The organism is Pseudomonas asiatica (assembly GCF_009932335.1).
Taxonomy (GTDB): Bacteria; Pseudomonadota; Gammaproteobacteria; order Pseudomonadales; family Pseudomonadaceae; genus Aquipseudomonas; species Aquipseudomonas asiatica.
Genome location: NZ_BLJF01000001.1, coordinates 57,672 through 169,791, shown reverse-complemented (window position 1 = coordinate 169,791; position 112,120 = coordinate 57,672). Strand labels below are relative to the sequence as shown.

At 62.9% G+C, this 112,120-nt stretch carries 109 protein-coding genes, 1 tRNA gene, 2 pseudogenes and 1 riboswitch (2 of these 113 only partly in view); of the genes and pseudogenes, 39 read left to right on the top strand and 73 right to left on the bottom strand.

The features are described from left to right. The 9 genes from fdx to trmJ all read right to left on the bottom strand — a co-directional run. Nucleotides 1–264 carry the 5' portion of an ISC system 2Fe-2S type ferredoxin gene (gene fdx / locus GYA95_RS00775; RefSeq protein ID WP_013971020.1) on the bottom strand. 78 nt of this gene lie to the left of the window's left edge, so the window shows 264 of its 342 coding nt (coding positions 1–264); it begins with the start codon at nt 262–264; its stop codon lies beyond the left edge, outside the window. Between the two features lie 3 nt (nt 265–267). Continuing rightward, nucleotides 268–2,130: a Fe-S protein assembly chaperone HscA gene (gene hscA / locus GYA95_RS00770; protein WP_161551227.1), complete on the bottom strand. Its 1,863-nt coding sequence runs from the start codon at nt 2,128–2,130 to the stop codon at nt 268–270. A 42-nt stretch (nt 2,131–2,172) separates the two neighbouring features. After that, nucleotides 2,173–2,694, bottom strand: coding sequence for a co-chaperone HscB (hscB, locus tag GYA95_RS00765; RefSeq protein WP_015269012.1), 522 nt, complete (start codon nt 2,692–2,694; stop codon nt 2,173–2,175). Between the two features lie 8 nt (nt 2,695–2,702). Then, nucleotides 2,703–3,026, bottom strand: a complete 324-nt coding sequence (gene iscA, locus GYA95_RS00760; RefSeq protein ID WP_003257854.1) for an iron-sulfur cluster assembly protein IscA — start codon at nt 3,024–3,026, stop codon at nt 2,703–2,705. A gap of 28 nt (nt 3,027–3,054) precedes the next feature. Beyond that, nucleotides 3,055–3,441 carry a Fe-S cluster assembly scaffold IscU gene (gene iscU / locus GYA95_RS00755; RefSeq protein ID WP_003248539.1) on the bottom strand — a complete coding sequence of 129 codons (387 nt, stop codon included), beginning with the start codon at nt 3,439–3,441 and terminating at the stop codon, nt 3,055–3,057. A gap of 46 nt (nt 3,442–3,487) precedes the next feature. Then, nucleotides 3,488–4,702, bottom strand: coding sequence for an IscS subfamily cysteine desulfurase (locus tag GYA95_RS00750; protein WP_013971017.1), 1,215 nt, complete (start codon nt 4,700–4,702; stop codon nt 3,488–3,490). A gap of 46 nt (nt 4,703–4,748) precedes the next feature. After that, on the bottom strand, nt 4,749–5,240 hold the full coding sequence (gene iscR / locus GYA95_RS00745; RefSeq protein WP_008092572.1) for a Fe-S cluster assembly transcriptional regulator IscR: 492 nt from the start codon (nt 5,238–5,240) through the stop codon (nt 4,749–4,751). A 179-nt stretch (nt 5,241–5,419) separates the two neighbouring features. Further along, complete coding sequence (gene cysE / locus GYA95_RS00740) at nt 5,420–6,205, bottom strand: serine O-acetyltransferase (protein WP_013971015.1); 786 nt, start codon at nt 6,203–6,205, stop codon at nt 5,420–5,422. A 3-nt stretch (nt 6,206–6,208) separates the two neighbouring features. Then, nucleotides 6,209–6,964 (bottom strand): tRNA (cytosine(32)/uridine(32)-2'-O)-methyltransferase TrmJ, encoded by a 756-nt coding sequence (gene trmJ / locus GYA95_RS00735; protein WP_015269011.1) that lies wholly within the window; start codon nt 6,962–6,964, stop codon nt 6,209–6,211. A gap of 151 nt (nt 6,965–7,115) precedes the next feature. Between trmJ and suhB the strand changes: the two genes are divergently transcribed. Beyond that, nucleotides 7,116–7,934: a type III secretion system regulator SuhB gene (suhB, locus tag GYA95_RS00730; protein ID WP_003257850.1), complete on the top strand. Its 819-nt coding sequence runs from the start codon at nt 7,116–7,118 to the stop codon at nt 7,932–7,934. Nucleotides 7,935–8,150: 216 nt separating this feature from the next. Here the strand turns inward: suhB and GYA95_RS00725 are convergent, their stop codons facing one another. From GYA95_RS00725 to queA, 6 genes are all read right to left on the bottom strand, one after another. Continuing rightward, on the bottom strand, nt 8,151–8,693 hold the full coding sequence (locus GYA95_RS00725) for a glycine zipper 2TM domain-containing protein (RefSeq protein WP_013971012.1): 543 nt from the start codon (nt 8,691–8,693) through the stop codon (nt 8,151–8,153). Between the two features lie 119 nt (nt 8,694–8,812). Further along, nucleotides 8,813–9,721, bottom strand: a complete 909-nt coding sequence (gene secF / locus GYA95_RS00720; protein ID WP_013971011.1) for a protein translocase subunit SecF — start codon at nt 9,719–9,721, stop codon at nt 8,813–8,815. A 10-nt stretch (nt 9,722–9,731) separates the two neighbouring features. Next, nucleotides 9,732–11,594: a protein translocase subunit SecD gene (gene secD, locus GYA95_RS00715; RefSeq protein WP_015269010.1), complete on the bottom strand. Its 1,863-nt coding sequence runs from the start codon at nt 11,592–11,594 to the stop codon at nt 9,732–9,734. A gap of 64 nt (nt 11,595–11,658) precedes the next feature. After that, nucleotides 11,659–11,994: a preprotein translocase subunit YajC gene (gene yajC / locus GYA95_RS00710; protein WP_003259111.1), complete on the bottom strand. Its 336-nt coding sequence runs from the start codon at nt 11,992–11,994 to the stop codon at nt 11,659–11,661. Between the two features lie 42 nt (nt 11,995–12,036). Further along, nucleotides 12,037–13,152: a tRNA guanosine(34) transglycosylase Tgt gene (gene tgt, locus GYA95_RS00705; RefSeq protein ID WP_013971009.1), complete on the bottom strand. Its 1,116-nt coding sequence runs from the start codon at nt 13,150–13,152 to the stop codon at nt 12,037–12,039. 14 nt (nt 13,153–13,166) lie between these two features. Continuing rightward, on the bottom strand, nt 13,167–14,216 hold the full coding sequence (gene queA, locus GYA95_RS00700) for a tRNA preQ1(34) S-adenosylmethionine ribosyltransferase-isomerase QueA (RefSeq protein WP_013971008.1): 1,050 nt from the start codon (nt 14,214–14,216) through the stop codon (nt 13,167–13,169). Nucleotides 14,217–14,323: 107 nt separating this feature from the next. Between queA and GYA95_RS00695 the strand changes: the two genes are divergently transcribed. Further along, nucleotides 14,324–14,408: transfer RNA gene (locus GYA95_RS00695), tRNA-Leu, on the top strand. 49 nt (nt 14,409–14,457) lie between these two features. On the opposite strand, the gene GYA95_RS00690 is transcribed toward GYA95_RS00695, so the two are convergent. Beyond that, nucleotides 14,458–15,363: a LysR family transcriptional regulator gene (locus tag GYA95_RS00690; protein ID WP_015269009.1), complete on the bottom strand. Its 906-nt coding sequence runs from the start codon at nt 15,361–15,363 to the stop codon at nt 14,458–14,460. A gap of 107 nt (nt 15,364–15,470) precedes the next feature. On the opposite strand from GYA95_RS00690, the gene GYA95_RS00685 reads away from it, so the two are divergent. Together GYA95_RS00685 and GYA95_RS00680 are read left to right on the top strand one after the other, a co-directional pair. Next, entirely contained in the window at nt 15,471–16,742 is a 1,272-nt protein-coding gene (locus GYA95_RS00685) for a D-amino acid dehydrogenase (RefSeq protein WP_161551226.1), read from the top strand. Between the two features lie 27 nt (nt 16,743–16,769). Continuing rightward, a complete protein-coding gene (locus GYA95_RS00680) occupies nt 16,770–17,672 on the top strand; it encodes a transporter substrate-binding domain-containing protein (protein ID WP_015269007.1) in 903 nt (300 codons plus the stop codon). A 153-nt stretch (nt 17,673–17,825) separates the two neighbouring features. Here GYA95_RS00680 and GYA95_RS00675 read toward each other — a convergent pair whose 3' ends face one another. Both GYA95_RS00675 and GYA95_RS00670 read right to left on the bottom strand, forming a co-directional pair. Then, on the bottom strand, nt 17,826–18,122 hold the full coding sequence (locus GYA95_RS00675; RefSeq protein ID WP_061303299.1) for an addiction module antidote protein: 297 nt from the start codon (nt 18,120–18,122) through the stop codon (nt 17,826–17,828). Continuing rightward, the gene (locus GYA95_RS00670; RefSeq protein ID WP_080604915.1) at nt 18,119–18,412 is read right to left on the bottom strand and encodes a type II toxin-antitoxin system RelE/ParE family toxin; all 294 of its coding nucleotides are present in this window, start codon (nt 18,410–18,412) and stop codon (nt 18,119–18,121) included. The genes GYA95_RS00675 and GYA95_RS00670 overlap by 4 nt, the downstream gene beginning before the upstream one ends. A 220-nt stretch (nt 18,413–18,632) precedes the next feature. Between GYA95_RS00670 and GYA95_RS00665 the strand changes: the two genes are divergently transcribed. Continuing rightward, nucleotides 18,633–19,526 (top strand): bestrophin family protein, encoded by an 894-nt coding sequence (locus GYA95_RS00665; RefSeq protein ID WP_015269004.1) that lies wholly within the window; start codon nt 18,633–18,635, stop codon nt 19,524–19,526. 139 nt (nt 19,527–19,665) lie between these two features. Here the strand turns inward: GYA95_RS00665 and phnE are convergent, their stop codons facing one another. The 4 genes from phnE to GYA95_RS00645 are packed head-to-tail and all read right to left on the bottom strand — an operon-like array spanning nt 19,666 to nt 22,920. Then, the gene (phnE, locus tag GYA95_RS00660; protein ID WP_015269003.1) at nt 19,666–20,433 is read right to left on the bottom strand and encodes a phosphonate ABC transporter, permease protein PhnE; all 768 of its coding nucleotides are present in this window, start codon (nt 20,431–20,433) and stop codon (nt 19,666–19,668) included. Next, nucleotides 20,430–21,257, bottom strand: a complete 828-nt coding sequence (locus tag GYA95_RS00655; protein ID WP_015269002.1) for a PhnE/PtxC family ABC transporter permease — start codon at nt 21,255–21,257, stop codon at nt 20,430–20,432. The genes phnE and GYA95_RS00655 overlap by 4 nt, the downstream gene beginning before the upstream one ends. Next, the gene (locus GYA95_RS00650; protein ID WP_015269001.1) at nt 21,251–22,045 is read right to left on the bottom strand and encodes a phosphonate ABC transporter ATP-binding protein; all 795 of its coding nucleotides are present in this window, start codon (nt 22,043–22,045) and stop codon (nt 21,251–21,253) included. Before GYA95_RS00650 ends, GYA95_RS00655 begins: the two co-directional genes overlap by 7 nt. A 20-nt stretch (nt 22,046–22,065) precedes the next feature. Further along, on the bottom strand, nt 22,066–22,920 hold the full coding sequence (locus tag GYA95_RS00645) for a putative selenate ABC transporter substrate-binding protein (protein WP_015269000.1): 855 nt from the start codon (nt 22,918–22,920) through the stop codon (nt 22,066–22,068). Nucleotides 22,921–23,047: 127 nt separating this feature from the next. Here GYA95_RS00645 and selD point away from each other — a divergent pair, with 127 nt between their 5' ends. Together selD and mnmH are read left to right on the top strand one after the other, a co-directional pair. Continuing rightward, nucleotides 23,048–24,082, top strand: a complete 1,035-nt coding sequence (gene selD / locus GYA95_RS00640; RefSeq protein WP_015268999.1) for a selenide, water dikinase SelD — start codon at nt 23,048–23,050, stop codon at nt 24,080–24,082. Next, nucleotides 24,082–25,194, top strand: coding sequence for a tRNA 2-selenouridine(34) synthase MnmH (gene mnmH, locus GYA95_RS00635; protein WP_015268998.1), 1,113 nt, complete (start codon nt 24,082–24,084; stop codon nt 25,192–25,194). The genes selD and mnmH overlap by 1 nt, the downstream gene beginning before the upstream one ends. Nucleotides 25,195–25,316: 122 nt before the next feature. Here mnmH and GYA95_RS00630 read toward each other — a convergent pair whose 3' ends face one another. The 15 genes from GYA95_RS00630 to hmpA all read right to left on the bottom strand — a co-directional run bounded on the left by GYA95_RS00630 (nt 25,317) and on the right by hmpA (nt 38,815). Continuing rightward, nucleotides 25,317–25,703: a lysozyme inhibitor LprI family protein gene (locus tag GYA95_RS00630; protein ID WP_015268997.1), complete on the bottom strand. Its 387-nt coding sequence runs from the start codon at nt 25,701–25,703 to the stop codon at nt 25,317–25,319. Nucleotides 25,704–25,722: 19 nt separating this feature from the next. Continuing rightward, a complete protein-coding gene (locus GYA95_RS00625; RefSeq protein WP_015268996.1) occupies nt 25,723–26,262 on the bottom strand; it encodes a hypothetical protein in 540 nt (179 codons plus the stop codon). A gap of 12 nt (nt 26,263–26,274) precedes the next feature. Further along, complete coding sequence (locus tag GYA95_RS00620; RefSeq protein ID WP_012270565.1) at nt 26,275–26,838, bottom strand: GNAT family N-acetyltransferase; 564 nt, start codon at nt 26,836–26,838, stop codon at nt 26,275–26,277. A 196-nt stretch (nt 26,839–27,034) separates the two neighbouring features. Continuing rightward, on the bottom strand, nt 27,035–27,286 hold the full coding sequence (locus GYA95_RS00615) for a DUF3077 domain-containing protein (protein ID WP_015268995.1): 252 nt from the start codon (nt 27,284–27,286) through the stop codon (nt 27,035–27,037). Further along, the gene (locus tag GYA95_RS27530) at nt 27,283–27,429 is read right to left on the bottom strand and encodes a hypothetical protein (RefSeq protein WP_169774995.1); all 147 of its coding nucleotides are present in this window, start codon (nt 27,427–27,429) and stop codon (nt 27,283–27,285) included. Before GYA95_RS27530 ends, GYA95_RS00615 begins: the two co-directional genes overlap by 4 nt. A 493-nt stretch (nt 27,430–27,922) precedes the next feature. Next, complete coding sequence (locus GYA95_RS00605; protein ID WP_003259127.1) at nt 27,923–28,306, bottom strand: YkgJ family cysteine cluster protein; 384 nt, start codon at nt 28,304–28,306, stop codon at nt 27,923–27,925. Between the two features lie 159 nt (nt 28,307–28,465). Continuing rightward, nucleotides 28,466–29,593 carry a PH domain-containing protein gene (locus GYA95_RS00600; RefSeq protein ID WP_015268994.1) on the bottom strand — a complete coding sequence of 376 codons (1,128 nt, stop codon included), beginning with the start codon at nt 29,591–29,593 and terminating at the stop codon, nt 28,466–28,468. 131 nt (nt 29,594–29,724) lie between these two features. Continuing rightward, nucleotides 29,725–30,933 carry an alanine transaminase gene (gene alaC / locus GYA95_RS00595; RefSeq protein WP_013970982.1) on the bottom strand — a complete coding sequence of 403 codons (1,209 nt, stop codon included), beginning with the start codon at nt 30,931–30,933 and terminating at the stop codon, nt 29,725–29,727. 276 nt (nt 30,934–31,209) lie between these two features. After that, complete coding sequence (gene cyoE / locus GYA95_RS00590; RefSeq protein ID WP_013970981.1) at nt 31,210–32,097, bottom strand: heme o synthase; 888 nt, start codon at nt 32,095–32,097, stop codon at nt 31,210–31,212. Nucleotides 32,098–32,108: 11 nt separating this feature from the next. After that, nucleotides 32,109–32,441: a cytochrome o ubiquinol oxidase subunit IV gene (gene cyoD, locus GYA95_RS00585; protein ID WP_003259128.1), complete on the bottom strand. Its 333-nt coding sequence runs from the start codon at nt 32,439–32,441 to the stop codon at nt 32,109–32,111. Further along, a complete protein-coding gene (gene cyoC, locus GYA95_RS00580; RefSeq protein ID WP_023661242.1) occupies nt 32,441–33,064 on the bottom strand; it encodes a cytochrome o ubiquinol oxidase subunit III in 624 nt (207 codons plus the stop codon). The genes cyoD and cyoC overlap by 1 nt, the downstream gene beginning before the upstream one ends. A 3-nt stretch (nt 33,065–33,067) precedes the next feature. Continuing rightward, nucleotides 33,068–35,086 carry a cytochrome o ubiquinol oxidase subunit I gene (gene cyoB / locus GYA95_RS00575; protein ID WP_013970980.1) on the bottom strand — a complete coding sequence of 673 codons (2,019 nt, stop codon included), beginning with the start codon at nt 35,084–35,086 and terminating at the stop codon, nt 33,068–33,070. 3 nt (nt 35,087–35,089) lie between these two features. After that, the gene (gene cyoA, locus GYA95_RS00570; protein ID WP_015268993.1) at nt 35,090–36,034 is read right to left on the bottom strand and encodes a ubiquinol oxidase subunit II; all 945 of its coding nucleotides are present in this window, start codon (nt 36,032–36,034) and stop codon (nt 35,090–35,092) included. A 559-nt stretch (nt 36,035–36,593) separates the two neighbouring features. After that, nucleotides 36,594–37,100: a disulfide bond formation protein B gene (locus GYA95_RS00565; RefSeq protein ID WP_013970978.1), complete on the bottom strand. Its 507-nt coding sequence runs from the start codon at nt 37,098–37,100 to the stop codon at nt 36,594–36,596. A gap of 536 nt (nt 37,101–37,636) precedes the next feature. Continuing rightward, entirely contained in the window at nt 37,637–38,815 is a 1,179-nt protein-coding gene (gene hmpA / locus GYA95_RS00560) for an NO-inducible flavohemoprotein (RefSeq protein WP_015268992.1), read from the bottom strand. Between the two features lie 154 nt (nt 38,816–38,969). Here hmpA and norR point away from each other — a divergent pair, with 154 nt between their 5' ends. The 11 genes from norR to GYA95_RS00505 all read left to right on the top strand — a co-directional run bounded on the left by norR (nt 38,970) and on the right by GYA95_RS00505 (nt 53,295). Next, nucleotides 38,970–40,523 (top strand): nitric oxide reductase transcriptional regulator NorR, encoded by a 1,554-nt coding sequence (gene norR / locus GYA95_RS00555; RefSeq protein ID WP_015268991.1) that lies wholly within the window; start codon nt 38,970–38,972, stop codon nt 40,521–40,523. 189 nt (nt 40,524–40,712) lie between these two features. After that, nucleotides 40,713–41,612 carry a chemotaxis protein gene (locus tag GYA95_RS00550; RefSeq protein WP_015268990.1) on the top strand — a complete coding sequence of 300 codons (900 nt, stop codon included), beginning with the start codon at nt 40,713–40,715 and terminating at the stop codon, nt 41,610–41,612. 87 nt (nt 41,613–41,699) lie between these two features. Further along, nucleotides 41,700–42,011, top strand: coding sequence for a hypothetical protein (locus GYA95_RS00545; protein ID WP_015268989.1), 312 nt, complete (start codon nt 41,700–41,702; stop codon nt 42,009–42,011). After that, nucleotides 42,008–42,742, top strand: a complete 735-nt coding sequence (locus tag GYA95_RS00540) for a YkgJ family cysteine cluster protein (protein ID WP_015268988.1) — start codon at nt 42,008–42,010, stop codon at nt 42,740–42,742. The genes GYA95_RS00545 and GYA95_RS00540 overlap by 4 nt, the downstream gene beginning before the upstream one ends. Nucleotides 42,743–43,235: 493 nt before the next feature. Further along, nucleotides 43,236–44,399 carry an efflux RND transporter periplasmic adaptor subunit gene (locus GYA95_RS00535; protein ID WP_015268987.1) on the top strand — a complete coding sequence of 388 codons (1,164 nt, stop codon included), beginning with the start codon at nt 43,236–43,238 and terminating at the stop codon, nt 44,397–44,399. Next, nucleotides 44,396–47,488: a multidrug efflux RND transporter permease subunit gene (locus GYA95_RS00530; RefSeq protein ID WP_015268986.1), complete on the top strand. Its 3,093-nt coding sequence runs from the start codon at nt 44,396–44,398 to the stop codon at nt 47,486–47,488. The genes GYA95_RS00535 and GYA95_RS00530 overlap by 4 nt, the downstream gene beginning before the upstream one ends. Nucleotides 47,489–47,497: 9 nt before the next feature. Continuing rightward, nucleotides 47,498–48,172, top strand: coding sequence for a heavy metal response regulator transcription factor (locus tag GYA95_RS00525; RefSeq protein WP_015268985.1), 675 nt, complete (start codon nt 47,498–47,500; stop codon nt 48,170–48,172). Continuing rightward, entirely contained in the window at nt 48,147–49,550 is a 1,404-nt protein-coding gene (locus GYA95_RS00520) for a heavy metal sensor histidine kinase (protein ID WP_015268984.1), read from the top strand. Before GYA95_RS00525 ends, GYA95_RS00520 begins: the two co-directional genes overlap by 26 nt. A 267-nt stretch (nt 49,551–49,817) precedes the next feature. Continuing rightward, nucleotides 49,818–50,042: a hypothetical protein gene (locus tag GYA95_RS00515; protein WP_015268983.1), complete on the top strand. Its 225-nt coding sequence runs from the start codon at nt 49,818–49,820 to the stop codon at nt 50,040–50,042. Between the two features lie 205 nt (nt 50,043–50,247). Then, nucleotides 50,248–51,582, top strand: coding sequence for an OprD family porin (locus tag GYA95_RS00510; protein ID WP_015268982.1), 1,335 nt, complete (start codon nt 50,248–50,250; stop codon nt 51,580–51,582). A gap of 222 nt (nt 51,583–51,804) precedes the next feature. Further along, nucleotides 51,805–53,295 carry a GGDEF domain-containing protein gene (locus GYA95_RS00505; protein ID WP_015268981.1) on the top strand — a complete coding sequence of 497 codons (1,491 nt, stop codon included), beginning with the start codon at nt 51,805–51,807 and terminating at the stop codon, nt 53,293–53,295. Here the strand turns inward: GYA95_RS00505 and GYA95_RS00500 are convergent. Beyond that, complete coding sequence (locus GYA95_RS00500; protein WP_013970965.1) at nt 53,292–53,768, bottom strand: ferritin-like domain-containing protein; 477 nt, start codon at nt 53,766–53,768, stop codon at nt 53,292–53,294. The genes GYA95_RS00505 and GYA95_RS00500 overlap by 4 nt on opposite strands. A 203-nt stretch (nt 53,769–53,971) precedes the next feature. Here GYA95_RS00500 and GYA95_RS00495 point away from each other — a divergent pair, with 203 nt between their 5' ends. Then, the gene (locus GYA95_RS00495) at nt 53,972–54,193 is read left to right on the top strand and encodes a DUF3820 family protein (RefSeq protein WP_015268980.1); all 222 of its coding nucleotides are present in this window, start codon (nt 53,972–53,974) and stop codon (nt 54,191–54,193) included. 121 nt (nt 54,194–54,314) lie between these two features. Here the strand turns inward: GYA95_RS00495 and GYA95_RS00490 are convergent, their stop codons facing one another. From GYA95_RS00490 to ptsP, 3 genes are read right to left on the bottom strand one after another with little or no spacing between them, the layout of a single operon-like run. Beyond that, the gene (locus GYA95_RS00490; protein ID WP_015268979.1) at nt 54,315–56,054 is read right to left on the bottom strand and encodes a PTS fructose-like transporter subunit IIB; all 1,740 of its coding nucleotides are present in this window, start codon (nt 56,052–56,054) and stop codon (nt 54,315–54,317) included. Further along, nucleotides 56,051–56,998, bottom strand: a complete 948-nt coding sequence (pfkB, locus tag GYA95_RS00485; protein ID WP_015268978.1) for a 1-phosphofructokinase — start codon at nt 56,996–56,998, stop codon at nt 56,051–56,053. Before pfkB ends, GYA95_RS00490 begins: the two co-directional genes overlap by 4 nt. Further along, nucleotides 56,999–59,851, bottom strand: coding sequence for a phosphoenolpyruvate--protein phosphotransferase (ptsP, locus tag GYA95_RS00480; RefSeq protein ID WP_015268977.1), 2,853 nt, complete (start codon nt 59,849–59,851; stop codon nt 56,999–57,001). A 284-nt stretch (nt 59,852–60,135) separates the two neighbouring features. Between ptsP and cra the strand changes: the two genes are divergently transcribed. Continuing rightward, a complete protein-coding gene (gene cra / locus GYA95_RS00475) occupies nt 60,136–61,131 on the top strand; it encodes a catabolite repressor/activator (RefSeq protein WP_004376064.1) in 996 nt (331 codons plus the stop codon). Between the two features lie 2 nt (nt 61,132–61,133). Beyond that, nucleotides 61,134–61,910, top strand: a complete 777-nt coding sequence (locus GYA95_RS00470) for a TatD family hydrolase (protein ID WP_015268976.1) — start codon at nt 61,134–61,136, stop codon at nt 61,908–61,910. A gap of 197 nt (nt 61,911–62,107) precedes the next feature. Here the strand turns inward: GYA95_RS00470 and ampE are convergent, their stop codons facing one another. The 3 genes from ampE to GYA95_RS00455 form a co-directional block, all read right to left on the bottom strand. Further along, a complete protein-coding gene (gene ampE / locus GYA95_RS00465; RefSeq protein WP_015268975.1) occupies nt 62,108–62,938 on the bottom strand; it encodes a regulatory signaling modulator protein AmpE in 831 nt (276 codons plus the stop codon). After that, a complete protein-coding gene (ampD, locus tag GYA95_RS00460) occupies nt 62,935–63,507 on the bottom strand; it encodes a 1,6-anhydro-N-acetylmuramyl-L-alanine amidase AmpD (protein WP_015268974.1) in 573 nt (190 codons plus the stop codon). The genes ampE and ampD overlap by 4 nt, the downstream gene beginning before the upstream one ends. Nucleotides 63,508–63,628: 121 nt before the next feature. Continuing rightward, a complete protein-coding gene (locus tag GYA95_RS00455; protein ID WP_015268973.1) occupies nt 63,629–65,788 on the bottom strand; it encodes a DUF1631 domain-containing protein in 2,160 nt (719 codons plus the stop codon). 242 nt (nt 65,789–66,030) lie between these two features. Between GYA95_RS00455 and nadC the strand changes: the two genes are divergently transcribed. Continuing rightward, a complete protein-coding gene (nadC, locus tag GYA95_RS00450) occupies nt 66,031–66,879 on the top strand; it encodes a carboxylating nicotinate-nucleotide diphosphorylase (RefSeq protein ID WP_004376060.1) in 849 nt (282 codons plus the stop codon). Between the two features lie 63 nt (nt 66,880–66,942). On the opposite strand, the gene trxB is transcribed toward nadC, so the two are convergent. After that, nucleotides 66,943–67,905, bottom strand: a complete 963-nt coding sequence (gene trxB / locus GYA95_RS00445) for a thioredoxin-disulfide reductase (protein WP_015268972.1) — start codon at nt 67,903–67,905, stop codon at nt 66,943–66,945. A 329-nt stretch (nt 67,906–68,234) separates the two neighbouring features. On the opposite strand from trxB, the gene cysZ reads away from it, so the two are divergent. After that, nucleotides 68,235–68,963, top strand: coding sequence for a sulfate transporter CysZ (gene cysZ / locus GYA95_RS00440; protein ID WP_015268971.1), 729 nt, complete (start codon nt 68,235–68,237; stop codon nt 68,961–68,963). A 45-nt stretch (nt 68,964–69,008) separates the two neighbouring features. Here cysZ and GYA95_RS00435 read toward each other — a convergent pair whose 3' ends face one another. The 4 genes and pseudogenes from GYA95_RS00435 to GYA95_RS28220 all read right to left on the bottom strand — a co-directional run. Continuing rightward, nucleotides 69,009–69,626, bottom strand: coding sequence for a GAD-like domain-containing protein (locus GYA95_RS00435; protein ID WP_015268970.1), 618 nt, complete (start codon nt 69,624–69,626; stop codon nt 69,009–69,011). An 18-nt stretch (nt 69,627–69,644) separates the two neighbouring features. Continuing rightward, a complete protein-coding gene (locus GYA95_RS00430) occupies nt 69,645–70,991 on the bottom strand; it encodes a DUF6861 domain-containing protein (protein WP_015268969.1) in 1,347 nt (448 codons plus the stop codon). A 226-nt stretch (nt 70,992–71,217) separates the two neighbouring features. Continuing rightward, a pseudogene (locus GYA95_RS28225) lies at nt 71,218–71,577 on the bottom strand (methyl-accepting chemotaxis protein); the annotation flags it as partial. A gap of 228 nt (nt 71,578–71,805) precedes the next feature. Then, nucleotides 71,806–72,405, bottom strand: a pseudogene (locus GYA95_RS28220) (PAS domain-containing protein); the annotation flags it as partial. Between the two features lie 302 nt (nt 72,406–72,707). Between GYA95_RS28220 and GYA95_RS00420 the strand changes: the two are divergent. After that, the gene (locus tag GYA95_RS00420; RefSeq protein ID WP_015268967.1) at nt 72,708–73,898 is read left to right on the top strand and encodes a glycosyltransferase family 4 protein; all 1,191 of its coding nucleotides are present in this window, start codon (nt 72,708–72,710) and stop codon (nt 73,896–73,898) included. Nucleotides 73,899–74,026: 128 nt separating this feature from the next. Here GYA95_RS00420 and GYA95_RS00415 read toward each other — a convergent pair whose 3' ends face one another. Together GYA95_RS00415 and GYA95_RS00410 are read right to left on the bottom strand one after the other, a co-directional pair. Continuing rightward, on the bottom strand, nt 74,027–74,509 hold the full coding sequence (locus GYA95_RS00415) for a glutathione peroxidase (protein ID WP_015268966.1): 483 nt from the start codon (nt 74,507–74,509) through the stop codon (nt 74,027–74,029). 144 nt (nt 74,510–74,653) lie between these two features. Next, nucleotides 74,654–75,139, bottom strand: coding sequence for an FKBP-type peptidyl-prolyl cis-trans isomerase (locus GYA95_RS00410; RefSeq protein ID WP_003259610.1), 486 nt, complete (start codon nt 75,137–75,139; stop codon nt 74,654–74,656). On the opposite strand from GYA95_RS00410, the gene GYA95_RS00405 reads away from it, so the two are divergent. Beyond that, nucleotides 75,138–75,440 (top strand): DUF3565 domain-containing protein, encoded by a 303-nt coding sequence (locus GYA95_RS00405; protein WP_015268965.1) that lies wholly within the window; start codon nt 75,138–75,140, stop codon nt 75,438–75,440. The two genes, GYA95_RS00410 and GYA95_RS00405, sit on opposite strands and share 2 nt — an antisense overlap. A gap of 31 nt (nt 75,441–75,471) precedes the next feature. Beyond that, entirely contained in the window at nt 75,472–77,559 is a 2,088-nt protein-coding gene (gene pta, locus GYA95_RS00400; RefSeq protein ID WP_015268964.1) for a phosphate acetyltransferase, read from the top strand. Nucleotides 77,560–77,694: 135 nt separating this feature from the next. Here pta and GYA95_RS00395 read toward each other — a convergent pair whose 3' ends face one another. From GYA95_RS00395 to GYA95_RS00350, 10 genes are all read right to left on the bottom strand, one after another. Further along, the gene (locus tag GYA95_RS00395; RefSeq protein ID WP_015268963.1) at nt 77,695–78,405 is read right to left on the bottom strand and encodes an OmpA family protein; all 711 of its coding nucleotides are present in this window, start codon (nt 78,403–78,405) and stop codon (nt 77,695–77,697) included. A 108-nt stretch (nt 78,406–78,513) separates the two neighbouring features. Continuing rightward, nucleotides 78,514–79,158 carry an MBL fold metallo-hydrolase gene (locus GYA95_RS00390; protein ID WP_013970945.1) on the bottom strand — a complete coding sequence of 215 codons (645 nt, stop codon included), beginning with the start codon at nt 79,156–79,158 and terminating at the stop codon, nt 78,514–78,516. Nucleotides 79,159–79,176: 18 nt separating this feature from the next. After that, nucleotides 79,177–79,524 (bottom strand): type II toxin-antitoxin system ChpB family toxin, encoded by a 348-nt coding sequence (locus GYA95_RS00385; RefSeq protein WP_015268962.1) that lies wholly within the window; start codon nt 79,522–79,524, stop codon nt 79,177–79,179. After that, on the bottom strand, nt 79,521–79,799 hold the full coding sequence (locus GYA95_RS00380) for an AbrB/MazE/SpoVT family DNA-binding domain-containing protein (protein WP_003259615.1): 279 nt from the start codon (nt 79,797–79,799) through the stop codon (nt 79,521–79,523). Before GYA95_RS00380 ends, GYA95_RS00385 begins: the two co-directional genes overlap by 4 nt. Before the next feature lie 168 nt (nt 79,800–79,967). After that, on the bottom strand, nt 79,968–80,660 hold the full coding sequence (locus GYA95_RS00375) for a sensor histidine kinase (protein WP_015268961.1): 693 nt from the start codon (nt 80,658–80,660) through the stop codon (nt 79,968–79,970). Beyond that, nucleotides 80,657–82,264 carry a tetratricopeptide repeat-containing response regulator gene (locus GYA95_RS00370; protein ID WP_015268960.1) on the bottom strand — a complete coding sequence of 536 codons (1,608 nt, stop codon included), beginning with the start codon at nt 82,262–82,264 and terminating at the stop codon, nt 80,657–80,659. The genes GYA95_RS00375 and GYA95_RS00370 overlap by 4 nt, the downstream gene beginning before the upstream one ends. A gap of 159 nt (nt 82,265–82,423) precedes the next feature. Then, the gene (locus tag GYA95_RS00365; RefSeq protein WP_015268959.1) at nt 82,424–85,141 is read right to left on the bottom strand and encodes a LuxR C-terminal-related transcriptional regulator; all 2,718 of its coding nucleotides are present in this window, start codon (nt 85,139–85,141) and stop codon (nt 82,424–82,426) included. A gap of 353 nt (nt 85,142–85,494) precedes the next feature. Next, nucleotides 85,495–86,859: a DUF1329 domain-containing protein gene (locus GYA95_RS00360; protein ID WP_013970939.1), complete on the bottom strand. Its 1,365-nt coding sequence runs from the start codon at nt 86,857–86,859 to the stop codon at nt 85,495–85,497. Between the two features lie 25 nt (nt 86,860–86,884). Beyond that, nucleotides 86,885–88,771: a DUF1302 domain-containing protein gene (locus GYA95_RS00355; RefSeq protein WP_015268958.1), complete on the bottom strand. Its 1,887-nt coding sequence runs from the start codon at nt 88,769–88,771 to the stop codon at nt 86,885–86,887. A 331-nt stretch (nt 88,772–89,102) separates the two neighbouring features. Continuing rightward, the gene (locus tag GYA95_RS00350) at nt 89,103–90,785 is read right to left on the bottom strand and encodes a fatty acid--CoA ligase (protein ID WP_161551225.1); all 1,683 of its coding nucleotides are present in this window, start codon (nt 90,783–90,785) and stop codon (nt 89,103–89,105) included. A gap of 250 nt (nt 90,786–91,035) precedes the next feature. Between GYA95_RS00350 and GYA95_RS00345 the strand changes: the two genes are divergently transcribed. The 3 genes from GYA95_RS00345 to GYA95_RS00335 all read left to right on the top strand — a co-directional run bounded on the left by GYA95_RS00345 (nt 91,036) and on the right by GYA95_RS00335 (nt 93,906). Further along, nucleotides 91,036–92,001 (top strand): 2-hydroxyacid dehydrogenase, encoded by a 966-nt coding sequence (locus tag GYA95_RS00345; protein ID WP_015268956.1) that lies wholly within the window; start codon nt 91,036–91,038, stop codon nt 91,999–92,001. A gap of 54 nt (nt 92,002–92,055) precedes the next feature. Then, nucleotides 92,056–93,054, top strand: coding sequence for a class I SAM-dependent methyltransferase (locus GYA95_RS00340; protein WP_015268955.1), 999 nt, complete (start codon nt 92,056–92,058; stop codon nt 93,052–93,054). Between the two features lie 39 nt (nt 93,055–93,093). Then, a riboswitch (yybP-ykoY riboswitch) is annotated at nt 93,094–93,234 on the top strand. An 87-nt stretch (nt 93,235–93,321) separates the two neighbouring features. Next, complete coding sequence (locus GYA95_RS00335) at nt 93,322–93,906, top strand: TMEM165/GDT1 family protein (RefSeq protein ID WP_013970934.1); 585 nt, start codon at nt 93,322–93,324, stop codon at nt 93,904–93,906. Nucleotides 93,907–94,056: 150 nt separating this feature from the next. Here GYA95_RS00335 and GYA95_RS00330 read toward each other — a convergent pair whose 3' ends face one another. The 4 genes from GYA95_RS00330 to GYA95_RS00315 form a co-directional block, all read right to left on the bottom strand. Then, nucleotides 94,057–94,872, bottom strand: a complete 816-nt coding sequence (locus GYA95_RS00330; RefSeq protein ID WP_013970933.1) for a M48 family metallopeptidase — start codon at nt 94,870–94,872, stop codon at nt 94,057–94,059. A 179-nt stretch (nt 94,873–95,051) separates the two neighbouring features. After that, on the bottom strand, nt 95,052–95,672 hold the full coding sequence (locus GYA95_RS00325) for an SOS response-associated peptidase (RefSeq protein ID WP_003260669.1): 621 nt from the start codon (nt 95,670–95,672) through the stop codon (nt 95,052–95,054). A gap of 15 nt (nt 95,673–95,687) precedes the next feature. Beyond that, complete coding sequence (locus GYA95_RS00320) at nt 95,688–95,948, bottom strand: putative signal transducing protein (RefSeq protein WP_003260668.1); 261 nt, start codon at nt 95,946–95,948, stop codon at nt 95,688–95,690. After that, nucleotides 95,948–96,130: a CPXCG motif-containing cysteine-rich protein gene (locus tag GYA95_RS00315; protein ID WP_003260667.1), complete on the bottom strand. Its 183-nt coding sequence runs from the start codon at nt 96,128–96,130 to the stop codon at nt 95,948–95,950. The genes GYA95_RS00320 and GYA95_RS00315 overlap by 1 nt, the downstream gene beginning before the upstream one ends. 125 nt (nt 96,131–96,255) lie before the next feature. On the opposite strand from GYA95_RS00315, the gene GYA95_RS00310 reads away from it, so the two are divergent. Then, nucleotides 96,256–97,422, top strand: a complete 1,167-nt coding sequence (locus GYA95_RS00310) for a 1-acyl-sn-glycerol-3-phosphate acyltransferase (RefSeq protein WP_024086266.1) — start codon at nt 96,256–96,258, stop codon at nt 97,420–97,422. A 116-nt stretch (nt 97,423–97,538) separates the two neighbouring features. Here GYA95_RS00310 and GYA95_RS00305 read toward each other — a convergent pair whose 3' ends face one another. Next, nucleotides 97,539–97,799, bottom strand: a complete 261-nt coding sequence (locus GYA95_RS00305; RefSeq protein ID WP_013970930.1) for a hypothetical protein — start codon at nt 97,797–97,799, stop codon at nt 97,539–97,541. Nucleotides 97,800–97,996: 197 nt separating this feature from the next. Then, nucleotides 97,997–98,581, bottom strand: a complete 585-nt coding sequence (locus GYA95_RS00300; RefSeq protein WP_013970929.1) for a YajG family lipoprotein — start codon at nt 98,579–98,581, stop codon at nt 97,997–97,999. Nucleotides 98,582–98,726: 145 nt separating this feature from the next. Here GYA95_RS00300 and GYA95_RS00295 point away from each other — a divergent pair, with 145 nt between their 5' ends. Together GYA95_RS00295 and mqo are read left to right on the top strand one after the other, a co-directional pair. Then, nucleotides 98,727–98,960 (top strand): hypothetical protein, encoded by a 234-nt coding sequence (locus GYA95_RS00295; protein ID WP_013970928.1) that lies wholly within the window; start codon nt 98,727–98,729, stop codon nt 98,958–98,960. Nucleotides 98,961–99,560: 600 nt separating this feature from the next. Next, entirely contained in the window at nt 99,561–101,069 is a 1,509-nt protein-coding gene (gene mqo, locus GYA95_RS00290; protein WP_013970927.1) for a malate dehydrogenase (quinone), read from the top strand. 179 nt (nt 101,070–101,248) lie between these two features. Here mqo and GYA95_RS00285 read toward each other — a convergent pair whose 3' ends face one another. From GYA95_RS00285 to GYA95_RS00270, 4 genes are all read right to left on the bottom strand, one after another. Beyond that, complete coding sequence (locus GYA95_RS00285) at nt 101,249–101,539, bottom strand: PA4642 family protein (RefSeq protein WP_015268954.1); 291 nt, start codon at nt 101,537–101,539, stop codon at nt 101,249–101,251. 68 nt (nt 101,540–101,607) lie between these two features. Further along, nucleotides 101,608–102,078, bottom strand: coding sequence for a hypothetical protein (locus tag GYA95_RS00280; RefSeq protein ID WP_013970925.1), 471 nt, complete (start codon nt 102,076–102,078; stop codon nt 101,608–101,610). Nucleotides 102,079–102,265: 187 nt separating this feature from the next. Then, nucleotides 102,266–102,739, bottom strand: coding sequence for a WbuC family cupin fold metalloprotein (locus GYA95_RS00275; protein WP_015268953.1), 474 nt, complete (start codon nt 102,737–102,739; stop codon nt 102,266–102,268). Nucleotides 102,740–102,741: 2 nt separating this feature from the next. Continuing rightward, nucleotides 102,742–103,299, bottom strand: coding sequence for a hypoxanthine-guanine phosphoribosyltransferase (locus tag GYA95_RS00270; protein ID WP_003256346.1), 558 nt, complete (start codon nt 103,297–103,299; stop codon nt 102,742–102,744). Nucleotides 103,300–103,460: 161 nt separating this feature from the next. Between GYA95_RS00270 and upp the strand changes: the two genes are divergently transcribed. Together upp and GYA95_RS00260 are read left to right on the top strand one after the other, a co-directional pair. Beyond that, a complete protein-coding gene (upp, locus tag GYA95_RS00265) occupies nt 103,461–104,099 on the top strand; it encodes a uracil phosphoribosyltransferase (RefSeq protein WP_011532223.1) in 639 nt (212 codons plus the stop codon). Nucleotides 104,100–104,101: 2 nt separating this feature from the next. Further along, nucleotides 104,102–105,376 carry a uracil-xanthine permease family protein gene (locus GYA95_RS00260; RefSeq protein ID WP_013970921.1) on the top strand — a complete coding sequence of 425 codons (1,275 nt, stop codon included), beginning with the start codon at nt 104,102–104,104 and terminating at the stop codon, nt 105,374–105,376. 132 nt (nt 105,377–105,508) lie between these two features. Here GYA95_RS00260 and hemH read toward each other — a convergent pair whose 3' ends face one another. Together hemH and GYA95_RS00250 are read right to left on the bottom strand one after the other, a co-directional pair. After that, nucleotides 105,509–106,522, bottom strand: a complete 1,014-nt coding sequence (hemH, locus tag GYA95_RS00255; protein WP_015268952.1) for a ferrochelatase — start codon at nt 106,520–106,522, stop codon at nt 105,509–105,511. A gap of 13 nt (nt 106,523–106,535) precedes the next feature. Then, nucleotides 106,536–107,441, bottom strand: a complete 906-nt coding sequence (locus GYA95_RS00250) for a TIGR01777 family oxidoreductase (protein WP_015268951.1) — start codon at nt 107,439–107,441, stop codon at nt 106,536–106,538. A 187-nt stretch (nt 107,442–107,628) separates the two neighbouring features. Between GYA95_RS00250 and GYA95_RS00245 the strand changes: the two genes are divergently transcribed. From GYA95_RS00245 to GYA95_RS00225, 5 genes are all read left to right on the top strand, one after another. Continuing rightward, nucleotides 107,629–108,615: an NAD(P)/FAD-dependent oxidoreductase gene (locus tag GYA95_RS00245; RefSeq protein ID WP_015268950.1), complete on the top strand. Its 987-nt coding sequence runs from the start codon at nt 107,629–107,631 to the stop codon at nt 108,613–108,615. A 100-nt stretch (nt 108,616–108,715) separates the two neighbouring features. Next, nucleotides 108,716–109,684, top strand: a complete 969-nt coding sequence (locus GYA95_RS00240) for a YbgA family protein (protein WP_015268949.1) — start codon at nt 108,716–108,718, stop codon at nt 109,682–109,684. Beyond that, complete coding sequence (locus tag GYA95_RS00235; RefSeq protein WP_015268948.1) at nt 109,674–110,573, top strand: MerR family transcriptional regulator; 900 nt, start codon at nt 109,674–109,676, stop codon at nt 110,571–110,573. Before GYA95_RS00240 ends, GYA95_RS00235 begins: the two co-directional genes overlap by 11 nt. Next, entirely contained in the window at nt 110,564–112,006 is a 1,443-nt protein-coding gene (gene phrB, locus GYA95_RS00230) for a deoxyribodipyrimidine photo-lyase (RefSeq protein ID WP_161551224.1), read from the top strand. The genes GYA95_RS00235 and phrB overlap by 10 nt, the downstream gene beginning before the upstream one ends. Next, nucleotides 112,003–112,120, top strand: partial view of an SDR family oxidoreductase gene (locus tag GYA95_RS00225; protein ID WP_043935321.1) — the 5' end (the start) only. Its footprint extends 593 nt past the window's final position; only the first 118 of its 711 coding nucleotides appear in the window; its start codon is at nt 112,003–112,005; the stop codon falls past the right edge of the window. The genes phrB and GYA95_RS00225 overlap by 4 nt, the downstream gene beginning before the upstream one ends.

The window sequence follows — 112,120 nt, the reverse complement described above, 5'->3', positions numbered from 1 at the left end:
CTGGCAGCCGAGGCGCGATTGAGCCTCCAGGCCCCAGGCCTTGTCCAGCATGTCCTCTTCCAGTTCGTCGGCTTCTTCGAGCGAGTCGAAGCCCTTGCGCACGATGCAGTGGCAAGTGGTGCAGGCCTTGACGCCGCCGCAGGCGCTTTCCATCTCGATGTGATGGTCGTGGGCCAGCTCCAGGATGTTGGTCCCGGTCTCGACTTCCACGGTCAGCCCTTCGGGGCAGAACTTCTCGTGCGGCAGGAATGTCACCAGCGGCATCGGTTACTCCTCGATCTCATTCAGGTTGCGCCCGGCCAGTGCGGCTTTGACCGTCGAATCAAGGCGACGGGCGGCAAATGCGTCGGTCACCTGCGACAGACGTTTGGTCTGTTGCTCGATGGCTGCGCCATCGGTGCCGGCCAGCAAATCACGTAGTTCTTGCATCTGGAATTCGATGGCGTCGCGCTCGTCACTGCTGAGCAGGCGTTCGCCGTCGGCGTCCAGGGCGCCCTGTACCGCTTCGAGCAGGCGCTCGCCGTCCACCTGGTGCTCGCGCAGCTGGCGGGCCTGCTTGTCGGAACCTGCGTGTTCGAAGGAATCCTTGAGCATGCGGGCGATTTCGCCGTCGGTCAGGCCGTAGGACGGCTTGACCTGAATGCTGGCTTCCACGCCCGAGCCCAGCTCGCGGGCGGCGACGCTGAGCAGGCCGTCGGCGTCGACCTGGAAGGTGACGCGGATCTTTGCCGCACCGGCGGCCATGGCCGGGATGCCACGCAACTCGAAGCGCGCCAGCGAGCGGCAATCGCTGATCAGCTCGCGCTCGCCCTGCAGCACGTGGATCATCATGGCCGACTGGCCATCTTTATAGGTGGTGAACTCCTGGGCACGCGCCACCGGGATGGTGGTGTTGCGCGGGATCACCTTCTCCATCAGCCCGCCCATAGTCTCAAGGCCAAGCGACAGCGGGATGACATCCAACAGCAGCAGTTCGCCACCTTCGCGGCGGTTGCCGGCCAAGGTATCGGCCTGGATGGCGGCACCGATGGCCACCACCTGGTCGGGGTCGATCGAGGTCAGCGGGGTGCGGCCGAACAGTGCTCCGACGGCTTCACGCACACGCGGTACGCGGGTCGAACCACCGACCATGACCACGGCGCTGACTTCTTCCAGCTCGATACCGCTGTCACGCACGGCGCGGCGGCAGGCCTTGAGGCTGCGGGCGACCATGGGCTCGATCATGGCTTCGAAACCGGCGCGGCTCAACTCGCCCTGCCAGGTGCCATGGCTGACGCTGACCACGTCGGCGTCGGTCAGGGCTTCCTTGGCGGCGCAGGCGGTCTGCAACAGTGCGCGCTGGGTGGCCGGGTCCAGGTCGGATGACAGCCCGGCCTGCTCGATGATCCAGCCAGCGATGGCGTGGTCGAAGTCGTCACCGCCCAAGGCGGTATCGCCACCGGTGGCCAGCACTTCGAATACGCCGGCAGTCAGGCGCAGGATGGAAATGTCGAAGGTACCGCCGCCCAGGTCATAGATGGCCACCACGCCTTCGGCGTTCTGGTCCAGGCCATAGGCCACGGCAGCGGCGGTCGGCTCGTTGAGCAGGCGCAGCACGTTCAGGCCGGCCAGGCGCGCAGCGTCCTTGGTGGCCTGGCGCTGGGCATCGTCGAAATAGGCCGGCACGGTGATAACCGCGCCCACCAGCTCACCACCGAGGGTGGCTTCGGCACGCTCGCGCAGCACCTTGAGGATATCGGCGGACACTTCCACCGGGCTTTTCGGCCCCTGCACGGTGTCGATGAACGGCATGTGCGACTCACCGCCAACGAAGCGGTACGGCAGCTGCTCGCCCAGTTGCTTGACGTCGGCCAGGCCGCGCCCCATCAAGCGCTTGACCGACAGCACGGTGTTCAGCGGGTCGCTGGAAGCGGCATCGCGTGCAGCCTGCCCCACTTCGTTGCGCCCTTCGAGGTAGCGCACCGCGGACGGCAGAATGACATTGCCCTGCGCGTCGGGCAGGGGCTCGCTACGGCCGCTGCGCAGTGCGGCGACCAGGGAGTTGGTGGTACCCAGGTCGATCCCCACCGCCAGGCGGCGCTGATGCGGCTGAGGGCTTTGACCGGGTTCGGCAATCTGCAGTAGGGCCATGCTTATCTGAATACCTTAGGTGCTATCACGGGCAGCACCGGGTTAATCGTCGAGGCGCTCTTCCAGTTGGCGCACTTCTTGGGCGAGCTTGTCGAGGAACTGCATGCGGCGCATCAGGCGTTCGGCCTTGTCGCGCTCGCCCGGGGCGTCCCAGCAGGCGGCAAAGTCCTCGTTCAGCGTGTCCTGGGCGACCTTCAGGCGCTTCTTGAACACGGCCACGCCATCGAGGTCGGCTTCGTCCTGCAGTTCTTCGAGCTCTTCACGCCACTGCATCTGCTGCAACAGGAAGTCGGGGTCGTGGACCGTGACCTCCTGAGGCACTTCGTGGCCGCCGATGGCCAGCAGGTAGCGGGCGCGACGCGGCGCACTGCGCAGTGTCTGGTAGGCGTCGTTGAGGGCCGCGGACTTTTCCAGCGCCACGCGCTGCTCGCGCTCGGAGGCGTCGGCAAAGCGGTCGGGATGGACTTCGCGGGCCAGCTCGCGATAGCGAGTGGCCAGCTTGTCGAGATCCAGGCGGAAGCTTGGCTGGAGGTCAAACAATGCGAAATGACAAGGAGTACCCACAGCCAGCCTCAAACGTTGAAGCTTTCGCCGCAGCCACACTCACCGCGCACGTTGGGGTTGTTGAACTTGAAGCCTTCGTTCAACCCTTCCTTGACGAAGTCCAGTTCGGTGCCATCGAGGTAGACCAGGCTCTTGGGATCGATGATCACCTTGACGCCATGGTTCTCGAACACCTGGTCCTCGTCCGCCAGCTCGTCGACGAACTCCAGCACGTAGGCCAGGCCCGAGCAACCGGTGGTGCGCACGCCCAGGCGAATGCCTTCGCCCTTGCCGCGCCCTTCCAGGGAACGCCGCACGTGGTTGGCGGCGGCTTCTGTCATGCTGATAGCCATCAGGACTCCTTACCTCGCAACAGGCGACTTAGATCAAGCCTTTCTTCTGCTTGTAATCGCGAACGGCTGCCTTGATGGCATCTTCGGCGAGTACCGAGCAGTGGATCTTGACCGGCGGCAACGCCAGTTCTTCGGCCAGCTGGGTGTTCTTGATGGTTTCGGCTTCGTCCAGGGTCTTGCCCTTCATCCACTCGGTGGCGAGGGAGCTGGAAGCGATGGCCGAACCGCAGCCGTAGGTCTTGAACTTGGCGTCTTCGATCACGCCCTGCTCGTTGACCTTGATCTGCAGGCGCATCACGTCACCGCAGGCCGGGGCGCCGACCATGCCGGTACCGACGTCCGGGTCTTCGGCATTCATCTTGCCGACGTTGCGCGGGTTTTCGTAGTGGTCGATGACCTTTTCACTGTATGCCATGGTGCAATTCCTTCCTCATCAGGGAGCCGCTCTTGCCGGCGACTGCTTAGTGGGCGGCCCACTCGATCTTGGAGATGTCAACGCCGTCTTTGTACATGTCCCACAGCGGCGACAGCTCACGCAGTTTGTTCACGGCCTCGCAGACTTTCTGCGCGGCGTAGTCGACTTCTTCTTCGGTGGTGAAGCGGCCGAAGGAGAAGCGGATCGAGCTGTGCGCCAGCTCGTCATTGCGGCCCAGGGCGCGCAATACGTAGGACGGCTCGAGCGACGCGGAGGTGCAGGCCGAACCGGACGATACGGCGATATCCTTCAGCGACATCAGCAGCGATTCGCCTTCGACGTAGTTGAAGCTCAGGTTCAGGTTGTGCGGTACGCGGGCAGTCTTGCTGCCGTTGACGTACAGCTCTTCGAGGTCCGAGACCTGCTTGAAGAAGCGGTCGCTCAGGGCCTTGATGCGTACGTTTTCCGCGGCCATTTCCTGTTTGGCGATGGCGAAGGCTTCGCCCATGCCGACAATCTGGTGGGTCGGCAGGGTGCCCGAACGCATGCCGCGCTCATGGCCACCGCCGTGAATGATGGCTTCCAGGCGTACACGAGGCTTGCGGCTGACGTACAGTGCGCCGATGCCTTTCGGGCCGTAGACCTTGTGCGCCGAGAACGACATCAGGTCGACCTTCAGCTTTTGCAGGTCAATTTCGACCTTGCCGGCCGACTGCGCGGCGTCAACATGGAACAGCACGCCGCGCGAGCGGGTCAGTTCACCGATGGCGGCGATATCGTTGATCGAGCCAACTTCGTTGTTCACGTGCATCAGCGAAACCAGGATGGTGTCGTCGCGCAGCGCCGCCTCGACCATGGCCGGGGTGACGATGCCGTCTTCGCCTGGCTCGAGGTAGGTGACTTCGAAACCTTCACGCTCCAGCTGGCGAGCGGTATCCAGGACCGCCTTGTGCTCGATCTTGGAGGTGATGATGTGCTTGCCCTTGGTCTGATAGAAGTGCGCGACGCCCTTGAGTGCGAGGTTGTCGGACTCGGTGGCACCGCTGGTCCAGACGATTTCGCGCGGATCGGCGTTGATCAGTTCGGCAACCTGGCGGCGACCGTTCTCGACCGCTTCCTCGGCTTTCCAGCCAAAGACGTGGGAGCGCGAAGCCGGGTTACCGAAGTTCCCGTCGACCAGCAGGCAGTCGGCCATCTTCTGGGCCACGCGTGGGTCGACCGGGGTGGTCGCGGAGTAATCGAGGTAGATCGGCAACTTCATTTGTCTCTCCTATCAGGCGGTGGCGTCGCTCGTCGTCCCGGTGGGATCAATCGACGGCGGACGTCTCAATCTTGTCCAGCTGGGCGGTTCGGCCTGCGACACGACGCAGGTCCTGGCGCTGGGCGACTTCCTGCACCTCACGGCGCATGACGAGGTCGGCCAGGCTTATACCGCTGAGGAATTCATGGATCTGCTGGCTGAGGTCGCACCACAGGTGGTGGGTCAGGCAGGTATCACCGGCATGGCAGTCCCCGAGGCCCTGACAACGGGTGGCATCGACCGATTCGTTGACCGCATCGATGACCTGGGCCACCTGGATGGTTTCCATGCCCCGCGACAGCTGGTAGCCACCGCCTGGACCACGCACGCTGGAGACCAGGCTGCTGCGGCGCAGCTTGGCGAACAGCTGTTCCAGATAAGAGAGGGAAATGCCCTGGCGCTCGGAAATGTCGGCCAAAGACACCGGCCCATGCTGCGCGTGCAACGCCAGGTCGAGCATGGCGGTCACGGCGTATCGGCCTTTGGTAGTCAGTCGCATGGCTATTGGGTACCACGGGAGTTACAGGATGTGAGCGAGTATGCGATTCCCGAGCATTTAAGTCAACTATTAGACCTAGTGCTTTAGTCGGATTTGCATCGGGGAGGCGGGCGCGATTGTAGCAGACAGGGGGCGTGAGCACACGCCCCGTATGTCACCATGATTTCAGGGCGGCGCAATCAATGTGACTGAGTGTCGCGCTGAGCCACCTGGGCAACTTCCTTGAAGTCATCTTCCGGCAGGGCTGGCAGTTCCTTGGCGCAGTAATCACTGCCCATCTTGGTCAGGGCGCCGCACATGCCCTCCAGCCGTTCGTCGACTGCCTGCAGGTGGTCGAGCATCTGGCCGATGGCACGGGCCACCGGGTCGGGCATGTCGCCACTGACGCCGTAGGCATCGAAGCCAATCTTTTCAGCCATGGCCTTACGCTTGGCCTCGACCTCGTTGTCTTCGCTCTTGACGATGATTCGCCCGGGGATACCAACCGCCGTAGCCCCGGCCGGCACGGCTTTGGTCACCACCGCATTGGAACCGATCTTAGCCCCGGCGCCGACGGTGAACGGACCCAGCACCTTGGCCCCCGCCCCTACCACCACACCGTTTTCCAGGGTGGGGTGCCGCTTGCCTTTGTTCCAGCTGGTGCCGCCCAGGGTCACGCCCTGATAAAGGGTGACATCATCGCCGATCTCGGCGGTTTCACCGATGACGATACCCATACCGTGGTCAATGAAGAAGCGCCGTCCGATGGTGGCGCCGGGATGGATCTCGATGCCGGTCAGCCAGCGGCCGAAGTTCGATACCAGGCGGGCCAGCCACTTGAAATCACGCTTCCACAGGGCATTGCCCAGGCGGTGCAGCCAGATGGCGTGCATGCCTGGGTAGCAGGTCAGCACCTCAAAGGCGTTGCGTGCAGCCGGGTCACGGTGGAATACGCTTTGAATATCTTCACGCAGGCGTTCGAACATCTGTCAGTCCTTCCGTTTATGCGGCTCGCCCCGGACCACTTTCTGGGTCTCGGTCAGGATGCCGCGCAAAATGCTCATTTCCGAACGTTCGACCGCCACCCGCCCATACAGCCGGCGCAGGCGCGGCATCAGGTGCTTGGGCTTTTCGGGGTCGAGAAAGCCGATACCGACCAGGGTCTTCTCCAGGTGGTCGTAGAACAGCTCCATTTCGTCCATCGTCGCCAGCTCGCTGGCGTCAACCTTCTCGACTTTGCCCGGCACTGCACCGGCGGCAAGCCAGGCCATGCGCACCTCGTAGGAGAGCACCTGGACAGCGGCGGCCAGGTTCAGCGAGCTGAAGTCGGGGTTGGAGGGAATGTGCACGTGGAAGTGACATCGCTGCAGTTCTTCGTTGGTCAGGCCGGCGTGTTCACGCCCGAACACCAGGGCGATTTCCTCGCCACCGTTGGCATGCTCCACCGCCTTGGCCCCGCACTCGCGCGGGCCGATCAACGGCCAGGGGATGCTCCGCTCGCGGGCGCTGGTGCCCATTACCAGGTTGCAGCCGACCAACGCCTGCTCGAGGCTGTCGACCACTTGGGCATTGTCCAGCACATCGTCGGCACCCGAGGCTCGGGCACTGGCATCCACGGCGGGGAACTCTTTCGGCTGTACCAGCACCAGACGCGACAAGCCCATGTTTTTCATGGCACGCGCAGCGCCGCCGATGTTGCCGGGGTGGCTGGTATTGACCAGAACAACACGAATATTTTGCAGCAAGGTGTTGTGCTCACAGATGCAGGAATCAGGGCCTTCGATCTTACAGAACCGACAGACGTAACGCCATGAAAGCAAATGTGACACTTCTGCCGCCAAAGTTTTCTGCTAGAATGATCGGCTTTCTTCTTTAACATCTCCAGGTGACCCGCCCATGCAGCCTATGCTGAATATCGCCCTGCGCGCCGCTCGCAGCGCCAGTGAACTGATTTTCCGCTCCATCGAACGCCTGGATAGCATCAAGGTCGATGAGAAAGAGGCCAAGGACTACGTCTCCGAAGTCGATCGCGCCGCCGAGCAGAGCATCGTCAACGCCCTGCGCAAGGCCTACCCGAACCACTCCATCCAGGGCGAGGAAACCGGCCTGCACGCGGGTAGCGGCGAAGAAGGCAAGGATTACCTGTGGATCATCGACCCGCTGGACGGCACCACCAACTTCCTGCGCGGCATCCCGCACTTCGCGGTCAGCATCGCCTGCAAGTACCGTGGCCGCCTTGAGCACGCCGTGATCGTCGACCCGGTTCGCCAGGAAGAATTCACTGCCAGCCGCGGCCGTGGCGCCCAGCTCAATGGTCGCCGCCTGCGTGTCAGCTCGCGCACCAGCCTGGAAGGCGCGCTGCTGGGTACCGGCTTCCCGTTCCGTGACAGCCAGATGGCCGACCTGGACAACTACCTGGGCATGTTCCGCGCCCTGACTGGCCAGACCGCCGGTATCCGCCGCGCCGGCTCCGCCAGCCTGGACCTGGCCTACGTGGCCGCCGGCCGTTTTGACGCTTTCTGGGAGTCGGGCCTGTCCGAATGGGACATGGCGGCCGGCGTGCTGCTGATCCAGGAAGCGGGCGGCCTGGTGAGCGACTTCAACGGCGGCCATGACTTCCTCGAGAAGGGCCATATCGTTGCGGGCAACATCAAATGCTTCAAGGCCGTGCTGACCGCTATCCAGCCGCACCTGCCAGAGAACATGAAGCGCTAAGCGCGGATTGCTGGCAAAAAAAGCACCCCTCGGGGTGCTTTTTTATGCCTGTAACCATATCCCAAGACTTTCGCGATCCCTGTAGGAGCGGCCTTGTGTCGCGAAAGGGGTGCGAAGCGCCCCCAGAATCCGCGACCTATCAGAGATTGTCGGGGCTGCTTCGCACCCCTTTCGCGACACAAGGCCGTTCCTACAAAGAGCAGACCGCGCCGGGCCTTACTGCCCGGCTTCGCTCAGGATCAGCTTGCCATTCTTGTCCAGTGGAATGGTCGAACCGGGCTCGTGATCCATCTTCACCTGCCCGACCTTGTCGCCGATGGTGTACTTCACGTTGTAGCCCACCACCTTCTCACTGATATCGTTGACCGTATTGCAGCGGGTTTGCGTGGTGGTGTAGGTGTCACGCTCCTGCATGCCCTCCTGCACCTTGTTACCGGCATAACCACCACCGACCGCACCGGCAACGGTGGCGATCTTCTTGCCGCTACCACCACCGATCTGGTTACCCAGCAGGCCACCGGCAATGGCGCCCACCACGGTACCGGCGATTTGGTGCTGGTCCTTGACCGGCGCCTGACGCGTCACGGCGACGTCCTTGCAGACCTCACGGGGGGTTTTTACCTGTTGTTTGATCGGTTGCACGTCGGTGACCTGTGCATATTCAGGCCCCTTGTTGACCAAGCTGTAGGTCGCGACAGCACCTCCGGCAGTCACACCGACAGCACCCAGTACCGCACCCACAAGCATTGATTTGTTCACACGAACCTCCTGATCATCACCCGCGGGTCCGACCCGCCTTCTCCCAGCCTTGGAGTAAAAAAAAAGGCGCGAGTTCAACACTCGCGCCTTTTTGGCCGCCAAACGGCGTGGAGCACGCCTTATGGACGGTCGTCCACACCATCGGTCTTGGCGGGCGGGATCAGGTCTTCACTGCTCAGGTTCAGCCAGATCAGTACCACGTTGGCGATATAGATCGACGAATAGGTACCGGCCATGACGCCGATGAACAGTGCCAGCGAGAAGCCGAACAGGTTGTCGCCACCGAAGAACAGCAGCGCGGCAATGGCCAGCAAGGTCGAAACCGAGGTGGCGATGGTCCGCAGCAGGGTCTGGGTGGTGGAAACGTTGATGTTCTCGATCAGCGAGGCCTTGCGCATGACGCGGAAGTTCTCGCGCACCCGGTCGAACACGACGATGGTGTCGTTCAGCGAGTAGCCGATGATCGCCAGCACCGCTGCCAGCACCGTCAGGTCGAAGGTGATCTGGAAGAACGACAGGATACCCAGGGTCACCACCACGTCGTGGATCAGCGAGACGATCGCGCCCACGGCGAACTTCCACTGGAAGCGGAAGGCCAGGTAGATAAGGATGCCGCCCAGGGCCAGAAGCATGCCCATGCCACCCTGGTCGCGCAGCTCTTCACCCACCTGCGGACCAACGAACTCGACACGCTTGACCTTGGCCGGGTTGTCGCCGCCAGCCTTCTGCAGGGCTTCAGCTACCTTGTTGCCCAACTGCGGGTCATCACCCGGCATGCGCACCAGCAGGTCGGTGGTGGCACCGAAGCTCTGCACTACCGCCTCGTGGAAGCCGGAATTGACAAGCTCGGCACGCACCGCCTTGAGGTCGGCCGGGCGCTCGTAGGTCAGCTCGATCAGCGTACCGCCGGTGAAGTCCAGGCCGAAGTTCAGGCCCTTCTGCCACCAGCTGAACAGTGCCAGCACGGTGAGGAGCACGGTAACGGCGAACGCGACATTGCGCACGCCCATGAAGTTGATGGTTTTCATCGCAGCTCCCTCAAACCCACAGCTTCTTGATGTCACGCCCGCCGCAGGTCAGGTTGACCATTGCACGGGTCACCATGACGGCGGTGAACATCGAGGTGAAAATCCCGAGGGACATGGTGACCGCAAAGCCCTTGACCGGGCCGGTACCCATGGCGAACAGGATGCCGCCGACCAGCAGGCTGGTCAGGTTGGCGTCGATGATCGCGGTGTAGGCGCGGTTGAAGCCTTCATGAATGGCGCGTTGCACCGACATGCCGGCGTTCAGCTCTTCGCGGATACGCGAGAAGATCAGCACGTTGGCGTCCACCGCCATACCCATGGTCAACACGATACCGGCAATACCCGGCAGGGTCAGGGTAGCACCCAACAGCGACATCAGCGCCAGCAGCAGGACCATGTTGCCTGCCAGGGCGATGGTGGCGATCACACCGAAGGCGCGGTAGATGGCGATGATGAACAGCGAGACGAACAACATGCCCCACAGCGACGCATCGATACCCTTGGTGATGTTGTCGGCACCCAGGCTTGGGCCGATGGTACGCTCTTCTGCAAAGTACATCGGCGCAGCCAGGCCACCGGCACGCAGCAGCAGGGCCAGTTCGGACGATTCGCCCTGGCCGTTCAGGCCGGTGATGCGGAACTGGCTGCCCAGCGGCGACTGGATGGTCGCCAGGCTGATGATCTTCTTCTCTTCCTGGAAGCTCTGTACGGCAACGTCCTTCTCGACGCCGTCGACGGTCTGCTTGACGTAGCGGGTGACCGGCTTCTGCTCGATGAAGATCACCGCCATGCTGCGGCCGACGTTGCTGCGGGTAGCGCGGGTCATCAGCTCGCCACCGTGGCCATCCAGGCGGATGTTCACCTGCGGGCGACCTTGTTCGTCGAAGCTGGCCTGGGCGTCGGTCACCTGGTCACCAGTGATGATCAGGCCGCGCTCGACCGCGGCGGAGCGGCCGCCTTCACGGAACTCGAACACCTCGGTAGTGGCCTTGGACGCACCCGGCTCGGCACCGAAGCGGAACTCCAGGTTGGCGGTTTTACCCAGGATACGCTTGGCTTCGGCAGTGTCCTGCACGCCTGGCAGCTCGACCACGATGCGGTTGGCGCCCTGGCGCTGTACCAGCGGCTCGGCCACACCCAGCTCGTTGACCCGGTTGCGGACGGTGGTGAGGTTCTGCTTGATCGAGTATTCGCGGATCTCGGCGACTTTCGCCTGGGTCAGCGCCAGACGCAGCACGGCGAGCTCGTTGCGCTCGGTGGTGGTCAGGTCGAAGTCATTGAAATTCTTGCGGATCAGGACACGAGCCTGTTCGCGGGTAGCATCGTCAGCAAAGCCCAGCATGATGCCGCCATCCTGTTGAGGCAGGCTGCGGTAGCGGACGCGCTCTTTGCGCAGCAAGGTCTTGACCTCGCCTTCGTAGACTTTCATGCGGGCGTTCATGGCCTTGTCCATGTCCACTTCCAGCAGGAAGTGCACACCACCGGACAGGTCCAGGCCCAGCTTCATCGGGCTTGCGCCCAGGTTGCGCAGCCATTGCGGGGTAGTCTGGGCCAGGTTCAGGGCCACGACGTAATCATCGCCCAGTGCCTTGCGCACTACATCCTTGGCTGGTAGCTGGTCTTCCTGATTGGTCAGGCGGATCAGCCCGCTGCCCTTCTCACCCAGGCTCACGCCCTTGACGGCGATCTTGGCATCGCCCAGCGCCTTGCTGACGCGGTCGAGGTCGGCCTGGTTCACCTGCAGCGCCGAGCTGGCACCACTGATCTGTACCGCCGGATCATCCGGGTAGAGGTTGGGAGCGGAATAAATAAAACCGATCGCCAGTACCAGCACGATCAGTGCGTATTTCCACAGAGGGTATTTGTTCAGCATCACGCCGCCCGTTCAAGACGCGGGGCGCTTTGCGCGCCCCGACTGGAAAAATGAAACCGGTAACTCAGATAGCCTTGAGCGTACCTTTTGGCAGGGTGGCCGCGATGGCACCCTTCTGGAACTTCAGCTCGACGTTGTCGGAAACTTCCAGGACCACGAAATCATCGGAAACCTTGACGATCTTGCCAGCGATGCCGCCGTTGGTGACAACTTCGTCACCCTTCTGCAAGTTGCTCAGCAGGTTCTTCTGCTCTTTTGCACGCTTGGCCTGCGGGCGCCAGATCATCAGGTAGAAGATGACCAGGAAACCGACCAGGAAAATCCACTCGAAGCCGGTACCGGCTGGGCCGGCGGCAGGTGCAGCGGCGTCCGCGTAAGCGGCGGGGATCAAGAAGCTCATTGGGCACTCCTAATGTAATTTTCTAATAATGGATGCAGACAGTCAGTCCAAAGGCGGCACAGGAAGCCCGCGCTTGGCGTAGAAGGCGTCGACAAAGGCGGCCAATTTACCTTGTTGAATAGCCTCGCGTAAACCGGCCATCAAGCGCTGGTAATGGCGCAAGTTGTGGATGGTATTCAGCATGCTGCTCAGCATTTCGCCGCACTTGTCCAGGTGATGGAGATAGGCGCGGGAGAAGTTGGTGCAGGTGTAGCAGTCACAGGTCGGATCCAGCGGCGAATCATCGTGGCGATGGAACGCATTGCGAATCTTGATCACCCCTGTATCGACGAACAGATGACCGTTGCGCGCGTTACGCGTCGGCATCACGCAGTCGAACATGTCGACGCCGCGGCGCACACCCTCAACGAGATCTTCCGGTTTGCCTACCCCCATAAGGTAACGAGGTTTGTCAGCAGGCATCTGGCCCGGCAGGTAATCCAGCACCTTGATCATTTCGTGCTTGGGCTCGCCCACCGACAGACCGCCAATGGCCAGGCCGTCGAAGCCGATGTTTTCCAGGCCTTCCAGCGAGCGCATGCGCAGGTCCTGGTACATGCCGCCCTGGACGATACCAAACAGCGCCGCGGTGTTGTCGGCGTGGGCGTTCTTCGAGCGCTGGGCCCAGCGCAGCGACAGCTCCATGGACGCGCGCGCCACATCGTGCTCGGCCGGATACGGGGTACACTCGTCGAAGATCATCACCACGTCCGAGCCCAGGTCACGCTGCACCTGCATCGACTCTTCCGGGCCCATGAACACCTTGGCGCCATCGACCGGCGAGGCGAAGGTCACGCCTTCTTCCTTGATCTTGCGCATGGCGCCCAGGCTGAACACCTGGAAGCCACCGGAGTCGGTGAGGATCGGGCCTTTCCACTGCATGAAGTCGTGCAGACCGTTGTGCTTCTTGATCACCTCGGTGCCCGGGCGCAGCCACAGGTGGAAGGTGTTGCCCAGGATCATCTCGGCGCCGATGGCTTCGATGTCGCGCGGCAGCATGCCCTTGACCGTGCCATAGGTGCCCACCGGCATGAACGCCGGCGTTTCCACGGTGCCCCGTGGGAAGGTGATGCGGCCACGACGGGCCTTGCCGTCGGTGGCCAGCAGTTCGAAGGACATTCGACAGGTGCGACTCATGCTTGATCCTCGGGCCCGCGTGGCGCCGGATTGCGGGTGATGAACATGGCATCACCGTAACTGAAGAAGCGGTACCCCTGCTCGACCGCTGCCGCGTAGGCGGCCATGGTCTCGGGGTAGCCGGCGAAGGCCGAGACCAGCATCAGCAGCGTGGACTCCGGCAGGTGGAAATTGGTGACCAAGGCGTCGACCACATGGAACGGCCGGCCCGGGTAGATGAAGATGTCGGTATCGCCGCTGAAGGCCTTGAGCACGCCATCGCGCGCTGCGCTCTCCAGCGAACGCACGCTGGTGGTGCCGACTGCGATTACCCGGCCGCCACGGGCGCGGCAAGCCTCGATGGCATCGACCACCTCCTGGCTCACTTCAAGCCACTCTTTATGCATGTGGTGGTCTTCGATCTTGTCGACCCGCACCGGCTGGAAGGTGCCCGCGCCCACGTGCAAGGTGACGAAGGCACGCTCTACACCCTTGGCGGCAATCTTCTCCAGCAACGCCTCATCGAAGTGCAAGCCTGCGGTCGGTGCGGCGACTGCACCGGCTCGTTCGGCGTACACAGTCTGGTAGCGCTCACGGTCGGCGCCCTCGTCGGGGCGGTCGATGTACGGCGGCAGCGGCATGTGGCCGACACGGTCGAGCAGCGGCAGCACCTCTTCGGTGAAGCGCAGCTCGAACAGCGTGTCATGGCGTGCGACCATTTCGGCCTCGCCGCCGCCATCGATGAGGATGACCGCGCCTACCTTGGGCGCCTTGCTGGCGCGCACATGGGCCAGCACCCGATGGCTGTCGAGCACGCGCTCGACCAGCACTTCCAGCTTGCCGCCGGAAGCCTTCTGGCCGAACAACCGCGCCGGGATCACCCGGGTGTTGTTGAACACCATCAGGTCGCCGGGGCGCAGGTACTCGAGCAGATCGGGGAATTGCCGGTGCGCCAGCGCGCCGGTTGGCCCATCGAGCACCAGCAGACGGCTGCCATGGCGCTCGGCCAGCGGGTGGCGGGCGATCAGGGAATCGGGGAGTTCGAAGGAAAAATCGGCGACGCGCATGATGATGTTCGGTTCGGCAGGGCCGGGAAGTTTAGCCCAATGTGTGAAAATTGACCATGAAAGCCGATTGACCGACCAGCGGTGGCTCTCTATACTGCGCGCCACAAGCCCTGATGGCGGAATTGGTAGACGCGGCGGATTCAAAATCCGTTTTCGAAAGGAGTGGGAGTTCGAGTCTCCCTCGGGGCACCAAGATCCGGAAAAAACCGACCTTATGGTCGGTTTTTTTTTGCCCGTCCGGTCAGCGCCAGCGATCCAGCTGCCCCCGGGCACGGCTGCTGAAAATCGTCAGCAGCTCGCTCAATGTATGCGGTGACGGTTCGGCAGTGCGGGTGACCGCATACAAGGTAATCGGCAGCGCCGGGGCCAGCGGCCTGATCGCGGTCGCCCCAGGCGCCGCGCCAAGTGCGGTGAAGGGATCGATCACCGCCAGCCCAGCACCGGATTCGACCATCGCCCTGGCCAGTGAATAGGTTTGCACCGCAATGCTCACCCGTGGCGGCGGCTCCACCGCCTTGAGGTAGCTTTCGAGGCGCACCGACAGCGGGTCGGCGCTGGACAGCCCGATCATGGGCGCACCGGCCAGTGCCGCCAACGGCAGCGGCTTGCCTTCATCTTCCAGCGGCCAATAACCTGCCGGTGCCAATGCCACCAAAACCCCGCTGGCCAGCGCCTGAGCCTTGAGCGCAGGGTGATCTGGCTGTTGCAAGGTCAGGGCGACATCGATCTCCCGCATCAAAAGGTTCTGCACCAGTTCGCGACTGTGGGCGCTGGACAACTCGCAGGCGATATCCGGATAACGCTGGGTCCATTCATGAATGGCCGGCGGCAGCAGCGACAGGGCCAGTGCCGGGGTCGCACCGATCCGCAGGCTGTGGCCTGGCGCGCGACGCAGGCTTTGCGCCAGGCGTCGCACTCCTTGCAGACTCTCCGTTACCTTGTCGACCTCACGCTCCAGCTCCAGCGCTTCGGGCGTGGGCTGCAGCTTGCCGCGCACCCGCAGGAACAACGGGAAGCCCAGTTGCTGCTCGGCGTGCTGCAGAACCTTGGTCACGGCAGGTTGGGAAACGTGCAGCAACTGTGCGGCACCGCTGACCGAGCCGGTCTGGCGGATGGCCTGGAAAATCTCGATATGGCGAAGGCGCATGGCAAGTCCATAACCTTTGTTTATGGCTCAGCGATCTTTATTCATTTTTCGCCACCTGTCACCTGGCCCTAACCTCAGCCTCGTTCCAACAAAGAACAAGGACTGACATGGCTCAGCATGTATGCATCATCGGCGGTGGCGTCATTGGGCTGTCAACCGCTTATGCACTGGTACGCGACGGCTTTGACGTGACGCTGATCGAGGCTCGCGATTCGTTGGGCAGTGAAACCAGCTTCGCCAACGGCGGCCAGCTGTCCTATCGGTACGTGGCGCCCCTGGCCGACGCAGGTGTGCCATTGCAGGCCCTTGGCTGGATGCTGCGCGGTGAATCGCCGCTGCGATTGCGCCCGCGCTTCGATCGTGCCCAATGGCGCTGGGTGGCAGCATTCCTTGGTGCTTGCCGCTCCTCGGTCAACCGTGCCAACGCAGGCCACCTGTTGCGCCTAGCGCTGTTGAGCCAATCGACCTTGCAAACTTGGCGAGAAGAGGATGGCCTGGACGGTTTCAACTGGCGGCGCAACGGCAAGCTGGTCACCTTCCGCCAGGCCAGCAGCTTCGAACATGCGCGCAAGAACCTTGCCGCGCCCCAGCAACAACAGGTGCTGTCGCACGCCGACTGCACCCGTCTGGACCCGGCACTGGCAGAGGCGCCCTTTGTCGGCGCCATCTATACCCCGGATGAAGAAGTCGGCGACTGCCACAGCTTTTGCCAGCAACTGGCGGCGCACCTGCAGGCGTCGGGACGCTGCAAATTCCGCCTGGGCCAAGCGGTGTCCGCAATTCGCCATGCGCATGGCGTAGTGAATGCAATTGAACTGGACGACGAAGTGCTGCCGGTGGAGCAATTGGTCGTTGCAGCCGGCCATCGCAGTGCGTTGCTGGCACTGCCGGGCATCGACCTGCCGCTGTATCCACTCAAGGGCTATAGCCTGACATTACCGATCGGTGCACAGCACAAGGCGCCGGACCTGAGCATCACCGACTACGATCGCAAGATCGTCTACGCCCGGATTGGTGAACAGTTGCGGGTGGCGGCGATGGTCGACATTGTCGGTTTCGATCCGTCGCTGGACCCCAAGCGCCTGGCCCTGCTAAAACGCCAGGCCCGCGAAACCTTCGCCAATGCTGGTGACTACGACTACGCCATCGAATGGGCCGGCATGCGGCCGGCGACCCCCAGCGGCGTACCGCTGCTGGGCGCAACGGCGTACCGCAATCTGTGGCTGAACCTTGGCCATGGAGCGCTGGGCTTTACCCTGGCCTGCGCCAGCGCACGTCTGCTGAGTGAACTGATCGGCCAGCGCCGCCCCTCCATCGACCTGCAGGGTTTCACCGCCCGTGCGGCTGGTGGAAATAACCGTACTGCAGCACGTCTCTGATCCCCTCACCTACAACGGAGAATAACAATGCGAAAAATCACGTTGATCGGCTGCACCCTTGGCCTGTTGCTAGGCACCCAGGCCCATGCTGACGAAGCAGCGCTGGGGCCTACCCTGAGCAAGATTGCCAGAGCCAACAGCATTACCCTGGGCTATCGCGATGCTTCAGTGCCGTTCTCCTACGTGGGAGATCATTCGGGACAACCCATGGGCTACTCAGTAGACCTGGCGAACAAGATCGTCGAGCGGGTACAGCAGAAGCTGGCATTGCCCCAGCTCAAGGTGAAGTACAACCTGGTGACATCGCAAACCCGCATTCCGCTGGTACAGAACGGTACCGTTGACCTGGAGTGCGGCTCGACCGGCGTCACCGCAGAGCGCCAGAAGCAGGTGGCGTTTTCCTATGGGTTCATCTATGTCAAAGGTCAATTACTGACGGCCAAAGACAGCGGGATCAAGAGTTTCGCCGACCTGCGCGGCAAGAATGTGGTGACCACCGCCGGCACCACCAACGAACGCTATCTGAAAAGCTACAACGTCGATAACAAGATGGACATGTACGTGATCAGCGCCAAGGACCATGGTGAAGCCTTCCAGATGTTGCAGTCCGGCCGGGCAGCGGCGTTCTACATGGACGATGCGCTGCTCTACGGAGAACGCGCCAAGGCCCGTGATCCGCACAACTGGGTGGTGGTCGGGGAAGAGCAGTCGCGGGAAATCTACAGCTGCATGGTGCGCAAGGATGACCCGCAGTTCCTCGCGCTGGTGAACGCGGCGCTGGGCGAGCTGTACAGTTCCGGGGAAATCAACGGGATCTACCAGCGCTGGTTCGAACAACCGATTCCGCCCAAAGGCTTGAACCTGGAATTCCCGATGACCAGCGAACTCAAGGCCATCTTTGCCAAGCCGGTGAGTGACCCGGTGGAGTAGCATCCAGACGACCAGCCCCTCTGGCTCACGGCCTCGCCGAGTACTGGAGGCAATGGCCTCGGCCGCTCCGGCCGCGCCCCGTTGCCAGCGCAGGAATGACCTGCCATGAAGCTGACCAACCGCCCCGTTCAGCCCTCCGAAATCCCTGTTCTGCTAGCGGGGAACCACATGGGGCTGAACGAGGAGGTCGACACCCAAGGCACGAATGACTTTCAGCACAGTGTCAAAGCGTGGTTTTGCGCCTGGACTGAGTGCCTTGTACAGACTTTCCCTTCCCAACCCACTCTCGGTGGCGATACGCGTCATTCCCCGTGCGCGAGCGATATGGCCAAGTGCCCGAATTATTTCCTCGGTATCGCCATCTGCGAGGACCTGACTAAGGTACTCAGTGATGGCCTCATCACTACTCAACAAGGCCGCCATATCAAACGGGATCAACTTTTCGCTCATTTCATCTCCTTCAGCAGTTTTCTGGCTTTGAGGATATCGGTGGCCTGGGTGGACTTGTCTCCACCGACCAACAGCAGAACCAGCCTCTGGCCCTTTTGCGCAAAATAGACACGATATCCAGCAGCTACATCGATGCGAAGCTCACCGATACCGCCTCCAAGCCATTTGACATCTCCAAGATTCCCCATTGCTGCTCGCTCCAATCTACGACCTATCGCAAGCTGGGCCCTCAAATCTCTCAAGCTGGATAGCCAAACTGCAAAGCTCTCCGTCTGTTCAACGAGATACATCAAGTGGTCACCCAATCGTATCCGTACGGATACACCCATTCAAGTGTTGAAGCGGCCCACTCTGTCGCCTTACCCCTTATATGGGAACTCAGGCATTTCCCATATAAGGGGTCAGACCTTTCTCTTCACGGTCATAAAAAACCTTGCAACATTCAACACCCGAACCTTCGCCGCGCCTCGACGTCCGATCCTGCATCACCCGCGTTTCGAGGTACCCCGCGTGAAAGACATCATCACCCGCAAGTACCGCCTGGTCGTGAAGACCGTCGGCTACATCGGCTGGTCGCTATTCTGGCTGCTGATCTGGGATGTGCTGGTCACCATCGATTTCATGCTGTTCTTCAACAGCAAGTTCACCCTGCCGTTGATCCCGCTGACCTTGCTTGGCTCGGCGCTGGTGGTGCTGGTGAGCTTTCGCAACAGCAGCGCCTACAACCGCTGGTGGGAGGCGCGCACATTGTGGGGGGCGTTGGTGAACAGTTCACGCAGCTTCGCGCGGCAGGCGCTGACGCTGATCGATGACCCGGATGATGGCCTGAACCCGGTCAAGGCTACCCTGCTGCGTCGGCATATCGCCTATGTGAACTGCCTGGCGGCGCACCTGAAGGGCGAGCGCTGCCCGGATGAACTGATGGCGTTCATTCCGCCAGCGGAATTCGAGCGGCGCAACCGTTCGAACAATTTCGCCAACGACATTCTGAGTGGTTCGGCGGCGTTGCTGGCGCGGGAGTACCAGGCCGGGCGGCTGGACAGCATTCGCCTGGCAAGGCTGGAATCGACGCTGGTGGACCTGTCCAATGCCCAAGGTGGCATGGAACGGATCGCCAATACGCCACTGCCCTACCCTTACGTGTATTTTCCGCGGCTGTTCATCACCCTGTTCTGCCTGATCGTACCGGTGGGGCTGGTGGAGTCGCTGGGCTGGTTCACGCCGCTGGCTTCGACGGTGGTGGGCTTCATGCTGCTGGCCATCGAGCGGATCGGGACGGATTTGCAGAGCCCGTTCAGATTCAGTGAACACCAGATCCAGATGGACAGCATTTGCGAGACGATTGAGCGGAACCTGGAGTCGATGCAGCGGGAGGCGCAGTGTGCCGGAGTTGTGGGTGCCTGAGGGATTTTGGGGCTGCGTTGCAGCCCATCGCGACACAAGGCCGCTCCTACAAGGGGCCGCGCAAGCATCAAAGGCGGCACTTTGCCTGTAGGAGCGGCCTTGTGTCGCGATAGGGCCGCAACGCGGCCCCGGCTATCTGTCAGGCCCGCACATAGCGCTGGCGCAACACATCACTCAACGCGTCCACCAGCAACACCAGCACCAGCATCCCCATGATCACCGTGCTGGCCTGGGCCTCCTGGAACAGGCTCAAGGTGGTGTACAGCATCTGCCCCAACCCACCCGCACCGACAAACCCCAGAACGCTGGCCATGCGGATATTGTTCTCCCACCGATACAGGCTATAAGCCAGCAACTGCGGCCACAGATTGGGCAAGGTGCCAAAGCAGAATGCCGCCACCTGGCTACCGCCCTGCAAGCGGATGGCCGCCGCCGGCTCCGGCGGTGCGTTCTCCAGCGCCTCGGCAAACAGCCGCCCCAGCACGCCAGCGGTGTGCAGCGCCAACGCCAGGGTACCGGCATTCGGCCCAAGCCCGGCAGCCAGCACCGTCAGCGCGGCCCACACCAGTTCCGGGATGGCCCGCAGGGCATTCAGCAACAACCGCGCACAGGCCTGCAGTGGCCAACCGAACCGGCCAGCGGCCGGCAGCGCCAACAGCATGCCCAGCAGCATGGCCAACAAGGTGCCCAGGCCGGACATGGCCAAGGTTTCCAGCGCCCCATGCGCTACCGCGCGCAGGTGCCCGGCAGACAGGTCCGGGTGCAGAAAACGCCCGGCATACTCGCCCATCTGCCCCAGCCCGCCGTTGCCGACCAGCGCCTGCAAGTCCAGCTCCAGGTATGCGAACGAGGCCATCACTGCAGCCACGATGGCGCCGAGCACCAGCCAGTTGATGACCCGGTTCATGCAAGCCTCCAGCGCAGGAAGCGGCTGAGCAGGTCGGCCAGCATCACCAGGACCAGGAAGGTCAGCAGCATGCTTGCCACTTCCGCTCCCGCGAACATTCGCATCGACAGGTCGATCTGCTGCCCCAGCCCGCCAGCACCGACAAAGCCCATCACCACCGAGGCGCGCACCGCGCACTCCCAGCGGTACACGGTGTAGGACACCACTTCGGAGACCGCACTGGGCAGGATGCCGTAGAAAAACGCAGCCAGGCGGCCACTACCCGCCTGCAGCAAGGCATGCGCCGGGCGCTGGTCGACCGATTCGAAGATCTCGGCATAGACCTTGCCGAGCATACCGCTGTAGGTAATGGCGATAGCCAGCACGCCCGCCGTCGGCCCCAGCCCCACGGCCCGCACGAACAGCAACGCCCAGACGATTTCCGGCACACTGCGCAGGAAAATCAGCAACCAGCGCACTGGCAGGCGTAGCAGACGCGACCACAACCCGGCGCGACCGCCATGTGAGGCGGCACGCAGCGACAAGGCACGGCTGGCCAGCAACCCGGCAGGGACCGCCAGCAGCAACGCCAACGCCATGCCGGCCGTGGCCACGGCCAGGGTCTGCAAGGTGGCCTCATAAAGCAGGGAAAGGAAGTCGGCATCGTGTGCTGGTGGCCAGAAGGCACTGGTGAAACTGGCGATCTGCTGGCGATTCTCCGCTTGCAGCAGGACCGCCGGGTTCAATTCGCTCAGCTGCACGCCAGGCCACAGCACCGCCACAGCCAGCAGGGTCAGCAGCAACCGCGGCCACAGCGCCGGGTCGCGGGCATCAAGTTTCAGCATCGCGGTATCTGCACGGTCAGGGTCGGCCCCTGGCTCGGTGGTGAAGCCAGTTGTTCATTCGCATACAACGCATCCAGCAACTGCTCGGTCACCGCTTGCGCCGGGCAGTCGAACACCACCTGCCCTTCGCGGATACCAATCACCCGCGGGAAGTGCGCCAGCGCCAGGTCCACGGCATGCAGGCTCGCCACCAGAGTGACGCCATTGGCCTGTGCGTGGCGGTTGAGCAAGGCCAGACTGTGGTCAGCCAGCACCGGGTCCATGGCCGACACCGGCTCGTCGGTCAACAACACCTGCGGCCGCTGGTACAGCGCCCGGGCAATGCCCACACGCTGCAACTGGCCACCGGACAATTGCCCGCACTGTACGAAGAGTTTGTCGGCCAACCCCAGCTCGGCCAGTGCCTGGCGCGCCCCCGGCACATCGCAGGGGTACAGCAGGTTGAACAGGCCACGCAGCATGCCCCACTGCCCCAGGCGGCCGGCCAGCACTGCCGTCACCACCCGCTGGCGCGGCGGCAAGGGCGGTGCCTGATGCACCAGGCCTACCCGCGCACGCAGGCGCTGGCGGGCTCTGGAGGACAACGCCCATGGCTGCTCGCCGAGCAGTTCCAGGCGCCCGCTGCTGGGCTGGACGGCGGTCGCCATCAGGTGCAGCAAGCTGGACTTGCCCGCCCCCGACGGGCCTATGATGGCGACGCGCTCGCCCTGGCCGATACTCAGGCTCACGGCATCGAGCGCACGCACCTGGCCATGGCGCAGCCCGGCCTCGTGCAGATGGATCGCCACATTGGAAGCCACTGTCGATATCACTTGAGCAGGCCGGCCTCGCGCGCAGCCTGCTCGGTGCCCACGTAGTTCTCAGGTCTGGTCTCGATGAAGCGGCTGGCCGCCTGCAGGTCGAGGATCGCCTTGTGCTCCGGGTTGGCCGGGTCGAGGCCGAGGAAGGCTTTCTTGATCTTCTCTTTCAGCGCCGGGTCCATGTTGCCGCGCACGGTCCAGTTGTAGTCGAAGTAGGTCGGGGTGGTGGCGAACACCTTCACCTTGGCGGTATCGACCTTGCCGGCATCCACCAGCTTCTGCCAAACGCTGGCATTGAGCACGCCGCCATCGACCTTGCCGGCCTGCACCCAGGCCACGGTGGCATCGTGGGCGCCGGAGTAGGCAACGCGACCGAAGTAGTCTTCAGGCTTGATGTTGTCCTGCTTGAGCATGAAGTAACGCGGCATCAGGCTGCCCGAAGTGGAGGAAATGGAACCGAAGGCAAACGACTTGCCCTTGAGGTCGGCCAGGCTCTTCACATCAGGGTTGGCGGTGATGAATTTGGAAGTGAACTGCGCATCCTGTTCACGCTGCACCAGCGGCGTGGCGGCAGGGTCCTTCAAGTGCACCTGTACGAAGGTGAAGCCCCCCAGCCAGGCCAGGTCCAGGCGGCCGGAGGCCAGCGATTCGACTACCGCGGGGTAATCGGCCACAGGCACGAACTTCACCTCCATGCCCAACTGCTTGGCCAGGTACTCGCCCAACGGTTTGAACTTGCGCTGCAGTTCGGTCGGTGCTTCGTCAGGGATGGCGCTGACCCGCAGAGTGTCGGCGGCCTGGGCGACAACGGCACAGCAAGACAGCACAAGGCCGGCGGCGAGCGCCAGAGGGCGTTTGAGCATGAGGTGTTCTCCGGTTCAATAGCGGGGAAATGTCGGCCTATAGGCCGACGACGGGAATTATAAGAGGCGCAGGCGCAAAGGCCAGCTTTGCTACAATCGCGCATCAAATTGACCTCCTGAGGTGCACATGAGCGAGCCGATTCGCCTGACCCAGTACAGCCATGGTGCCGGCTGTGGCTGCAAGATATCCCCCAAGGTGCTGGATGTGATCCTCGCAGAAAGCGGCACCCAGGCTCTGGACCCGAAACTTTGGGTAGGCAACACCTCGCGCGACGACGCTGCCGTGTACGCGCTGGATGACGAGCGCGGCGTGGTCTCGACCACCGACTTCTTCATGCCGATCGTCGATGACCCGTACGACTTCGGCCGTATCGCCGCCACCAACGCCATCAGCGACATCTACGCCATGGGCGGCGACCCGCTGATGGCCATTGCCATTCTCGGCTGGCCGGTCAACGTGCTGCCACCGGAAGTGGCCCGCGAAGTGATCCGCGGCGGCCGTGCGGTATGCGCCGAAGCCGGTATCCCGCTGGCCGGCGGCCACTCCATCGACGCCCCCGAGCCGATCTTCGGCCTGGCCGTCACCGGCGTGGTCAGCAAGCGTCACCTCAAGCGCAACGACACCGCCAGCGCAGGCTGCCGCTTGTACCTGACCAAGCCACTGGGTATCGGCATCCTCACCACCGCCGAGAAAAAGGCCAAGCTGCGCCCCCAGGACCAGGGCCTTGCCCGCGACTGGATGTGCACCCTCAACACGCCAGGCAGCCGCTTCGGCAAGCTTGACGGGGTCAAGGCCATGACCGACGTCACCGGTTTCGGCCTGCTCGGCCACCTGGTGGAACTGGCCGAGGGCAGTGGCCTTACCGCTCATTTGGACTATGCCGCCGTCCCGCGCCTGCCCAGCGTCGACCACTACCTGGCCGAGGGCTGCATCCCCGGCGGCACCCTGCGCAACTTCGACAGCTATGGCCACAAGATCGGCGCCCTGAGCGACGACCAGAAGCATCTGCTGTGCGACCCGCAGACCAGTGGCGGCTTGCTGGTGGCGGTTATCCCGGAGGGTGAAGCCGAGTTCCTGGCGGTGGCCGCCGAACTGGGCCTGCAACTGGCGCCAATCGGCAAGCTGGTCGAGCGACAGAGCCACGCGGTCGAGGTGATCTGATGCGCCCCGACTGCACCGACTTTCGCCAGTTGTTCCTCGACGATGTGCCGATGATGGACATGCGTGCACCTGTCGAGTTTGCCAAGGGCGCCTTCCCCTGCGCCGTCAACCTGCCGCTGATGAATGACCAGGAGCGGCAAAAGGTCGGCACCTGCTACAAGCAGAAAGGCCAGGCTGAAGCCATCGTTCTGGGCCACAAGCTGGTCAGCGGCGAGATCAAGCAGGCACGTCTGGAGGCCTGGGCAAAGTTCGCCGAGGATCACCCGGAAGGCTACCTGTACTGCTTCCGTGGCGGCCTGCGCTCCCATCTTGTGCAGAAAGTGCTGCGCGATGAGAAGGGCATCCACTACCCCCTCGTCGAGGGCGGCTACAAGGCTATGCGCCACTTCCTGCTGGAGACTACCCAACAGGCGGTCGCGCAATGTGATTTCGTGCTCGCGGGCGGCCTGACCGGCACCGGCAAGACCGATGTGCTGCACCTGCTGGACAACGCGCTGGACCTGGAGGGCTACGCCAACCATCGCGGTTCCAGCTTTGGCAAGCGCGCCACTGCTCAGCCAGCGCAGATCGACTTCGAGAACAGGCTGGCCATAGAAGTGTTGAAAAAACGCGCCCGGGGCATCGAGCAGTTCGTGCTGGAAGACGAAGGCCGAATCGTGGGCAGCTGCACCGTACCGCTGGAGTTGTACCAGGGCATGCAGCAATACCCGCTGGTGTGGCTGGAAGACAGTTTGGCCAACCGCGTGGAGCGTATCCTGCGCGACTACGTGATCGACCTGAGCGCCGAGTTCGTCACCCTGCATGGTGAAGAAGATGGCCGGCGGCTATTTGCCGAGACACTTCTGCAGAGCATGGGCAGGATTCAAAAGCGCCTCGGCGGCGAGCGCCATCAGCGGCTGTCGGAAATCCTGCGCCAGGCGCTGGACGAGCAGCAGCGCAGTGGTTCGGTGGAATTGCACCGGGTCTTCATCGAAAGCTTGCTGAGCGAGTATTACGACCCGATGTATGCCTACCAGCGTGCAGCGAAAGCAGAGCGTATCGAGTTTGCCGGGGATGCGGTGGAAGTGCGCGAGTACCTCAAGGCCCGAGCGCTGCGCGAACCGCGCAAGTAAAAACGGGGCCGCTTCGCGCCCCATCGCCGGCAAGCCAGCTCCCACAGGTATTGCACTGCCTGACAGGGTATGCGCTCCCTGTGGGAGCTGGCTTGCCGGCGATAGGGCCAGTACTGGCAGCCTCACTGCCCAGGGCTGAGCACGCGCTCCAGCTCCGCCGCCCGGTCGCGGGTCATGTCCATCACACAGGTCCCACCTTCCAGCTGTGCCATTGTCCCGCCACTGGCCTGCACATGGAACCCGCAATTGCCATCGCGGTAGGCAAGCCACTTGCGCTGCACATCACGCAGGCTCTTCTGCTGCCCGGCATCCAGCTTGCCCATCAATTGCTTGTACACCCGGTTCAAACGCTGGTCCTGCAACTGCGTCTCGGCCCGAATGCACTCGCTCATGGCCACGGTACTGGACGCCTTGTCCATGCACTGCCCGTATCCCGGCGTGTAGTCATCCGCCTGGGCCAGCGGCAGCACACAGGCCACTGCCAGGCCCGTCAGGTAATGCTTGGCCATCAACCCCTCCTTGTGGGTATCACAGCGTCTGTGGCTGTTCCGGCGGCATCAGCACCTTGCCCGGCTCGAAGCGCAGCGATGGCATCTGCGTGGCCGCATACAACGCCACGCCAAGCGCCGCGATCAACACCACATCCAGCCAGCTCCAGCCCGGCATGTCGTCGGCGCTGCGTGCCCTCCAGCAATGCCAGGCCTGGCCCATGCAAAACACCACCATTGCCGCCAGCCACAGGTAGAAACCGGCACCAAAACCGGTCAGGTCATGGAACTCATAGCTCTGATTGTCCGGCAGGCGGTCAATTCCAAAGCTGCTGGCCGCCAGATACACAGCCACCAGCCCGACCAGCAATGCCAGCCGGCGAAAGCGTCGATGGGCAAGGACCGCCAGGGCCAGCAGCGGGTTGGCAAACCACTGGTACAACCCGAAGGGCATACCCCAAGGCCCGTACAACAGCATCTGCAGGGCCGGCATGTGGCGGTCACCACTCATCAGCGCGCCGTCGAAGAACAGTGCGAGCAGGTAAAGCAGCAGGCTGGCGCTCAGGTAGAAAACTGGCAAGAGATTTACTTCCTATGCAACCGGGGGCTCTAGCAGAAGGCCATAAATACCCGAATCGGACAACTCGCCGGCAACGCACCAACGCGCACGCAATGTGCCTTCCAGCACAAAGCCCTGGCGCTCCAGAGTGCGTGCCGAACCTTGGTTGCGCGGGTCGATCTCGCCTTCCAGGCGGCGCATGTGCAGGGTGTGGGCGAGGTAATCGATGAAGCAGGTCAGTGCTTCGTCCATGTAACCCCTGCCCTGCACCGCGCTGGCCAGGCAGTAGCCGATTTCACCACGGCGAGAGACATCGTCGATATTGAACAGCTGGACCATACCGATCAGTTCGCCGTTGTCACGGCGGTACATGCCAAGCTTGAGCTGGTCACCATTGGCATAGGCTTCGCGGTCGGCGGCCAGGGCGCTTTCGGCTTCGGCCAGGTCTTGCCAAGGTGCATGGTGCCAATAGCGCATGACCTCGGGGTCGGCCATGATCGCCAGCCATTGCGCGGCATCGGCATGGCGCATGGGGCGCAATTGCAGACGCGGGCTGTCGAGGCAGAGGTCACTGGGGAAACTGCGGGGTGGGGTCACGCCGGATCTCCTGTCCATTGCTGGGGAGATGACAGTTTAACGTCAAGCGATCGGTTCAAGCATCCCGGGGCTGCTGCGCAGCCCTATCGCCGGCAAGCCAGGCTCCCACAGGTACACCACAGGCCAGGAGCCTTGCACTATACCTGTGGGAGCCTGGCTTGCCGGCGATGGGCCGCAAAGCGGCCCCAAAAATCGTTCAGGCGCCCCGATTCAAGCCCATTTCCATGTCATTGATCAGCGCCTTGGCCATGGCACTGAGAATGCGCGCCGCGCTGCCAGCGATCTTGTCGCCCTCCATCTCGGCCTCTTCGTTCAAATGCTTGATACAGCCGATCAGCACCGACAATTCATCGAATGCCAGATCAAGCGGTACACCCGGCTCTATCCGGTACAGCTCAAGGAATTTCTCCGCACCTACGGTGGTGCGGGATTTGAGGTGGTCGCTCATGCCTGGGCCTCCTGCGCCTTTATGTGGGCTAACAAGGCGTGCAACAGGGCAGTTTGCGTCGACATGTTTTCGAGAAGGGTGGAACGCAGGTCCGGGGCTTCTGCGTCGAGGTATTGGAGGATGGTGTTGGAGAGAATGTCCATGACCTGGGTAGCCTGGGACTTCGCGGCTTGGTAAGTAAGGTCTGTAACGGGTGGATCAGGTACAAGTTTTTTCATAGTCATCTCGGAAATATTTTCAGAGGCAACCACTCGCATCCTTCTCACAGATAAGGTGGCAGCCGTACGCGAGGTGAGAAGACCAGTGTCCGAGGCACCGGCCAGACCGAAGTCTGCACGCGCACGGCTGCCATAACTGGCAAGCCATCTCGAAACACCGGGCTTCTCACACCCGATCGCCAATTGTGACGACGCCGAAACGTTATCTCTGAGGTAGCTACTTGCCTATCAGACGGCATCCGACTTAGGCCGTAGGATAATTCCTAATCCCTGGCAACCTGAAGCATTTGGTTGCAGGTTCAGAATCTTCTTACAGCTGATGGCCCTTTCGCGGGTAAACCCGCTCCTACAGGGTACGGTGATACCTGTAGGAGCGGGTTTACCCGCGAAAGGGCCGGTACAGGCTAACGAAATACGATCAGGCCACCTCAGCCCCATCATCCGGCCAATGCGGCTCGTTGGCCCCGGGCGGGGTCAGTGGTGGCAGGCCATACGCCGCCCGCGCATCGTCGCAGCTGGGGTTATGCACCCCACCCTCCCACGACGCCTCGAACTCGCGGCAGGGGCTGGAACGGTTGGCGTAGATGGTGCAAGCCACTTCCTGGCCGATCTCGCCCTGCAGGCTGATGCAGCGGCAGGGTTTGGCATCGGTGCCGATCATGGCAACACGGGTGGGGTTGATCTGTACCACCAGGTCGTCCGGCACAAGGCCCCCGGCGGACTGGCATTCGCCCCAGAAAAAGGACACACGGAAGTACCCGCAGCAGGCGCCGCAGTCAAGGCAAGGGTTGTATTCGGACATGATGGCACGGAGGGAAGGTTGTTGTTATCGGGGCTGGCCCGCGGCGCCATTTTCAATCCAAGCCGGGGCGGCTGGATAGAGGGGAATGCAAAAAATATTTGCCGCTGATCCGGCAATTGAACACGGGCGACCAACGACTTCCCCGGCCGCCCATTCAAGTCAGCGTAATGCCTTGTAGGTGTTGACATCCCAGCGCTGCTGGCCAAGGCCCTCGGTCGGCTCATAGCCATCACCACACACCTTGCTGAAGTGAATGCAGGTCTCGCCGCAATACACCAAGCGGTCGTCATCTTCGCCCTCGGTAAGTACGGTATACGACTCGCTACGCATGGCCTTGTAACTCCCTTCGGCAGCGGCCATGACCATGTGATATCGCATCAACTGCTCGTCGCTCAGGAACAGGCGCCTGTCCAGTTGCACACCCCAGCGGGTCAGGCAGACCTCGGCAAAATGACGAACGATCAATCCCGGCTCCGCCAGTACCTTGCCATCACTCGCACCGTCGATGGAGGCGTTGCCCACCAGCGTGGCGTGGCGGCCTGGTATCGGGTAGATGCATATCCGTGTACCCGGTTCGACCGAAGGGATCACGCAGGCAAAGCCTTTGGATCGCTCGTCCCGCGAATAGAAACCCACATACTCGCGGACATTGCCCGCCAAGGTTACCCGCTGGCTTTGCAGGTTACCGATGCCCGGCACCGGGTCGATGGCGAAGATATTCACGGGTATGTCCCGCAATACAGGGTCCTGCGCCATGGCGTTGGCCAGCATGTGGCAACTGATCCCTCCCCTGCTCCAACCCACCAGGTTCACCTGGGTCGGCAAGCGCGGCTTGCGGAACAGGTTGATGATGCGCTCTTGCAGCTCCTGTGGCGTCGGGTGGCGTTCGCCGTAGTCATAGGTGCGCCAGAACCAGGAAGCTGTAGAGGTGGCATCCGGGATCGGAACCCCGGCCTCCTTCAGCCGCTCGTATTCTTCCTCGCTCAGCTTGGTGCGCTGCCAGCTGCTTTCGCCCTTGATCACCTTCAGCACATGGTTGACGTTCTCTTCCCAGCCGCTGCCGAACAACTGGCCGCTCCAGTTGAAATAACCACCGGGCTCGACGAACAGATTGTCATCCTGGAGGTTGCCGCTGCCGGGGCCGTCAACGGCAATCCAGTGAGCGAACTCGCGGCCCTGGTCATTGCTGGCCAGGGTCGAGACCAGCTCACCATTCCAGAAGTTGGGGTTGGCATCGTCGAAGCGGTGGGAGCCGGTGCCGCAGAAATAGGCGGTGAAGACACTCATCTTTCGGGTCTCTGAAGTGAGAAATGAGTGCAGAAAAATAGTTATCTGGGTAGCTGTAGAGCAGTAGGAAAGTGCTCCTACAGGTACGGCGCAGGCCGTGCGGCATGTGCCGTACCTGTAGACATGGGGGCTTACTTACGAGTCAGGCCATCAGCCCGGAACATCTGCCGGATCCCGCGAATCGCCTGGCGAATACGATCCTGGTTCTCGATCAGGGCAAAACGCACATGGTCATCACCATAATCACCAAAACCGATCCCCGGCGACACACAAACCTTGGCTTCGGCCAGCAGTTTCTTGGAAAACTCCAGCGAGCCCAGGTGCGCATACTCCGGCGGGATCTTCGCCCATACGTACATCGAAGCCTTGGGGTTCTCGACCATCCAGCCCAGCTCGTGCAGCCCTTTCACCAGCAGGTTGCGGCGCTGGCGGTACTGCTCGGCAATGTCTCGTACGCACTGCTGGTCGCCTTCCAGTGCTGCAATGGCAGCCACCTGCAGCGGGGTGAAGGTGCCGTAGTCGTGGTAGCTTTTGATCCGCGCCAAGGCACTGACCAACTCGGGGTTGCCGACCATGAAGCCGATCCGCCAGCCAGCCATGTTGTAGCTCTTGGACAGGGTGAAGAACTCCACCGCGATGTCCTTGGCCCCCGGCACCTGCATGATCGACGGGGCCTTCCAGCCATCGTAGACGATGTCGGCATAGGCCAGGTCATGGACCACCAGCACGCCATACTGCTTGGCCAGGGCCACCACGCGCTCGAAGAAGTCCAGCTCCACGCACTGAGCGGTGGGGTTGGACGGGAAGCCGAGGATCATCATCTTCGGCTTGGGGATCGACTCGCGGATGGCCCGCTCGAGTTCGTTGAAAAAGTCCACGCCCGGCACCAGCGGTACCGAACGCACCTGGGCACCGGCGATCACCGCACCGTAGATATGGATCGGGTAGCTGGGGTTGGGCACCAGCACCGTGTCGCCCTGGTCGAGGGTAGCCAGCATCAGGTGCGCCAGGCCTTCCTTCGAGCCGATGGTGACGATGGCTTCGCTTTCCGGGTCGATGTCGACCTCGTAGCGTTCCTTGTACCAGTTGGAGATGGCCCGACGCAGGCGCGGGATGCCGCGAGAGGTGGAGTAGCCGTGGGTATCTTCACGCTGGGCGACCTGCACCAGCTTCTCGACGATGTGCGGCGGGGTGGCGCCATCGGGGTTGCCCATGCTCAGGTCGATGATGTCCTCGCCACGGCGGCGGGCGGCCATCTTGAGCTCGGCAGTGATGTTGAAGACGTAAGGGGGCAGACGATCGATGCGCGCAAAGCGGCGCGGCGAACCTGGGTTGGCCATGGCTTCCTCTGAGTACGTAAGCGCCCGGAACCGTCCGAGCGACGCTGGCCGATGTGGCGGCCTGAATCAGAAGATAGTGCCGATACAGGATACCTGTAAAGGACAATTTCCTGTTTTCATAGATCTTTTCAGATGTATTTTTTGAAAATAAGAAATTTATATTCTGCTGTGCCGGCCTTGTTCGCGGGCGAGCCCGCGAACAAGGCCGGCACAGAAAAACGCCCATAAAAAACCCCGGCACAGTGGCCGGGGTTTTTCGTGAAACAGGCAGCAGTATCAGCGTGCGTATGTCATCAGCACGTCCGCAGCGGTCTGGCTGTCCACACCCATCATCACGCTCAGGGCAGTGACGGTGAGGATGGAGAAGCCGAACACCTTGCGCGCCCACTTGCTGTCGTCCTCGGCCTTGTAGCCAGCCCAGGCCATGTACAGCCAGTACAGACCCATGGCTGCTGCCACGGCCAGATAGCCGAGGCCGGCGTAACCGCCGAGGGTAAGCATCAGGGTTGCGAGCACGAAAGCCAGCACGTACAGCACGATCTGCTTCTTCGCCGCGAGGATGCCACGTGCCACCGGCAGGACCGGAATGTTGGCAGCGCTGTAATCCTTGAAGCGGAAGATCGCGATGGCGAAGCTGTGCGGCATCTGCCACAGGCTGAACATCACCAGCAGGGTAAATGCAGCCAGGTCGAAGCTGTTGCTCACGGCGCAATAGCCGATCACCGGAGGCATGGCACCAGACAGGCTGCCGACCAAGGTGCCGTGCACCGATTTACGCTTCAGCCACAGGCTGTAGAAACCGACGTAGACGATGAAGCCGATCAGCGCACAGAACGCCGACAGCGGGTTGGCCTGGACATACAGCAGGCTGAAACCCGCCACCCCGAGCAGGGTGGCGTAGATCAGCGCGAGGGGCAGCGACATGCCGCCCTGGACCATGACGCGGTTCTTGGTGCGCTCCATCTTGTGGTCGATGTCACGGTCGATGCAGTTGTTGAACACGCATCCGGACGCAACCACCAGCGAAGTACCGATCACCACCGCCAGGAACAGGGCGAAATCCACATGGCCCTTCGAGGCAAGGAAGAAACCGCCTGCCACGGAAAGCACGTTACCGAAAATGATCCCCGGTTTGGTGATTTGGATAAAGTGCTTAACGGACATGCAGTCTTACCTCACTTGGCCAACATTTCGAAGTGGATGCTGAACATGATCCACAGCGACAGGCCGACAAGCAGAGCGATCACCAGGGTGGTGAACAGGAACGTCGAAACGTTGTTGCGTTGCTCTTTCGAGCGGTCCATGTGCAGGAAGTACACGAGGTGCACTACTACCTGGATCACGGCCATGGCAACAATGATCAGAACGGTCAGGTTCTTCGGCAGGCTTGGCGACATGGCCAGGCCGAACGGGATCGCAGTCAGGATGATCGACAGGATGAAGCCGATCATGTACGACTTGACGCTGCCGTGGTTACCTTCGTGATGAGTGTCGTGTGCGTTAGCCATTACAGAACTCCCAGCAGGTAGACGACGGTGAATACGCAGATCCAGACCACGTCCAGGAAGTGCCAGAACAGGCTCAGGCAGCTCATGCGGGTCTTGGCGGTCGGCGTGATGCCGTGCTTGTTGATCTGGTACATCATGATTGCCATCCAGATCAGGCCGGCGGTCACGTGCAGACCGTGGGTACCTACCAGGGCGAAGAAGCCCGACAGGAAACCACTGCGGTTCGGGCCGTAGCCCTCGGCGATCAGGTGATGGAATTCGTAGATTTCCATCGCGATGAAGCCTGCACCGAACAGGAAGGTCACAGCCAACCAGCCCAGTACGCCAGCTTTCTTGCCGTCGAACATCTTCAGCATGGCGAAGCCGAAGGTGATCGAGGACAGCAGCAGGAACAGCGTTTCAACAGCTACGAAATCGAGCTGGAAGATGTCATGACCCGACGGGCCGCCGGCAAAACTGCCGGACAGCACCGCGTAGGTGGCGAAGAGCGACGCAAACAGGATGCAGTCGGTCATCAGGTACAGCCAGAAACCGAGTACGGTCATCTGGCCCGAGTCGTGGTGGTGGTCGTCATGCCCATGGTCGTGACCATGAGCAGCACCGTGCATTACTTGACTGGACATTGATTACACCCGCTCAAACGATTCGACACGTGCGCCGGCAGGCAGAGCACCTGCTTTGGCCAGCGCTTTCATGCGCTCGCCTTCGATGCGCGCCACTTCTTCGGCCGGAACCATGTAGCCCTGGTCGTCACGCGCAGCGTGGCGAACGAAGACAGCGATGGTTGCAACCAGGCTCGCGCCAACCAGCCACCAGATGTGCCAGATGAAGGCGAAGCCGAAGACGGTCAGGAACAGGCCCATGAACAAACCGGTGGAGGTGTTGCTCGGCATGTGGATCGCTTCGTACTTGGCCGCAGGCTTGTAGGCAACACCGGCTTCCTTGGCTTCGTGCCAGGCGTCCAGACCAACCTTCTCAGGCATGTGGGCGAAGTTGTAGAACGGAGGTGGCGACGAAGTCGACCATTCCAGGGTACGGCCGCCCCATGGGTCGCCGGTCACGTCCAGGTTCTGGTTGCGGTCGCGAACCGATACGTACAGCTGGATCAGCTGGCAGGCGATACCGAACAGGATCAGCACGGCGCCGACAACGGCTACGTACAGGTAGGGTTCCCACAGTGGGTTGTCGGAGTGGTTCAGACGACGAGTCATGCCCATGAAGCCCAGGGCGTACAGCGGCATGAACGCTACGTAGAAGCCCGAGATCCAGAACCAGAAGGCAGCCTTGCCCCACTTCTCGTTCAGGGTGAAACCAAAGGCTTTCGGGAACCAGTAGGCGAAGCCGGCGATGTAGCCGAATACCGCACCACCGATGATCACGTTGTGGAAGTGAGCAATTACGAACAGGCTGTTGTGCAGCACGAAGTCAGCACCTGGAACAGCCAGCAGAACACCAGTCATGCCACCGATGGAGAAGGTGATCATGAAGCCCAGGGTCCACATGATCGGCGCGGTGAAGCGCAGACGGCCCTGGTAGATGGTGAACAGCCAGTTGAACAGCTTCACACCGGTCGGAATGGAGATCAGCATCGTCGCCAGGCCGAAGAAGGTGTTGACGCTGGCGCCGGCACCCATGGTGAAGAAGTGGTGCAGCCATACAGCGAAGCCCAGCACGGCGATGGCGCCCGATGCGTAGATCATCGAGTGGTGGCCGAACAGACGCTTGCCTGCGAAGGTGGAGGTAACTTCCGAGAACACACCGAAGGCCGGCAGGATCAGGATGTAAACCTCAGGGTGACCCCACGCCCAGAACAGGTTGACGTACATCATCGGGTTCCCACCAAGCTCGTTGGTGAAGATGTGGAAGTCCAGATAACGGTCAACAGTCAGCAGAGCGAGTGCAGCGGTCAGGATCGGGAAGGAAGCCACGATCAGCACGTTGGCCCAGGTGCAGGTCCAGGTGAAGATCGGCATGTCCATCAGTTTCATGCCAGGTGCGCGCATCTTCATCACGGTGACGAGGAAGTTCACGCCGGTAAGCGTCGTACCCAGGCCTGAGAGCTGTAGCGCCCAGATGTAGTAGTCGACACCCACCCCAGGGCTGTACTGAATGCCCGCGAGCGGCGGATAGGCAACCCAGCCGGTCTTGGCGAATTCACCAACGCCCAGCGAGATGTTGACCAGCAGCACGCCTGCCAGCAGCAGGTAGAAGCTCAGGGAGTTCAGGAACGGGAAGGCAACGTCACGTGCACCGATCTGCAGAGGAACCGCAAGGTTCATCAGGCCGGTGAAGAACGGCATCGCCATGAAGATGATCATGATCACACCGTGAGCGGTGAAGATCTGGTCATAGTGTTCAGGCGGCAGGTAGCCTTCGGAGCCACCGGTAGCGGCAGCCAGCTGGGTACGCATCATGATGGCGTCGGCAAAGCCGCGCAGCAGCATGACCATCGCGACGATGATGTACATCACCCCGATTTTCTTGTGGTCGACAGTCGTCAACCACTCGCTCCACAAGTAGGTCCACTTGCGGAAGTAGGTGATAGCACCGACGACAGCGATACCACCGAGCGCGATCATGGCAAGCGTCACCATGACTATCGGCTCGTGATAGGGTATCGCCTCCAGGCTTAGTTTACCGAACATCTCTTACTCCTCTGCACCGGCAGCTGGTTGCATACTCGATTCCACACCCTTGGTAGTGGCCAGATCTTTGCTGCCTGCTTCTTCGTGGCTCGGACGACCGCGGTTCATGCCTTCGTACTTGTCGACGATCAGCTGGAACTGGTCAGGCGAAGCCTCGCTATACAGCGCGACTGGGTTGTTTTCGCTTGGTTTGGCCAAGGCGTCGTATTCGGCCTTGTCCAGCTTCTTCGGCGACTGCTTGACCTCGGCGACCCACTTGTCGAAGTCTTCCTGAGAGGTGGCAGTAGCCTTGAATTTCATGCCGGTGAAGCCAGCACCGCTGTAGTTGGCGCTGATACCGTCGAACTCGCCGTTTTCGTTGGCGATCAGGTGCAGCTTGGTGGTCATGCCGGCCATGGCGTAGATCTGGCCGCCCAGGCCCGGGATGAAGAACGAGTTCATCACGGCGTCGGAAGTGACGCGGAAGTTGACCGGAGTGTTAGCCGGGAAGACGATCTTGTTGACCGTGGCAATGCCCTGCTCCGGGTAGATGAACAGCCATTTCCAGTCCAGTGCGACCACGTCGATCTGCACCGGCTTCACATCGGAATCCAGCGGACGGTACGGGTCCAGCTTGTGGGTGGAGTGGTAGGTGAAGTAGCCCAGGGCGATGATGATCAGGATCGGGATGATCCACACCGCGGCTTCGATCTTGGTCGAGTGCGACCAGTCGGGGGTGTAGGTGGCAGCCTTGTTGGAAGCACGGTACTTCCAGGCGAAAACCACGGTCATGATAATGACAGGAATCACCACCAGCAGCATCAGACCGGTAGCGATCAGGATCAGGTTCTTTTGCTCAATGCCGACCTGACCTTTCGGGTCGAGCAGGGTCCAGTTGCACCCACTGAGTAAAAGCATGCCTAAAAAGGGCAATATGCCAAACAGTCTGGGGTAACGCTTTTTACTCATCTCACGACCTCTAGATCAGCTTGCTTCAATGCAATTTGTGTTTTGGTAGCCAGCACTTCGTCCTGCCAAGTGAGGCATTTCGCGCCCGTACTCGCTCCTGCCCGGGGTCCGACTGCAGGACCTTGGCGTCAAGCGGGTTAGCGGTGCTTATGGTTTCGTAGGCAACAGGCCTGTACTTCAGACCAAGTCCATTTGGTGCGGGAAAACGCGGAGGGGGATCCGCCCGGTATCGCCGTTGGGCGAAACTTGACGAAGTCAGCAAAAAGGAGCGCTGGGGCTTCCTTCAATCCTGCGACTCGCAAGCAGTGCCGAACGGAAATTGGGGGCGATTGTAGATAGGTCGCCAATCCTTGACTATGACTTATTGAGCAACAGTCTTTTACAGAATCTGCAACAATGCTGCTCAAAAACTCAACTTCGCGACAGTTTGTCGCACCCCGCTTGATAGCCCCCAAAGCCGCATTCTGCAAGGCCTCCGAGTTGATCTGGATCAAGCGGTGAGCGAATTTTCCCTCTTCTCATGCGGCGTAAAAGACCCCATGCAATTCGGTACTTTTGTCTAACCCTGGCGTCGGTTGCGATAGATCCCGAGTGGAACCAGCACAGCCGTCAGGACGAACGCCACCAGTGCCCATTGCGCCAGCGACAGACCAAGGATCGGCGGGTATGGCGTGCTGCAGAAGCCGTCGACCTGGAACACCAGCGGCCAGAGCTTGGCCAGCGGCAGGTCGTCCACGATCGGCTGCAGGGTGTCGATGCCACAACTGACCATGGGGTTGGCGAGTATATACACATGGTTGCCGGCCGCAACGATTCCGCCGATGGCGCTGAGCACCACCAGTACCTCGAAGAAGGTGAGGCTACGGCGCCCGGGCATCGCCGCTGCGATGAAGGCGAACACGGCGATGAACAAAAGCGCATAACGTTGCAGGATGCACAGAGGGCATGGTGCCTCGCCCAGGACTATCTGCATGTAGAGAGCGCCACCGATCAGCGAAATGCAGATCAGGCCCAACAGTACCAGAAAGCGCCGTTCCCGATTCAGGCGCGATGTTTGTTCGTTCATTGCCGGTTCCTTCGATGGATAGTGGCAGCGTGATCTGCCTGCCTGGCGCAAGTCTACACGCTGGGCAGGGCCTTTGACGTGCCGAGGAAGCGGCGTGATAGCGCTGCGCGGGGCTATCCGGTGTGGCTGAGACCGGCCGCAACGACGTCGGTTCAACGCCGTGCGGCAAAAAAAGCGGCTGCCCGGGTGCCGCGCAGGGGCAAGCCCCTCGACACCCGGGAGTGAAGGATACCGTGATTAAAGGAGGATTAAAGATGAAAGCTGCACAGCCGCTTTCATCTCTCCTTATATATAGGCAGGAAGGTGAGGTGCGGCCCAGCCGCTGGCAAGCCAGCCCCCAGGCGACGAATGCGATCGACCGTTTCGTTCTCGATTACCCACGGGCGGGAGCAGTGCTGCAAGGGAGCTGGCTTGCCAGCGGCTGGGATGAATACGCTGTAAGCCTGTACCGGCCACAGATACGCCACAGACTGCAAAACCTGTGGGGTAACTGTGGGAGCGGGCAAGCCCGCGAAGAGGCCAGTGCAGGCGCTACATCACTCCAGCGCAGCCGCCGGCCCGAAGAACTCGTAGCGGCTCTGCTGCTCTGGCACACCCAGGCCCTTCAGCTGGCGCTTGACCGCCGCCATGAAACCCTTGGGCCCGAGGAAGTATGCATCCACGTCTCGCTCTTGCGGCAGCCACTCGGCCAGCAAGTCCTCGCTCAGCAGGCCCACGGCATCAGCCGCGGCATCATCATGCGGTTCGGCATAGCAGTAGAAGCGCTTGAGCTGTGGGTGACGCTCGGCCAGCTCGTCGATCCAGGCGCGGAAGGCATGCACGGCGCCGTTACGGGCGCAGTGAATGAAATGCACCTCACGCTGGGTTTGCAGCGCCGCCTGCAACATTGGCAGGGTCGGAGTAATACCCACGCCACCGCTGATCAGCACCAGCGGCTTGTCGCTCGCCGCCAGGGTGAAATCGCCAGCCGGCGGGAACAGCTGCAGGGTATCGCCCACCGCCAGCACATCGTGCAGGTAGTTGGAGACCTTGCCACCCGCTTCGCGCTTGACGCTGATGCGGTATTCCTTGCCGTCGCACAGTGCCGACAGGGAGTAGTTGCGGCGCTGCTCGGCGCCGTCGATGTCCAGCTTCAGGCCGATGTACTGGCCAGGCTCGGCCCTGAGCACCGGTTTGCCATCCACCGGGGCAAAGTAGAACGAAACGATTTCGCTGCTTTCCTGCTCACGGCGCACAAGGCGGAATTCGCGGGTGCCGCGCCAGCCGCCTTCGGCTTCTTCCTTCTGTTTATAGAGGTTCTCTTCCGCGCCGATCAGGATGTCGGCCAACTGGCCATAGGCCGCGCCCCAGGCGTCGATCACGGCGGGTGTGGCGATTTCCTTGCCCAGCACTTCTTCGATGGCGCGCAGCAGGCAGCTGCCGACGATCGGGTAGTGCTCCGGCAGAATCTGCAGGGCAACGTGCTTGTTGATGATCTGGCCGACAAGGCCGCCAAGCTGCTCCAGCTGGTCGATGTGGCGGGCATACATCAATACCCCGTTGGCCAGGGCGCGCGGTTGGTCACCGCTGGCCTGGTGGGCCTGGTTGAACAGCGGGCGCACTTGCGGGTACTCGCTGAGCATCATCTTGTAGAAGTGGGTGGTCAGCGCTTCGCCGCCGCTTTCCAGCAGGGGGACAGTGGCCTTGATGATTGCACGTTGTTCGGCATTGAGCATTGCAACAACTCCTGAGCCTGTGGCTTCAAATGACTGCCCGAGCCATTACATCAATCATGCCAACTTTTATCTCCAGCAAAATCAGGGGCTTGACACAGGTCATGTCAAAACGACCCACCTCGACGTATAGTCATATCGACCCACAGGAGTCCATATGACCACGAAGCCCCTGCTCACCACCCTGCTGCCCCTGGTCAGCGACCTTTCCCGCGACCTGCCCGACCAGGAACGCTATCGCCGCCTGCTGCAGGCCATGCGTGGGTTGCTGACCTGCGATGCCGCCGCGCTGCTGCGCCTGGACGGCGAATGGCTGGTGCCGCTGGCAGTGGACGGCCTGAGCCCCGATACCTTGGGCCGGCGCTTCCGAGTCAGCGAGCACCCACGCTTCCAGGTCCTGCTAAGCAGCCGTGAACCCACCCGCTTCGCCAGCGACTCCGAGCTACCCGACCCTTACGACGGCCTGGTCAACGCCCCTGATGCCAACCTGGAAGTACATGACTGCATGGGTTGCCCGTTGATGGTCGACGAGCGCCCTTGGGGCCTGGTCACCCTCGATGCCCTGACCCCCGGGCAGTTCCAGAGCCTGGAGCTGGGCGCTCTGCAGGCCTTCGCCAGCCTTGCCGCCGCCACGGTAACCGTGGCCGAGCGCATCGAGCACCTGGCCCTGCGCGCGGAAGACGAACACCACCGCGCGGAAATCTACCGCCAGGCCAGCGGCCAGGACAAAGAGCTGATTGGCCAGAGCCCCGCGCACAAGCGCCTGGTCGAGGAAATCCGCCTGGTCGGTGGCAGTGACCTGACCGTACTGATAACCGGTGAGACCGGCGTCGGCAAGGAGTTGGTGGCCCAGGCCCTGCACCAGGCCAGCAACCGCGCTGACAAGCCGTTGGTCAGCCTCAACTGCGCCGCCCTGCCTGACACCCTGGTGGAAAGCGAACTGTTCGGCCATGTACGCGGAGCCTTCACCGGCGCCCATGGCGAGCGCCGCGGCAAGTTCGAGCTCGCCAATGGCGGCACACTGTTCCTCGACGAAGTCGGTGAACTGCCACTGACGGTGCAGGCCAAGTTGTTGCGCGTACTGCAGAGCGGCCAGTTGCAACGCCTGGGCTCGGATCGCGAACACCGGGTGGATGTGCGCCTGATCGCAGCCACCAACCGCGACCTGGCAGCAGAGGTGCGTATTGGCAACTTCCGCGCCGACTTCTACCACCGCCTCAGCGTATACCCGCTGCAAGTTCCGCCGTTGCGCGAACGTGGGCGTGATGTGCTGCTATTGGCTGGCTACTTCCTCGAACAGAACCGTTCGCGCCTGGGCCTGAACAGCCTGCGCCTGAGCAGCGAAGCCCAGGCCGCGCTGCTGGCCTACGACTGGCCAGGCAACGTACGTGAACTGGAACATCTGATCGGCCGCTCGGCGCTCAAGGCGCTGGGCCAACATTCCGACAGGCCACGCATCCTCACCCTGGAAGCCATCGACCTGGACCTGCGCGCAACCGCAACGCCCGGCACCCCGCCCTCCCCTGCTGTGCCCTTGCCGGCGACACCGCTACCCGAAGGGGGCCTGCGCGAAGCCGTCGACGACTACCAGCGCCAGCTGATCGAGGCCTGCCTGCAGCGGCACCAGGAAAACTGGGCAGCGGCTGCCCGGGAACTCGGCCTGGACCGCGCCAACCTTAGTCGTCTGGCCCGTCGGCTGGGGCTGCGCTGAGTTGGAATCCTGGGGGCGCTTTGCGCCCCATCGCGACACAAGGCCGCTCCTACAAGGGACCGCGCCCCCCTGTAGGAGCGGCCTTGTGTCGCGATGGGCTGCAAAGCAGCCCCACAATCCCCACACCCGCTAAAGCCCGACCAAACCAGGCCGATAACCGGTTATCCCCTGTTCCCCACGAAGGTCACCATGGCCACGCAAAATGCCCGCGCGGACTCGCTGTCCCTGCTGCTGTTCACCCTGCGCAGCGGCAAGTTGATGGCAATCAACCTGCTCAAGGTCAGCGAGATAATCCCCTGCCCGCCGCTGACCAAGCTGCCCGAATCGCACCCCCACGTGAAAGGCGTGGCAACCCTGCGCGGCAATTCGCTGTCGGTCATCGACCTGTCCCGCGCCATTGGCGAACGGCCGCTGGCCGACCCTGACGGCGGCTGCCTGATCGTCACCGAGATCAGCCGCTCGCGCCAGGGCCTGCATGTGCAGGCGGTCAGCCGCATCGTGCATTGCCTGAGCACCGACATCAAACCACCCCCTTATGGCTCGGGCAGCCGCTCGTTCATCACCGGCGTGACCAGGGTCGACAACACTCTGGTGCAGGTGCTGGACATCGAAAAAGTCATCCACGCCATCGCCCCGCCGGTGCCCGAACCGCATCACGCCACCCTGAGCGAGGAAGACGCCAGCCTGCTGGCCGCCGCCAATATCCTGGTGGTGGACGACAGCCAGGTAGCCCTGCAACAGTCGGTGCACACCCTGCGCAACCTCGGCGTCGAATGCCATACCGCGCGCAGCGCCAAGGACGCCATCAACGTGTTGCTGGAGCTGCAGGGCACCGCGCAGGAAATCAACGTGATCGTCTCCGACATCGAAATGAGCGAAATGGACGGCTACGCGTTCACACGCACCCTGCGCGAAACCCCCGACTTCCAGCACCTGTACATACTGCTGCACACCTCGCTGGACAGCGCGATGAGCAGTGAAAAGGCGACCCAGGCCGGGGCCAATGCCATCCTCACCAAGTTTTCCTCGCCAGAGCTGACCGATTGTCTGGTGGTGGCGGCGCGCGCCGTGGTGTTCGCCGAGCGCTGATATATTCGGAGACAAACTCCCCGGCTTGCCGTCGGGGTCGAGTCGGGCATAATTCGCCCCCCTCGCAAGTAACTTGCCGGAATCCGTATGAAGTTTTTCAGCTCTATCCTGATCAGTTTCGCCCTCTTCAGCGGTATCGCCCAGGCCTCCAGCAGCCAGGCCTGGAACGAGCAGCGCCAGCAGATGCTCAAGTCTTGCCTGGCCGCCAGCCAGTTCAAGGATGCTCACGCCCGCAGCAAGCCCGCCGAGTTCGATGACCAGGTCGGCATGAGTGCCCTGCTGATCGAAGGCGTCTACCCCCAGAAGCACATGCAGCAGCGTACCGGCACCGAGCTGTGCCTGTACGACCGCCAGCACCAGCGCGCCTTCGTCAGCGAGTGGAGCCCGGAGGTCAAGTGACCGACAGCCTGCGTTTCGCCTGTACCGGCTGCGGCAAGTGCTGTACCGGCCACCACGTGCCCTTGACCCTGGCCGAAGCGCGCCGCTGGGCGGACAACGACGGCCAGGTGGTGGTACTGATCGAAGCCTTCGTGGCGGACGGCCGTGGCATGCCGGTAGAGCAGCGTGATCATGTGCTGCGTCGCTCCCATCCCGTACCCTGCGGCGACAGCGAGGTACGCGTCTCGGTGACCTTTGCCGCCTTCAACCCCGGGCGCTGCCGCAACCTCGACGACAACGACCTGTGCACCATCTATGACCAACGGCCGCTGGTCTGTCGCATCTACCCGGTGGAAATAAACCCGCATATCCCGCTGCGGCCAGGCAGCAAGGACTGCCCGCCGGAAGCCTGGCAACAGGGGCCGGAGCTGATTCACGGCAGGCAACTGGTCGATGCCGGGCTGGAGGCGCTGGTGCAGGCCTCGCGCCAGGCCGACCGCGATGACATCGCCGCCAAGGTGGCGGTGTGCCAGGCGCTGGGCATGACCACCAGTGCGCTCAAGGGCAACGGATTTACTGCCTACCTGCCTGACATGGGGGCCTTCCGCGCGGGTCTGGCGCAGGTACCGGAGGCTGGCCTGGCACAGTGGACCCTGCACGTGGAGGACGCGGCGCTGGTGGCGAGCTTGCAGGAACATGGTTTGCGCACCACCAATGAGCCCCCGGTGTATTACGCTTTCATCAGCTTCTAGCTATGCCTCGGCGGGGGCAACCGCCTTGCACAGCAACCAAAGCCTGCCGCGGTCCCTGTGGGAGATTACCCAGCCCTTTTGGGCTGCGCTGTCGCGCAGAGAACAAATATCGCTCGTCTGACGCGGCCTTTGTAGGAGCAGCCTTGTGCTGCGAAGAGGCCGGTACAAGCAACAGACAGGCTTTGTCAGTACCGGCCTCTTCGCAGCACAAGGCTGCTCCTACAGAACCTCGCCGAACCAATGAGTCATGTGTTGTTCTATGAGAGCGGGCGTGCCCGCGAACACCGGCACAGCCGTTGCCATCCACCGCGTTGCATTCTTCGCGGGCATGCCCGCTCCCACAGGGGTCGCAGTTCGCATGCCAGATGTGTGATGGAGGCGCAGGCAATTCTGACAGCGCTGTCAGCCAGCGGTCACGCTGCCGACCCGGTTCGGGGGGCTATAAGATTGAATACAGCCACTTCCCTCCCCTATGGCCAAGGTGCCCGCACCGATGCGACGTCCGTCCCGCCCTGTCATCCTCGCCGCCCTGGCGCTCATGGTCCTGGCGGTAGCGGGCCTCTGGTTCGGCCAGCGCCAGCCAGCACCTGCCACCCGCGCGCAAACCGCCATCCCGGTGCGCGTGGTCAGCGTCGTCCAGCAGAACGTGCCGCGCTATGCCAGCGCCATCGGCTCGGTGCTGTCGCTGCACAGCGTCGAGGTGCGCCCGCAAGTGGAGGGTGTACTGACCCAGGTGCTGGTCAAGGAAGGCCAGTGGGTGAAGGAAGGTGACCTGCTGGCCACCCTCGACGACCGCGCCATCCGCGCCAACCTCGACCAGGCCCGTGCTGAACTTGGCCAGAGCCAGGCGCAGATCCAGGTAGCCAACGTCGACCTGCAGCGCTACCGCCTGCTGAGTACCGACAACGGCGTTTCGAAGCAGACCCTCGACCAGCAGCAGGCCCTGGTCAACCGCCTGCAAGCCACGGTCAAGGGCAACCAGGCGGCCATCGCCAATGCCGAGGTGCAGCTGTCGTACACGCAGATCCGCTCGCCAGTGACCGGCCGGGTGGGTATTCGCAACGTCGACCCCGGCAACCTGGTGCGCACCAGCGATACCCGCAGCCTGTTCAGCGTCACCCAGATCGACCCGATCGCCGTCGAATTCGCCCTGCCGCAGCAAATGCTGCCAACCCTGCAAAGCCTGCTCAAGGCGCCCACCCCGGCACTGGTGCAGGCCTACATGGATGCCGACGGCGAACGCAGCCTGCTCGGTGAAGGCCACCTGGCACTGATCGACAATCAGATCTCCGCCACCACCGGCACCGTGCGGGTAAAAGCCGAGTTCGACAACAAGGACGGCCGCCTGTGGCCGGGCCAGCTGGTCACCATCCGCCTGCGCACCGCCGTGGAAGAAAACGCCCTGGTGGTACCGCCGCCTGTGGTACAGCGCGGCGTCGACGGGCACTTTGTCTACCGCCTGGACGGTGACAAGGTCACCAGTGTGCCGGTCAAGGTGCTGTACCAGGACAGCGGGCTGAACATCATTGCCGGGGTCAAGCCGGGCGAGCGCCTGGTGCTCGATGGCCAGTCGCGGCTCAAGCCCGGTTCGCGGGTCGAGGTGGCCCCCGACGCCCCCGCGCCGTCGGAAATGGCCGACCGCCGGAGCCAGCCATGAACACGCGCAACGGTGTTTCGGCCTGGTGCATCGACCACCCCATCGCCACCCTGCTGCTGACCTTCGCCTTGGTGCTGCTGGGGGCCATCGCCTTCCCGCGCCTGCCGGTGGCACCACTGCCGGAAGCCGACTTCCCGACCATCCAGGTCACCGCCCAGCTGCCCGGCGCCAGCCCGGAAACCATGGCCTCGTCGGTGGCCACGCCGCTGGAAGTGCAGTTCAGCGCCATCCCCGGCATGACCCAGATGACCAGCAGCAGCGCACTGGGCTCGACCAACCTGATCCTGCAATTCACGCTCGACAAGAACATCGACACCGCCGCCCAGGAAGTGCAGGCGGCCATCAACACCGCCACCGCGCGCTTGCCGCAAGACCTGCCCAACCCGCCGACCTGGCGCAAGGTCAACCCGGCCGACAGCCCGGTGCTGGTGCTGACGGTCAGCTCCAGCCAGATGCCTGGCAACGACCTCAGCGACTACGCCGAAACCCTGCTCGCGCGCCAGCTGAGCCAGATCGACGGGGTCGGCCTGATCAACATCACCGGGCAACTGCGCCCGGCGATCCGCGTGCAGGCGCAACCCGAGAAACTGGCCGCCATCGGCCTGACCCTGGCCGACCTGCGCCAGGCCATCCAGCAGACCAGCCTGAACCTGGCCAAGGGCGCGCTGTACGGCGAGCACAGCGTTTCGACCATCGCCGCCAACGACCAGTTGTTCCATCCCGACGACTACGCCCAGCTGATCGTCTCCTACCGTGACGGTGCACCAGTGCTCCTGAGGGACGTGGCAAAGGTGATCAATGGCGCCGAGAACGCCTACGTCAAAGCCTGGTCCGGCGACCAGCCCGGGTTGAACCTGGTGATTTTCCGCCAGCCTGGCGCCAACATCGTCGATACCGTGGACCGGGTACTGGCTGCCCTGCCCAAGCTGCAGGAGATGCTGCCAGCCTCGGTCGAAGTGTCGGTGCTGCAGGACCGCACCCAGACCATCCGTGCCTCGCTGCATGAAGTGGAGCTGACCCTGATGATCGCCGTGGCCTTGGTGATCGGGGTGATGGCGCTGTTCCTGCGCCAGTGGTCGGCGACCATGGTGGTGTCCAGCGTGCTTGGCGTATCGCTGATCGCCAGTTGCGCGCTGATGTACATCTTCGGCTTCAGCCTGAACAACCTGACCCTGGTGGCCATCGTCATCTCGGTGGGCTTCGTAGTCGACGATGCCATCGTCGTGGTGGAGAACATCCACCGTCACCTGGAGGCCGGCGACGACAGCCGCACGGCAGCGCTCAAGGGCGCCGGGGAAATCGGCTTCACCGTGGTGTCGATCAGTTTCTCGCTGATCGCCGCGTTCATCCCGCTGCTGTTCATGGGCGGCGTGGTCGGCCGGCTGTTCAAGGAGTTCGCCCTTACCGCCACTGCCACCATCCTGATTTCGGTGGTGGTTTCGCTGACCCTGGCGCCAACCCTGTGCGCACTGTTCATGCGCCGCCCGCCCGGAGAGCACAAGGGCGGCTTCGGCGATCGGCTGGTCAGGTGGTACGAAAAGGGCCTGGACCGCGCCCTCGCCCACCAGCGTCTGACGCTCGGCGTGTTTGGCCTGACCCTGGCCCTGGCGGTGGCCGGTTACGTGGGTATTCCAAAGGGCTTTTTCCCGCTGCAGGACACCGGCTTCATCCTTGGCACCAGCGAGGCGGCGGCGGATGTGTCGTACCCGTCGATGATCGAGAAGCACAAGGCGCTGGCCAAAATCATCGAGGCCGACCCGGCGGTGCGCGCGTTCTCCCACTCGGTGGGCGTCACCGGCAGCAACCAGACCATCGCCAACGGCCGCTTCTGGATCGCCCTCAAGCCCCGTGGCGAACGCGATGTGTCGGCCAGCGAACTGATCGACCGGCTGCGGCCCAAACTGGCCCAGGTGCCAGGCATCGTCCTGTACATGCGTGCAGGCCAGGACATCAACCTTAGCTCCGGCCCGTCGCGTACCCAGTACCAGTACGTGCTCAAGAGCAACGACGGCATGGCACTGAACCTGTGGACCCAGCGCCTGACCGAGCGCCTGCGGGAAAACCCGGCGTTCCGCGACCTGTCCAACGACCTGCAACTGGGCGCCAGCGTCACCCGCATCGATATCGACCGCCAGGCCGCGGCACGTTTCGGCCTGACCACCACCGACGTCGACCAGGCGTTGTACGACGCCTTCGGCCAGCGGCAGATCAGTGAATTCCAGACCGAGACCAACCAGTACAAGGTGATCCTCGAACTGGATGCCCGCCAGCGCGGCAAGGCCGAAAGCCTCAACTACTTCTACCTGCGCTCGCCGCTGACCAACGAGATGGTGCCGCTGTCGGCAGTAGCCCATGTAGCGCCGCCCAGCACCGGGCCGCTGTCGATCAGCCACGATGGCCTGTTCCCGGCGGCCAACCTGTCGTTCAACCTGGCCCCGGGCGTGGCCCTGGGCGATGCGGTGACCATCCTCGAGCGCACCCAGCGCGAGCTCGGCATGCCCGACTCCATCAGCGGCAACTTCCAGGGCGCGGCCCAGGCCTTCCAGAGTTCGCTGTCGAGCCAGCCGTGGCTGATCCTGGCAGCGCTGGTGGCGGTGTACATCATCCTCGGCGTGCTGTACGAAAGCTTCGTCCACCCGCTGACGATCATCTCCACCCTGCCCTCGGCCGGCCTCGGCGCGCTGATCCTGTTGTGGGCCTTGGGCCAGGACTTCAGCATCATGGGGCTGATCGGCGTGGTGCTTCTGATCGGTATCGTCAAGAAAAACGGCATCCTGCTGATCGACTTCGCCCTGGAGGCCCAACGCCGCCAGGGCTTGACCCCGGAGCAGGCGATCCACCAGGCCTGCCTGACGCGCTTCCGGCCGATCATCATGACCACCCTGGCCGCCTTGCTCGGCGCGGTGCCGCTGATGTTCGGCTTCGGCACCGGTTCCGAACTGCGCCAGCCACTGGGCATCGCCGTGGTTGGTGGCCTGCTGGTGAGCCAGGCGCTGACGCTGTTCACCACCCCGGTCATATACTTGGCCCTGGAGCGCCTGTTCCACCGCCGCCAGGCCGCCCGTGCGGCGGCGCCCAGTGCCAGTTAGGACAAGACCATGCGTGTGCTGATCATCGAAGACGAAGAAAAAACCGCCGACTACCTGCATCGCGGCCTCAGCGAGCAGGGGTTTACCGTCGACCTGGCGCGGGACGGCATCGAGGGCCTGCACCTGGCCCTGGAAGGTGACTACGCGGTGATCGTGCTGGACGTGATGCTGCCGGGCATGGACGGCTATGGCGTGCTGCGCGCCCTGCGCGCACGCAAGCAGACGCCGGTCATCATGCTGACCGCCCGTGAAAGGGTCGAAGACCGTATCCATGGCCTGCGCGAGGGCGCCGACGACTACTTGGGCAAGCCGTTTTCCTTCCTCGAACTGGTCGCCCGCCTGCAAGCCCTGACACGCCGTAGCAGCAATCATGAACCGCTGCAGGTGCAGGTAGGTGACCTGTGGATCGACCTGATGGCGCGCAAGGCCACCCGCGCCGGCCAACGCCTTGAGCTGACGGCCAAGGAGTTCTCGCTGCTCAGCGTGCTAGCCCGCCGCCAGGGCGAAATTCTGTCAAAGACAGCGATTGCAGAGCTGGTCTGGGACATCAATTTCGACAGCGATGCCAACGTCGTCGAAGTGGCGATCAAGCGCCTGCGCGCCAAGCTCGACGGGCCTTTCGACAACAAGTTGCTGCACACCATCCGAGGCATGGGCTATGTCCTGGAAAGCCGTGCGGGGTAATTCCATCGCGCTGCGCCTGTCGGCGCTGTTCATCCTGGTGGCGCTGGGCGTGTTCCTGCTGATCGGTTCGGCGCTGTACCGCCAGGTAGACCGCAGCCTCGACCTGCTGCCGCAAGCCGAGCTGGACGCGCGCTTCAGTGTGCTCGAGTCCACCCTCAACCGCTTCGGCACACCGGAGCACTGGGTCAAGATCAACAACAAGCTCAACCTGCTAAGTGAAGAGGACAAGCGCATTCGCTTCTGGGTGGTCAGTAGCAATCCGGCCTACGAATACGGCCACCCCAGCGAGCTGGTCCGCGCCTTCGCCGAAGGCGCGCAGGGCATGCGCGACCTGCGCCTGCCTGACCGGCCCTACCCTTACAAGGTGCTGGTCAGCGAACTACCGGCACTGGGCGAGCGGCCGCCGCTGCGCTTTCTGATCGGCATCGACACCGAAACATTCTGGCAGGCGCAACATAGCCTGCTGGTGGCGATTGTCGGGCTGGCGGTGCTCGGCGTGCTGCTGGCCTCGCTGCTGGGCTACTGGGTGGCGCGCATCGGCCTGCGCCCACTGTTGGCGTTGTCCGTTGAGGCCCAGGCCCTGGCCCCACCGCGCCTGGACGGGCGCCTGCAGACCCACGCCCTGGCCCCGGAGCTTGCACAGTTTGCAGGTGCCTTCAATGCCGCACTGGACCGGGTAAGCCAGGCCTACTCGCGGCTGGAGGCGTTCAATGCCGACGTCGCCCACGAACTGCGCTCGCCGCTGACCAACCTGATCGGCCAGACCCAGGTTGCACTGACCCGAGGGCGCAGCGCCGAGCATTATTTCGAAGTGCTGCAATCGAACCTTGAGGAGCTGGAGCGCCTGCGCAGCATCATCAACGACATGCTGTTCCTGGCCAGTGCCGACCAGGGCAGCAAGGCCACTGCCCTGACCCAGGCCTCGCTGGCCCAGGAAGTGGCGACCACCCTGGACTACCTGGACTACATTCTCGAAGATGCGCAAGTCAGCGTGAGTGTGAGCGGTGACGCCCAGGCGCCCATCGAAAAGGCCCAGCTGCGCCGGGCGCTGATCAACCTGCTGAACAACGCCGTGCAGCACACCGCACCGCACCAGGTGATCGAGGTGCAGATCGCTGCCGGGCCGGAGCAGGTCAGTATCGCCGTGAGCAACCCGGGGCCGGCGATCGACGATGAGCACCTGCCGTTGTTGTTCGAACGCTTCTACCGGGTGGATGCGGCACGTAGCAATAGTGGTGGGGGTAACCATGGGTTGGGGTTGGCGATCGTCAAGGCGATTGCGCTGATGCATGGTGGGGAGGTATTCGTGCGTAGTGCCGCGGGGGCCAATACCTTTGGTATCCAGTTACCAACCTCAAGGCCTACCCCGCCCGTGTAGGAGCAGCCTTGCGCTGCGAAAGGGCCGGTAGATCCCAATATCCTCTAATGCCTTCACTGGCCCTTTCGCAGCACAAGGCTGCTCCTACAAAGAAGCGCGGAAGTGCTCTAGGCTGCGGGTTTGCGGCGAAAGTCCAATTGCTTTTACTGCGATAGTTACCTTTTGCGCAACAGTGCTTATCGCTCTTCGCTCTGTTTCAAGTGCATTGAAAGGACTAACTTTACCCCCGTCCTCATTAGCACTTGCACCGCAAGAAGGTAGTTTCAAATGTCCAACAGTATGGGTATTGCCAGCGTCTTCGTCCTGTCTTCCCTGTTGTTGTCGCCCCTGGCCATGGCTGAAGAATCCAAGGCGTTCGTCACCCGTAATGCTGAGTTCGCCGCAGTCCACCAAGAGGCCCGCGAAGCCGTAGCCGCACAGCAGGTAGACACCGCAAAAGACGCTAACCAGACAGCTTCCAAGAACTCTGTCGATGCCAATGCCGACAGCTGATCAAGTGCTGTCGCTGCTCCCGTTTTCCCTTGGCTACGCCATGGGCACTACCAGTGCCGATATGTTAGCCTTTTAAAGCCGCTGCCGATCAGCGGCTTTTTTTATGTGCTTCAACTATCAGCCAAGCTGTAACGTTCACCTATAAAAAAGACGCACATTCGAAAATAAAAACTGCCCCACCGCCAGACCCAAGGAGCTAGTACCGGTGCCTTCCGCGTTTCGTTTTACCCCGCTGTTCATTGCGTTGACTGCAACGATCCCTTTCGCCGCCCAGGCAGATGAAGACAAGGCTGATGGCTTCATCGAAGGCTCGTCCTTCAACCTGCATTTCCGTAATGCCTACTTCAACCGCGATAACCACAACGCCGGAGTGCGCGACACCCGCGAGTGGGGCCAAGGTGCGGTTGCACGTTTCGAGTCGGGCTACACCCCGGGTGTGGTCGGCTTTGGCCTGGACGCCCATGCCATGCTGGGTCTGAAGCTCGATGGGGGCGGCGGCCATGCTGGCACCAGCATCCTGCCGACCCACCAGAAGAACGAAGACGAACTGGGTGCTGCCCCGCACTCGTTCTCCACCGCCGGTGCCGCGGTCAAGCTCAAGGCGTTAGACACCGAGCTGAAAGCCGGTGACCTGTTCCTCACCAACCCGGTGATTGCTGGCGGCGAAACCCGCATGCTGCCGCAGACCTTCCGTGGTGTGAGCCTGACCAACACCAGCATCGACGGCCTGCTGCTCGAAGGCGGCCAGGTGAGCTTCACCAAGCCGTACAACCAGAGCGGCCACCGCCGCATCGACACCTACTACGGTTCGTTGGGCGAGCATGACAAAAGCAAGCACCTGAACTGGGCCGGCGCGTCGTGGAGTGGCACCCCGAACATCACTGCCAACCTGTATGCAGCCGAACTGAAGGACATCTGGAACCAGTACTACGCCGATTTCGACTACACCTATGTGGTCAACGATCTCGTCAGCCTGAACCCGGGCGTGCACTTCTATCACACTCAGGACACCGGCCAGGCACTGCTGGGCAAGATCGACAACAACACCTACAGCGTGCATTTCACCGTCAACGCCGGGTTCCACAGCGTCACCGCCGCCTATCAGCGGGTCAATGGCAACACGCCGTTCGACTACATCAACCTGGGCGACAGCGTCTACCTGGACAACTCGCGCATGTACTCGGACTTCAACGCACCGAACGAGCGCTCGTGGAAGCTGCAGTACAACTATGACTTCGCTGGTGTGGGCATCCCTGGCCTGAGTACGGTGCTGTCGTACTCGCGCGGTGAAGCCGACCTGACCAAGGCCACCCAGGACACTACCCACTACGACTACTACCGTGCCGATGGCAAGAACGCCATGCACTGGGAACGCGACGTGGACGTGAAGTACGTGTTCCAGGAAGGAGACCTCAAGGACCTGTCGGTGCTGGTGCGCTATGCCACCCACCGTGGCAGCCAGGGTTATGCGTCGATCGACAGCAACAGCGACAACGATGAACTGCGGGTGATCGTGGATTACCCATTGAACGTGTTCTGATCCAGACCCGGGTGCGAGGGCTTCGCCCTCGTTTCGCCGGCAAGCCAGCTCCCACCTTGACCGCATTGACCTCAAGCTTGTGCGGTACTTGTGGGAGCTGGCTTGCCGGCGATGGGCTGCGCAGCAGCCCCTGCGTGATTCCGTCGGACAAATCTTGTCCGACAATCCCCGCTTCCCTAGAATGTCGCCGCCGCGAATGGCCCTGCCCACGCAGTAGCGAGCATGACCTCCCGATCACCGCGTTTCGCACTCTACAGGTCACACCCCGAGCTGCTCCTCAACCTGGGCAGTTGCCTTGCCGTGCTCGCCATCGTGGCCATCGTCAGCTACCTGCTGGCGCGGGAGCGCGACAATATCGAGCTGTCGGCGATCCGCTCGTCCAACAATATTGTCCAGCTGATCGAAAGCGACATCCTGCGCAACGTCGAACTCTACGACCAGTCGCTGCAGGGCCTGATCTGGGCGGTCGGGCGCAAGGAGCTGCCGGAAATACCCGGCCCGGTGCGCCAACGCCTGCTATTCAATGAAGCCTTCGTCGACCGCAAGCGCGGTGACGTGCTGTGGCTGGACAAGCAAGGCAACGTGGTGGGCGATTCCACCAGCAGCGTGCCACGCAAGGCCAACTTCAGCGGTACAGGGGTATTCCAGGCCCATCTGCACAACGCCAACCTCGGCCTGCTGGTCGGCCCGCCGTTCAAGGCCAGGCTCGGCGACCTGGACTGGTGCATCAGTTTCAGCCGGCGCATTTCCGGGCCCAATGGCGAGTTCGTCGGCCTGGCCGCGGGGGCACTGCGCCTGTCGTACTTCAGTGACCTGTTCCAGCGCCTGGACATCGGCGACGATAGCAGCATCAACCTGCTCAACACAGACGGCCAACTGTTGGCCCGCCAGCCCAGCCGCGCGCAAGACCCGGCGATTGGCAGCAATTATGCCGAACGGCCCAATTTCAAACGCATTCTCAGCGAGCAGAACGGCAGCTTTACCGCACGCTCCAGCCGCAACGGCACCCCGCGCATGTACACCTTTGCCCGGGTCGCTCAGTTGCCGCTGATCGTGCTGGTCGTGCGTTCGGCCGATGAAGTTTTCGAGTCGTGGCGCCGCACTGCGATCGTGGTCGGCGTCGCCACAGGGGTACTGTGTGTGGGTATCCTCTGGCTGACCCTGCTGCTGGGCCGCGAGTTGCGCCGCCGGCAAGAGGCCGAACAGGGTCTGGCCAACCTGGCCGCCACCGACAGCCTGACCGGCTTGCCCAACCGCCGCCACCTGGACCAGGTACTCCGTCAGGAATGGGCCCGCGCCCAGCGCAATCGCAAGTCATTGGCAGTGCTGATGGTGGATGTGGATCACTTCAAGGCATTCAACCAGCGCCACGGCCACGCCGGTGGCGACCATGCCTTGCGCGAAGTGGCCAGGACCATCGAGGCGTGCATCCGGCGCCCGGCCGATCTGGCGGCGCGCTATGGGGGTGAAGAATTCCAGGTGGTGTTGCCGGAAACTGACCTGGCCGGTGCGCAACTGCTGGCGGAGCGCATCCGCGCCAGCGTCGAGGCGCTGGCACCGTTTGCCGACGATGCCCACTCTGTCACGGTGAGCATCGGCATTGGCCTGTCAGGCACCCAGCACGACCTGGCGAGGGTGCTGGGTGCTGCCGATGAAGCGCTCTACCGGGCCAAGGCCAAAGGCCGCAACCGGGTAGAGGGGCCTGCGGACTAGCTGCGGGCGCGCGCGGCGTTGCGCAAGGCTCTGACCTGATCATGGTTACGCTGCACACCTTGCAGCTGTTTTTCCACCAAGGTGTAGGTCTGGTCGCTGGCGGTGCGGCCCAGCTTGACCAGTTTCTCGCGAGCTTCCTTGTAGGCCTTGAGGGCATGGTCCTCGCCCCGCTCCACCTCGTTCAGCACCGCTTCCTCATCCTTGCCGGTGACCATTGCCTTGAGGTTTACCCAACCCCGATGCAGGTCACCGCTGATGCTGGTGGAGGTTTCCGGGTCGCCCCCCAGGCGACGCACTTCGCTCTGCAGTTCGCCGGCGGCATTGGCGCACTCACCGGCACGTTGAACGAAGAACGCTTTAAGTTCGGGGTTCTTCACATCATCGGCCGAGGCCTTGAAACCTTTCTCACCATCCTTGCTGTACTCGATCAGGTCGTTGAGCACGTCGATCACGTCTTTGTTGGGATTGCTCATGGCACAAACTCCTTGGCAGGTGATAGTCATCTGTAAGGGAGCAGCGTTCGTGCCAAGCGAGGACTATCTATAAAGTCCTTAAAAATCAACAATATAAAAACAGAAGGTCTGAGCTTGATCACGGCGTTCTGCATGATTGCCGCTTGGGCCTTCGTGCAGATTGCAGTATGGTCGGCGCTTTTCAACAGCCAGGTGCGCCGATGATGAAGCCGGAAACCCTCGAACTGCTGGTCACCCGCACCATGCCGTTTGGCAAGTACCAGGGACGAATCATTGCCGACTTGCCAGGGGATTACCTGGCCTGGTTTGCGCGCAAGGGTTTCCCGGCGGGGGAATTGGGTGGGTTGCTGGCGCTGATGCACGAGATCGATCACAATGGGCTGGGCGATCTGCTTGTGCCGTTGCGGCAGAAGCACGGGCGTTGACCTGTTCCGGCCTCTTCGCGGGCACGCCCGCTCCCACAGTTACTGCATGATCCTGAAGCTTGCAGTGACCCTGTGGGAGCGGGCGTGCCCGCGAAGAGGCCAGTAAGGCCCGCTGAAATCTCTAACCCTTCACCGGCGCTACCGCCAACTCCACCCGCTCGCTCTTCTTGATCACCGCATACACCACCGCCGTCAGCAGGCTGCCCGCCACGATCGCCAACAAGTACAGCAGCGCATGGTTGATCGCATTGGGTATCAGCAACACGAACAGGCCGCCGTGCGGCGCCATCAGCTTGCAGCCGAAGTACATCGACAATGCCCCGGTCAATGCCCCGCCGGCCACGCTGGCCGGGATCACCCGCAGCGGGTCCTTGGCGGCAAACGGGATCGCCCCTTCGGATATGAAGCACAGCCCCAGCGCCAGGGCCGCCTTGCCCGCTTCACGCTCGCTCTGGGCAAACTTGCGTCGGGCCAGGAAGCTGGCGATACCCAGGCCAATCGGCGGCACCATGCCGGCGGCCATGGTCGCTGCCATCGGTGCATAGCTCGACGAGGCCAACAGCCCCACCGAGAAGGCATAGGCGGCCTTGTTGATCGGCCCTCCCAGATCGACGCACATCATGCCGCCCAGCAACAGGCCCAAGAGGATGGCATTGGTGGTGCCCATGCTGTCGAGAAAATGCGTGAGCCCTTCCAGCATCGCCGCCACCGGCTGGCCGACCACGTAGATCATCACCAGGCCGGTGAACAGGCTGGCCAGCAGCGGGATGATCAGGATCGGCTTGAGTGCCTCCAGGCTGCTGGGCAGGCGCGCCCAGCGGGCAATGGCCTTGGCGCTGTAGCCGGCGAGGAAGCCGGCGACGATACCACCGATGAAACCGGCGCCCAGGGTGCTGGCCAGCAGGCCGCCGATCATGCCGGGCGCCAGCCCCGGGCGGTCGGCGATGGACCAGGCGATGTAGCCCGCCAGCAGCGGCACCATCAACTTGAACGCAGCCTCGCCACCGATCTGCATCAACGCCGCCGGCAAGGTGCCCGCTTCTTTGTAAGCCTCGATACCGAATACGAACGACAGGGCAATCAGCAGGCCGCCAGCCACCACCATCGGCAGCATGAACGACACGCCAGTGAGCAGGTGCTTGTATACCCCGCTCTTCTCGCCCTTGGCTGGCGTGCTCGCCGCTGCGGCATCGCCGCTGTTTTCCACCTTGGCATCAGCCAGGGCCTTGTCGAGGGTCGCGCGGGCCTGCTTGAGGGCGATACCGGTGCCACAACGGTAAATGCGCTTGCCAGCGAAACGCGCGGTGGGCACTTCGATGTCGGCGGCCAGCAGCACTACATCCGCTGCAGCGATGGCTTCGGCAGACAAGGGGTTGCGCGCACCGACCGAGCCCTGGGTCTCGACGGTGAGCTCGTAGCCCAGTTGCTGCGCAGCCTGCTGCAAGGCTTCCGCGGCCATGAATGTATGCGCGACGCCAGTCGGGCAAGCCGTGACGGCGACGATGCGTGCGCCAGCGCTGCCAGTTTCAGCCGGAAGTCCTGGCACCGTGGCCAGCAGACGGGCGTTGGAAGCCGCCTCATCGAGGAAGCCTTCGCGGTCGGCCAAAGCCTGGGATGGCGTGCTCTGGTACACGCGCTTGCCGACGAAACGCTCCAGGTCCACCGGGCCGGTGCTGACCACCAGCACCCAGTCGGCCTCGGCGATCTGCGTGGCGCTCAGTTGCCGCTCGGGGTGGCCGGCATCCTGCACTTCGACGCTGGTACTCCAGCCTCGCCGCTGGGCTGCGGCGGACAGCAAGCGCGCGCTCAGCACGCTTGATACCTGGCCGTTGGGGCAGGCAGTGACAATGGCAATGTTCATCGGCAACCCTCTTTTTGTTCTTTCAGTTGCACGGCAGCTTCCAGACGCGCCAGTTGCTCGCGGTCAAGGATGCCGAAACCAACCTGGGTAACAGCCTGTGCAGCGATGGCGGTTGCACGGGTCAAGGTCTGCGCCGGGGCTTCGCCCTGCAGCAGGCCGTGGACCATGCCGGCCACCAGCGAATCACCTGCACCCACTGTGCTGGCAACCTGCACCTTGGGCGGGCAAGCATGTACGGCATGGCCGTGGGTGAACCAGCTGACGCCCTGCTCTCCCGCCGACACCACCACGTGTTCGACGCCACTGGCCAGCAGGCGCTCGGCAGCAGCGCGCTGCTGCGCCGGGTTATCCACAGCCAGGCCGAGCACCTCGCCCAACTCTTCGGTATTAGGCTTGACCAGCCAGGGCGAGCTCTGCAGGCCGGCACGCAGGGCTTCGCCGCTGCTGTCCAGGGCCACCTTCAGGCCTTGCGCCTTGAGCTGTTCGAGCAACTGTCGGAACCAGTCGGCGCTGATCCCACGCGGCAGGCTACCAGCCACCACCACCGCATCGTGGCCCGGGGCAACCTGCGCCAGGCAGCGCAGCAATGCACTGCGCGCCGCTTCGTCGACTTCCGGGCCTTGGCCGTTGATGTCGGTGACACGGCCATCGGCTTCGACCAGCTTGATATTACTGCGGGTTTCGCCCGGCACGCGGACAAAGCAGTCGACGAAGCCGCGCCAGTCGATCAGCGCCTCGAAAGGCTGCAGGTTGTCACGCCCGAGGAAGCCGCCAACAGTGACGGTGTGGCCCAGGTCGGCCAGTACCTGGGCAACGTTCAGCCCCTTGCCTGCGGCGTGGCTGTGCTGCTCCTGGCTGCGATTGACCTGCCCTGGGCGCAGGGTACCCAGGCCGATGGTGATATCCAGCGCAGGGTTCAGGGTGAGGGTGAGGATCTTGGCCATTCAGTAACGCTCCACCAGCGCGCGAACCGCTGCGGCGCTGTCCTGTTGCAGGGCCTCGCGCGCCAGGGCGCGGGCCGTCTGGTGATCGGCCTGGCGAACCAGGGCCTTGACTTCGGCAATGCTGCGCGCGGCGACGCTGAGTTCGTCCACGTCCAGGCCCAGCAGCACGGCCACTGCCTGCGGGTCGGCCGCCAGCTCGCCGCACACGCCCACCCACTTGCCATGGGCATGGGCGGCGCGCACGGTCATGTCGATCAGGCTGAGCACCGCCGGGTGCAGGCCGTCGGCCTGGGCCGAGAGACTGGGGTGACCACGGTCGATGGCCAAGGTGTACTGGGTCAGGTCGTTGGTGCCGATGCTGAAAAAGTCCACTTCGCGCGCCAGTTGTGGTGCCAACAGCGCTGCCGAGGGCACTTCGACCATGATACCCAGTTGCAGGTCGGCTACCGGGATCTCGGCGCGCAGGCGCTCGACCATGGCGCGCGCCTCGCGCCATTCATGCACCTGCCCGACCATCGGGAACATGATGCGCAGCGGGCGCTGGTCGGCAGCGCGCAGCAAGGCGCGCAACTGGTCTTCCATCACCTGCGGGCGCTGCAGGGTAAGGCGTACGCCGCGCACACCGAGGAACGGGTTTTCCTCGGCAGCGATCGGCCAGTACGGCAGCGGCTTGTCGCCACCAACATCGAGGGTGCGCACCACCAGCGGGCGCCCGTCGAGGCCATCGAGCACGCGGCGGTACTCGGCTTCCTGGGTCGCCACGTCCGGGGCCTGGGTGTGGGCCATGAAAATCAACTCGGTGCGCAGCAGGCCCACGCCTTCGGCGCCCTGCTCCACTACCTTGGCGATGCCGTTGCTCTCGCCGATGTTGGCAAACACCTCGACAGCGTGACCATCGCGAGTGACCGCCGGCTCGAAGCGGTTGGCCCAGGCGGCCTGCAAGCGTTGCTCGCGCAGGTCGCGCTCGGCCAGGGCCTTTTGCAGTTCATCCGCCGGCGGCGCCACGCTGACCACGCCACGCTGGCCATCGAGCAGCAACGGCGTGCCGCTGTCCAACAGCAGTATCGACGCCCCCGCGCCCACAACCGCCGGAATACCCAAGGCACGGGCGACGATGGCACTGTGGGCGGTGGCGCCACCCTGAGCGGTGACGATACCGGCGACGCGGCTCGGGTCCAGCCGGGCGACATCGGACGGGCCGACTTCGGTCATTACCAGCACGTAGGGTTGCTCGGGTTCAGCCTGGGCCTGCACGCCACACAACTGCGCCAGCACGCGGCGGCCGATGTCACGCAGGTCGGCAGCACGTTCGGCGAGCAAGGCATCGTGCAGCGACTCCTGTTGACGCGCCGCCGCCTCGATCACTGCCATCCATGCTGCCGCGGCGCTTTCGCCCTGGCCCAGGCGCTGCTCGACATCGTCGCTCAGGGCCGGGTCTGCGAGCATTTCCTGATGGGTGACGAAGATTTCGCCAATGGCCTTGTCGCTGCGCTGGACCAAGGCCTGCAGCTCGCCATTCACGGTCGCCACAGCTTCACGCAGCTTCTGCCGCTCCTGGGCGCAGGACTCACCGCGCAGGGGGTAGTCGAACTCACGCTCGACACACACATGGGCCGGGCCACAGGCAATGCCGGGCGCAGCACCCACGCCGTGGATACGGCTACCGGCCGCGGGCGCTTGCAGCACTTCGGCCGCTGCGCCAGCTACAACCTCAGCACTCTGCGGCAGTGGCTCCACCTCTTCACCCAGGCCTTGTTCGATGGCGGCCAACAGCACCGGCAAGGCATCGGGGGCGATGCCGGGCTCAGCCACCAGTTCCAGTGTCTGGCCACGTCGGGCGCCGAGACTGAGCAGCTTGCTCAGGCTCTTCACCGACACCGCCGGCTGCGCGCTATCCGCCAGCCGCACACGGATTTCCCCATCGAAACCTTTGGCCAGTTGCGCCAATACCTTTGCCGGGCGGGCATGCAAACCGTGCGGGTTGGCCAGCACCACGCGCGCACTGGGCCAGCCTGCCGGCGCCTCACCGCCTAGCACCTCCAGCACCGCGCGGCTGCTGGTGGCCTGGTAGAGCATCTGCCCGCGGCCTTCGATCAGCACTTCGCACAGGCGTTCGAGCAAGGCCTGGTGGGCTGCACCGAGGCTGGCCAGGCAGAACAGGCCGTTGAGCGGTTGGTCGCGGTAACGCAGCGGCTGCTGCGGGGTGATGAAGGCCAGCCCCGGCTGGCGCACCTGGCGCTCGCTGTGCAGCCACCACAGGCCCTCGCCCAGCGGCAGCGGTTCGGCCTGCTGCAGGACGGCGGCAAAACCGCTATCGACGCAGTCGGCGCGCTGTAACAGGCGGGCGCCGCGCCAGGCCAGTTCATCGAAGTCTTCGGCCGGCAGGTTCAGGCCGACCAACTGCGCATCCAGCGCCAGTTCCTGAGGCGCGCCCTGCAACAGCTTCAGCAACGCCTCCGCGGAACCGGCGCGGCGCAGAGCTTCGGCCAGGTCGGTCTCGCCCAGGGCGCGGGTCAGCAGTTGCAACAGGCGCAGGTGCTCATCGGAACGGGCAGCGATGCCGATAGCCAGATAGACCATCTGGCCATCGCCCCAGTCCACGCCCTCGGGAAACTGCAACAGGCGCACGCCGGTGGCGTACACCAGGTCACGGGTCTGCGGCGTGCCATGGGGGATGGCAATGCCCTGCCCAAGGAAGGTGGAGCCTTGTGCCTCTCGGGCCTGCAGCCCTTGCAGGTATCCCTCGGCGACCAGGCCGTCAGCGACCAGCCGGTCGGCCAGCAGGCGCAATGCCTCGGCCTTGTCGGCGGCCTTCTGGCCCATGGCTATCTGCTCCTTGGCGAGCTCGAGCATGACCTTCTCCTTTTGCAGTTCCCGGTCGGGTACTGGAGTATTGTTGTGGAATTCACATGAACGGCCAGTTCAACAGCCTTGCACCGATGGCAGCCGAGGCAGAAAATTCGGCAGCTGAAACGATTAATCTGACCAGGCGGCCACGTTACTCGATAATCTGCCGATGAAAAAGCCCCATCCTGTCGGACAATTGCGACAATGGTCGTCTGCGCGTGGCGCCCTCGCCGGGTCAAACTACCCGGTCAGGGCTCACAGCCAGCCCCGGTAATAACAAGGAAAATTCGGTGAAACTCAGCGATATCGCCCGTCTGGCCGGTGTGTCCGTGACCACTGCCAGCTACGTCATCAATGGCAAGGCCGAACAGCAGCGCATCAGCAACAGCACTGTCGAGCGGGTACGCGCGGTGGTCGAGGCCCACGGCTTCACCCCCAACCCGCAGGCCGCTGGCCTGCGCAGCCGGCATACCCGCACTCTGGGCTTCATTCTCCCGGATCTGGAGAACCCCAGCTACGCCCGCATTGCCAAGCAGCTCGAACAAGGTGCCCGCGCCCGTGGCTACCAGTTGCTGATTGCCAGCAGCGACGACCAGCCCGACAGCGAGCGCCAGTTGCAACAGCTGTTCCGCGCCCGCCGTTGCGATGCACTGTTCGTCGCCAGCTGCCTGCCGCCAGAAGACGACAGCTACCGCGAGCTGCAGGACAAAGGCCTGCCGGTAATCGCCATCGACCGCCGCCTGGACCCTGCGCACTTCTGCTCGGTGATCAGCGACGACCGCGACGCCAGCCGCCAGCTGGCCGCCAGCTTGTTGAGCGCCGCCCCGCGCAGCATCGCCTTGATCGGCGCCCGCCCCGAGCTGTCGGTCAGCCAGGCACGTGCCGGTGGCTTCGACGAAGCCCTGCAAGGCTATGCCGGCGAGGTTCGCCGCTATCAGGGCGAAGCGTTCAGCCGAGAGTGCGGCCAGCGCCTGATGCAGCAACTGATCGATGACCTTGGCGGCCTGCCGGATGCCCTGGTGACAACCTCCTACGTGCTGCTGCAAGGGGTGTTCGACACCCTGCAGGCGCGCACTGCCGACTCACGCCAGCTGCAGCTGGGTACCTTTGGCGACAACCAGTTGCTCGACTTCCTGCCGCTGCCAGTCAATGCCATGGCCCAGCAGCATGGCCTGATTGCCGCCACCGCGCTGGAACTGGCACTGGCCGCGATCGAGGACAAACGCTACGAACCTGGCGTGCATGCCGTCGGTCGAACGTTCAAGCAACGCATTACAGCGGCCTGAATATGCGCCTGATCGACACCCACACCCACCTGGACTTCCCCGACTTCGACGCCGACCGCCAACAACTGCTGGCCAACGCGGTGTCGCGCGGGGTGGAGAGGATGGTGGTGCTGGGGGTGTACCAGGCGAATTTCCAGCGGGTGTGGGACCTGGCCTGTGCCGACCAGCGCCTGTTCGCCGCGCTCGGCCTGCACCCGATCTACCTTGACCAGCATCGCCCGGAGCACCTGGCGCAGCTGCGCGAGTGGCTGGAGCGCCTGCGCGGCGACCCACGGCTATGTGCCGTGGGCGAGTTTGGCCTGGACTATTACCTCGAAGACCTGGACAAGGCCCGCCAGCAGGCGCTGTTCGAAGCGCAACTGCAGATGGCCTGCGACTTTGAACTGCCCGCCCTGCTCCACGTGCGCCGCAGCCATGCGCAGGTGATCGCCACGCTCAAGCGCTACAAGCCGGCGCGGGCGGGGGTGATACATGCGTTTGCCGGCAGTTACGAAGAGGCCCGCGAGTACATCAAGCTGGGCTTCCGGCTTGGGCTTGGCGGTGCGGGTACCTGGCCGCAGGCCCTACGGCTGCGCAAGACCCTGGCGCGGTTGCCGCTGGACAGCGTGGTGCTGGAGACCGATGCGCCGGACATGGCGCCGGTTATGTTCCCCGGGGTAAGGAACAGCCCGGAACACCTGCCGGAGATTGCCGGGGCGCTGGCGCAGGTGATGGGTGTGGAAGTTGGCGAACTGGCTGAGGCCAGTAGTCGCAACGCTTGCGAGTTGTTTCGCTGGTAGCAGCTGTGTGCCCGTGCCGGACTCTTCGCGGGTAAACCCGCTCCCACAGGTACAGCGCTACCCTCAGGATTTGCACAGCCCCTGTAGGAGCGGCCTTGTGTCGCGAAAGGGCCGCAACGCGGCCCCGGCAATCTATGCGGCGAAGCTGAAAACCTGGGGCTGCTACGCTCCCGCAAGGAGCCGCGCCTAGCTTCAGATCAGACTAGAACCGTCCACAGCGCAAACCCGGCATACCACAGCACCGCACAGCGCAGCAGCAGCTCCCACAGGCTGTCGAGCCGCCCCAGCCCGCGCTGGCTGTCTTCTTCTTCGGGAATGTCATCGGCAATGCGCCCGACCCTGGCAACCAGGTGGGCGGCGCTGATGTGCCAGTTGAGCACCTCGTGCAGCATCACCCGGGTGACCGCGAGAAAGTTGCCGACCAGGGCGAAACTCAAGGCCAGCACCCGTACCGGCAGCCAGTCCATGATATGCCTGAGCTGCTCGGCACGGGCCTTCAACGCCGGTTGCTTGCTGTGTTCGCCACACAGAGCCAGCAAGCGATAGGCCAGGGCTGCACCCGGGCCCAGCACGAAGTACCAGAAGATCACCGCGAAAAAGCCTTGGTACACCTGCCACAGCAGGTTGCCCTGCACCTGCACCAACAGGCTTTGCGGCTCGTCGGCCGCCAGACCTAGGTCGCGCTCGGCCACGTGCAGCGCGGCCTGGTCATCACCGCGCCGCCAGGCATCACGGAACGGCCCCATCGATGCCTTGGCATCGCCGCGGCCCAGACTGTAGATCAGCACCAGCAGGTGCACCGGCAACGCCAGCAAGCCATACGCCACCGGGTCCAGAACATGCAGCAGCAAAACCAGCAGCGCTACCGGTGCCAACACCAGAATGGCCAGCGTCCACCATGGGTGCACCTTGCCGCTGCGCTCCAGGCGCACCAGTTCGCCGAGGAAGAACCCATCTCGCTGCACCTGATGGCGCAGGGCCGAGAACTTCTCGACCCAAAGCGCCAGCAACAACACCAGAAAACTCATGCCTTTTCCTCGTTTTGCTGCAGCGCCTTTCGGTAGCGCGGCCAGTCGAAGGCCGGGCCGGGGTCGGTCTTGCGCTGCGGGGCAATATCGCTATGGCCCTGGATGCGGTCCAGCCCGATGGCCGGCCAGACACCGCGGATGTGCCGGGTAAGTTGCTCCAGCACCGCGTACTGGGCATCGGTATAGGGCAGGTCGTCGGTGCCTTCCAGTTCTATACCGATGGAGAAATCGTTACAGCCTTCACGCCCGTCGAAGCACGACACACCAGCATGCCAGGCGCGGTCGAGCAACGACACGAACTGGGTCACCGCACCGTCACGCTCGACGAACAGGTGCGCCGATACGGTCAGGTGGTTGATGCTGGCGAAGTACGAGTGCTCATTGGGGTCCAGGCGGTTCTGGAAGAATTGCTGGACCTTGCCGGTACCGAAGCAGGCCGGCGGCAGGCTGATGTTGTGAATAACCAGCAGGGAAATCGATTCGCCTTCGGGGCGAGCATTGAAGTTCGGCGAGGGGCAGTGGGTGATTCCGATTCCGTGGAACCAGCCAGTGGCACGGTCCAATTGCATGGGGCAGATCCTGAGAGCGCCGTGAACAGGTAGACAGTATGCCCTTTGGCCAACAGCGTTTGCATGTGAATGATTGTAATACCCGCTCCCACAGGGATCGCGCAAACCTGCAGATCTTGCGCTAGACAGGTACCCCTACGCGAAGCGTTTCGAGTACTGCTTCCAGCGCGCGCTCGAACAAAAGCCCGTCATCCAGCACCCGCACCTCACCTCGATGCAGTGCCCGGGCCAGGCTGGCCCCGTTCCATTCGCGTACTTTCATGCCGGTGCGGTTGGCGAACACCAGCCGGTCGCTACTGTCGACGCGCGCCACCAGTTTGCAGCGCAGCGGTTCGTCCTCGTCCAGCACTTCTACCCAGGTACCGATACGCAGGCGCTGCACCTGACGCACGGCGACAGCCTGCCCGTCGGCAAACTGCGACGGAGCACAAGCGGGTTCCTCGGCAATCGCCAGGACGATGTCCTCGGCCACCAGCACTTCGCTCAAAGGCTGGCCCTCAGTGCCGGGCTGCATCGCGGTACCCGCGCAGGCACGCAGGTGCAGCTGTTCCAGTTGCAGGAAGAATTCGCGGGTCGCTGCCGAGTCCAGGGCCACGCTGGCCAGGCCATCGCGCAGTGCCTTGAGCAGGCCCGGTACCTGCTGCAGCAAGGCATGCGGCTCATGCGGCGGAGTGATGCTGGCCAGCAGCGTGTCCATCGTCTGCAAGGCATCCCGCCAGGCCTGGGATGCTTCACCTTGCTTGAGCCAGGCCAACAGCAGTACCTGGCTCCAGGCTTGCACCAGCATCTGTACCACCACCTGCGGCAATAACCTGCCGCGCAGCCGTTGGTTGAGAGCATGCTGCACCTGCTGCCTGGCCTGCAGTGTTCGGGCACGCCCTTCTTCGGCGTCGCGGGTGCGTTGTTCGAGCAGTTCGTTGCGCCGCCGCTCGTCCTGGTTAAAAGCGAGGAAGTCTTCGAGCAGTTCGGAGAACAGGCTGGTATCTTCGGCAAAATCATTGAGAAGGCGCTGGACGATACGCTCCACCCGCAGGTGCAGGCTGTCACGCATACCGTCGCCGCCACATTCCCAGCCGATTGCCGCGCCAGCGATCTCGTTGAGCAGCCGGCGGGCCGGGTGGCTGGCACGACTGAGCAGCCCCTTGTCCAACAGGGCCACTTTAAGCAGCGGAATGTGCAAACGCCCGATCAGCGCACGCAGGCTGGCCGGCAAGTTGTCGTCGTCCTGGATGAAGGCGAACAGCAGGCCAACCAGGTTGATCATGTCCTCGTCGGCAACATCGATACGCCGGCGTGTGCCGCTGCGCACGCTGACCCGCAACAGCAATTGTTCAAGCTGTTGGCCAAGTTCGAAATCGTCGGCCTCGTGGGTAGCGGGCACATAGTGCTGCAAATGCGAAAGCAGGCGCAGCAGGTCGGCGGTGCTGATTGGCTGGGCGGCGGCCACCGCCTGCAAACGAGGCGCGAACTTTCCACGCACCGGGGCCAGCAGTGTTTGCAACGAGGCAAAGAAAGCCTGCCCTGCCGCGTCCGAGCCCACCTCGTGACCCAGGTTCGCCGGCCCACGACCTGCGCTCATGCGCCGATCTTCGGCACGCCGACGTGGTGCCGACGGCAATTCAGGCAGTACACCGGCGGCGGCCAGCAACTGGTTGGCTTCGCCATAGATCACGTCGGCATCGCGCAACACATAGCGCTCGAACAGTTTGAGCAGGACCAGCTTGACCCGCAGGCCAACCCCCAGGTTGCGGCCAGCGTCGAGGAAGTAGCCGCACAGCGCTGCGGGCCCCAGCGGGTTGTGCTGCTCGTGCAGGGGGCGGTCGAGCAGTACCTGCAAGCGCAGGCCCAGTTGCTGCAGGGCAATACCGTCGCGTGACAGCACACGCGCGACCATGCCTTCTATCGCGCCAGCCCGTTCCACGTGGGCCTTGCTGCGCAGGTTGCCCGGCTCGACCATGTGCGCCAGCAGGTCAACCTGGCCGATACGGGCAAAGGCATCATAGAACGTGTCGAGAAAACCGCGCTCGATGCTCTTGCGCTTCAGGCGCAGGTCGCGCATGGCTTCGAAGTACAGGTTCTGGTCACCGCGGTCCAAGGCCTTGTCGGCCATCTCGAAGAGGGTGTCGTCAGCATTGTCGAACAAGCCCTGCAGGCCCTGACGCAACTGCAAGGCGGCCTTGTCGCGCACCTGCAGGAGCAATACCGGAAGGCAAGGCAGAGGCGTACGCCCGCCTCGATCGATGGCTGCCGCCAAGGGCACCACCTTGCCTTCTTTTTGCATCCTGTACTCCTTGCAGGGTGTCTCGCCCGAAGGGGCTGAAGATCGTCAAAGTCATGACGCCAAATACTGGTCACCATTATCGGTAAAAATCCGCATAGCTGCCAGCGCCGTTTCACTTGCTGGCTAATGACCCTGATTTACCCCGCCTGCTCACACCGGCCGACTAAAGGTCATCGCCAAGGCGACTGTACACACCGGCCCCCTGCCCTATAATCGCCGGCATCTAGCTTGTGGAGCCGACCATGCCGAACCTACGCCTTGCCGACCTGACCGCTGAAATCGAAGCCAACGTGCGCCGTGCGCTGTTGGAGGACATCGGCAGTGGCGATATCACCGCGCAGTTGATCCCGGCCGAGCGCCTGGCCAAGGCGACCATCATTACCCGCGAAGACTGCGTGATCGCCGGCACCGCCTGGGTCGATGCCGTGTTCCGCCAACTCGACCCACGCGTGGCCGTGCACTGGCAGGTGGCCGATGGCGAGCGCGCCACGGCCAACCAGCCGCTGTTCCATCTGGAGGGCCCCGCGCGTTCGCTGCTCAGTGGTGAGCGCAGTGCATTGAACTTCCTGCAGATGCTGTCGGGTGTCGCCACTCGTGCGCGCTTCCTTGCCGACCTGGTGGAAGGCACCCAGGTACGCCTGCTGGACACCCGCAAGACCCTGCCGGGCCTGCGCCTGGCGCAGAAGTATGCAGTGACCTGCGGCGGTTGCGACAACCACCGCATCGGCCTGTACGACGCCTTCCTGATCAAGGAAAACCACATCGCAGCCAGCGGCGGCGTGGCCGCGGCCGTGGCGGCGGCGCACCGCATTGCGCCGGGCAAGCCGGTGGAAATTGAAGTGGAAAGCCTGGATGAGCTGCGCCAGGCACTGGCCGCTGGTGCCGACATCATCATGCTCGACGAGCTGACCCTGGAAGAGATGCGCGAAGCAGTGCGCATTACTGCGGGCAAGGCCAAGCTGGAAGCCAGTGGCGGGGTCAACGAGACGACCTTGCGGGTGATTGCCGAGACTGGGGTGGACTACATCTCGATTGGTGCCATGACCAAGGATGTGAAGGCGGTGGACCTGTCGATGCGTTTGAGCCTGTAAGCTGATTGCAGGCATGAAAAAACCGGCCTCAGGGCCGGTTTTTTCATTGGGGGCGCTCTCGGATCAGAACGAAGCGTTGGCCAGCCCATCCAGGTAACGCTCGACATCCAGCGCCGCCATGCAGCCGGCACCGGCCGAGGTAATGGCCTGGCGATAAACGTGGTCGGCCACGTCACCGGCGGCGAACACGCCCTCGATGTTGGTGGCGGTGGCATTGCCCTCACGGCCGCCGTTGACCACCAGGTAGCCGTCCTTGAGGGTCAGCTGGCCTTCGAACAGCGAGGTGTTCGGGGTGTGGCCAATGGCGATGAACACGCCGTCGACCTTGATTTCGTCGCTGCTGCCATCGTTGTTCTTCAGGCGCGCACCAGTCACGCCCATGTTGTCACCCAGCACTTCGTCCAGGGTGGCGTTGAGCTTGAGCTCGATCTTGCCTTCGGCCACACGGGCGTGCAGCTTGTCGACCAGGATCTTCTCGGCGCGGAAGGTATCGCGACGGTGTACCAGAGTCACCTTGCTGGCGATGTTGGCCAGGTACAGCGCCTCTTCCACGGCAGTGTTGCCGCCACCCACCACAGCGACCGGCTTGTTGCGGTAGAAGAAGCCGTCGCAGGTGGCGCAGGCCGAAACACCCTTGCCCATGAAGGTTTCTTCCGACGGCAGGCCCAGGTAGCGGGCGCTGGCGCCAGTGGCGATGATCAGCGCGTCGCAGGTGTACTTGCCGCTGTCACCCTGCAGGGTGAAGGGCTTGTTGGCCAGGTCGACGGCGTTGATGTGGTCGAAGACGATTTCGGTTTCGAAACGCTCGGCGTGCTCCTGCATGCGCTGCATCAGCGCCGGGCCGGTCAGGCCATGGGGGTCGCCCGGCCAGTTGTCGACTTCGGTGGTGGTGGTCAGCTGGCCGCCGGCCTGCATACCGGTGATCAGCAGCGGCTTGAGGTTGGCACGGGCGGCATACACCGCGGCGCTGTAACCGGCAGGGCCGGAACCGAGAATGATGACGCGCGAATGACGTACTTCAGACATGTCGAACTCCTGTCGAGCGGGCCGCAGGGCCGGCATCGGTGCACCGGCTGCGCCAGCAGGAAAATTAAAAAGGACCCACGCAGCACTTGGGGAAGGCTACAACGCGCAGGCCCAGAAAGCGGAAAGTTGAGCGCACTGTAGCGAGGTCGCAAAGATTAAGGAAATATCCTTCGACAATCCACCTCATAGGCATCGTCTATTCAGCGATTTCATCGATAGCCAAGCCCTGCTGCTTTTGTTACAGCCCGTTTCCCACCCGCTGCCCGCCTTTCGTCGGCGCGGCAAACTCGGTAAGGTCAGCGCGTTTTCCTTCTCTGCGGAGTCTCTCGATGCAAGCCCCTGTCCTCTCTGGCCCCCAGTACCTGCGCGAAGGCCTGAAACTGGTGCTGAGCCCCAATCTGCGGTTGTTCGTGCTGCTGCCGCTGGCGGTCAACCTGCTGCTGTTTGGCGGTCTGATCTACTTCGCCGGCCACCAATTCAGCCTGTGGGTGGACGCCCTGATGCCGAGCTTGCCGAGCTGGCTGAGCTTTCTCACCTACATCCTCTGGCCGCTGTTCGTCGCCCTGGTGGTGCTGATGGTGTTCTTCACATTCACCCTGGTGGCCAACATCATCGCCGCGCCGTTCAATGGCTTTCTGGCGGAAAAGGTCGAGGTTGTGGTGCGTGGCGAGGACAATTTCCCCGCGTTCAGCTGGGGCGAACTGGTGGCCATGGTGCCACGTACCTTCGGCCGTGAAATGCGCAAGCTGGGCTACTTCCTGCCGCGGGCCATCGGCCTGTTCATCCTGTCGCTGATCCCGGTGGTCAACGTGGTGGCGGCGCCGCTTTGGCTGATCTTCGGGGTGTGGATGATGGCTATCCAGTACATCGACTACCCGGCGGACAACAACAAGATGAGCTGGCAGGACATGCTCGCCTGGCTGCGCCAGAAACGCTGGCAGAGTCTGGGCTTTGGCGGCATTACCTACCTGGCGTTGATGATCCCGCTGGTGAACGTGCTGATGATGCCGGCGGCGGTGGCCGGGGCTACGTTGTTCTGGGTGCGGGAGCGGAACTGAAGGGGCGAGGGGCTGCAGGGCAGCCCCTTTCCGCAGATTGCATTTTCAAAAGTCGGAGAAACTGTAGGGCTCGAGGGTGGCAATCTGAGAAAGCAGTATTAGATGCTCCACTGCCTTAACCTTCTCAAGGTTAGCAAGGTCGCTTGAGCCGCCGAACGCCAGGGCTGGAACGAACCCATACATTTCATCATGCTTTAGCATGCCCAGTTTTTTCTTTGCTGGCTCGAACATGCCATCAAAGTCAACAGACGCCTTCTCTTTCCCAAGGAAGAAACCTTGCACTTCCCTGTCCATATCCGCCGCCGTCAACTCATATTCACTTCCCCTATATCGTGAAATATGAGCCAAAATCTTTACTGAGAAACCCGTTTGCTCCCCAAAGAGATACAGGTCACCAAATGCACCGCGAGCGATCAGGTGGTATCTATCCCGCCTCTCCAATATTGTGCCTTCGATAAGCGAGGCAGTTACCTCTTCATATTCCTGGGGATTGACAGTCCAAAATATCCCGTCACCATATCCGCACCAACCGTGCTCACACCAATACTCTAACAATTTGTTCGGCAAGATCCCTCTGTATCGATCCAGACTTGAGAGAGGAACCTCCTGTCGAAAAAACGGCTCACCAACTTGCTCTACAAACAGGGAAAAAATCTCATCCACGGCGAAACCCTCAAGCAACTAGCATTTATGCAGTTTTACATTTAACAGGCCTGACCCCACACCCGATCTTGAAGCTTTCTCGGCAGCAGCTTTCAAACCATAAACTCTGCTTTTCCATTGTGGGCCTATGCTCGAGTTAACTTGCCTGTCGCCAAAGTCAGAAATAGTATCCCGTCCACCGGCGATCAAGTCAGGATTATGCAAAGCTGCGAGAGATGACATGGTTTCCTTTGCTTGCTTCACCGAGAGATTTCTAGCTTCAATGGCACTCATAGTTTTCATCAGATCCCTCTGAATCCTCTCCTGCAACTTATCATAAAGTTCCTTTCTCGCTATTTTTGCAATGCGCGGATCTCGCTTGGCCGGATTAGCGATATTTTCGAGAAACTCTTCAACCGTCAGCCGATTCAACCCATCCTGCTGCCCCTTCAACTGCCGTTCAAACTCGCCATGCTTGGCGGGTGGCAATTTGTCGGCCTTGAAGCACGCCACGGTATGCAACGGCATGCTACCGGGCTTCCCTGTCGAGGGCTCCTTGTCTTTCCCTGCCGGCCGATCAGGCTGCATCGGTTGCGGCTCACCCACCGCCCCCTTGCGCCGCTCCGGCACCTGCAGGTCCGGCCGTTTCTTCAACCCCTCTTCATGCTTGAGCATCCATTGCCCCAGCCGCGCACCTTTGCGGCTGGCCGCCATCTCCTGCGCGAGCACCCGGGCATCACCGCGGCCGCGGGTGAGGTACGACACGATCGCCCCCAACAACAGCAGCACGACTTCCACGTGGGCTTGGGCAATCTGATGCGTCGCCCGGGATATCGCATAGGGGTCGTCCCGGCAGAGCGGGCCCGTGCCTTCATTGCCGCAGGTGCCTTCCCAGGCGAAGCGAATGCCGTCGACGTAGTACTCGCCGATACGCGGCAAGCCCTCGATGAAGAACTCGGCGATGGAAGCCAGCCCTAGCGCGCCGAGGATCCAGCCACTGACCTTGAGGCCCATGGCCGCGCCCGCGCCGGCAAACGGAATGGTTCCGGCGCCGCCGGCGAATGCGCCAACCCCCGCGCCAAGCAGGCCACCGGTAATGGTGCTGCCGGCGACGATCATCGCCATCTGCCGCACGACCATCAGCAGTTCGTCGACGATGCTGTTGATGTCGAGGTCGGCGAAGCGCTGGCGCAGCATGTGCGCCGCCTGCCATTCGGCGTGGTAGAAGGCGGTGCGGACGGCTTCTATCCGGCGCAGGTTGAGGCCTAGCGAGGCGACCTCTTCATTGAGGCTGGTGCGGAACTGGCCACCGCTTTGGTAGCCCACCAGGGCGATGACACGTGACTCGATCTCGTGCCAGGAGGGCACGAGGTAATCCAGGTACATGAGGTGTCTCCCTGACAGCGTGGGCAGGGGGAAATCCCATCATGGATTCGGATCGGAGGTTTCTGAGTCAGTTGTAGGAAAATGCGACTTCTTTTACAGCAGGTTCAGCGAAGTTGAGCTGTTCAGCCGGCACCATGGACAAGGTTGGGGATCTTTGTCGTGCCTGAGATCGAGCCCCATCTGGGCGGGGGCTCGACTGCATAGGCGCTACAAACCTCAGGCCATATCAAAGACTCAACTGGCTGGAAAACTGCCCCACCACATCCACCACCCGCTTCGCACCATCCTGAATCTCGACGATCACGCTCCCTGTCTCGTCCGCCAGTGCCAGGCCCTGCTCGGCCTGGCGCTTGCTGGTGTCGATGATCGCCACTGCCGCTTGGGCCAGTTGCTCGTTCTGCTGTACCACGCGGGCGATTTCCTCGGTGGCGGTGCTGGTGCGCGAGGCCAGTTGGCGCACTTCATCGGCAACCACGGCAAACCCACGCCCTTGTTCGCCAGCGCGGGCCGCTTCGATGGCCGCGTTCAGCGCCAGCAGGTTGGTCTGCCCGGCAATGTCGCTGATGGTCTTGATGATCGAGCCGATCACCCGCGACTGGGTATCCAGTGCCTGGATACCCTCTGCCGCCTCTTGCATCGACGCTTCCAGCCCGCGCATCACGCTGACGCTCTGGGTGACCACATCGGTGGCCTTGCGGGCACTGGCATCGGTACCCAGCGAGGTGTTGTAGGCGACATCCGCCGCCTCGGCCACCGCCTGCTCCTGGTTGACCTGATCGGTGATGACGGTGGCGAACTTCACCACCTTGTACAGCACGTCATGGGCATCGAAAATCGGGTTGTATGAAGCTTCCAGCCAGACCACCCGGCCGTGGGCATCGATACGCTTGAAGCGGTCGGCAACGTACTCGCCACGGCGCAGCTTGTCCCAGAACGCCTGGTAGCCGGCCGAGTTGGCCTCCTCCGGCTCGCAGAAGATGCGGTGATGCTTGCCCCGGATCTGCTCCAGGCGGTAACCGACAGCGCCCAGGAACCGGTCGTTGGCAGTGAGGATGGTGCCATCGAGATCGAACTCGATCACCGCGGTGGAGCGCATCAGGGCCTTGATCAGGCTTTCGTGCTCGCGGGAGGTCTCGATGGTGCGGGTAAGGTCGCTGGAATGCAGCGTGAAATACTTGATGCGCCCCTCGCTGTTCTTGACCGGCTGCAGGATGGACCGTAACCAGGCTTCCTGGCCATTGCCACGCAGCAGGCGGAATGCACCGTTCAGGTGTTCACCGCGGCTGATTGCGCCCTTCATGCGCTGGTAGAAATCCAGCGTCTTCACATGGGCGGGGACGATGTCCTCGATGTTGCGCCCAAGCAATTGTTCGGCACGGTAGAGCATCTCGCTCTCGAAGTTGCCGTTGACCATCTCGATCCGCCCCTGTGGGTCGAGTTGCAGTACCAGCATCTCGCTGTCGAGGCTACTCTTGACCTGTTCGATGGACATCAGGTCTTCGCGCAGCTGCCGTATTTCTTGCTTGAGCTTGTTGTTGAACATCACCGCTCTCCTGGAGCGCATTGTCGAATGCATCTTCATCGGCTGCCGATGCCCCCTCTTGAGCACCCATGCAAGGAAAAATTCACAAGGCGAAAAGCGTCGGCGATCAGGCGTCATCTGTACGTCACATGACAGTCACATTGGCGCAATCCAGCAGGCGGACACTTTTTGTCATGAATACACCCGCCCTACGCATTTCCCTGGTCAGCGAAACCTTCCCACCCGAGATCAACGGCGTGGCCAACACCCTTGGCCGCCTCAGCGAGGGGTTGCGCCAACGCGGCCATGAGATCGAAGTGGTGCGCCCACGCCAGGCCGGAGAAGCACCGCGGCACAGCGACCCGAACCTGATGCTGTGCCGTGGCTGGCCACTGCCTGGCTACCCGGGCTTGCAGTGGGGCGAGGTATCGATGCACAAGCTGTTGCGCCGCTGGCGTCGACAGCGCCCGGATGTGCTGTACATCGCCACCGAGGGGCCGCTTGGGCTCAGTGCACTGCGCGCGGCCCGGCGCCTCGGGGTTGCGGTGGTCAGTGGCTTCCACACCAACTTCCCGCAGTATTCCGGCCAGTACGGGCTGGGCCTGCTGACGCGCCTGCTCACCAACTACCTGCGCTGGTTCCATCGGCGCACGGCGATCACCCTGGTACCCAGCCTCAGCCAGCGCCTGGAGCTCGAACGCCGTGGCTTCGAACGCCTGGAGCTACTGGCCCGGGGGGTCGATGCCTGCCTGTTCAACCCGGCCCGGCGCAACCCCGCATTACGGGAAAGCTGGGGGCTCGGCCCGGATGATATCGCCGTGCTGCATGTGGGGCGGCTGGCGGCAGAAAAGAACCTGGGCTTGCTGCGCCCAAGCCTGGAGGCCCTGCAGAAAGCTTATCCACACAAACGTCTGCGCCTGATCATGGTCGGTGACGGCCCGCAGCGTGCCGCCCTCGAACAGCAGGTACCGGATGCCATGTTCTGCGGCGCCCAGCGTGGCGAGGTGCTGGCCGAACACTATGCCAGCGGTGACCTGTTCCTGTTTCCGAGCCTGACCGAAACCTTTGGCAATGTGGTGCTCGAAGCCATGGCCTCCGGGTTGGCGGTGGTCGCCTATGACGAGGCGGCCGCCGCGCAGCATATTCGCCATGGCCATAGCGGTGCGCTGGCCATGCCGGGGGATCAGGCGGCGTTCATCGATGCAGCCTGCTGGCTGCTGGAGGAAGAAGAGACGTTACGGCGGGTGCGCCTGAATGCGCGAAAGCATGCCAGCCACCAAGGATGGCCAGGGATTGTCGAGCAGTTTGAGGGGTATCTGCATGCAGCCCGGAACCAGGCTGCAACCTCGCCAGCTTCGAGGCTGGGTGCTACGCGATCTGTGTAGGAGCGGCCTTGTGCCGCGAATGGGCCGCGAAGCGGCCCCAGGCATTCGGCATCATGGCAGCCATCGTGGGCCGCGCTGCGGCCCATTCGCGGCACTAGGCCGCTCCTACAGGGACCGCGTCAGGCGCTTCAGGCCAAGGCTTTCTCGATAGCCTGCACCACCGCAGGATCATCCGGCGCAGTGCGCGGCGAAAAACGCGCCAGCACCCGCCCGTCCTTGCCCACCAGGAACTTCTCGAAGTTCCAGGTAATGTCGCCCGGGAACTCTGCCCCCTCACCCGCCAGCAGGCGGTACAGCGAATGGCGCTGCGGCCCGTTGACCTCCAGCTTGGCACCCAGCGGGAAGCTCACCCCGTAGTTGAGGCTGCAGAACTCCTGGATTTCCTTTTCGCTGCCAGGCTCCTGCCCGGCAAACTGGTTGCACGGCAGGCCAAGCACGTTGAAGCCCTTGTCCTTGTAATTCTGGTAGAGGTTCTCCAGGGCCTTGTATTGCGGCGTGAGACCACACTTGGAGGCAACGTTGACCACCAGCACCACTTGGCCCTTGAACGGTGCGAGGGGCAGCTCCCCGCCGTTTAACGCGTCCAGTTTCAGGTCGTGAAATGCACTCATGATGAATCCCCTCTCAGGTTCCCGGTTGCCGCGCAGGCGAATTACGCCCACTAAAAAGGCGCTCGTCCAAACCGTCCACCTCCCGTAGGAAGGCAAATCGGCTTGCCCGAGCGCCTGGCGACTTTCTGAGCTTAGCGCAGAAAATCAGTGGTGATGGCCACCTTCACCGTGGATGTGGCGGTGAGCGATTTCTTCGTCGCTGGCATCACGAACGTTGACCACCTTGACCTGGAAGGTCAGACGCTGGCCGGCCAGCGGGTGGTTGCCGTCGACAGTCACGTCGTCGCCGTCGATGTCGCGGATGGTGACGATCTGCATCTGGCCATCCGGCGCCGAAGCGTGGAACTGCATGCCCACTTCCAGTTCGTCGACACCTTCGAACAGGCTGCGGTTCAGGGTGCTGACCAGCTCGGCCAGGTATTCGCCGTAGGCATCTTCCGGCTCGATGGAAACGTTCAGCTCGTCACCGGCCTGCTTGCCTTCCAGGGCTTTTTCCAGGCCCGGGATGATGTTGCCGGCACCGTGCAGGTAAACCAGCGGTGCACCGCCGGCGGAGCTGTCGATGGTCTCCCCGGCGTCGTTGGTCAGGGTATAGTCGATGGAGACAGCCTTGTTGGCGGCGATCAGCATGGGGCAAGACCTTTTGCAAAAGTATGTAGAGCGGACAAGTGTAACCAAGCCATCGCCCGATTGCGAACGCACCGCGGACGAGCAACGGCCCATCAGTCGGATCACCGGCTTCCACCAGGACGAAGAGGGCCACTGGGTGGCCGAGCTGTCCTGCGGCCACACCCAGCACCTGCGCCACCAGCCGCCGTGGCAGGCGCGCCCCTGGGTGCTCGACCCGGCCCAACGCGCGCAGCGCATCGGCCAGCCTTTCGCTTGCGGCTGGTGCGCACAAGGGGCCGATAGCGCTACCCTTGGCCGTTAATTTCTTGCACCGCTTATTTCGAGAAGCACGCATGCAGACATTTTTCATTGCGCCGACCGATTTCGGTGTCGGCCTGACTTCCATCAGCCTGGGTCTGGTGCGCACCCTGGAGCGGGCCGGCCTGAAGGTCGGCTTCTTCAAGCCGATCGCCCAGCCTCACCCGGGTGACACCGGCCCCGAGCGCTCCACCGAGCTGGTTGCCCGTACCCACGGCATCAAGCCCCCTGTGCCGCTGAGCCTGTCCCATGTCGAGCGCATGCTGGGCGATGGCCAGCTGGACGAGTTGCTCGAAGAAATCATCCGCCTTTACCAGCAAGCCTGCATCGGCAACGACGTGGTGGTGGTCGAAGGCATGGTGCCCACGCGCCACGCCAGCTATGCGGCGCGGGTCAACCTGCACCTGGCCAAGAGCCTGGATGCCGAGGTGATACTGGTATCGGCGCCGGAAAACGAAGTGCTCAGCGAGTTGTCCGGCCGGGTCGAACTGCAGGCCCAGCTGTTCGGCGGCCCGCGCGACCCGAAGGTGCTCGGGGTAATCCTCAACAAGGTGCGCACCGACGAAAGCATGGCGGACTTTTCCACCCGCCTGCGCGAGCACTCGCCACTACTGCGCGGTAACGACTTCCGCCTGCTGGGCTGCATCCCCTACCAGCCTGAACTGAACGCCCCGCGCACCCGCGATGTGGCCGACCTGCTCGGTGCCCAGGTGCTCAATGCCGGCGACTATGAACAGCGGCGCATGAGCAAGATCATCATCTGCGCGCGTACCGTTGCCAACACGGTGCCACTGCTCACCTCGGGTACCCTGGTGGTGACCCCGGGCGACCGCGACGACATCATCCTCGCCGTCAGCCTGGCGGCGATCAACGGCGTCCCGCTGGCCGGCCTGCTGCTGACCAGCGACAGCAAACCTGACGCGCGTATCCTTGGTCTGTGCCGAGGTGCCCTGCAGGCCGGCCTGCCGATCCTCTCGGTCAGTACCGGCTCGTACGACACTGCCAACCAGCTCAACTCGCTGAACCGCGAAATCCCGGTGGACGACCGCGAGCGCGCCGAATTCATCACCGACTTCGTCGCCAGCCATCTCGACGCCGCTTGGCTGCACCAGCGTTGCGGCACCCCGCGTGAATTGCGCCTGTCGCCAGCCGTGTTCCGCTACCAGTTGATCCAGCGGGCACAGCAGGCGAACAAGCGCATCGTCCTGCCGGAGGGTGCCGAGCCTCTGCTCGTTCAGGCAGCAGCCATCTGTCAGGCTCGCGGCATTGCCCGCTGCGTGCTGCTGGCCAAGCCTGAGGATGTCGACGCGGTGGCCCGAGCCCAGGGCATCACCTTGCCACCGGGCCTGGAGATTCTCGACCCAGAGCTGATTCGCGGGCGCTATGTGGAACCGATGGTCGAGCTGCGCAAGAGCAAGAACCTCAATGCACCAATGGCCGAGCAGCAACTGGAGGATCCGGTGGTGATCGGTACCATGATGCTGGCTCTGGACGAAGTGGACGGCCTGGTCTCGGGCCTGGTGCACTCCACCGCCAACACCATCCGCCCGGCACTGCAACTGATCAAGACCGCACCGGGCTCGAGCCTGGTGTCGTCGGTGTTCTTCATGCTGTTCCCCGAGCAGGTGCTGGTGTACGGCGACTGCGTGATGAACCCACACCCGAGTGCTGTCGAACTGGCCGAGATCGCCCGGCAGAGTGCCGAATCGGCGCAGGCCTTCGGCATCGCGCCACGGGTGGCGATGATCAGTTATTCAAGCGATTCGGCCAGCGACGAGGAAGTCGAGAAAGTACGCGAAGCGACCCGCCTGGCACAGGGCGCGGCGCAGGAGCTGCTGATCGACGGGCCGTTGCAGTATGACGCGGCGGCCAACCCGGCGATTGCACGGGAGCTGGCGCCGGGCAGCCCGGTAGCCGGGCGGGCGACGGTATTCGTGTTCCCTGACCTGAATACCGGCAACACGACCCACAAGGCGGTGCAACGCAGCACCGACGGGGTCAGCCTGGGGCCGATGCTGCAAGGGTTGCGCAAACCGGTGAACGACTTGCCGCGCGGGGCTCAGGTTGACGATATCGTGCATACCATTGCCCTGACGGCGATCCAGGCCAGCGTGGGGGGTTAAAAGCTGGTGCTGCTTTGCAGCCCATCGCCGGCAAGCCAGCTCCCACAGGATTTGCATAGCCCTTGAGCCTTGTGCAGTACCTGTGGGAGCTGGCTTGCCGGCGATGGGCCGCAAAGCGGCCCCAGGGTTGATGCCTTACTGCTGAACCTGCCCCTGGTCATACTGCTGACCCGGAATCGGCTTCAGGTTCACTTCCACACGGCGGTTCTGCGCACGGCCATTGGCGTCGGCGTTGCTGGCGATCGGCTGGTCCGGGCCCATGCCACGTACAGTGATACGCGAGGCATCCACACCCTGCGAGGTCAGGTAGGTGCTGACCGCCTGCGCACGGCGCTGGGACAGGTCCATGTTGTGCTGGCGGCTGCCAGTGCTGTCGGTGAAGCCGACCACTTCGATGGTGTTCTGGTTGAACTGCTTGAACGAGCCAGCCAGGTTGTTCAGCGGCGAGTAGAAGCTTGGCGCGATGTTGGCCGAGTCGGTTGCGAAGGTGATGTTGCCCGGCATGATCAGCTTGATCTGGTCACCCTGGCGCTGAACTTCCACACCGGTATTGGCCATTTGCGCGCGCAATTCGGCTTCCTGCTTGTCGGCGTAGTAGCCATAACCGGCTGCAGCGGCACCCACGGCAGCAGCGCCGATCAGTGCGCCCTTGCCACGGTTGTTGTGGTCGATGGCGGCACCGGCGATAGCACCGGCCAGCGCGCCCAGGCCGCCGTATTTGGCAGTTTTGCTCATCCCGGTGGAGCCCTGCGCCTGCCCTTGGCTGTCATAAGGGTTCTGGCCGGCACAGCCGGTCATCAGGGCAGCGGCGGTTGCGACGATAATCAGACGACGCATGGTGAACATGGACAAGCTCCTACTGAATTCATGAATGCGACAGATCATAAAGGGATCTATGCCAGCCTTGGATTGCATCGGCGCCGAAAAATTCCGTGAAAGTGCCTTCATGTGCCATCAGGCACGCACAAAGGGGTTCTCGCGCATTTCGTCGCCCAGGCGGGTATCAGGCCCGTGGCCGGTCACCACGATGGCCTCTTCGTCCAGCCGGTACAGCCGCTCCCTGATGGAACGGACGATGGCCCGCTGGTCGCCACCCCACAAATCGGTACGGCCAATGCCCCGGCGGAACAGGGTATCGCCGGCGATCAGCAGCTTGGCGTCGGCAAACCAGAAACTCATCGAGCCTGGCGTGTGGCCTGGCGTATGCAGGGCCACGCCACATCCACAGGCCAGCTCCTCGTCATCCCCCAGCCAGCGGTCTGGCGCGGGTACCGGAGTGTAGGGCACGCCGAACATCTGGCACTGCATTTCCAGGTTGTCCCACAGCGACTGGTCGTCCTTGTGCAAGTGCAGCGTGGCGCCGGTCAGCTCCTTGAGCTTGCCCGAGGCGAGGAAGTGATCGAAGTGCGCGTGGGTGTGGATGATGCTCACCAGCGTCAGCCCGTGGGCCTGCAGGCGGGCCAGGATCTTGTCCGGGTCACCGCCCGGGTCGACGACGATGGCCTTTTTGGTCAGCGGGTCGCCGATCAGGGTGCAGTTGCACTGCAGGGGGCCTACGGGGAAGGTTTCGCGGATGAGCGCTGACGATGGATTCTGCATAGGGAATACGGGAACCGGTTAATCGAAGAGGGTCTGTACGCGAGCCAGTGCATCAAGGATGACGACCTCGGGTACCGACTCTATGCGTTTGGCAAATCTGGCTTCAAGGTCGACTGTGCGCACCTGATTGCAGAGCATCACGCCCTGAGTCTGCGTACCCGCACCGCTGAGCGTGACGGCGAAACCCGCATGCCTGGCAAAATCGCCACCTTGGGTGATCGGCACTACCACAGCCAGGCCTGACGCATTGAACGCAGCGGGAGTGAGCACCAGCGCAGGTCGCCCAGCACCCTGCTGCTCCCGTCCAACAGTCGGATCGAGATTGATGCGGACGATATCGCCCCTGGCGAACTTCACCCGTTTCACACTTCACGCCCTACTGGTGGCATCGCGTTCCAGTCGGCCATGTCCTCTGGCTCCGGTGCATCCAGGTCGCACTGAGCCATCAGCTCTTCAAGGGTGTATTTGGGTTTCGACCTGACGGGTTTGAGCACCATGGTCTCACCCGCGGTGTCCAGGCTCAAGGTAGAGCCGACTCCGAGACGCATCTGCTTGAGCACTGCAGCCGGCAAGCGAATCGCGGCGCTGTTACCCCACTGTTGAATCTTGATCTGCATGAGTATCTCCCAAGGTAGATACATAGTAGAAACCCTCCAAATGATTGCAAGCGAAATGTAGAGACGTCGTATCTACACTGTCATTTGCCCGGTATGGACAAAAGCCCTGCAACCTCAAGAAGGAAATGCCCTACATCACCTTGTGAACCTACCTTCCAGCTGCAAAAATTTGAAACGCAATCCTTGTCAGTTTCAAGGCAAAAACAACCTGAACAACCCACCCCCAAGCGCGCCGCCATTGGAGATCTCGATCCGCCCGCGCACCCCGCCGCTTTCATGCAGTGCCGCGATCCGCGCCGCAAAATACAGGCCAAGGCCGGTACTGCCGCTGGTCGAGTCGATACCCTGGATGAATTCTTCCTGGCGTTCGAGCATCCGCTGTGGATAACCCGGGCCGTCATCGTTGACGCAGATGACCAGCTGGTTGTCTGCCTCTTCGATGGTGATCAGCAAGGCATGCGCGGCAAAGCGGGTGGCGTTGGTGATCACGTTGGCGATCACCGAGGCCACCAGCTCGCGGTCGAAGAAGCCCAGCGGGTTGTCGGTGTCGATGCGCCAGGTGGCTAGGATGTCCTTGTGCTTGAGCACTTCCTCGTGTGCCGCCAGCTGGGCTTCGATGAAATCGTCCAGTTCGTGGTAGTCCGGGCACACCGGCAACTGGTTCACGCCCAGTTTGTACAACCCCAGCAACTGCACCAGCATGCCGTTGAGGTGACGAAACTCATGCTCCATCACCCCTTGCTCGGCACCACCGCGCAGCTCCTCGGGCAAGCGCTGCATCCACTGGTTGTGGGACTGGATCAGCGCCGACAGGGAGTTCTTCAGGTCGTGCACGGTGGAGGCGATCACCGTGGAAAAATCCAGCCCCTGGTTGTCTTGATTCATGCGCCGAACACTCGGATGTGCAGTTTGCGGTAGCGGTCGTAGCGGTTGTCGCTGGCGGGGATGCCGGCCACGCTGGTCAGGGCGTCGCGGCACTCCTGCATGATCGCGGGCTGAGGGTTGTCTCCGCCGATGCGCAGCAGCGCCTGGGCAGTGTTGAGGGCGATGCTGATGTTCTTCGGCTGCAAACCCAGCGCCTTGCGGAACAGCTGCAACGCCTCGCCGAGCTGCCCTCCCTGGTAACTGCGCACACCCTGGCGATTGAGGGTGACAGCTTCGGTAATGGCGTTGAGCACGCTGGGGTCGTCCGTCAGCTTGCCGACCCTCTCCATGACCTTGGGGTCGTCGCCATAACTTTCCACACAGCTCTTCAGCACGCCGATGGCAGCAGCTTCCTGCCCCATGGCCTGCAACTGCACGGCAACGGTCAGAGCCGAATCGACCGAGAAGAACTGGTTCATCTTGTCCAGACGCTGGATCGCCTGTTCGGTCAGCTTTGCAGCCGTTTCAGGGTCGCCGGCCTGCTGCAGGCTGGCGGCCTTCATCATGCGGGCACGCACCTGCAGGCCTTGGTCCTCGGGGTTTTCCTTGGCCACTTCGCTGAGTGTGCTGTTGATCTCGACCCGTGTGCGCGCATCCAGGCCAAAACCGGCATTCCTGCTCATCAGCGCCTGCACCAGGCCCAGGTTGTTCTCGGCGTCCTTGTAGCGCGAGCTCTGGCCCTGATTCACCGCATGGCGAAATGCCTTCGAGGCACTCTCGAAGTCTTCGTTTTCCAACGCCAGCTTGCCCAGCGTCGACTGCCGGCGCACCGATAGCGGCGACAGGCGCACGGCTTCTTCAAGCATGTTCTGCGCACGCCTGGTTTCGCCTTGGGCCACCAGCACCTCGGCCATGCCATCGTACAGGCCCGGCATGATCGGGAAGGCCTTGAGCGCCTGCTCGTACACGCCCTGGGCCTGGGCATTCTGGCCACGCTTGTGCATCAGGCTGCCCAACGCCGAGTAGGCCCATGGCTGCGGGCGGCTGGCCAGGATGGCCTTGAGGAACTTCTCCAGTTCCTCGAAGCGGTTGAGGTTGCGCAAGGCATCTGCCCGATAGCGCAGGCACAGCGGGGCCAGGCGTGGGTCGCGCTTGCACAGCTCGGCGCAGGCAGCCAGCACTTCGGCCGGGCGATTGCGGTCCAGGGCCTGCAGGATCGGCTTGAGCAGGGTCTTGCGCTGGTACAGTTTCTCGACACGCTGGGCCAGGCCAACTCGGTTGAACGGCTTGGTCAGATAGGCATCAGGCTCGTGCTCGATGGCGCTGAGGACAATGGCCTGGCTGCTCTCGGCCGTGACCATGATGAATATGCACTCATGGCTGATGTGCTTGTCGAGGATCAGGTCTTCGAGCACCTGCTGGCCGTTCTTCTTGCCGTCGCCCAGGTGGAAGTCCTGCAGGATGACGTCATAGCGCTTTTGCGCGCACATGCGCAGCGCCTGCTCGCCGCTGTCGGCGGTGTCCACATCACGCACGCCCAGTTCGCGCAGCATGGAACGGGTCGACGTACGAAAGTCGGTAAAGTCGTCGACGATCAGAAAGCTCTTTTGCCCGTACTGCAGCATCAACACGACCTGCCTTGGAATGATTGAAAAATCGCGCGAGGCGATGCCACCGATAGCTGTATCGGCAGCTGGTCGGGAAAGATGAGGGTAGAGCACTGGCGGCCACGAGCCACGGCCTCGAGCCATCACTTCAACGAGCAAGACCTTGCTGGGCCAATATCACACCAGCAGCCCCAGGGACTTGGCCTTCGCCACCGCCTGGGTACGCCGTTCCACCCCCAGCTTGCTGTTGATATGGCTGGCGTGGGTTTTCACCGTGTGCAGGGAAATGAACAACCGCTCGCTGATCTGCTGGTTGGAACAACCCTGGGCAATCAGCTCGAGCACGGCCAACTCGCGGCTACTCAGGGCTTCGCCGCTGCCGATGCTGGCGCTTGGTATCTGCGGCAGGCGCTTGAGCAACTCGGCCTGCACCGGGCAGGCGGCAACAGCCTGGAGCTGTTCGAGAAGCCACTGCGGGTGCTGCTCCAGCAAAGGCTGGAACGGTTGCAACACGCCGCCCTGGGCTGCCACCAGCAACCGTGGCAACAACTGGGCGGCCTGCTCTTCCCGACCTTCGCCCAGCAACAAGCCAAGCCACTGGCACATGGCACTGACGCTGAGCATCATGCCGCCACTGGCCTGGCCGCGCTCGACCAGGCTGGCCAGGCGTTGCGCCGCATCGTCGCTACGCGACTGGATACGCTCGAGCGATGCCTGCTGCAAGGCGATGTGCAACGGCAGCAACGGGTGGAACTCCGGGGCCGCCGCCGGTTGCTCGCCGCCATAGGTCTGACCCAGGCGCAGCAGCCAGGACTCGGCCAGGTCGATGCGCCCCTGGGCCAGCCACAACTCGCATTTGACCAGGGTGATCATGGCCAGGTAGTAGACCGGCGGCACATCCCAGATGTGCATCAGCCGCTCGGCCTCGGCCAGTTCGGCAAAAGCCTCGGCAAAGTGCCCTTCCCGGCCATCGAGCGTAGCGATCACGCAGTGGCCGATGAGCACACTGATATCACGGCAGGCCCGCGCCTCGCCCAGCCCCGCACGCAAGCGGGCACGGCCCTGGGACGGCTGCAGGCGCGATACCAGCAGGTAGCCTTCGTAAAGCGTCAAGCGGGCGCGCACGGCATACAGCCGCTGTGCCGACAGTCCTTGCAGGCGTTGCAGCCCCTCGCGCACTTCGTCCAGTGCGCGCAACACCTCGCCACGGGCATGCAGCACCCGCGCCCGGTCGTAATGGGCCAGGGCCTCGAACAACGGGTTGCCGACACGCTGGGCCAACTCCAGCGCCTCACGGTTCCAGCCGCGGGCCCGCCAGAAATCGCCATCGGCTATCGCCAGGTTGGACAGCGTCGACAGGCATACCAGGCGTTGGCCATAACGCTTGCTCGGCAAGCTCTGCAGCGCTTCACCGCAATAGGCCAGGGTGCGCTCGCGATCACCACGGCCACGGGCGATCACACCACTCAGCGCCAGCCACTGGGCCAGCATGGACTTTTGCGCGGTTGCCGAAGGCGCGGGCAGGAAGCGGCTGAGATACCCCGCCAGGTCCTCGGCCGCGTCCAACTGGCACGCCAGGCCCAACGCCCAGCTGTACAGCACGATCAGCCGCGGCGTGCTGATCAGCAGGCTGTCGGGCAGGTCCATCTTCCAGCGCAGCAACATGCCGACGTTCTGTTCGGCCAGCAGTTGCTCCTCGGACAGGCTCTGCACCAGGTCGGCGGCGACATCGAGGTAACCGGCGCGCAGGGCCTGTTCTACCGCTTCGTCCAGCAGGCCCTGGCTTTCGAACCAGCGGCAGGCACGCAACTGCAGGTCGGCCAGCGGCTCGCTGGCCTGGCGGCTGCGCAACAGGTCGGAGAACAGGTGGTGATAGCGGAACCAGTGGCCATGCTCGTCCAGCGGCACCAGGAACACCTGGTGCGCCTGCAAGAAACGCAGGATCGCGGCACTGTCGTGGCGGCCGCGTACGGCATCGCACAGCGGGGAGCAGAAACGTTCCTGGCAGGCCGTTTCGTACAGGAAGGCCTGTACATCGGCGGGCAGCATGTCGATGACTTCTTCCAGCAGATAGTCACGGATCAGGCCCTCGCCGCCATGCAAGGCCTGGGGCAAGGCCTGCTCGTCAGCGGACTCGCTTGCCGCCAGCTGCCAGAAACGCAACCCGGCCACCCAACCGTCGCTGCGCTGGATCAGGTTGTCCAGGGCCTGGCCACGCAGGCCGGTGGGTTGACGGCCGATCACCGCCAGTGATTCTTCGGTAGTCAGGCGCAAGTCCTGCTCGTTGAGTTCGACCAGTTGCCGCGACAGGCGCAGGCGCGCCAGGTGCCAATCCGGGCGTTGGCGGCTGGTGACCAGCAGCACCAGGCCGGGGGGCAGGTGATTGAGGAAGAACTGCAGGCAGCGGTCGAGCACCGGCCCCTGGGCCAGGTGATAGTCGTCCAGCACCAGCAACAAGGGAGTATCGGCTTGCAGGTACAGCGCCAACTCGTCTAGCAGGCCGTCGAGCCATTCCTCGAAGGCGAACGGCTGGTGGCGCTGGCGCATTTTCAGCAGGCCCATGGCCTGGCCGCCCAGCGCCGGGCAGTACTGCTGCAGGCCTTCGAGCAGGCGTTCGAGGAATCGGCCAGGGTCGGCATCCCGTTGGCTCAGGCCCAGCCACAGGCTACGCCAGTGCTCGGGCAGCGCTTCGCAAAATTCGATGGCAAGGGAGCTTTTGCCGAACCCCGCCGGGGCGTTGACCAGTAACAACCGCCCGCCGAGACCGGCTTGCAGCCGCTGACACAGGCGCAGGCGCGGCACATGGCCGTCCGGCAAGGGCGGCCGGAAGAAACGCCCGTCCAGCAGGCCCAGGGCCTGGCTGGTGAATCCATGCGTACGGGACAGATCTGTCATGGCCGGCTCGTTCTGGTTGGAAGACTACGGCGGTATGGATGCTTGCGAGACTAGCGGGTAACGCTACGCATTTGAAGATGATGGGCGCAATTCCACTGGAAAAGACTGCGACAAAAAGCAACATGACTAATGGACAGCGGCTGGGGCGGGGGTTTGGGGAGGTATTCACCAGCTTTATTGCCTGTTCCGGCCTCTTCGCGGGTGAACCCGCTCCTACAGGGATTGCGCAGGCTTCAAGCCCAGTGCAGTACATGCGGGAGCGGGCGCGCCCGCGAAGGGGCCGGTACAGGAAATAAAAACGCCCCGGGCTAGCCGGGGCGCTCTGAGATGACACGGCGTGACGCGTTTTCAGATCAGCGAATACCCGACTGGCGCAGTGCCGCTGGCTGGAAGTCAGCCTTGCTGGCACTGAAGCCGAAGTCGTAGGCGCGCTTCTCTTCGTTCTTCATGCCCAAGGCCAGGTAACGGCCCGACTGCAGGTCATAGATGGCTTCCAGGGTGTACCACGGGACTTCCACGTTGTAGTACGGCTGGGCATGTGCCTCGGACACGCGCCACAGTTGGCCACGGCCGTCGTACTGGTCAATCACCGCCGCCTGCCAGGTGTCCTCGTCGATGTAGAAGTCACGCTTGGCATAGATGTGCCGCTGGCCCGGCTTGAGGGTGGCGACCACGTGCCATACACGGCGCAGCTCGTAACGGGCCAGGTCCTGATTGATGTGCCCGGCCTTGATGATGTCGGTGTACTTGAGCTTGGGGTCGTCGAGTTTGAAGGCGTTGGACGCGATGTACATCTCCTTCTTGCCTTCCAGCTTCCAGTCATAGCGGTCTGGCGCACCGTTGAACATGTCCAGGTTGTCGGAGGTGCGCAAACCGTCGGCGGCGGTACCCGGGCCGTCGTACGACACTTGTGGTGCCTGGCGTACGCGGCGCTGACCGGCGTTGTAGATCCACGCCTTGCGTGGTTCCTTCACCTGGTCGAGGGTTTCGTGCACCAGCAGCACGGTACCGGCCAGGCGCGCAGGCGCGGTCACTTCCTGCTTGAAGTAGAACAGGATGTTGCCCGGGTTGTTCGGGTCGTAATCCTTCATTCTTTCGCGGAAGACGAACTGGTCGGAGAAGTATACCGGGTTGAAAGAGCCGTTCTGCTGCGGCGTTGCCTGGGTCACCAGACGGCTGACGCTACCGCCCCGGTAGCGGGTGATGTGGTTCCAGATCACCTCCAGGCCGCTTTTCGGGATCGGGAACGGTACAGCCGTGCGGAAGTTGTTCAGACCGTTGCCGCCTTCGACCAGGGTGGTCTTGGTAGCGTTTTCCTTGATGGCAGCGAACACATCGGCCGGCACCGTGGAACCGCGATGGGTCTTGAATACCGGGATCTTGAAGGTGTCCGGATAGCGCTTGAGCATGGCCAGCTGGCCCGGCGAGAGCTTGTCCTTGTACTGGTCGGCGTTCTGCGCGGTGATGGTGAACAGCGGCTTGTCACTGCCGTACGGGTCGGACAGGAAGCCCTTGCCGTCGACGCTGCCCGCGCTCTTGGACAGCGGTTCCCACGGGCCGATCGAGCCATCGGCGTTGCCAGCCTTTTCGGCACCCATCGGAGTCAAGGTACTGCCCAGCTTGGCCGCCTCGTCGGCGGATACTGCAGCCATGACGCTGGTCGCCAGCAGGGACAGGCCCAGCACACCGGCTTGCAGCAGACTTCTGGTCTTGTTCATGTCGTGTCGTCCTGGATCTGAATGCTTAGAAGTTCACGCCGAAGCTGAGCGCGACGAAGTCGCGGTCATCCACGGTGGTGTACTTGCCATCGAAGAAGTTGGTGTACGACAGGCTTGCCGTGTAGGTGTTCTGGTACTCGGCGTCGAGGCCCAGGCTGACGGCCTTGCGGCCTTCCTCGAAGTTGGCGCCAGGGCCCGGCGAATAGCCGGAGACGTCATGCGACCAGGCCACGCTGGGTTTCAGGTTGACCCCGGCAAAGACATCGTTGTAGTCCCAGATGACTCGGGCGCGGTAACCCCAGGAAGTGCTGGTGGTAAAGCCATCGTTCTCGCAGTTGCGGCTCAGGTTGGCGGTGGAGGCACCGGCACCAGCGCCTGCGATGGTGCTGGTATTCAGGGCCTGACAGGTGTTTGCCCCACCGGTGGATGGCAGCGGGCCTGGACCAAACACCGGATCGCGACCGTAGCGGGTATCGTGGGCGCTCTCCAGGCCGCCCACATGGGTGACACCCAGCTCGCCCACCACGGTCATGCGGCTGGCGCCCATTACCTGGTCGAAGAAATGCGTGAGGGTGGTCTGGAACTGAGTGATCTCCTTGCGGCGATACCCGTGCAAGTCCTGCCCCGGCGTACCGGTCAGCAGCGAAGCGTTGCTCAAGGCACCGCCAATGGGGCGGACCCCGGCGAACAGGATATCCGTGGTATTCAGTTGCACCGGTGCGTTGGGGCGGTAGCTGAGTTCGCCGCTCCAGGCGGTCCCGGTGGGCAACGTGGTAGAGAAGCTCAAGCCATAAAGGCGGATGTCCTCGGGGTATTCGACGAAGTACTCGGAGTTACCTGCCACGATCAGCGGTGCCAATGCGCGCAGCTGTGCAGGCAATGCGCTCAGGCCGGCGAACACTGAAGGCGCGGCCCCGGTAGCACTGAAGATTGGCGCACGGCTGTGGTAGTTCATGAAGTAGGCGCCAAACTCGGTGTCCAGCGGCTCGAACATGTAGCGCATTGCCACGCCAAACTGGCCGCTGTCACGCGCATCGCGGTCGGCGCCGCGGCGCACCATCACCCCTTCCTCATTGATGTCCACGCCACGGGTGGCAAGGAATTGCTGCGCCGCCCCCGGCACTGTGCGACTGCTGTTGAGCACGCGCAGGTTGTCGGTACAGCCGTCGGCAATGATGTCTGGCTGGGAGAAGAAGGTGCCGCAGTTGTCGACGACCGTCTGGTCCCATTCGATCTGGTAGAAAGCCTCCGCCGACAGGTTGTCGGTCAGGCTCTGCGAAATGTAGAACATGTTGACCGGAATCAGGCCTTCCTTGATCTCGGCCCCCGGGCGGCGGAACGCCGACACGTCGATCGGGTTGATCGAGTTGATGCCGCCACCGATGAAGGTACTTTCACCCCAGCTCACCACCTGCTTGCCCAAGCGCACCGAGCCTGGCTGATCGCCGATGGAGTAGTTGTGGTAGACGAATGCGTCGAGCAGTTCGGCACCGGACGATTTGGCGCCTTCCTTGCGGTTGGAGTCGCTGATGTCCTTGAACTCGCGGCCTTCGTCCTTCAGTTCGAAGTCGTACCAGTACTTGCCGCGGACGAACACACCGGTGTCGCCGTACTTGAGCTCCAGGTCATGGATACCCTTGAAGATCTTGGAGAAGGTTTCGCCCTTCTTGAAGTTCAGGTGGCCATCGTCGGATGTCTGCGACAGGCCCTTGCCGCCGTTGTTCACCCCGATCAGGTTCTTGTTCGGGTTGGCCGTCGACCAGCTGGCGCCGATGGAGAGCGACGAGTCGAACTGGCCTTCGATTTCACCAATGTTGAAACTGACAGCGAAAGCAGGACTTGCGAGCGTGGAAGCAAGGCTGACGGCCAGGGGCAACTTGGCCCGGCGCCAGAACAGGTTTGCAGATTTCATCGACGCTACTCCATGTACTTTTTTTGTTATGGCAGTGAGTCCTTTCAAGAACGGCCCGAGCGACCGGTTTGCAGGCTTGCGCCCGCGGCGACACGGCTTGCGCATGTCGCCTCCCCCATTCCTGAAAATCCCCTGGCCCCGACTATAGCCAGCAAGGCACAGGCGCTTGATCCCTCTAAAGTGTGATTTGCGCTCCGTGCGGCCAACTCGCTGCCGTGTTGCCCCGGCTGCGCGCTGGCAGTGCTAAAGGATGGCGTATTTCTGCCGTTTGGCAAGGTTCCACCTCTCTAGCATGCGGGTCGCGCGCTGCACTGCGCGACCCGCATGGCGGTTACAGCGTGGAGAGGAACGCGCTGTTGCTGGCCTGCCACTGGACGATGTCCTGGCGGATGCGTTTCTTGTCGAGCTTGCCGACACTGGTCTTGGGAATTTCGGTAACAACGGCGATCTGGCTTGGAATCGCCCACTTGTTGATGTGCCCTTGTTCGACGAACGGCTTGAGGTGTTCCTTCAGCGCCTTGGCGTCGATGACCTGGTCTTCGCGCACCACCAGCAGGGCAAACGGGCGTTCACCCCACTGCGGGTCGGCCACCCCTACCACCGCCACTTCGCGCACGGCCGGGTGACGGCTGATCAGGTCTTCGAGGTCGAGCGAGGAAATCCACTCGCCACCGGTCTTGATCACATCCTTGATACGGTCGCGGATGTCGATATAGCCCATGCCGTCGAGCGTGGCGACATCACCGGTGTGCAACCACCCGCCCTGCCACAGCTCTTCGCTCTTTTCCGGTTCCTTGAAGTAGCCCATGGTCAGCCATGGCGCACGCAGTACCAGCTCGCCCTGGGTTTCACCGTCGGCGGGCAGGAAGTTGCCGTCGCCGTCGACGATGGCCGCCTCCACCAGCGGCACCGGCACGCCGGCCTTGATGCGGTAGGTGACGCGCTCATCCTCGCTGCCGGCCTGCAGTTCGTCGTTCAGGTGGGCGGCGGAAATCAGCGGGCAGGTCTCGGACATGCCATACGCAGCGGTCAGCTGGATGCCGCGTGCCAGGGCGGCCTGGTACAACGAGCGGTTGAGTGCGCTGCCGCCGATGATGATCTTCCAGCCGCCGAAGTCCTGACCTTGGGAGGTCGGGCAGTTGAGCAGCATCTGCAGGATGGTCGGCACGCAATGGGAGAAGGTGACCTTCTCTTCGCGCCACAGTTTGACCAGCATGTCCGGCTCGTAGCGCCCCGGATACACCTGCTTCATGCCGAGCATGGTGGCGGCGTAGGGAATGCCCCAGGCGTGCACGTGGAACATCGGCGTGATGGGCATGTACACGTCGTTGCTACCCAGCAGGCGCACGCTGTCGATGCTGCCAGTCACTGAAGCTTCGGCCAGGGTGTGCAGCACCAGTTGCCGATGAGTGAAGTACACACCCTTGGGGTTGCCGGTGGTGCCAGTGGTGTAGAAGGTGGTGGCCACCGAGTTCTCGTCGAAGTCCGGGAAATCGTAGCGCGGGCTGGCAGCGGCCAGCAGTTGCTCGTACTCGCCCACCAGGTTGGGCAGCTCGGCTGACTTGTCCGGGCCGTCGGTCAGCAGCACGGTCTTGTCGACGGTGGTCAGTTGCCCGGCGATGGCCTGGTACAGGCCGACGAAGTCACTGTTGACCAGCACCACGCGGTCTTCGGCGTGGTTCATGGTGTATAGAATCTGCTCGGGCGACAGGCGCACGTTGATGGTGTGCACCACCGCACCGATCATCGGGATGGTGAACATGCATTCCAGGTAGCGGTGGCTGTCCCAGTCCATCACCGCCACGGTGTCACCGGCCTTTACCCCGGCTTCGGTCAGCACGTTGGCCAGGCGCGCGATGCGCTCGTTGAGCTGGGGGTAGGTCAGCCGCATCTGGTCTCGGTAGACGATTTCGCGGGTCTTTTCATAGCGGCTGCCAGACATCAGCAGTCGCTTGATCAGCAGGGGGTAGGCGTGGGCGCCCTCGGCGGGCTTGATGATGCGGGTCTGCAACATGGGTATCCCTTTTCTGGAAAGCGGGCCGGACAAGTCTGGGAACTACTGTAGTTCGCCAATGTGACGGCTAAATCAGCCGAAGGAATGATTTGCGTGATGAAGGTATGAGTGGCGGGCGTTGACGGGCGGCAAGGTTGAACTAGACACTGCGGCGGCAGCTTCAGGTTATGTGGTGAAGCTGATGGCCTATTCGCGGGTCAACCCGCGAATGGCCGCGACACCGAAATCCCGCCCAGCCTCGGAGAACTTCATGCCCAGCCCGCGTCGCGCCGTGTTTCTCGATCACCAGTCCCTGGACCTGGGCGATCTCGACCTCTCGCCCCTGAAGCAGCAGTTCGACGAGTTCGAACTGTTCGCCGCCACCCGGCCGGAGCAGGTCGCCGAACGCCTTAAGGGCGCGGTAGCGGTAGTCAGCAACAAGGTCATGCTCGACGCCGCGACCCTGGCCGCCAACCCGCAGCTGAAGCTGATCCTGGTGGCCGCCACCGGCACCAACAACGTCGACCTGGCGGCCGCCCGCGCCCAGGGCATCACCGTGTGCAACTGCCAGGGCTACGGCACACCGTCCGTCGCCCAGCACACCCTCGCCCTGCTACTGGCACTGGCCACCCGCCTGTGCGACTACAACCAGGCGGTAGCCGACGGCCAGTGGGCCAAGGCCAGCCAGTTCTGCCTGCTGGACTTCCCCATCGTCGAGCTGGAGGGCAAGACCCTTGGCCTGCTCGGCCACGGTGAACTGGGCGGCGCGGTGGCGCGACTGGCCGAAGCCTTTGGCATGCGCGTGCTCAGCGGGCAGATCCCCGGCCGCCCGGAACGCGCCGACCGGTTGCCGCTGGACGAGTTGCTGCCGCAAGTCGACGCCCTGACCCTGCACTGCCCGCTGAACGAACACACCCGACACATGCTCGGGGCCCGCGAACTGGCCCTGCTCAAGCCAAACGCGCTGGTGGTCAACACCGCCCGCGGCGGCCTTATCGACGAGCAGGCGCTGGCCGACGCCCTGCGCAGTGGCCACCTGGGCGGTGCCGCCACCGACGTGCTGAGCGTGGAGCCGCCGGTCAACGGCAACCCGCTGCTCGAGCCCGGCATCCCGCGCCTGATCATCACCCCGCACAGCGCCTGGGGCGCGGTAGAGTCGCGCCAGCGCATCGTCGGCCAGCTCAGCGAGAACGCCCAGGCTTTCTTCGCCGGGCAGCCACGCCGCGTGGTTAGCTGAGCCCGACGCCCGCCTCTGCTAAACTGCGCCACTTTTTTCCAGGAGGCGTCGTCCATGGACCCGCGCAGTGAAGTGTTGCTCCGCCAGGCAGAGCTTTTCCAGAGCCCGCTGCTGCTCGCCGGCGCCCCCGCCGACAGCCTGCTAGGCCAGTTGCCCAATGCCCAGGCCTGGACCTGGCATGCGGGCGACCAGGCCATGCTCGAAAGCCGCTTCGCCGGGCGCAGCCACTATGCGGTGGAGCCCCCTGAAGTGACTTTCGACAGCGCCGTGCTGTTCCTGCCCAAGTCCCGCGAACTGGCCGCCTACCTGCTCAACGCCCTGGCCTCGCGCCTGGCGGGCCGCGAGCTGTACCTGGTCGGCGAGAAACGTGGTGGCATCGAGGGTGCGGCCAAGCAGCTGCAGGCCTTTGGCAAGCCGCGCAAGCTCGACAGCGCCCGCCATTGCCAGCTGTGGCAGGTGACCATCGAGCACGCGCCAGAGGCCAAGCCCCTGGAAAGCCTGGCCGAACGCTTCGAGCTCAGCCTGGAAGACGGCCCGCTGCAAGTGGTCAGTCTGCCCGGTGTGTTCAGCCATGGCCGCCTCGATCGCGGTACCGCCCTGCTGCTCAAGCACCTCGACGGCCTGCCGAGCGGGCATGTGCTGGACTTCGGCTGCGGTGCCGGGGTGCTGGGCGCCACGGTCAAACGCCGTTATCCACAAAACCGGGTGACCCTGCTGGATGTGGATGCCTTCGCCGTGGCCGCCAGCCGCCTGACCTTGGCCGCCAATGGTCTGGAGGGCGAAGTGATCAGCGGCGACGGCATCGACGCGGCGCCGACCGAGCTGAGCCTGATCCTGAGCAACCCGCCGTTCCACACCGGGGTGCACACCAACTACCAGGCATCGGAAAACTTGCTGAAAAAATCAGCCGTTCATCTGCGAAAAGGTGGCGAAATGCGCCTGGTTGCCAACAGCTTCCTGCGCTACCAGCCACTGATCGAAGGGGCGCTGGGCAACTGCCAGGTACGCGACGAGGCGGACGGTTTCCGCATCTACCAGGCAACACACGGATAAAAACAGCGCTTGCCGAAAGCGTTTAGTCTAGGCAGAATCCGCACCGTCCTAGGGGAGTAGTCTCCCGCGAGCGCCCAGCTCGCCCGGTACGCGTCAACATACTTGGTCCACAGACCATGGCGCGTGCGACCCACCATGCCAGCCTGCATGGCGAGATCCGCATAGACGGATCCAGGGTTTGACAAGACCTATGACACGCACACCTTACCCGGGGCGGGGAGGCTGTACGTGTCATAGCCGTGTCGACCCGCCCCCGTAGGAATCCTGATGCTGGAATCTTTGCTGGTCCCCACCGCCATCGTTGCCCTAGCCGAAATCGGCGACAAGACGCAATTGCTCGCGCTCATACTCGCTGCCCGCTTCCGCAAGCCCTGGCCGATCATCGCCGGCATCATCGCCGCCACCTTGGCCAACCATGCCGCGGCTGGTGCCGTGGGCGCGTGGGTAGGCAGCTTCTTCAGCGACTCGGCACTGCACTGGATCCTGGCTGCGAGCTTCACCGCCACTGCGCTGTGGACCCTGGTTCCGGACAAGATGGATGACGACGAGAACCCGGCGCGCCGCTTCGGGCCGTTCCTGACCACGCTGATCGCGTTCTTCCTGGCTGAAATCGGTGACAAGACCCAGGTCGCCACGGTAATGCTGGCAGCACAGTACCCGTACCTGATCATGGTCATTATCGGTACCACCCTGGGCATGCTGATTGCCAACGTGCCGGTGGTTTTGGCGGGTAACTTCGCGGCGGACAAACTGCCGCTGACGCTGATCCGTCGCCTGGCGGCTACGGCGTTCTTCGTGTTGGCGATCGTGGCCGTGTACTCGGCGATGAAAGCCAGTGGCTGGGTGGGTTGACTCGAAAGGCGACAGGCTGATGCCGAACCTGTAGGAGCAGCCTTGCGCTGCGAAGAGGCCGGTACAGGCACCAGGAAATGTGGTGCTCTTACCGACCCTTTCGCAGCACAAGGCTGCTCCTACAAGGGGTAAGCATCTGGAAGTCGGGCCTTACTTCTTGGCCGCCTGATACAGCGGCATCACCTTCGGAATCGCCGCCTGCAACGAAGCAATGCGGCTCTGGGACGCCGGGTGAGTGCTCATGAACTCAGGCGGCGCGCCCTCGGAAGCCTGGCTCATCTTGTTCCACAAGGTGATCGCGGCATTCGGGTCGTAACCGGCACGCGCCGAGAGCTCCAGGCCGATCAGGTCGGCTTCGTTCTCGTTGGCCCGGCTGTTGGGCAGGGTCATGGCATAGTTCACCACGGTATCGGCCATGGCCATGCTGCCCTGGCCGAGGCCAAAGAGGGCACCGGCGCCCTGGCGCGCCATTTCCACGCCATACGCCTTCGACATCGCCTCGCGGCTGTGCTCACGCAAAGCGTGGGCGATCTCGTGGCCCACCACCGCAGCAATTTCCGCATCGGTGAGCTTGAGCTGATCGATCAGGCCGGTGTAGACGATGATCTTGCCGCCCGGGCCGCAGTTGGCGTTGAGCTCGTCGCTCTTGATCACGTTGACTTCCCAGTTCCATTGCGCGGCATCCGGTCGGAACTTGGGGGTCTGGGCGATCAGGCGGTTGGCAATTACCTGCACACGCTTGGCATCTGCGCTGGACTTGTCGAGCACGCCTTTGTTCGATGCTTCACCCAGGGTCTGTTGGTACGACTGGGCGTACATCTGGTTGACCTCATCGGTCGAGAGCATGCTGAACATGTACTGCTGGCGCTCGACGCCGACAGCACCGCCGCTGGTGGTATTAACCGCCTGGCAGCCGGCCAGCAGGATGCCAGCACTCAACAGGCTGACGACAAAAGACTTACGCATGAAAACACTCCCTTTTTACATGCGCCGTATCGTAGGCCGAGTCGCTTGGGGCCGCCATAGCCGCAGGGAAGATTTTCGTCGCCTGTGCCGGCCCCTTCGCGGGTGAACCCGCTCCTAAAGGGGTAATGCGATCGTTGTAGGAGCAGCTTCAGCCGCGAAGAGGCCGACACAGCCATACATCAGGCCGGGGTCAGGCACTCCGGCGCATCCAGCTTCGGATCATTGACGAAGTGCGCCAGGGCCCGCTCGCGCAATGTCGCCGGCGGGCTGGCCAGCAATTCATGCAGACGGGCCAGCGGCGTGTCCGGGTCAAGCCAGGCCGCCTGCCCTGCCTCGTCCAGTATCAGCGGCCGACGCTGGTTCATCGCCGCCTGGGTCACCACCGCACAACTCAGCCAAACCTGGTCCTGCACCGGGTAGGCCTCCCACACGGCGGCGAAGTACAAAGATGCGCCCTCCCCCGGAGTCAGCCAGTACGGGCGCTTGCGCACGCTGCCGCGCCATTCGTAAAAGCCGTTGGCCGGCATCAGGCAGCGACGCAGGCGAAACGCGTCGCGAAACATCGGCTGCTCGGCCAGGGTTTCGGCGCGGGCATGGGCGGGGGTGCGGGACAGGTCGGTGAGCCAGGCCGGGGTCAGCCCCCAGCGCGCCTTGGCCAGTTGCAACTGGCCGTCAAGCTGGCGCTGGATCAGCACCGAAGCCCCAGGCGAGATGTTCCATTGGGCTGGCTGGCCAACGGGAAAGCCCGGCAGACTGGCAAGAGCCTGGGGCCAGCGAAACAGGGCGTAACGTCCACACATGGGCGAATTCAGAACCTAGCAGATCAAGGTACCGGGGAAACTCTCCGGTTCGTCGCCAACCAGTGGCTGGGCATCATTGTACGCATCGATCAGCTGCCGTGCGTACTCGGCCTGTTCATCAGCCACGGCAAGCCCAAGCAAGCCCTGCATCGGCAGTTCACCGGCAGCACCGATCAGGTCACGACCAACCAGATGCGCATCGATCCCCTCGCTGGCGAGCATGCCCGCCAGCATTTCAGCCTCGAGCAGGTTTTCCGGTTCGTAAATACGCTGCATCAGTCATTCTCACCGAATACATCCAGCATCCACTCCTCGCCATGAACTTGCAGCACGAAGCGGATAGGTTTGCAGCATACCTGACAGTCCTCGATGTACTCCTGATCGCCACCGGACAGGTCCACCGTGGTTTCGACTTCTTCGCCACAATAAGGGCAATCGTAGATAGCAGTTTGCAGCATCGCGGCCTCCGGGGTGACTTATGCGTATAATTGCCGGTCTGTTTACAGGGCCTGTGTGTGTCCGAGCCGTTTTTCGGAGCCCGCCCCTACCTTATTACCCTAGCCGTTTCCAACAAGAGAGCATGATGGGCGAATTCGATGCCATCCGACCGTACGACGACGCTGAGGTCCCTGCCGTTCTGGCACGCCTGCTCAGCGACCCGGCATTCCTCGATATCCTCACCCACTTCCGCTTCCCGCGTGCGGCCGGTGCTCTCGGCTGGTTGCTCAAGCCGCTGATCGCCCGCCGCCTGCGCAAGGAATTCGCCGGTGTCACCTGTGTCTCGACCTTGCAGGACAAAGTCGAGTACTACGTCGACCAGACCATCGACCGCGCCACCGACGGCGTCACTTATTCGGGCGTGGAGCAGCTCAAGGCCGGCACCGCCTACCTGTTTCTGGCCAACCACCGTGACATCGTCATGGACCCGGCCTTCGTCAACTACGCGGTGTACCACGCCGGCCTGCCCACGCCGCGTATCGCCATTGGCGACAACCTGCTGCAAAAGCCGTTTGTCAGCGACATGATGCGCCTGAACAAGAGCTTCATCGTGCACCGCTCGATCAGTGGGCGCCGCGAGAAGCTGGCGGCCTACCAGTTGCTCTCAGCCTACATCAACCACTCGATCCGCAACGACGCCACGTCGATCTGGATCGCCCAGGCAGAAGGCCGGGCCAAGGATGGTGACGACCGCACCGATTCGGCGATCCTCAAGATGTTCCACATGAGCCGCAAGGACGAGCCGTTCGGCGCGGTGATCCAGAGCCTGAACCTGACACCGGTTTCGATCAGCTACGAATATGACCCGTGCGACCAGGCCAAGGCCCGCGAGTTGTACATCCGCGCCACCACCGGCACCTACAAGAAGGCGCCGGGCGAGGACGACAACAGCATCGCCAAGGGCATTACCGGCTACAAGGGCCGGGTGCACATCAATTTCGCCCCGCCGGTGACCGAGTATCACGAGGATACCAAGCAACTGGCAGCGGAAATCGACCGGCAGATCCTCGGTGGCTACCGACTGTTCCCGGTGCACTACCTGGCCTATGCGATGTGGGATGGCAAGGATGAGGCGCTACAGGTGCCGAGCGCCGAGAAGGTGTTCCCGGCCGATGAGCTGGCTCGGGCCAAGGAGGAATGGCAACGCCGCCTGGATGCCTGCCCTGAGGAGCAGCGGCCGTACCTTGTGCTGCAGTATGCGACGCCGGTGCGCAACCAGTACCAGGTCAGGCAGCAGGCACCGGTTGCCTGAGCGATCCTAGGGCTGCTTTGCAGCCCATCGCGACACAAGGCCGCTCCTACAGGGGATCGCACATACCTGTAGGAGCGGCCTTGTGTCGCGATGGGCCGCAAAGCGGCCCTAAAATCTCAAATCCAGGTACTGAACCAGGACAGCAGCAACGCCATCGCCAGGCACGAAAAACCGAGAATGTAGAAGTACCGCGGCACCCGAAGGTCGAACGCGTCCACCACCCCCTCGTCCACCGCCATGTATTCGCGGGTCTCGGCCTCGCGCCGCCGCGCACTGTGCAGTAGCAACCCGCCCGGGCAGGTCAGCAGCAGCGCCAGCAGATTGATCAGCTTGGTCGGGTGGGCGGCCAGGAACCCCCAGAGCACTTGCAAGGACATCACGCAACCTCGGTATGAGCGACGGCAAAGGCCGGCATTCTACCCAAGTCATGCCCAGACGCCCGGTTCAGGCGACAAAGTGTCATCAAATTTCATCTGGCATGGCATGAAGATTTGCCGGCCTCTTCGCGGGCACAGACAACAAAAAACCCGCTGCCTGGAACACAGGCAGCGGGTTTTGTTTTATAGCTGAAGGCTTACTGCCCCAGCACCTGACCGATGGTCGGGTCCTTGAACATGCGGGTCAGGGCATCGCTCAGCACATCGCCCACCAGCTGGGTGTTGGTTTCCTGGTTCGGCGCCATGCCGAAACGCTGGTCCAGCGAAGCGCCGTAACGGCCACTGTAGCGGCGGCCGCCATTGGACACGTCGGCACGGAAGGTGGCGCCGATGGTAGCCTCGGTCACGTACAGGTTGTCTTTCGGCGACTGGTACTTCAGTTCGGCCAGGGTCACGGTCAGCTGCGGCGCGTTGTAGGCGTTCGGCGTCGGGGTGAAGCCGAGCAGGCGTACGGCGGCTTCGGCCTGGGCCTGCAGCTTGGGCACGATGTCGTTGCCACTCACGCTGATGGTGCTGGTCTCGGGATACATGCCACCGCGAGTGCCCAGGGACTGCGAGGCCCGGCCGTCAACAACCCGGACCACTACCGGCTGGCCATGGCCGACCGGCGCGAGCTGGGCCTTGAGCGTGGGTTGCGGATTGAGTTGTTGCGGGCTGTGGGCACAACCGACCAGGCTGAGGCTGGCCACGGCGATCAAACCGAACAACAGACGTTGCAACATGCGCGTTACTCCAGAAAAAGCGGCGAAGGCCCACAGTATACCTAGCCACGCATCGACCAGTCATCGGTCCGGCCCGCTTGTCACAATCGTTTCATCGCCGCGCCCTTATCCTTGCGCCAAGCCCTAACGCACAGGACTCGCTGCCATGGCCTCGCTCTGGACCCTGCTCTTCCAACGCCCGCGCCACAACACCTATGCCCGCCTCGATGCCGACGGCAAATGCCTGGCCTTCAAGCAATGCAGCCAGGCGCCCAGCGGCAGCGGCTGGGTCCAGATCGGCGAAATCCGGCTCGCCTGGCTGGGCCGCGAGCTGCCCGCCAGTGCCCGGGTTTGCGCCCGCGCAAGCCGCCGCTGGCACCAGCGCATCCTCGCGGCCTGACAAACGCTGCAATAAAAACCACGAATGGCGACATTTCTGCCCGCGACATCGCTATAATCTCCCCCCGATTATAAGGACGTCTCCTGATCGGGCCCCGCACTCGCCGATTGACCCCGGCAACTTCAATGCTTCGCCCACAGAGAGCCTTCCACTCAGGTCTTGCATCGGCTGTCGTGCCTGCTTTTCCGGCCCTTCACACTGCATGAACCTGCGGGTTGCCATCGCGCAGTCCCCTTTTGAGGTTCACGTCTCCAAAAGAGCGTGAAAAAACGGTTTTCACAACTTCACAAGAGTGTGGCGAGCAAATGAACAGTCTGGCATGTGCAAAAGCGGCAGATGTGTCCCGAACAGCCCTGAACAGGCGGCAAATGCGCTCATCCCGTATGAGTGTCTGAGCCGTTCCATAACGCACGCACGACACCTTGACCATAAGTCGAATTGCCGCACCCGTGGCAAACCGCGTTCAATACGCGAACCCGAAGACTGATTGGCGGTGTCCGCGGAAGTTGCAAGAACTGCGAAAAGTCGGACATGGCGACCCTGGCGAACCCAGGTCCTATGCTGTCAATTAGGTAGCTGTAGATTGTGGAGACGCGTTAAATGGCGCAGAACGAATCGGTTGATGTGGTACTGGTAGGCGCGGGCATCATGAGTGCCACCCTGGCCGTACTGCTCAAGGAGCTCGACCCGACCCTGAAGCTTGAGGTCGTGGAGGCGATGGACTCCGGAGCCGCGGAAAGCTCCAACCCCTGGAACAACGCAGGCACCGGCCACGCCGGCCTGTGCGAGCTTAACTACACGCCCCAGGCCGCCGATGGCAGCATCGACATCAAGAAGGCCGTGCACATCAACACCCAGTTCGAGGTTTCGCGCCAGTTCTGGGCCTACCTGAGCAAGAAGGGCAACTTCGGCTCGGCACGTGCCTTCATCAACCCTGTCCCGCACCTGAGCTACGTCGAGGGTGACAAGGGTGTTTCCTTCCTCAAGAAGCGCTATGAGCTGCTCAAGCAGCACCATGCCTTTGCGGACATGGAATACACCGAAGACAAGGCCGTGATGAAGGACTGGATGCCGCTGATGATGCCAGGCCGCCCAGCCGACCAGCACATCGCCGCCACCCGCGTGCTCAAGGGCACCGACGTCAACTTCGGCGCCCTGACCAACAAGCTGCTGAAGCTGCTGGGCGACTCGCAGGACGCCCAGGTCAAGTACAGCAAGAAGGTCGTTGGCCTGCGCCGTAACGGCAAGGGCTGGACCGTGAGCATAAAGGACGTCAACAGCGGCGGTAGCCGTGAAGTGGACGCCCGCTTCGTCTTCCTCGGCGCCGGTGGCGCGGCCCTGCCGCTGCTGCAGCTGTCGGGCATTCCGGAAAGCAAAGGTTTCGGCGGCTTCCCGGTCAGCGGCCAGTGGCTGCGTTGCGACAACCCGGAAATCGTCAAGCAGCACCAGGCCAAGGTCTACAGCCAGGCCGCGGTCGGCGCCCCGCCGATGTCGGTACCGCACCTGGATACCCGTGTGGTCGATGGCAAGAAATCGCTGCTGTTCGGTCCATATGCCGGCTTCACTACCAAGTTCCTGAAGCACGGTTCGCTGATGGACCTGCCGCTGTCGGTGCGCATGGGCAACATCGGCCCGATGCTCGCCGTGGCCCGTGACAACATGGACCTGACCAAGTACCTGGTCAGCGAAGTGATGCAGTCGATGGAGCAGCGCCTGGAAGCCCTGCGTCGCTTCTACCCGCAGGCCAAGGCCGAAGACTGGCGCCTGGAAGTAGCCGGTCAGCGCGTGCAGATCATCAAGAAAGACCCGAAGAAAGGCGGCGTGCTGCAGTTCGGTACCGAGCTGGTCTCGGCCCAGGACGGCAGCCTGGCTGCACTGCTCGGTGCATCGCCGGGTGCTTCGGTGACCGTTTCGATCATGCTGGAACTGATCGAGCGCTGCTTCCCCGAGCAGGCCAAAGGTGCCTGGGCTGCCAAGCTCAAGGAAATCTTCCCGGCTCGCGAGAAGACCCTGGCGACCGATGCTGCGCTGTACCACAAGATCAGTGCCGACAACGACGTGGCGCTGGACCTGGTGGAAAGCAGCCCGGCGGCCAAGCATTACGCCTGATTCGGCCGGTAACGAAAAAACGCCCCTCGGGGCGTTTTTTCGTTCCTGGTTACTCATTGACCTGTGCCGGCCTCTTCGCGGGCATGCCCGCTCCCACAGGTTTCGGCGTCGCCCTCAGGCTCTGCACCATCCCTGTGGGAGCGGGCGTGCCCGCGAAAGGGCCGGAGCAGGTTCACAAATCAGCCACGGGCCTTGGCGATGATCTCGATGTAATCCGACGCATTGCGCTGGTCGGCAATCTGCTCGACAAAGGTCTTGCCGTGCTCGTCTTTGCCATCCAGGTCCAGCCCAGCCTCGACGAAGAAGCCGACAAAACGCTCGAAATCGTCGATGCGCAGGCCGCGGTAGGCCTTGACCAGCTTGTGCAGCGACGGCGAGGTCACGCCATCGGCCGGCTCGAACTGAAGGAACGACTTGATGTAGTCGTCGCTGATCTCGTCACCGATTACCTGTTTCTTGTCTTTACGCATTGCCGACTCCAACTGGACCATCACGAAATTTCGAAGGCCGGCAGTGTACCCCCCGCAGGCCGGGCGCCTCAACGCGTACGTACGGTACCGGTGTGCAGGTCGGCCCAGACGTGGCCGTTGCCGTAGGTGAGGAACTGCACATACAGCGTCTCGTTGCGCAGCAGGTCCATGATCACGCGGTAGTCGCTGAGCGGATAATTCAGGCTCAGGGTGCGGGTTTTCTCATCGTATACGGGCTTCTTCAGGCTCTTGGCCGCTTCACCGTCAAAGGTCAGCAGCACCTGGGCGATGGTCGCGCCCTTGCTCAGCGGCTTGCCCTTGAGGCGCACCTGCAACGACGAGGTGATCGGGATCGGCTGCTGGTCGGATTGGCGCTGGGTACCCACTACCACCGAGTAGTCGGTCACTTGCAGCAATTGCTGGCCAGTCGGCGCTTCCTGGCGCAGGGACTGGTCGTCAGGTGGCAGGAACTGGCTGTGCAGCGGTGCGGCGGCGAGTGGCAGGCTGACCGCCAGCAGGAGGGGAAGAAACGCACGCATGTGAGGCTCCTTGAATGAAGGAGCACTCTAGCACGGCCTGCACAGGCTCTTGTAGGAGCGGCCTTGTGTCGCGATGGGCCGCAAAGCGGCCCCGGCCATGTTGGTGGCGAAGCTTCAATCGAGGGGCTGCTGCGCAGCCCGATCGCGACACAAGGCCGCTCCTACAGTTGAGTGCGCCGGCCCGACATCAATCGAACTGCGCGCGCATCCAGGCCTGGTACTCGTCCACGCCCTCTTCTCCTTCGCGCGGCGCCCAGTGCGCATGTTCGCCTTCACCCACCGGCCGATACGGTCCGGCCTTGCACTCGAACAGGATGCTGTCCGGCTCCAGCACCACAAGCCCATGGTAGATGCCGGGCGCCAGATCCACACCCAGGCAATCGCCGCCCGCCTGCAGCACTCGCTTGTCGGTCACCGCCCCCTGCTCGTTGAAGAGCAGCAGGCCAAGGCAACCCTTGAGCACGACCAGCGTTTCGGCTTTGTCATCGCTCAGGTGCCGATGCGGCGGGATATAGGTGCTCGGTTGCAGCCCGACTGCCATGCGGTGGCAAGGCTCTTCCATCTCATGGAAATTGTGATGTTGCCGCCCGCGCGGGTTGGCTGCAGCCTTTGCGGCCAGCCCGGCGAACAGCGATTGGTCGATGAACGCAGGCTGGCGCATGATCACAGCCCCTTTACGGCGAAGATGCCGTTGGCGTTGCGCCAGTAGCCTTTGTAGTCCATGCCGTAACCGAAGATATAGCGGTCGACGCAGGGCAAGCCCACGTAGTTGGCCTTGAGTTCCGGGCTGGCCTTGCGGTCATGGTCCTTGTCGATCAGTACTGCGGTGTGCACCGAGCGCGCACCGGCGTGCTTGCAGAACTCGATGATGGCGCTGAGGGTGTGCCCTTCGTCGAGGATGTCATCGACGATCAGTACGTCACGGTCGATGAACGATACTTCGGGCTTGGCCTTCCAGAACAGCTCGCCGCCGCTGGTCTGGTTGCGGTAGCGGGTAGCGTGCAGGTAGCTGGCTTCCAGTGGGAACTGCAGGTGGGTCAGCAGTTTGCCCGAGAAGATCAGGCCGCCGTTCATCACACAGAACACCACCGGGTTCTTGTCGTGCAGGTCCTTGCAGATCTGCTCGCCGACTTTGGCGATGGCCGCTTCGACTTCGGCTTCGGTGTACAGGCAGTCAGCTTCACGCATGACTTGACGGATATGCTCGAGATCGGCGGACATGGCGCTCTCCGGGGGTGCATTTTGGAAAAGCGGGCAAAGGTACGCATCCGCTCGTCACAGATCAAGCATTTATGGACTAACGTCCAGAATGACCAGACGACAGCACAGGCTGAATAGATTAATCTAGCGCGGTTTTTTTGCCCGCCTTTCGGAGCCCCCCTATGCCCACTCGTGAGATCCGCCATCCGCTGATCCGCCACAAGCTCGGCCTGATGCGCCGTGCCGATATCAGCACCAAGAATTTTCGCGAACTTGCCCAGGAAGTCGGCGCGCTCCTGACCTACGAAGCCACCCAGGACCTGCCGCTCGAAACCTACGAGATCGATGGCTGGTGCGGCAAGGTGCAAGTTGAAAAAATCGCCGGCAAGAAGATTACCGTGGTACCGATCCTGCGAGCCGGCATCGGCATGCTCGACGGCGTGCTCAGCCTGATCCCGGGCGCCAAGGTCAGCGCCGTCGGCGTTGCCCGCAACGAGGAAACCCTCGAAGCCCACACCTACCTGGAAAAGCTCGCGCCGGACATCAACCAGCGCCTGGCCCTGATCATCGACCCGATGCTGGCCACCGGCGGTTCGATGGTCGCCACCATCGACCTGCTGAAAAAGGCCGGCTGCAAAGAGATCCGCGCCATGGTCCTGGTCGCTGCGCCAGAAGGCATCGAAGTGGTGGAAAAAGCCCACCCGGACGTGCAGATCTACACCGCCTCGATCGACCAGCGCCTGAACGAACACGGCTACATCGTGCCGGGCCTGGGCGATGCCGGTGACAAGATCTTCGGCACCAAGCAAAAGGACGCCTGACCATGCAGGACGGCTTCAACGACCCGCTCTGGCGCCAGGTCGTTTCGGGCGCGCAGATGCTCTTCGTGGCATTTGGCGCGCTGGTGCTGATGCCACTGATCACCGGCCTCGATCCGAACGTAGCGCTGTTCACTGCCGGCATCGGCACCCTGCTGTTCCAGCTGGTCACCGGCCGCCAGGTACCCGTGTTCCTGGCCTCGAGCTTTGCTTTCATCACCCCGATCATCCTCGCCAAGGGCCAGTTCGGCCTGGCCGAGACCATGGGCGGCGTGATGGCCGCAGGTTTCGTGTACACCTTCATGGGCCTGATGGTAAAAATCAAAGGCACTGGCTTCATCGACCGCATGCTGCCGCCGGTGGTGATCGGCCCGGTGATCATCTCCATCGGCCTGGCCATGGCGCCGATCGCCGCCAACATGGCGATGGGCAAGGCCGGTGACGGCAGCGTGCTGCTGCCGTACAAGACCGCCATGATGATCTCGATGCCGGCCCTGCTGACAACGCTGATCGTCGCCGTGTTCGGCAAGGGCATCTTCCGTCTTGTGCCGATCATTGCCGGCGTGTTCGTAGGCTTTGCCCTGTCGTTCGCGTTTGGCGTGGTCGACACTGCCAAGATCGCCGCCGCGCCGTGGCTGGAGCTGCCCAACTTCACCGCGCCAGCATTCAACTGGCAGGCCATCCTGTTCATCGTCCCGGTTGCCCTGGCACCGGCGATCGAGCACATCGGCGGGGTGATCGCAGTCGGCAGCGTGACCGGCCGCGACTACCTGAAGAAGCCCGGCCTGCACCGCACCCTACTGGGCGACGGCCTGGCCACCACCGCAGCCGGCCTGTTCGGCGGCCCGCCCAACACCACCTATGCCGAAGTCACCGGCGCGGTGATGCTGACCAAGAACTACAACCCGAAGATCATGACCTGGGCGGCGATTTTCGCTATCACCCTCGCCTTCATCGGCAAGTTCGGCGCACTACTGCAAAGCATCCCGGTACCGGTGATGGGTGGCATCCTGTGCCTGCTGTTCGGCTCGATCGCGGCGGTGGGCATGAACACCATGATCCGCCACAAGATCGACCTGGCTGAAGCGCGCAACCTGGTGATCGTGTCGGTGACACTGGTGTTCGGTATCGGCGGCGTACTGATCGGCAGTGGTGATGGCCCGGATGACTGGGGCCTGAAGGGCATCGCCCTGTGCGCGATCGTGGCTATCGCCCTGAACCTGATCTTGCCGGGCAATGATGGCTGGAAGCACAAGAAGCTGGATGATCAGTTGCCTTGATTCGGCTTTAGCCTGACCTGGCCCTATCGCCGGCAAGCCAGCTCCCACAGGTATCCCACAGATTTCGAGAACTGTGGAATACCTGTGGGAGCTGGCTTGCCGGCGATAGGGCCAGTACAGGCAACCTGAAAGTCAGGCCTTTTCGCACATCCCCGCCAGCGCCTTCACCCACTCCGGGTGATCATTCAGGCAAGGCACCAGCACCAGCTCCTGCCCGCCGGCCTCGACAAACTGCTCGCTCCCGCGCATGCCGATCTCTTCCAGGGTCTCGATGCAATCGGCCACGAACGCCGGGCACATTACCAGCAGCTTCTTCACCCCAGCCTTGGCCAGCTCGTCCAGCCGCGCCTCGGTATAGGGTTCGATCCACTTGGCCCGCCCCAGTCGTGACTGGAACGACACCGACCATTTGCCATCGGGTATGCCCATCTTCTGAGCAAAGGCCCTGGCCGTTGCCAGGCACTGCCCGCGGTAGCAGACCGCGCGCATGTCGGCACTGGCATCCTTGCAGCAATCGGCCGCCTGGAAGTCATGCTTGCCGGTAGGGTCCAGCTTCTTCAAGTGGCGCTCCGGCAAGCCATGGAAGCTCAGCAACAGGTGATCGTAATCCTGCTCCAGGTAAGGCCGGGCGCTGGCGACCAGTGCCTCGATGTAGTCCGGGTGCTCGTAGAATGGCTGTAGCACGCGAAGTTGCAACGGCAACTGGCGTTCACTGACCGTCTGCCTGGCCAGTTCCACCACAGTGGTCACCGTGCTGTCAGCGAACTGTGGATACAGCGGCGCCAGGGTCACCTTGCGCACACCCCGGGCCACCAGGCGCTCCAGCACCTCGGGCAAGGCCGGCTGGCCATAGCGCATGGCAATCTCCACCGGGCCATGGGGCCAGTGCTCGACCATCGCCGCCTGCAGGCGACGGGTCAGCACTACCAGCGGCGAGCCCTCCTCCCACCAGATCGAGCCATAGGCATGCGCCGACTGCTCCGGGCGCTTGATCAGGATCAGCGACACCAGCAGGCGCCGTACCGGCCAGGGCAGGTCGATCACATACGGGTCCATGAGGAACTGGTTGAGGTAGCGGCGCACATCGGCCACCGAGGTGGAGGCCGGGGAACCCAGGTTGACCAGCAGCAGGGCGTGATCGGTCATGCAGCGTCCTATGTCAGAGGCGGCTGGACAGGTTGTCCAGAGCCGATTGCAAATCGTTGAAGCGGAAGGTGAAGCCTGCCGCCAGCAAGCGTGCCGGGCGGGCGCGCTGGCCGCCGAGTAGCAGGGTCGACAGCTCACCCAGCCCCGCCTTGAGCAGCAGTGCCGGCACTGGCAGCAGCGCCGGCCGGTGCAAGGTGCGGCCCAAGCGCCTGGCGAACTCGCGGTTGCGCACCGGCTCCGGGGCGCAGGCATTATAAGGACCGCTGGCATCCTTGTGCTGCAAGAGAAAATCAATCAGGGCGACCTGGTCGTCTATATGGACCCAAGGCATCCACTGCCGCCCGTCGCCCAAAGGCCCGCCCAGCCCCAGTTTGAAGGGCAGGCGCAGGCGCGACAAAAAGCCGCCATCACTGGCCAGAACCAACCCGGTACGCACCAGCACCACGCGAATGCCCTGGGCCTGGGAACGCAGCGCCGTCTCTTCCCAGGCGATGCACAGCTGGCTGGCGAAATCTTCGCGCACCGGCGGTGAAGCCTCGGTCAGCTCGCGTTCGCCACCGTCTCCATACCAGCCCACCGCCGAGCCGGAAATCAACACTTCCGGGCGCTGTTCGCGGCTGCCCAGCCAGGCCAGCAACTGCTCGGTGAGGGTGACGCGGCTGGCCCACAGCAGGTTGCGCCGGGTCGCCGTCCAGGGCCGGTCAGCAATCGGGGCGCCGGCGAGGTTGATCACCGCGTCCAGCTGATCGTCCGCCTCCAGTTGCTCCAGGCGGGCGATGCCACGCACGCCGGTCCCACAAATTTTCGGCACCTGTTCAGGCCGCCGACTCCACACCGTCAGGCGATGACCCTGGCCGAGCCAGTACTGGCACAGGTGCTTGCCAATCAACCCGGTGCCGCCTGTCAGCAATATATGCATGGCTGTGTCCTCGCAGAATGCGGCGGTGGTCTATTTTTAACATCAAGGCACTTTTTTGACCCGACGCTCTCGGATAAACATAGGCCAACCTGCCTGCCAACACGGAATAACCTTATACAACATTTGAGCATTGTACAGGTTTGCCTGACAGCGTAGTCTGCTTACAGCAAGGTTTGAAGAGGCCATCATGACAGTACCTATCGCCATCATCGGGGCCGGTATCGCCGGTCTGTCAGCCGCCCAGGCCTTGCAGAAGGCCGGGCAATCCGTGCATTTGTTCGACAAGGGCCACGGCAGTGGCGGGCGCATGGCCAGCAAGCGCAGCGAAGCTGGCGCGCTGGACCTCGGCGCCCAATACTTCACGGCCCGTGACCGCCGCTTCGTCGAGCAGGTACAGCAATGGGTTGCCGCCGGTTGGGCCGCGCAATGGAAGCCACAGCTGTACAACTACCGGGATGGTGAACTTAGCCCCTCCCCCGACGAGCAGACGCGCTGGGTGGGCGTGCCGCGCATGAGTGCAATCACCCGCGGCCTGCTCAAGGACGTGACGGTCAACTTCGGCTGCCGCATCGCCGAAGTGTTCCGCGGCAAGCAGTACTGGCACCTGCAGGACACCGAAGGCTGCAGCCACGGCCCCTACAGCCGCGTGGTGATCGCCGTGCCGGCACCGCAGGCCACGCCGCTGCTTGCCGCTACCCCGAAGCTCGCGGCCGTGGCCGCCGGTGTGCAGATGGAGCCCACCTGGGCCGTCGCCCTGGCCTTCCAGACCCCGCTGGACACCCCGATGCAAGGCTGCTTCGTGCAGGACAACCCGCTCGACTGGCTGGCGCGCAACCGCAGCAAGCCCGAGCGTGACGAGCAGCTCGACACCTGGGTACTGCACGCCACCTCGGACTGGAGCCGGCAACACATCGACCTGCCCAAGGAGGAAGTGATCGAACAGCTGTGGGGCGAATTCGCCGAGCTGGTTGGCTGTGTGGTGCCCGCACCTACTTTTGCCTTGGCCCACCGCTGGCTGTATGCCCGTCCGAGCAGCAACCATGAATGGGGCGCGCTGGCCGATGCTGACCAAGGCTTGTATGCCTGCGGCGACTGGTGCCTGTCCGGCCGTGTCGAAGGCGCCTGGCTCAGTGGCCAGGAAGCGGCGCGTCGGCTGCTCGAACATCTCGAGTGATGTAGGGTTATACAAAAAAAACTGTTTGCATAACTTCCGGGCTGTGCTGGAATGAACCTGTACAACTATTTTGTCTCGTACAGGTTTTTGGAGGCAGCCCATGCACGAATCATCCGCCCACAGCAAGCCGCGTATCGCCATCAGCGCCTGCCTGACCGGGCACAGCGTGCGCTATAACGGCGGCCACAAGGCCTCCGACCTGTGCCGTATGCAACTCGAGGAACATTTCGACTGGTTGCCGGTATGCCCGGAGGTGGCCATCGGCCTGGGCGTGCCGCGCGACCCGATCCGCCTGGTCGGCGACCCCGAGCAGCCGGAAGTGGTAGGCACCCGCAACCCCGGAATGGACCTGACCGGGCCGCTGCGCAGCTATGGCGAGCAAATGGCGGCGGAACTCGATGATATCTGCGGCTACATCTTCATGCAGAAATCGCCTTCCTGTGGCCTGGAGCGGGTCAAGGTATACCAGGACAATGGCCACCCTGCCTTTCACGGTGGGCGGGGAGTGTATGCCCAGGCGTTCTGCGCACGGCGGCCGGACCTGCCGGTAGAAGAAGAAGGCCGCCTGCACGACCCCGTACTGCGCGAGAACTTCATCAGCCGCGTGTACGCCTACGCCGACTGGCAGCGCCTGCTGGCCGAAGGCCTAAGCCGTGGCGCTCTGGTGCGATTCCACTCACGCTACAAGTACCTGTTGATGGCCAACAACCCGCAGGCCTATCGCAGCCTCGGGCGCCTGCTCGGCAGCATGAGCAAGGACGATGACCCGCAAAGCATCGGCCCGCGCTACTTCAGCCAGCTGATGCAGGCTCTGCGCCGCTGTGCCAGCCGCGGCACTCATTGCAACGTGCTACAGCATCTGAGCGGCTACTTCAAGGACATCCTCACACGGCAGGACAAAGCCGAGCTGCAGGCCATCATCGGCCAATACCAGCAAGGTGTAGTGCCGCTGGTAGTGCCGCTGACCCTGCTCAAGCACCATTTGCGCAAGCATCCCGATCCGTATCTGCAGCAGCAGGCATACCTCCAGCCGCACCCCGAGAGCCTGGGCCTGCGCAATGCCGTCTGAGATCCTGTTGCCCATCGGCGAACTGGCTCGCCGCACGGGCGTCAATCCCGTCACCCTGCGAGCCTGGGAGCGCCGCTACGGCCTGCTCAAGCCCCAACGTACCGCCAAGGGCCATCGCCTGTATCCGCTGGAGCAGGTCGAACGAGTAGAAGCGATCCTTGCCTGGCTGCAGCGCGGCGCCTCCGTCGGCCAGGTACGAGAGCTGCTCGACAAACCGGCCAGCACGCCGCCGAAAGGCGACTGGCAAGCCCGGCAGTTCCAACTGATCGAGGCCATCGCCACGCTGTCGCAGCGCGCCCTCGACCAGCAGCTCAACCAGGCGATGGCCCTGTACCCGGCCGTCACTCTGTGCGAGCAATTGCTGTTGCCGCTGCTCGACCTCCTCGACCTGCGCTGGCGCAATTACTTCAACGCACGGCTGGAACAGGTGTTTTTCCACAGCTGGCTGCGCAGCAAGCTGGGCGCCAGGGTCTACCACGACAACCAGTTGCTGCATGGGCCTGCCATCTTGCTGGCCGAAGACAGCGAACACACTTTCAGCCCCGGTTTGTGGTTGTGCGCCTGGCTGTTCACCAGCAACGGCCTGCCGGTCGAAGTGCTGGAGCACACCATTGCTGGCGCGCACCTGCAACGCGCAGCCACCATGCTCAAGCCACGCGCCGTGCTCCTGCACCTGGGGCCACGTATCGATGACAAGGCGTTGCACCGTACCCTGTCCAACCTGCCCGTGCCGACCCTGGCTGGCGGGCCGACGCTGGCGCTGCATGAAACCCGGCTGCGCGCCCTGGGGCTGCCCAATCTTGCTCTGTTCGATACCCCGCAGGCGGCATTGCGTTTGCTGCAAGCCCATGACCGCCAGCCTGGAGAGATGACCGCACCATGCACCTGACCTGGCTGCGCAGCGACCTGCGCATCGATGACAACACCGCGCTAGCCGCCGCCAGCGAACGCGGCCCGACCCTCGCACTGTGGCTGGTCAGCCCCGGGCAATGGCTGGCCCACGACGACGCCGCCTGCAAAGTCGACTTCTGGCTGCGCAACCTGCGCGACCTGCGCCAGTCGCTGGAGCGCTTGAACATCCCCCTGCTGATCCGCAGGATCGACACCTGGGACCAGGCGCCACAGGCCGTACTCGATGTCTGCCGCCAACATCAGGTGCAAAGCGTGCACTGGAACGAGGAGTACGGCATCAACGAGCAATGTCGCGACGACGCCACCCGCGCGCTGCTGGAAAAGTCGGCCATCCAGGCCCACAGCCACCTCGACCAGCTGTTGTTCCGCCCGGGCACCATCCTTACCCGCGGCGGCGACTACTTCCAGGTGTTCAGCCAGTTCAAGAAGAGCTGCCTGGAGCACCTGCACCGCAGCCTCCCTGCCCTGGCCCGCCAGATAAAACGCCAGGCACCGCTGCAGGTCAGCAGCGACCCGATCCCACAGCACGTGGACGGCTTCGAAAAACCCGCGCAGGCGCTGCGCGACCACTGGCCGGCCGGCGAAGCCGAAGCGCAGGCGCGGCTGACCCGTTTTCTCGATGAAACCATCGACGATTACCAACAGCTGCGTGACTTGCCTGCAAAGCCCGGTACCAGCCAGCTCTCCGCCTATCTGGCCGCCGGCGTGATCTCGCCACGCCAGTGCCTGCACGGTGCCCTGGCCAGCAACCGCGGCGAGTTCGACAGCGGCAGCAGCGGCGTGCAAACCTGGATCAACGAGCTGCTCTGGCGCGAATTCTACAAACACATCCTGACCGGTTATCCACAGGTCTCGCGTCACCGCGCCTTCCGCGCCCAGACCGAAGCCCTGCCCTGGCGCGATGCACCGGCCGACCTCGAAGCATGGGAACAGGGCCGAACCGGCTTCCCGATCATCGACGCCGCCATGCGCCAACTGCTGCACACCGGGTGGATGCACAACCGCCTGCGCATGATCGTGGCCATGTTCCTCAGCAAGAACCTGCTGATCGACTGGCGCAAGGGCGAGCGGCATTTCATGCGCCACTTGATAGACGGCGACCTGGCCGCCAACAACGGCGGTTGGCAGTGGAGCGCGTCCACTGGCACCGACGCAGTGCCCTATTTCCGCATCTTCAACCCGGTTTCACAGTCGCAGCGATTCGACCCGCAAGGGCGTTTCATTCGGCACTGGCTGCCGGAATTGCAGGGGGTTGATGAAAAAGCCATTCATTTCCCCGTGAAGTCGGCCGATCTTTTTGCTAGATATTTCTACCACAGTCCAATTGTCGATCTCGACAGCAGTCGTCAGCGCGCACTGGAGGCATTCAAGAACCTCCCGCGCCGGCAGGATCAGAGGGCAGCATCTTGAACAACGCACGCAGTATCTGGGTGACGGGAGCAGGCAATGGACTTGGCCTGGCTTTAGTGGAGGGGCTGCTCGGGCAAGGACACCGGGTAGCTGCAAGCGCGAAGCATGGCGAGG

Bases quoted from the DNA above. Each gene is read 5' to 3' on its own strand.
- cyoE (WP_013970981.1), bottom strand. From the start codon at position 32,097: ATGTCCGTTAAGCACTTTATCCAAATCACCAAACCGGGGATCATTTTC.
- GYA95_RS00250 (WP_015268951.1), bottom strand. From the start codon at position 107,441: ATGCATATATTGCTGACAGGCGGCACCGGGTTGATTGGCAAGCACCTG.
- GYA95_RS00675 (WP_061303299.1), bottom strand. From the start codon at position 18,122: ATGAGCGAAAAGTTGATCCCGTTTGATATGGCGGCCTTGTTGAGTAGT.
- phrB (WP_161551224.1), top strand. From the start codon at position 110,564: ATGCACCTGACCTGGCTGCGCAGCGACCTGCGCATCGATGACAACACC.
- GYA95_RS00360 (WP_013970939.1), bottom strand. From the start codon at position 86,859: ATGAACAAGACCAGAAGTCTGCTGCAAGCCGGTGTGCTGGGCCTGTCC.
- ampD (WP_015268974.1), bottom strand. From the start codon at position 63,507: ATGCAATTGGACCGTGCCACTGGCTGGTTCCACGGAATCGGAATCACC.
- hemH (WP_015268952.1), bottom strand. From the start codon at position 106,522: ATGACCGATCACGCCCTGCTGCTGGTCAACCTGGGTTCCCCGGCCTCC.
- iscU (WP_003248539.1), bottom strand. From the start codon at position 3,441: ATGGCATACAGTGAAAAGGTCATCGACCACTACGAAAACCCGCGCAAC.
- suhB (WP_003257850.1), top strand. From the start codon at position 7,116: ATGCAGCCTATGCTGAATATCGCCCTGCGCGCCGCTCGCAGCGCCAGT.
- pfkB (WP_015268978.1), bottom strand. From the start codon at position 56,998: ATGGCCAAGATCCTCACCCTCACCCTGAACCCTGCGCTGGATATCACC.
- cyoC (WP_023661242.1), bottom strand. From the start codon at position 33,064: ATGTCCAGTCAAGTAATGCACGGTGCTGCTCATGGTCACGACCATGGG.
- GYA95_RS00305 (WP_013970930.1), bottom strand. From the start codon at position 97,799: ATGTCCTTGCAAGTGCTCTGGGGGTTCCTGGCCGCCCACCCGACCAAG.
- cyoB (WP_013970980.1), bottom strand. From the start codon at position 35,086: ATGTTCGGTAAACTAAGCCTGGAGGCGATACCCTATCACGAGCCGATA.
- GYA95_RS00630 (WP_015268997.1), bottom strand. From the start codon at position 25,703: ATGGCCAAGCATTACCTGACGGGCCTGGCAGTGGCCTGTGTGCTGCCG.
- GYA95_RS00520 (WP_015268984.1), top strand. From the start codon at position 48,147: ATGTCCTGGAAAGCCGTGCGGGGTAATTCCATCGCGCTGCGCCTGTCG.
- selD (WP_015268999.1), top strand. From the start codon at position 23,048: ATGAGCGAGCCGATTCGCCTGACCCAGTACAGCCATGGTGCCGGCTGT.
- GYA95_RS00550 (WP_015268990.1), top strand. From the start codon at position 40,713: ATGGCCACGCAAAATGCCCGCGCGGACTCGCTGTCCCTGCTGCTGTTC.
- GYA95_RS00235 (WP_015268948.1), top strand. From the start codon at position 109,674: ATGCCGTCTGAGATCCTGTTGCCCATCGGCGAACTGGCTCGCCGCACG.
- GYA95_RS00495 (WP_015268980.1), top strand. From the start codon at position 53,972: ATGAAGCCGGAAACCCTCGAACTGCTGGTCACCCGCACCATGCCGTTT.
- alaC (WP_013970982.1), bottom strand. From the start codon at position 30,933: ATGGCCAACCCAGGTTCGCCGCGCCGCTTTGCGCGCATCGATCGTCTG.
- GYA95_RS00325 (WP_003260669.1), bottom strand. From the start codon at position 95,672: ATGTGTGGACGTTACGCCCTGTTTCGCTGGCCCCAGGCTCTTGCCAGT.
- GYA95_RS00340 (WP_015268955.1), top strand. From the start codon at position 92,056: ATGGACCCGCGCAGTGAAGTGTTGCTCCGCCAGGCAGAGCTTTTCCAG.
- GYA95_RS00260 (WP_013970921.1), top strand. From the start codon at position 104,102: ATGCAGGACGGCTTCAACGACCCGCTCTGGCGCCAGGTCGTTTCGGGC.
- GYA95_RS00655 (WP_015269002.1), bottom strand. From the start codon at position 21,257: ATGCTGAAACTTGATGCCCGCGACCCGGCGCTGTGGCCGCGGTTGCTG.
- GYA95_RS00680 (WP_015269007.1), top strand. From the start codon at position 16,770: ATGCGAAAAATCACGTTGATCGGCTGCACCCTTGGCCTGTTGCTAGGC.
- trxB (WP_015268972.1), bottom strand. From the start codon at position 67,905: ATGTCTGAAGTACGTCATTCGCGCGTCATCATTCTCGGTTCCGGCCCT.
- GYA95_RS00240 (WP_015268949.1), top strand. From the start codon at position 108,716: ATGCACGAATCATCCGCCCACAGCAAGCCGCGTATCGCCATCAGCGCC.
- upp (WP_011532223.1), top strand. From the start codon at position 103,461: ATGCCCACTCGTGAGATCCGCCATCCGCTGATCCGCCACAAGCTCGGC.
- GYA95_RS00350 (WP_161551225.1), bottom strand. From the start codon at position 90,785: ATGTTGCAGACCCGCATCATCAAGCCCGCCGAGGGCGCCCACGCCTAC.
- GYA95_RS00270 (WP_003256346.1), bottom strand. From the start codon at position 103,299: ATGTCCGCCGATCTCGAGCATATCCGTCAAGTCATGCGTGAAGCTGAC.
- yajC (WP_003259111.1), bottom strand. From the start codon at position 11,994: ATGAGCTTCTTGATCCCCGCCGCTTACGCGGACGCCGCTGCACCTGCC.
- GYA95_RS00280 (WP_013970925.1), bottom strand. From the start codon at position 102,078: ATGCGTGCGTTTCTTCCCCTCCTGCTGGCGGTCAGCCTGCCACTCGCC.
- cysE (WP_013971015.1), bottom strand. From the start codon at position 6,205: ATGTTCGAACGCCTGCGTGAAGATATTCAAAGCGTATTCCACCGTGAC.
- GYA95_RS00320 (WP_003260668.1), bottom strand. From the start codon at position 95,948: ATGCAGCGTATTTACGAACCGGAAAACCTGCTCGAGGCTGAAATGCTG.
- GYA95_RS00535 (WP_015268987.1), top strand. From the start codon at position 43,236: ATGCGACGTCCGTCCCGCCCTGTCATCCTCGCCGCCCTGGCGCTCATG.
- GYA95_RS00690 (WP_015269009.1), bottom strand. From the start codon at position 15,363: ATGCGCCTTCGCCATATCGAGATTTTCCAGGCCATCCGCCAGACCGGC.
- GYA95_RS00505 (WP_015268981.1), top strand. From the start codon at position 51,805: ATGACCTCCCGATCACCGCGTTTCGCACTCTACAGGTCACACCCCGAG.
- cysZ (WP_015268971.1), top strand. From the start codon at position 68,235: ATGCAAGCCCCTGTCCTCTCTGGCCCCCAGTACCTGCGCGAAGGCCTG.
- GYA95_RS00365 (WP_015268959.1), bottom strand. From the start codon at position 85,141: ATGACAGATCTGTCCCGTACGCATGGATTCACCAGCCAGGCCCTGGGC.
- GYA95_RS00565 (WP_013970978.1), bottom strand. From the start codon at position 37,100: ATGAACGAACAAACATCGCGCCTGAATCGGGAACGGCGCTTTCTGGTA.
- GYA95_RS00380 (WP_003259615.1), bottom strand. From the start codon at position 79,799: ATGTATCTACCTTGGGAGATACTCATGCAGATCAAGATTCAACAGTGG.
- GYA95_RS00405 (WP_015268965.1), top strand. From the start codon at position 75,138: ATGGGGCAAGACCTTTTGCAAAAGTATGTAGAGCGGACAAGTGTAACC.
- GYA95_RS00390 (WP_013970945.1), bottom strand. From the start codon at position 79,158: ATGCAGAATCCATCGTCAGCGCTCATCCGCGAAACCTTCCCCGTAGGC.
- iscR (WP_008092572.1), bottom strand. From the start codon at position 5,240: ATGCGACTGACTACCAAAGGCCGATACGCCGTGACCGCCATGCTCGAC.
- GYA95_RS00410 (WP_003259610.1), bottom strand. From the start codon at position 75,139: ATGCTGATCGCCGCCAACAAGGCTGTCTCCATCGACTATACCCTGACC.
- GYA95_RS00430 (WP_015268969.1), bottom strand. From the start codon at position 70,991: ATGTACCTGGATTACCTCGTGCCCTCCTGGCACGAGATCGAGTCACGT.
- GYA95_RS00375 (WP_015268961.1), bottom strand. From the start codon at position 80,660: ATGAATCAAGACAACCAGGGGCTGGATTTTTCCACGGTGATCGCCTCC.
- pta (WP_015268964.1), top strand. From the start codon at position 75,472: ATGCAGACATTTTTCATTGCGCCGACCGATTTCGGTGTCGGCCTGACT.
- GYA95_RS00395 (WP_015268963.1), bottom strand. From the start codon at position 78,405: ATGTTCACCATGCGTCGTCTGATTATCGTCGCAACCGCCGCTGCCCTG.
- GYA95_RS00670 (WP_080604915.1), bottom strand. From the start codon at position 18,412: ATGTATCTCGTTGAACAGACGGAGAGCTTTGCAGTTTGGCTATCCAGC.
- GYA95_RS00295 (WP_013970928.1), top strand. From the start codon at position 98,727: ATGGCCTCGCTCTGGACCCTGCTCTTCCAACGCCCGCGCCACAACACC.
- GYA95_RS00605 (WP_003259127.1), bottom strand. From the start codon at position 28,306: ATGTCCGAATACAACCCTTGCCTTGACTGCGGCGCCTGCTGCGGGTAC.
- GYA95_RS00525 (WP_015268985.1), top strand. From the start codon at position 47,498: ATGCGTGTGCTGATCATCGAAGACGAAGAAAAAACCGCCGACTACCTG.
- nadC (WP_004376060.1), top strand. From the start codon at position 66,031: ATGCCGAACCTACGCCTTGCCGACCTGACCGCTGAAATCGAAGCCAAC.
- GYA95_RS00500 (WP_013970965.1), bottom strand. From the start codon at position 53,768: ATGAGCAATCCCAACAAAGACGTGATCGACGTGCTCAACGACCTGATC.
- cyoD (WP_003259128.1), bottom strand. From the start codon at position 32,441: ATGGCTAACGCACACGACACTCATCACGAAGGTAACCACGGCAGCGTC.
- ptsP (WP_015268977.1), bottom strand. From the start codon at position 59,851: ATGCTCGAGCTCGCCAAGGAGCAGATAGCCATGGGCCAGAAGGCCGCC.
- GYA95_RS00275 (WP_015268953.1), bottom strand. From the start codon at position 102,739: ATGCGCCAGCCTGCGTTCATCGACCAATCGCTGTTCGCCGGGCTGGCC.
- GYA95_RS00335 (WP_013970934.1), top strand. From the start codon at position 93,322: ATGCTGGAATCTTTGCTGGTCCCCACCGCCATCGTTGCCCTAGCCGAA.
- cyoA (WP_015268993.1), bottom strand. From the start codon at position 36,034: ATGAGTAAAAAGCGTTACCCCAGACTGTTTGGCATATTGCCCTTTTTA.
- GYA95_RS00455 (WP_015268973.1), bottom strand. From the start codon at position 65,788: ATGCAAAAAGAAGGCAAGGTGGTGCCCTTGGCGGCAGCCATCGATCGA.
- GYA95_RS00245 (WP_015268950.1), top strand. From the start codon at position 107,629: ATGACAGTACCTATCGCCATCATCGGGGCCGGTATCGCCGGTCTGTCA.
- GYA95_RS00615 (WP_015268995.1), bottom strand. From the start codon at position 27,286: ATGAGCGACCACCTCAAATCCCGCACCACCGTAGGTGCGGAGAAATTC.
- GYA95_RS00330 (WP_013970933.1), bottom strand. From the start codon at position 94,872: ATGCGTAAGTCTTTTGTCGTCAGCCTGTTGAGTGCTGGCATCCTGCTG.
- mqo (WP_013970927.1), top strand. From the start codon at position 99,561: ATGGCGCAGAACGAATCGGTTGATGTGGTACTGGTAGGCGCGGGCATC.
- phnE (WP_015269003.1), bottom strand. From the start codon at position 20,433: ATGAACCGGGTCATCAACTGGCTGGTGCTCGGCGCCATCGTGGCTGCA.
- norR (WP_015268991.1), top strand. From the start codon at position 38,970: ATGACCACGAAGCCCCTGCTCACCACCCTGCTGCCCCTGGTCAGCGAC.
- GYA95_RS00530 (WP_015268986.1), top strand. From the start codon at position 44,396: ATGAACACGCGCAACGGTGTTTCGGCCTGGTGCATCGACCACCCCATC.
- GYA95_RS00420 (WP_015268967.1), top strand. From the start codon at position 72,708: ATGAATACACCCGCCCTACGCATTTCCCTGGTCAGCGAAACCTTCCCA.
- secF (WP_013971011.1), bottom strand. From the start codon at position 9,721: ATGAAAACCATCAACTTCATGGGCGTGCGCAATGTCGCGTTCGCCGTT.
- GYA95_RS00645 (WP_015269000.1), bottom strand. From the start codon at position 22,920: ATGCTCAAACGCCCTCTGGCGCTCGCCGCCGGCCTTGTGCTGTCTTGC.
- GYA95_RS00685 (WP_161551226.1), top strand. From the start codon at position 15,471: ATGGCTCAGCATGTATGCATCATCGGCGGTGGCGTCATTGGGCTGTCA.
- GYA95_RS00600 (WP_015268994.1), bottom strand. From the start codon at position 29,593: ATGAGTGTCTTCACCGCCTATTTCTGCGGCACCGGCTCCCACCGCTTC.
- GYA95_RS00370 (WP_015268960.1), bottom strand. From the start codon at position 82,264: ATGCTGCAGTACGGGCAAAAGAGCTTTCTGATCGTCGACGACTTTACC.
- GYA95_RS00300 (WP_013970929.1), bottom strand. From the start codon at position 98,581: ATGTTGCAACGTCTGTTGTTCGGTTTGATCGCCGTGGCCAGCCTCAGC.
- tgt (WP_013971009.1), bottom strand. From the start codon at position 13,152: ATGTCCTTCGAACTGCTGGCCACCGACGGCAAGGCCCGTCGTGGCCGC.
- queA (WP_013971008.1), bottom strand. From the start codon at position 14,216: ATGCGCGTCGCCGATTTTTCCTTCGAACTCCCCGATTCCCTGATCGCC.
- GYA95_RS00355 (WP_015268958.1), bottom strand. From the start codon at position 88,771: ATGAAATCTGCAAACCTGTTCTGGCGCCGGGCCAAGTTGCCCCTGGCC.
- iscA (WP_003257854.1), bottom strand. From the start codon at position 3,026: ATGGCTATCAGCATGACAGAAGCCGCCGCCAACCACGTGCGGCGTTCC.
- GYA95_RS00490 (WP_015268979.1), bottom strand. From the start codon at position 56,054: ATGAACATTGCCATTGTCACTGCCTGCCCCAACGGCCAGGTATCAAGC.
- GYA95_RS00310 (WP_024086266.1), top strand. From the start codon at position 96,256: ATGGGCGAATTCGATGCCATCCGACCGTACGACGACGCTGAGGTCCCT.
- GYA95_RS00415 (WP_015268966.1), bottom strand. From the start codon at position 74,509: ATGAGTGCATTTCACGACCTGAAACTGGACGCGTTAAACGGCGGGGAG.
- mnmH (WP_015268998.1), top strand. From the start codon at position 24,082: ATGCGCCCCGACTGCACCGACTTTCGCCAGTTGTTCCTCGACGATGTG.
- GYA95_RS00515 (WP_015268983.1), top strand. From the start codon at position 49,818: ATGTCCAACAGTATGGGTATTGCCAGCGTCTTCGTCCTGTCTTCCCTG.
- hmpA (WP_015268992.1), bottom strand. From the start codon at position 38,815: ATGCTCAATGCCGAACAACGTGCAATCATCAAGGCCACTGTCCCCCTG.
- ampE (WP_015268975.1), bottom strand. From the start codon at position 62,938: ATGAGTTTTCTGGTGTTGTTGCTGGCGCTTTGGGTCGAGAAGTTCTCG.
- GYA95_RS00470 (WP_015268976.1), top strand. From the start codon at position 61,134: ATGCGCCTGATCGACACCCACACCCACCTGGACTTCCCCGACTTCGAC.
- hscA (WP_161551227.1), bottom strand. From the start codon at position 2,130: ATGGCCCTACTGCAGATTGCCGAACCCGGTCAAAGCCCTCAGCCGCAT.
- GYA95_RS27530 (WP_169774995.1), bottom strand. From the start codon at position 27,429: ATGGACATTCTCTCCAACACCATCCTCCAATACCTCGACGCAGAAGCC.
- GYA95_RS00345 (WP_015268956.1), top strand. From the start codon at position 91,036: ATGCCCAGCCCGCGTCGCGCCGTGTTTCTCGATCACCAGTCCCTGGAC.
- GYA95_RS00315 (WP_003260667.1), bottom strand. From the start codon at position 96,130: ATGCTGCAAACTGCTATCTACGATTGCCCTTATTGTGGCGAAGAAGTC.
- GYA95_RS00750 (WP_013971017.1), bottom strand. From the start codon at position 4,702: ATGAAGTTGCCGATCTACCTCGATTACTCCGCGACCACCCCGGTCGAC.
- GYA95_RS00545 (WP_015268989.1), top strand. From the start codon at position 41,700: ATGAAGTTTTTCAGCTCTATCCTGATCAGTTTCGCCCTCTTCAGCGGT.
- GYA95_RS00285 (WP_015268954.1), bottom strand. From the start codon at position 101,539: ATGCGTAAAGACAAGAAACAGGTAATCGGTGACGAGATCAGCGACGAC.
- secD (WP_015269010.1), bottom strand. From the start codon at position 11,594: ATGCTGAACAAATACCCTCTGTGGAAATACGCACTGATCGTGCTGGTA.